The following is an 82,726-nucleotide window of genomic DNA, read 5'->3' as shown; positions in this document are numbered from 1 at the left end:
CGTCGGCGTCGGCGTCGGCGTCGGCGTCGGCGTCGGCGTCGGCGTCGGCGTCGGCGACATCATCCGCCGTGTCGCCGTCCGCGCCCGCCTCAGCGTCCGCGTCACGCTTCTCGGCGCGGCGTCCGCTGCCGTCCGCCTTCATGTCGGCGTCATCCTCGCCGCCCGCGCCCTCGACGCGATCCAGCACTGCGGGGTCCGCGTCGGCCGTCTCCGCGTCGGCGTCGTCCCCGACGCCCGCGTCCGCGTCCGCCTTCTCCGCGCGGCGCTCGGCATCGCCCAGCGCGTCCGCATCGGTCCCGCCGCCGTCTCCGACGTCGCCCGCCGCTTCAGTGTCCGCGCCACGCTTCTTGGCACGGCGGCCAACGCCCGGCGCATCGGCCTTCCCGGCACGACGCTCGGTACCCGGCTCCGCTTCGGCGTCGTCCCCGCCGATCGCGTCGGCTTTCTCCGCGCGGCGCTCGGCGTCGTCCAGCGCCTCCGAGTCGGAATCCCCGGCGTCGTCCCCGCCGCTCCCGGCGGCGCGGTCCAGCGTCTCGGCGGCCGCGTCGGCGGTCTCGGCGGCGTCCGCTGCTTCAGCGGCCGCGCGAGGCTTGCCGGCGCGGCGCTCGGTGGCGTTCGGTCCCTCGGCCGCCGCGTCGATCTTTCCGGCAGCGGTCTCGGCGGGGGCCGTAGCTTCGGCGGTCGCGCGGGGTTTCCCGGCGCGGCGCTCGGTTGCGTTCGGCGCCTCGACGGCCGCGTCGGTCTTCTCGGCGGGGGCCGTCGTTTCGGCGGTCGCGCGGGGTTTTCCGGTGCGGCGCTTGGTGGCGTTCTTCTTCGCTTCGGCGTCGTCCAGCGCCTCGGCGTTCTCGGGGGCGGCCGGGGCGGTGCCCGGCGCCTCGGCCTTCGTCTTGTCCTTCACGAGGGAAGCCGGGGCGTCGTCCGGCGCCTCGGCCTCCGGGTTCGTCGGGTCCTCGGGCTCCGTCGTGTCAGGGGGCGGGTCGTGCTCCTTCGTCTTACCCATGCTGTCTCCCTCAGCTTGAGCGGATGTCGGTGATGCGCCACCGGTCGCCGGAGCGGCGCGCGGTGACCGTGAGCTGCGCGGCGGCGGCCGTGCCGACCGGGCGGCCCGCGCGGGTCGTGCGCTGGTCGAGGAACAGCAGCAGCTCGGCGCGGTCGTCGTCCAGGGAAACGACGCCGGACCGCACGACCCGCGTCGTCAGCGCGAGCCGCTGCGCGGGGGCCTGCTGCTTCACGGGCGCGAGGATCTGCTTGTACTGCTCGGCGGCGCGACCGGTGAGGGCGGACGCGGCGGCCCGCTCGGTCTCGGCGAGCCCGTCGGGCGTGTACGAGAAGATCCGCCCGATCGCGGCGGACACGTCCCCGGCGACCTTGGCGGTCGCGTCGGAGTCCAGGACGGCCTTGTTCGTCGCGGGCGACGACTCGGCGGAGCGGTGCGCGGCGACCAGCAGCCCCGCGCCGGCGGCGGCGATCACGGCGGCGACGAGCAGCGGCCGCCACAGCGCGAAGATCCGGCCGATCACGGGTTGCCCGCCGGGATCGCGGTGAGCGACGCGAGCTTCCAGCCGCCCTTCGTGCGGGTGAGCCCGACCTCGTAGCGCTTGCGCTGGTCGGTGGGCTCGCCCTGGGCGGGCGTCAGCGTGACCCGCACCGAGGCGATCATGGTGGCGTCGCCGCTGCCGGTGTCGAGGTCGGTGACGGCGGCGGCCGTGACGGTCCCGGCCGCGCTCGTCCCCGTCTTCGCCATCTTCTGCTTGTTGGCGGGCGCGTCGCGGTGGAGCTGGTCGTGCAGCGCCCCGGTCGTCGCGTTCTCCCAGGCGCGCAGCCCCGCGTCGACCTGCGTGCGGTCGAGGGTGTTGAGGATGGCGAGTTCCTGGCGGCCCGCGCGCAGTACCAGGTCCCGGTCGCGCCCGTCCGCGCGCGCCGAGCCGTGGGACGCGTCGAAGTACGACCATCCCGCGTAGCCGAGGAACGCGACGGCCGCGACGACGAACGTCCAGCCGATCAGTCCCCACCCGGCGAGCAGCGGCGCCCGCCGGGCCTCCCGCGCCGCCGCCCGGGTGGGCGGCGACTCCTCTTCCAGCTCGGCGCTCATCGCCCCTCCCAAGGCTCGGCGGTTTCGGCTGATCCGGGGTCGTCCCCCCGGTCGCGTGCGCGGCCGGTCACCGGCCGGCCCCCGGCGCGAGGAGCGTGCCGGTGGCGGCGGGCAGGCCCGGCTCGCCGAGCGCGCCCGGCAGCCCGTCGGACGTCCCGGTCAGGCCGAGCGACCCGGCCTTGGCGGGCGGCGGCAGCTTCCCGGCGTTCGGCGCGTTCGCCGAGCCGCGGACGTTCTGGCCGCTGGACGGCGACGCGGCGCAGTGCGCGGCGGTGTTGAACGGCTTGCCCGCGCCGGTGTCGGTCCCGTTGCGGTACTGGGTGCCGCCGTAGCCGCTGACGCAGGGCAGCGGGTCGAAGAAGTTGGTCGTCATCCCGAACCGGAGCGTCCCGGTCTTGGGGTCGATCATCGTCGTCGCGGCGGACACGACGGCGGGCAGCTTCGACAGCAGCGTGTCGAGGGCGGGCGCGCGGTTCTTCAGGATGTCCGACGTCGTCGTCATGTTGGCGAGCAGGACGCTGAAGGACGGGTCGAGCTGCTTGACGAGCGTCGTCAGCTCGGTGGACGCGCCGGGCGCGGCCGCGATGAGCTTGCGCAGGTCCGGGTCGGACCGCTTGAGCTGGTCCGCGAGCAGCCGCGCGTTCTTCCCGAACGACTCGATGGCCTGCGACTGCTCGTTCTGCGTGGCGAGGACGGTCGCGGAGTTGCCGACCAGCGCGGTGGTCGGCTCGATGTTCTCGCTGGCCTTGTCCACGAACGTCTGGCTGCTGTCGAGCAGGGCGGTCAGGTTCGGCCCCTGCCCGGTGAACGCGTTGCCCAGCTCGTCCACGAGGGTGCGCAGCGAGTCCTGCGGCACGGACGCGGCGAGGTTGTTGAGGCTGCTGAGCAGGTCGGTGACGGGCGCGGGGATCGTCGTCGCGCTGCGCGGGATGCGCGCCCCGGCGGCGAGGTACGGCCCGCCGTCGGTGTTGGGCCGCAGGTCGATGTACTCCTCGCCGACCGCCGAGCGGTTCGCGACGACGGCCTGCGTGGCGGACGGGATCTTCGGCGCGCCGCTGTCGATGCGCAGGTCCGCGACGACCCCGGTGTCGGTGAGGTGCAGCTCCCCGACGCGCCCGATCGACGTGCCCCGGTAGGTGACGTCGGCGTTGGTGGCGAGCCCGCCGGTCTGCGGCAGGTCCACCGAGATGACGTAGTAGCCGCGCATCCCGACGAACCGGCCGAGGTCGGCGTAGTTGAGGCCGATGAACACGATCGCGCACAGCCCGATGACGGCGAACGCGATGTTCTTCATCCTGGTCTGGAGGGTGATCACGAGTTTCCCTCCCCGGCCGCGGGGAGCGGCGCGGTCGTGGACGGCGGGTAGCCGGGCGCCGTCTCCGGCTCGGTGAGCGGCGGGATGATCTCGGTGCCGGGCCGCGCGGTGACGTGCAGGTACGCGTTGAGGTAGTCGCCCTTGACCGCCGGGAGCACCGCGTCGGTGAACGGGAACGTGAGCAGCACCTGGAGGGCGCGCGGCAGGTCCCGGCCGGAGTCGGCGAGCTTGCGGACGATGGGGTCGAGGGCCTTGAGGTCCGCGACCATGTCGTCCTTGCTGGCGTTCAGCGTCTTCACGGCGACGCCGGAGAGCTTGTCGAGCGAGCCGAGCATCTGCACGAGCTGCCCGCGCTGCTTCTCCAGCACCTTCAGGCCGGGCGCGAGGTCGTCCAGGACCGTCCCGATCTCCTCCTTGCGGTCGCTCATCGTGGCGGTGAGCTTGGCGAGGCCGTCGATCGCGGCGGTGATGTTGCCCTTGTTGGCGTCGAGGCTGCCCGACAGCTTGGAGAGGCGCTCCAGCAGCGAGCGGATCTCCTTCTCGTTGCCGGTCATCGCGTGGTTCAACTCGGTGGTGATGGTGTGGATCTGGGCGATGCCGCCGCCGTTCAGCAGCATCGACAGCGCGCCCAGCACCTCCTCGACCTCGGGGTTGCGGTTCGTCCGCTCCAGCGGGATCGAGGCGTGGTCGCCGAGCCGTCCGGTGGCCCCGGTCGTCGGCGGGCTGAGCGCGATGTACTTCTCACCGAGCAGGCTCGACTGCTGGAGCTGCGCGTACGCGTTCTCCGGCAGCTTGACGTCCCCGTTCACCAGCATCGTGACCTGGGCGTTCCAGCCGCCGTCGGGCAGCGTCACCTTGGTGACGCGGCCGACCGCGACGTCGTTGACCTTCACCGCGGACTGCGGCACCAGGTTGAGGACGTTGGTGAACGTCGCGGTCACCGTGTACGGGTGCCCGCCGACGTCCGCGCCGCCCGGCAGCGGCATGCTCTGCACGCTGAGGTCGCAGCCCGCGAGCGCGCCGCCCGCGAGCGCCGCGGCGAGCCCGGCCGCCACGGCCCGTCTCCGGTTCATCGGCCCTTCCCCTCGGTCGTGGCGGTCCCGGCGGCCGGGAGCGGCATGCTGAGTTCGTTGAGGTTCGCGCGGCCCATCAGCGTCCGGGTGGACGGGTCGTAGGCGTTGAGCATGTTGGCCGCGGCGAGCGGCTGGTTGTCCAGCGCCTCGGCCAGCGACTGGCGCTGGTCCACCAGCGTCTGGGTGATCTTGGCGAGCTTCTCGACGTTCTTCTTGAGCACCGCGCGGTTGTCGCGGATGAACGTCGAGACGCGGGCGAGCGCGGCGGCGAGCGTCTTCAGCGCCTCGCCCAGCGTCTCCCGGTCGGCGGCGAGGAACTGGGTGACCTGCGCGAGCTGGTTCTGCGCCTGCCGGACCGCGCCGTCGTTGTCCTTGATCATCCCGGTGAAGCTGGACAGGTTCTTGATCGTCTCGAAGAGGTCGTCCTGCGACCCGGTGAGGGTCTTGGCGGCCTTCCCGAACTGCTCGATCGTCGTGCCGATCGCCTGCCCGTTGCCCTGGAGGTTCTTCGCGCCGGTCTCGACGGCCCTCGACAGCGCGCCGTTCTTGTTGAGCCCGTTCGGCCCGAGGTCGTTGGCGAGCTTCTTGATGCTGTCGTAGACCTTGTCGAGCTCCAGCGGCGTCGCGGTGCGCTCGACCGGGATCACGGTCCCGGCCGTCATCTGCGCGCCGCCGACGTACGCGGGCGTGAGCTGGACGTACCGGTCCGACACCAGGCTCGGCGCGACCGCGACGGCCTTGGCGTCGGCGGGCACCTGCACGCCGTGGTCGACGACGAACGAGACCCGCACCTTGGTGCCCTCGGCGCGGACGCCGGTGACGTGCCCGGCCTTCACGCCGAGAATCCGCACGTCCGAGCCCTTGTAGATGCCGACGGACGAGGAGAAGTAGGCCGTCACCTTCGTCCCGGCGGCGGGCCGGAACACGACCAGCGCCGCGACGGCCAGGACCACGACGACCCCGGCGGCGATCAGCGGAACGCGCATCCTGGTCAGCATCAGCGGCCCTTCTTCCCGGACTTGGGCGGCATGCAGCCGTCCTTGGGCGGCGTGCCCTCGGGCAGGTAGTTCTTCGGCACGAGGCCGCACATGTACCCGTCCATCCAGCGGCCGTTGCCCATCGCGTTGCCGAGGACCCGCGTGTACGGCCCGGCGAGCTTCAGCGCCCGGTCGAGGTTGGCCTGGTTCGCCTGGAGCGTGTCCACGACGCGGCCGAGCGCGTCCAGCGACGGCTTGAGCTGCGCCTGGTTGTCCTCGACGAGCCCGACGAGCTGCGTGCTGAGGTCGCGGGTGCCGACGAGCAGCCCGTGGATGGCGTCGCGGCGGCGCTGGATCTCCGCGAGCAGCGTGTTGCCGTCGCGCAGCAGCGCCGCGAACTGGTCGTTCTGGTCGGCGAGGGTGCCGGTGGCCTTCTTGGTGCCCGCGAGCAGCGTCGCGAGCTTGGCGTCCCGGCTGGAGATCGTCTTGGACAGCGCCGACATGCCGTCCAGCGCCTTGCGGATGCTCGGCGAGGTGTTGGCGAACGCGGCGGACAGGGCGTCCAGGGACGAGGCCAGCTCCTTGGAGTCCAGCCGCCCGGTCGTCGCGGCGAGGTCCTCGAACGCGCGGGTGACGTCGTAGGGCGACGTCGTCCGCTCCAGCGGGATCGTCCGGTCCGGCGACTGCTTCTCCGGCCCGAGCGGGTCGATGTCGAGGTACTTGTCGCCGAGCAGCGTCTTGATCGCGATGGCGACGGTGCTGGTGTTGCCGATCCAGGTCTTCTTCACCCGGAACGACACCTTCACCTTGCCGCGGTCGAGCTTCACGGCGCTGACCTGGCCGACCTTGACGCCCGCGACGCGGACCTCGTTGCCGTCGCGGAGCCCGGCCGACTCGGCGAAGTACGCCGTGTAGGTGGTGCCGCCGCCGATGATCGGCAGGTTCGCCGCGTTCAGCGCGAGCACCGCGGCGAGGAGCATCAGCACCAGGCCGACGATCGCGACGCTGATCGGGTTGCGGTCCTTCACCGGCTTGAGCCGCAGCCGCCGCATCCGGGCGGGCTGCCGCCGCCGCGCGGGCGGGGCGTGCGTGGGGGCCGTCATTGCTTCCCGCACCTCTCTTCGCGGCTGCGGACGCCGGTCGGGTCGTCGTGCGTCTCGCCCGGCACCTGCTGGTACTTCGCGCCGCTGAGGGACGCGGAGCAGAGGAAGAAGTTCATCCAGGACCCGTAGGACCCGGCCCGGCCGATCGCCTCCTCCTTCACCGGCAGCGTCTTCAGGAACTGCTCGACCAGCGGCTTGTCGCGGTTGAGGTTGTCCGAGAGCCGCCGGAGCCCGGCGACGTCGTTCTTGATCGCGGGGCGGCCGTCGGTCAGCAGCGACGCGGTGCTCTCGGTGAGGTCGTCCAGCGCGCTGATCGCCTCGCCGATCGGCTGCCGGTCGGCGGCGAGGCCGGACACGAGCTGCCGGAGCGTGGTGACGAGGTCCTTCAGCTCGTCGCCGCGCCCGTTGACGGTGTCCAGGACGGTCGTGAGGTTGTCCACGACCTCCCCGATGACCTTGTCCTTGTCGGCGATCGAGCCGGTCAGCGACCCGATCGTCGTCAGCAGGTTCTCCACGGTCCCGCCCTCGCCCTGCATGACCTGCACGACGGAGGCGGCGAGCTGGTTGACGTCGTCGGGCGACAGCGCCGCGAACAGCGGCTGGAACCCGTTGAAGAGCTGCGTCAGGTTCAGCGCGGGCGTGGTGCGCTCGAGGGGGATCGTCGCGCCGGGCGACAGCGTCCCGCCCGCGCCCGCGCCGCGGTCCAGCTCGACGTACCGCTGCCCGACGAGGTTCAGGTACTTGATCGTCGCGGTGGTGGACGCGGGCAGCGTCCGCCCCTTCTCGACCGAGAACTGGACCTGCGCGAGCCGCCGGTCCTTCACCTGGATCGACTGGACGCGGCCGACCTGCACGCCCGCGATGCGGACGCTGTCGCCCTCGCGCAGCCCCGACGCGTCGGTGAACCGCGCCTTGTAGCCGCGGGTGGCCCCGCTGTCGGTCTGCGCGATGCTCATCGCCAGGATCACCGTGGCGAGCACCGTGACCAGGATGAACAGCGCCGACTTGACGAGCGGTGCGGTGAGGCTCCTCATCCGACCTTCACCTCCGTCCCGCGGTAGACCGGCCCGGCGAGCAGGCTGCTCCAGTCCGGGAGCGTCTCGGGCGTCTCTTCCAGGCCCGGCGCCATCAGCTCGTTGACGAGGCGGTTCTCCTCGGGCGAGTTCGGCAGGCCGAGCCCGCCGGGGGCGACCGCCGTGGGCGTCGCGGTGGACGCGGCGGCGGCCTTGGTCGTCTTCGCGCCGTAGGGCACCGAGTAGCAGTGCGGGCCGTTGCCGCCGCCGAACCTCGGCCGGTCCTTGCCCGGCACGTACTTGCCCTTCGACGGGACCGACGTGACGTTCACGTGCAGCCCCGGCTGCGCGGTGCCCTTGCCGAGCACCTTGTCCATCAGCGGGATGAAGTCGTTGAGCATCCCGAGGGTGCAGGGCAGCTCCGGCGCGTACCGCGCGATGGTCTGCATGCTCGCCCGGCTCTGCGTCGAGACCCGGATCAGGTTCGCCGAGTTCTCCCGCAGGAAGTCGGTGATGCGCTGCGACCCGTCGGTGAGCGACGAGTAGACCGTCGCGAGGTTCCGCTCCTGGTCCACGATCGTCCGGCTCGTGTAGGTGAGGTCGTTGAGCGCGGTCAGGATGTCCGGCGTCGCCTCACTGTAGGTCTGCGTGAACTGCACCAGCTCGGTGATGCTCTTGTTCAGCTCGGGCAGGTTCGGGTTGAACTCCTTCAGGTACCCGTCGAGCTGGACGAGCGTCTTGCCGAGGTCGGTGCCGCGCCCGTCGAGGGCCTGCGACACGGCCGTCAGCGTCGCCGACAGCTTCTGCGGCTGGACGGCCGTCAGCAGCGGCATCAGGTTGTTCAGCACCCGCTGCAGCTCGATCGCGTTGGACGAGCGGTCCTGGTCGATGACCGTGTTCGCCGTCAGCCGCGCCTGCGTGGGCTGCGCGGGCGGGATCAGCGCGACGTACCGCTGCCCGAACAGCGTCGTCGGCAGCATCTGCGCCTGGACGTCGCTCGGGATCATCTTCATCTTGTCCGGCTTCATCGCGAGCTTCAGCGTCGCGCCGTCGCCGTCGGTGCTGATCTCGCGGACCTCGCCGACGACGACGCCGCGCAGCTTCACGTCCGCGTGCGGGTGCATCTCGTTGCCGGTCGACGCCGTCTTCACCGTCACCCACGAGACGCGGGTGAACTGCTTGTTGTAGACGGCGATCGAGACCCAGATCAGCAGCACGGGCAGCAGCAGGAACACGACGCCCGCTCCGCGCCGCCCGACCGTCCCGGCGCTCCGGGTAGTGCGGTGCCTCATCCCGCCACCTTCACCGTCGTGGTCGTGCCCCAGATCGCAAGGCTGAGGAAGAAGTCCGTGACGCTGATCAGCACGATCGACGTCCGGACCGCGCGGCCGACGGCCCGACCCACCCCGGCGGGTCCGCCGGCCGCGCGGTAGCCGTAGTAGCAGTGCGACAGGATCACCATGACGCTGAAGATCAGCACCTTGAAGAACGACAGGATGACGTCCGTGGGCGACAGGAACAGCCCGAAGTAGTGGTCGTAGGTTCCCGACGACTGCCCGTTGACGACGACCGTCACCTCCCGCGACGCCAGGTAGCTGCACAGCAGCCCGATCGCGTACAGCGGGATGATCGCGATGGCGCCCGCGATGATGCGGGTCGTCACCAGGTACGGCAGCGAGGGGATGCCCATGACCTCCAGGGCGTCCACCTCGTCGCTGATGCGCATCGCGCCGAGCTGCGCGGTGAAGCCCGCGCCGACCGTCGCCGACAGCGCCAGGCCCGCGACGAGCGGGGCGATCTCGCGGGTGTTGAAGTACGCGGAGGCGAACCCGGTGAAGGCCGCCGTCCCGATCTGCTGCAGGGCCGAGTAGCCCTGCATGCCGACGATCGTGCCGACCGCGATGCTCAGCGCGATCATGACGCCGATCGTGCCGCCGACGACGCCGAGGCCGCCGCTGCCGAACGACACCTCCGCCAGCAGCCGCTGCACCTCCTTGAGGTAGCGGCGCAGCGCGCGCGGAATCCACAGCAGCGCCCGGACGTAGAAGATGAGCTGGTCGCCGGGGTCGTCGAGGCGGCGCAGCAGCCGGCTCGGCCGGACCGTGTCGATCAGTGCCATCTCACCCTCCCTTCGGCGGGACGACCTGGAGGTAGATCCCGGTGATCGCGAGGTTGACCATGAACAGCAGGAGGAACGTGATGACCACGGCCTGGTTCACCACGTCACCGACGCCCTTGGGGCCGCCGCGCGGGTTCAGCCCGCGGTACGCCGCGACGACGCCCGCGATGAACCCGAACAGCACCGCCTTGAACTCCCCGATGTAGAGGTCGGGGAGCTGCGCGAGGGCGGAGAAGCTCGCCAGGTACGCGCCCGGCGTGCCGCCCTGCATCATCACGTTGAAGAAGTAGCCGCCCGCCACGCCGACGCACGACACCAGGCCGTTCAGCAGGAACGCCACCGCGACGCACGCGAGGACGCGCGGGACGACGAGCCGCTGGATCGGGGAGACGCCCAGCACCTCCATCGCGTCCAGCTCCTCGCGGGTCTTGCGCGATCCGATGTCCGCGCAGATCGCCGAGCCCGCCACGCCCGACACCAGCAGCGCCACGATCATCGGACTCGCCTGCTGGATCACCGCCAGGACGCTCGCGCCGCCGGTGAACGACTGCGCGCCGAGCTGCTGGGTGAGCGACCCGACCTGGAGGGAGATCACGGCGCCGAACGGGATGGACACCAGGGCGGTCGGCAGGATCGTCACGCCCGCGATGAACCAGAACTGCTCGACGAACTCGCGGACCTGGAACGGGCGGCGCCACATCTGCCCGAAGACGGTGGCGCCGAGCGCGAACAGGCGGCCCGTCTCGCGCAGCGCGCTCGCGGCGACGTTCACCGGTGGCGCGGTCATGACTCGTTCTCCATAGCGGGGGAACTCTCCTCGTTCAGGCCGGTCCCCGGGTCTTTCAGACCGTGGGGGCGGTCACATTAGTGACGGCGGGAAAACACGGACAAGAGGCCGTCGGCGCTGACGGGTTTTCTTGGCATCGGATGACAACCCCGTTCTTCCGGGTGGAGCAATAAGGGGCGGCGCTTCCGGCCGCGCCGCCCCTGCGGGATCAGCGCTGGGGCGACGGCCGCAGGCATTCCGCCGACCCCGCGCTGCAGAGGTTTCCTTCGATCATCTTGATGTAGTTGTCAGGACCGGAAATGCTCGCGGAGAGCAGGCGGTCGAGGTTGTCGCCCTTGGTCCCGCAGCCGGTGAACTTCGGAAGCGTGTACTTCCCGCGCAGCGGTCCGCCCTTGAGCACGTTGGTGAACTCGGGGCTGCCGCCGCCGAGGAGGAGTTTCGCCGGGGTGACCGACCGGCACTTGGGTCCGACGTCGAGCTTCGTGCCGTTTACGGTGACGTCGAAGAGCCGGATCGACATGTCCGTCTCAGCGCGGATCGTGTAGTTCTTGCCGTCCTGGACGATCTTGGCGACGGATTCCCCGACCTGCGTCATCTCCATATTCGCCCGCACCGGCATGAAGCCGAACTGCAGTGTGCTCGCCTGCGCGCGCAGCGGACCGGCGAACTTGAGTTCGACGAGATAGTGCCCGGTGCTGGGGTAGCTGGAGTGCAGAACGGCGTGCGCGAAAGTCGGTTCACCGTTCGCCGGGTCGTTGACGGCCACTGCCGCGCCGAGCTTCTGAACATTGCTGTATCCGGCGAGGAAGACGCACATCGCGGAGCCGGCGGGATATTTGCCACTTCCCTTCCAGTCCGAGCAACCCGCCGGCGGCTTCTTGTCGCCGCCGTCGCTGCCCTTCCCAGTCGTAAAGGTCACGGCCGGGGACGGGCTGGAGTTGTTCCCCGCCGCGTCGCGCGCGCGGACGGTAAGCGTGTACTCCGTCTCGGGCTTGAGCCCGGTGACCTGCACGCCGGGTTCCTTGGACGACGCGAGCTTGGTGTCGCCGTTGTAGACGTCGTAGCCGTCCACGCCGGTGTCGTCGGTGGACTCGGTCCAGCTCAGCGTCGCGCTGTCGGCGGTCGTCGCGGTGACGGTCGGCTTGCCCGGGGCGGTCGGCGGCGTCGTGTCGCCGCCCCCGCCGCCGCCCCCGCCGTCCGTGACGGTGAAGGTCGCGAGCGTGGCGTCCTGCCCGGAGTCGAGTGTGCAGGGGATGTTGGACAGGTCGGGATCGGTGATCGGCGCACCGCTGCTGTCGCGGGCGGTGATGTGCAGGACCAGTTTCCCGACCGTGATGGAGCCCTGGCCGGGCTGCGCCAGCGTCACGCGGGGCGCGTCGCCCGAGCCCTCGACCTCGAAGTCGCCCGAGGACGGCGCGGACCGCTTGGTCAGGGTGATCGGCACCTGCACGTCCTGGGCGCCTGCCGGCGAGTGGACCGTACTGGTCGACGTCGCCGTGCCCTCGATCGAGGCTGCACCGATCATCGCGAGGCCGTTGGTCGTGTCAGCGTTGATAGTCGACTTGGTGTCCACGTGGATCGACGGGGACGGCTGCCCCGCGGCGATGCTCGTCGGAACGTCCGCGTTGATCTTCACTTTCAACGGCTGCTCGAGGACCAGCGGATAGTCGCACGTGTAGTTCAAACTCAGCGACGCGGGAGCCGCCGCCGCGTACTGGGAACCGGCGAGGCCGGAGGCCGCGACGGCGGCGACGGCGGTGAACACCGCCGCGCTGGACCGCCTCGTGCTGAACAGGGCCATCGCTCGTTCACCTTCCGGGCCGGGGCGTTTCGGTCATCGAGTGCGGCAGCGTAGCGACGCTCCGGAAGGCCCAACAAGACATTTCGCCCAGGTGACCGGGGTCCTAACGAAACCCGATAGTTTTCGCTTCCGCACCCCCCGGAAACGCGCAGTAAGCCCATTGTGCGGATGTGAGCAAAACCGGCTCCCAGCTCCGTCCCGCGGTGCGGTGACCGGCGAAAACACTCGTGCGTCGACAACTCCCGCGAGCGGAAACACGCGAGGTCCGTCAATAACCCGCCGACGCCCTTGCCGCACCCTCCGCGACCGTGATCGGCTTCCCTCGGCGCCGGATCTCGGCGCCGCACGACGTTGAGGGAAGGGGACCGGTGTGGCGTTCCGTCCGGTGGGCCGGCCGCTGATGCGGCCGATCGTCGCGGGGATCGGCGCGGTGGCGGCGTTCGCCGCCGTCGGCGTGCTCCCCGGCGCGCTCGCCGCCGCCGACGACGACCCGAGTCCCGGCTCGACCATCGACCCGTCCAAGTGGGTCACCGAACTGGCCGTGTCGGTCTCGCTGTCGCAGTCGACGGCGTCGCCCGGCGACCACGTCACCGCGACGGTGACGGTGAGCGCCGGGAAGACCAGCAAGGACATGCCGTCCACGAGCACGAACGTGGACGTGTCCGCGCCCGGCCTGAACCCGAGCCCGTCCAGCAAGTACCTGGCGACGGTCTTCTACACGGGCAAGTCGTTCACCGTGGACCTCACCGTCCCGAAGAGCGCGAAGTCCGGCGCGGTCTCGATCGACGCGACCGCCACCGGCCCGCGCTCGCCGCTCCCGGTCTCGGGCTCGGCGCGGCTGACGGTGAAGGGCGCGGCGACCAAGCCGCCGGACAAGCCCACGACGAAGCCGACGCCGAACCCGACGCACAGCTCGCCGACCACGACCGTCCCGAACACGCCGGGCGGCACGGGCGGCGGCGGGACGGGCACGGTGCCGAACACGGGCGGCGTGCCGGGCATGCCGCAGGTCGGCGCCGCCCCGGCGATCCCGTCCGCGCAGACGGTGAACGCCCCCGAGGTGGCGCTGCCGCCGGTCGCGTCGCCGCAGCTCGCGACGGCCACGCCGGACAACGTGGCGACGTCCACGGCGAAGACCGCGCTGCGCTCGGCGGACGCCGTCCTGCCGACCGCCCAGAAGATCGGCCCGGCGGCGGCCGGGTGGATGGCGGCGCTGCTGGCAGGCCAGTTCCTCGTGCTGACGCGCGTCCGCATGATGCGCCGCCGCCGCGCGATGGCGGGCGGACGGCCGCTCGTGCGCGTCGTGACCGTCACGGTCCCGGCCGAGCCGCGCCGCGGCGCCGAGCCGCGCCGCGCCGACGACCTGGCGACGCACGCGACCGCGCCCCTCACGACGACGGCGGTCCTCGACCCCGAGCCCCTGCCCGAGCCGGAGCCCGAGCCCGCGCTGGAGCCGGAAGCGCCCCGCGCGACCCGCTCGTCCGGCGAGCGCGCCCGGCACCGTCGCACCCGGCGCTTCTCCCTGCTGCCCGGCGAGCCCGGACGGCGCTAACCCCCAGACTGGCCCCTTCCCCGCGCCGCAGCGCGCCGTTCGGTACGGGGAAGGGGCCTTCCAATTGAAAGCCCGCACGCGACCGCGACCCACCGCCGTCAGGCTGACGAGCCGCCCGCCCGCGCCCGCCTGAAGGGACGCCCGCCGCCGTCAGACCGGTGCCATTCGCCCAGAGGGCCGCGCGACCCACCGCCGTCAGACCGGCGACGGCTCCGTCCGCGCCCGCCTGATCCACGCGCGCAGCACCAGCATCAGCTCCAGCCGGATCTCCGGGTCCTCGATGTCGAAGTCGAAGAGATCCGTGAGCTGCGCCATCCGGTACCGCACCGTCTGCGGGTGGACGTTCAAAGCCACCGCCGCGTCCGTCGCGTTGAACCCGTTCTTCAGGCATTCCAGCAGCGTGACGGCGAGGCTGAGCCCCTTCTTCGACCGGTTCATGAGCTGGAGCGGTGCAAGCCGGCGCGCCGCGACGATGTCCACGAGCTGCCCGCTCTCCTGGAGCAGCAGTTCGGGCAGGTGGTCCTCGGCGCGGACGAGCGAGCCCCGCCGGACGCGCGCGGCGTCGCGCTCGCGCGGCGCGAGGTCCAGCGCGCGCCGCGCCCAGTGCAGCGAGATCCGCGCGTCGGCGGGCGCGACGCCGGGCCCGACGGCGGCCGTCCAGCCCGCGAAGGTCACGGCGAGCCGGTCCATCCGGCCGGGCCCGTCCGGGTCGGGGACGACGATGCAGGGGCGGCCCTGGTCGAGGCCCGCCAGCATCTCCGGCGGCAGCCCGGCCGGGCCCTCGCCGCCGTTGCCGGGCAGCGGCTGGAGCACCGCGACGGCGAGCCGCGCGGGCAGCCGCCAGCCCGCGACCGTGGCCTGTTCGGCGACGACGTTGTCGGGCACGGGCGTCTCCGACAGCAGCAGCGCCATCAGCCGCGCGCGCCGCTGCTCGCGCTCCCCCGCCGCCTTCTCGCGGGCGCGCGCGTAGCCCTCGGCGGCGGCGGAGGAGAGTTCGTCGAGGTAGGCGAAGTTCGCCTCGGCCATCGCGCTGAACATCTCCAGCGGGCGGCCCTCCCGCTCGTACTCCCCCGCCAGGTACCGCCAGGCGAGCCGGGACGCGATGCGCATGGCGTCCTGGAGGTGCTCCAGGCTGCGGCCCTCGACGGCCTCGCCGTACCCGACCTCGAAGTAGACCTGGTGGATCTCCGCCCAGGACGCGTCGGGGTCGTCGATGAGCCGCACGAAGTGCTCCATCGCGAACACCACGGCCGCCTCGACGACCCGCCCGTACAGCGGGTCGGCGGGCCGCGCGTACTCCGGCACCTCCCGCAGCACGCCCGCGATCATGACCTCCTGGACCTCGGGCAGCCGCGCGCGCATCCACGGCGCGGACCCGTCGGGCAGGTCCCGCCACGGCTCCGCCGTGATCCGGCGCGGCCACGTGCCGTCCCTGTCCGTTCTCGTCGCGGTCATCGGCCCGCACCTCCACATCCCCGATGGGACCTGACCGTAGAACGCGTTTCGGGTGCGGAACACTCAGCCTTCACACGCGGGGACCGCACCCCGTTGTCAGTCGGTTCACAAAGATCGCGGCGGCGCGTCCCGTCACGCCGGATGGACGACCGCGACGGGGCAGTGCGCACGGTTCAGCATCGCCTGCCCGACCGAGCCGAGCAGGAGTCCGGCGAACCCGCCGCGCCCCCGCGACCCGACGACGAGGAGGTCCGCGCGCGCCGACGCCCCGGCGAGCACGCGCGCGGGGCGGCCCGCGACGATCTCGGGGACGATCTCCAGATCGGGGTGCCGTTCGCGCCGCCCGGCGACGGCCTCGGCGAGCTGGCGCTCCCGGTCGGCGGCGTCGCTCTCGTCCAGCGGCGGGACGAGCGCGCCGCCGCCGACGGGCAGCGGCTCGTCCAGCACGAGCAGCGCGCGCAGCCGCGCGCCGCGCCGCTCGGCGACGTCGCACGCGAAGTCGATGGCGCGGTCCGACGCGGGCGACCCGTCCACGCCGACGAGGATCTCGGCGTACGGGATCGAGCCGGGCTCGCGGACGACGACCGCCGGGACCGTCGCGTGCGTCGCGACCTGCAGCGCCACCGACCCGAGGAACGCCCCGGTGAGCCGCCCCGCGCCGTGCGACCCGACGACGATCATCGACGCGGCGCGGCCCTGCTCGACCAGCAGGCCCGCGGGCTGCCCCGGCAACTGCTCGGTGCGGATCGCCGCGCCCCGCGCGATCCCGCGCGCGTGCGCGGCGGCGCGCTCCAGCGCGTCCCGCCCGTCCTGCGACAGCCACGCGCGGGCCTCCCGGACGCGCGGGTCGTCGCTCTCCGCCAGCAGCCACGGCCCGGCGGCGTTGACGAGCCGCAGCCCCGCGCCCATCCGCCCGGCCTCTTCCGCCGCCCAGGTGACGGCGGCCGTGCTCTGCTCCGATTCGTCGACGCCGACGAGGATTTCGCTCATACCCAGAACGCTACGGAGCGCGACGACGAGGTACGCGTCACGTGACCGTCACGTTCCCGAAGCATGCCTCAGCCCCGACGCGAGCGCGCCATCTGGCCGGGGAGGCGAGGCCGCGGGAGCGCGGCCCGGGGTCTGTCTCAACGAAACCTCGGCGCGAGCGCGTTGACGGCCGGGGAAACGGCGCCGCGCTCGCGGGCGAGGGGCCGTAAGCCCGGACTTGGAAACACTCCCTAGAGTTCGTAGGTATGAGCGACGGCGGTATCGACCTGGACGAGCTGGCGGCGGCGTACGCGTACCCCGAGAGGAAGCCGTGGCTGCGCGGCAACATGATCTCGTCGCTGGACGGCGCGATCCGCTACAAGGGCAACACGGGCGCGCTCGGCTACGACACCGACTGGCAGCTCATGCAGCGTCTGCGCGGCCTCGCGGACGTGGTGCTCATGGGCGCGACGACGATCCGCGAGTACACCGAGTACCCGGCGGGCGCGGGCGCGCTGGCGGTCGTGTCGCGCAGTCTTGAGCTGGACTTCGACGGCCCCCTCTTCACCGAGGCCCCGGCGCCGCCGCTGATCTACACGTGCGAGTCCGCGCCGCCGGACCGCCTCCGCGCCGCGCGCGCCCGCGCCGAGGTCCTGCTGACGGGCGAGGACTCCGCGAGCATCCCCGCGATGCTCCGCGACCTGGACGCACGCGGCCTGCACCGTCAGCTCTGCGAGGGCGGCCCCACGGTCCTCGCGGAGATCGCCGCCGAGGGTTTCCTGGACGAGCTGTGCCTCACCCTCAGCCCGACCATCGTCGCCGGAGCCGAACCCCGCATCCTCAACGGCCGCGCCATCGACCTGCAGCGCATGACCCTCCGCCACACGATCCGCGACGGCGACTACCTCTACCTCCGCTACACGAAGGCTGAGTAGTAGGAGTCAGCGGGCGGGGGTGCTGGTCTCCGCCTCGATCCAGCGGAGGTAGTCGCCGAGGCCGCCGACGATGGGGACGGCGACGATCTGCGGCACGTCGTAGGAGTGCGCCGCCTTCACCAGCGCGACGAGTTCGTCGAGCTGCGCGTCGGTGGTCTTCAGGACGATGCGGTGCTCCACACCGTCCTCGACGCGCCCTTCCCACCAGTAGAAGGACGCGATCGGGCCGCTGATCTGCGCGCACGCGGCGGCGCGCCCCTCGACGGCGGCGCGCGCGATCTCCTCGGCCTGCTCCCGCGAACCGGCCGTCACATGGACTTCGAGGTACTGAGCCATGCCGCGACCCTAACCCCCGGACCACCGCCTGACACCTGGAACCGTCACACCGGGCACGCACGGGAGCGCGCCGCGTCACGACCCCTGCGACGTCGTGAACAGCGGCCGGTCCACGCACCGCACGCACTGGAAGACGTACGTCCCGCCCGCGACGGACGGGCCAACGGCCGAGGCGGAGCCCCGCGCCGCCGACGACCGGCGCGCCAGTGGCCGGGGCGGAGGCCGCCCCGTCCGCGACCGGCGAGGCAGCAGGCGAGGCGGAAGCCCGCCCCCACACGCGACGGACGAGCCAGCGGGCGAGGCGGAGGCCCGCCCCCGCGACCGGCGGGGCGGTGGTTGCGGCGGGCGGAGGCCCGCGCCGCCCACGACGAACGAGCCAGCGGCCGAGGCGAAGCCCGCCCCGCCCACGACCGGTGAGGCAGTGGGCGAGACGGAAGCCCGCCCCCACACGCGACGGACGAGCCAGCGGGTGAGGCGGAGGCCACGCCGTCCGCGACGGACGCGCCAACGGCCAGGGCGGAGGCCGCCCCGCCCACGACCGGCAGGGCAGCGGCCGAGGCGGAGGTCCGCGCCGCCCGCGACGGACGGGCCATCGGACGAAACGGGGGCCGCCCCGCCCACGACCGGCGGGGCGGTGGGTGCGGCGGGTGATGATTCGCGCCGCCCACGGCGGGCGTGCCAACGGCCGGGGCGGAGGCCGCCCCGCTCACGACCGGCAGGGCAGCGCGCGAGGCGGAAGCCCGCCCCGGCCGCTGGCGGGCGGGCCTGTGGCCGGGGCGGAGGCCGCCCCGCACGCGATCGGCGGGGCGGTGGGCGAGGCGGAGCCTGTGCCGTCCGCGATGGATGAGGCAGTGGGCGAGGCGGGGTCGTCCCGTCCGGACGCGAGCGGCGGGGCGGTGGGTGGACGGGTGGGGTGGAGGTTCGCGCCGCCTCGCCGTGGGCGGGTCAGTGGCCGGGGCGGGGGTGGGCGCCCAGGTCGGCGGCTATGGCGGCGGCCGCGCGGGACAGGTCCCCGGCCGGGCCGATCACGCGGCGCGGGTCGAAGCCCCACACGAAGTTCCAGCCGTCGTGCGCGAGGTCGCAGCCGATCTCGCGCCGGGCGTCGCCGAAGTACACGCCGAGCACCGGGGGCAGCGCCGCGCGGAACCGCGCGACGCGGCAGGAGACGCCGGGATACGTTTCGCGCAGGGTGAGTCCGAGCGCTTCGAGGAACACCACGCGCTGGTTGACGGGCATCGGCGGAACGGTGTCGGCGTCCTTTCCGGAATTCCTTTCGGCGGCGTTGTCGCCGGGCAGGAAAACACCGACCGGATACCGCGCGGAACGCCGCGCGCCCGGACCGCCGTGGAACGGACTCTGCGGGGCCGACTCCACGAGATCACCCTCTTTCTCGATCGTTGGATTAATGGGGTGGAAGAGTGCGCGTGACCGCTGCGCGGACGAGGCGCGCCGTTTCGGCCAGGTCGCGGGTCGGCGCGAGGTCCGCGCCGGTCCGGACGTCGTAGAACCACCAGCGTCCGGCGCGGTACCGGCAGCCGACCGTCGCGGCGCGCCCGCCGTCCGCCGGGGGGAGGACGTTGAGGACGGCGCGGCCGTCGATGACGGCGAACGCGGTCGGCAGGCCCAGCGCCGCGACGAGCCCGGACAGGTGGACCAGCAGCGTGACGCGCTCGCGCTGCGGGACGACGGTCGCGGGCACGCCGCCGGACGGCGGTCCGCCCGGCTCGGGTCCGCCCACCGCCACCGCTCAACCCTCCGGGTCGAGGACGTCGCGGATCTCGGCGGCGACCAGCCGCGCGTCGCCGCCGCCCAGGACGTCCTCGCCCCAGGACCACAGGGCGCGCGGCGTGCCGTCGTCGGCGCGGCGGACGCCGATCATCTCGCCGAGGGGGCTGACGACGCCGCCGTCCACGGCGCGGACGCGCAGCACCGGCGCGCCGCCGCCGGGCCGCACGACGGAGGTGCGGAACGCGCCGAGCGAGTCGAGTGCGGCGGCGACGGCGCGGAGGAACGCCTCGCCGTCGCCGCGCGGCGCGGCCGTGGGGATGTCGCTGGACACGATCGCGATCCGCCCTTCCTCGGGTGTCCCGGCGTTCCGCAACGGTCATGGACCACACGAACCACGGAACCGGACATATGCCAACCGATTGGAATGAACCTTCCGGAGAACTCCGGCGGTGAACCGAGTAGAGCACCGGATTAAAACGAACTGCAAGTTTCCAACAAGATCCCCATGCGACAATCCGAGCAGTGCAAGACGGCGTTTCAATTCCGCGACCCCGACCCTTTCACTTTCGGTGAAAGACGCAACCCCGGAGGCGATCATGGCCAACGCGCCGAAAACATCGACGGTCCCGCGCAGGCAGCTCGGCCGGCATCTGCGCAGGTTGCGTCTGCGCATCAGGATGGACGTGCAGACCGCCATCGCCGTCCTGGAGATCTCGGAGACGACGCTGTGGCGGATCGAGAACGGCTGGACCTCGGTGAGGCCGGAGCGGGTGGCCGCGATGTGCAAGGCGTACGAAGCGCCGCCCAGACTGACGTCGTTCCTGACCGCGCTCGCGCTGGAGGGGAAGGCGCGCGGCTGGTGGCACGCCTACGGCGACACGATCCCCGAGGGATTCGACCTCTACATCAGCATGGAAGAGTCCGCCGGGAGCATGGACCAGTACTCCCCCGAGCTCATCCCCGGCCTCCTTCAGACCGAGGAATACGTCCGCGCCCTCTTCGCGAGGAACGAACCGCAACTTCCGGCGGCCGAGGTGGACAACCGCGTCCGCCTGCGGATGCAGCGCCAGATGCTGTTCACCCGCAAGACGGCCCCGACACGGCTGCGCGTCGTGCTCAACGAGGCCGTCGTCCGCCGTCCGATCGGAAGCCCCGCCACGATGGCGGCGCAGCTCCAGCAGCTCGCGGAGACGAACGAGCTTCCGAACGCGTCGATCCGCGTCATGCCGTTCGCGGCGGGCGCGCACCGAGGTCTGGACACCGGCCCGTTCACGCTGATGCGGTTCGCGCCGATCGAGGACGGCCACGAGTTCGAGCCGCCCACGGTATATATGCAGGGGTACACCGGCGAGCTGTACCTCGACAAACCCCGTGAGATCGACCAGTTCACCAAGGCGTTCGCGGAGATCTGGAACGATGCGTTGTCCGAGGAGGACAGCACTGCGCTGTTCCGGAGGACCGCAAAGGAGATGGACGACGATGACTGACTTCGCCACCGCCACGTGGCGCAAGAGCACCCGCAGCAACACCCGGCGCGAATGCGTCGAGGTGGCCGGGGCTTCCGCTGCGATCGGCGTCCGCGACAGCAAGTCCCCGCAAACCGGCCACCTGACCCTGGCCCCCGCCAACTTCGCAACCCTGCTCACCCACGCGAAGTCCGGCGACCTGGACCTCTGAACAAGCACGAACACCAGGCCCCCGTCCACCAACGGCCAGACGGGGGCCGACCCATCTCCTCCGGGGTACACCCAACCCGACCCCACCAAGGAGATGCGATGACCGACTTCACCACCGCGACCTGGCGCAAAAGCACCCGCAGCAACACCCGCCAGGAATGCGTAGAGGTAGCCACCGCCCACCCCACCTGGCGCAAGAGCACCCGAAGCAACGCGAACCGCGAGTGCGTAGAGGTGGCCGACACCTCCCCCACCATCGCCGTCCGCGACAGCAAGTCCCCCCGAACCGGCCACCTCCCCCTCACCCGCTCGTCCTTCGCCGCCCTTCTCACCCAAGCGAAGTCCGGCACCCTCGACCTCTGACCCAGCGCTCCGGCCGCGTCCGTCGACCGCGCGAGGCGCGAGCTGGTGATGCAGTCGTGGACCGCCGACGACGAGACCGTGAAAGCGGTCGGGGAACTGTTCCGTCCGGTCCCCGGCCACGAGACCGTCATCCGCGTTCCAGCCCGGATGATCCCCGTGCTCCGCCGGGCGCTGGACGAACTGGAAAGGTGCGGTGGAGTTGGAGAAGCCCCCCGCTGCTGGACCGTGAGGGCTTGGCGAAGCTGTTCGGGTCGGCGGCCACGAGTCTCGACCACCTCGAACTCCGCGACGTGTACCGCGTGGACACCGAGAGCCCGGATTACCTGCGCTGGCGCGAGAACCGGCACCGGCGGCGGCCACCGCGCGGCGGTCACTGGCCCGGTTTCGTCGCCGACACCGTGGCGCGCGGCGTGACCGTCCGCAGGCGCCGGGGCGTCTCCCTGCCCCAACCGACTACGTCCGCTTCGAGCACGCCGGTCCGTGGCGGACCGTGGAGGCGGGCGACGACGTCCGCTGGCTGCCGCGAGAGAAGGCCGCCGGGCTGCTCGTGCCGTCGAACGACTTCTGGCTGACCGACCGCGCATCCGGTCGCCGCCACCGGCCCCGGCCCCCGGCGGACTCGCCCGTCCAGCAGGCCCGGAAAGCCCTCGCCGACGAGCTGCGCGAACTCCTCAAGCGGTCCGGGGCGTCCAAGGCCGAACCTGCGCGCCGCGCCGGATGAGACGTTTCCCAACCCTCGAAGATCCTTACGCTGGTCAACCTCGCCGAGCGTGGACGACATCCGTGTCCGGTGCGCGTTCTGCGGAGCGGGGGACCGGGCCGACGACCTCATCGAGAAGATGCTGAACGTCTCCTCGGCGTACGTCGAATGGCGGCGGCGTGAGGAGTCCGGGCCGATGGTCCGCTTCGGCGGCTCCGTCGTCATGCGCGAACGGCTCGCCCACCTGTCCGCCGTCACGAAATGGCCCAACGCCCTGCTGGGCGTCATTCCCTTCACCGCAGACTGCACGGACCGCCTCTGAGTGCCCAAGCCCCTCCGGATCTATGACGACGAAATGGCGATCACAGAACTCCTCACCGCAGAAGTGACCGTCACTCAACGATTCGAGGTCGATATCTAAAGACCGCCTTCATCACACTCGCCGGGCTCGCCGTCTACGGCACCGCCGCTCGCACTCTCATCCACGCGGCCTCCGAGCACTGCTCGTGAACGAGAATGTGCTGCAAGACCCTGCACGATCACGGCCTGCCCGGTTAGCCTCACGCCAGGATCAACCGGCAGCGGCCGAAGAAAGGTGCATCGATGAACGCAGCGGAGACGTGCTCGCCCTGGGCGATGCGGCTGGCCGCCGACCGGCTTCCCTTCCCGCCGCCGTCCTACGCGACGGTGGAACTCGACGCGGCCAGCCAGACGGCGCGCTACCTGGACGCGGCGGGGCAGGTCATCGAGATGGGCAAACACGGGACGAACCGGACCCTGGCCACCACCTCGAAGTCCGGCGGCCCGGACGGCGAGGGGCCCCGGCCGCAGGTCGCGGACGACTCGACGCCCGACTACGAGTCGGACTGAGGCGTGGCGCCTTCCGTCCTGGTCGTGACCTCGCTGGAGGACGCCACAGCCGACCTGGTCGTCTCCGCGTTGAACGAACGCGCCGTGCCCGTGGCCCGCGTCGACCCGGCCGACATCGGCGAACGGCTGACGTTCGCGGCACGCATCGACGGGTCGTCGTGGTCCGGCCGGTTACGGACGGACAGCCGTGACGTCCCCATCGAGAGCGTGACCGCGGTGTACTATCGGCGGCCCACGCCGTTCGCCGCCCGCTACGCCGCGCTGCCCCGGCTCGATCGGGAATTCGCCGCCGCGGAAGCACGCCAGGGCTTGGGCGGCGTGCTCGCGGACATTCACGGCGCGCGCTATGTGAACCATCCGTTCGCGGTCGCACGTGCCGAGTACAAGCCCGTCCAGTTACGGCGGTTCGCCGAACTGGGCCTCCTGATTCCGCCGACGCTCATCACGAACGACGTCCGGAAAGCCCGTGCCTTCGCCGCCCGCAACGCGCCCGTCATCTACAAGCCCTTCCGGGGGCTGCCCTCGATCGACGGTGAGAATGCGGGCGCGATCTGGGCGCAGCGGGTCGACGCCGCCGACTTCGACGACTCGATCGCGGTGACCGCCCACCTCTTCCAGAAGGAAGTCCCGAAAACCAGCGATGCGCGCGTCACCGTCGTCGGCCGCCGGGTCTTCGTGCAGCGCATCACCGCGCCGGACGCGGCATTGGACTGGCGTCGCGGCGACTGGGCGGAACTCGTCCACACGCCCATCGCCGTGCCGGAGCCGATCGAACGCGCGCTCCACCGGTATCTGGCCGACATGGCGCTCGTCTTCGGCTGTTTCGATTTCGCGCTCACCGGCGACGGGGAGCGCGCCGAGGATTGGACGATCCTCGAATGCAACCCGAACGGCCAGTGGGGCTGGCTGCCCGACGCCGACTCCATCGCCGAGGCGTTCGCCGACGTCCTGACCGAGAAGGAGACCTGACATGTCCGACCGGCCCGCCGACGCGGCGCGGCTGCGCGCGGCGATGACCGCGCGCCTCACCGACGACGGCGCGCTGGACGACGCGGCCTGGCGGGCGGCGGTCGCGGCCGTGCCGAGGCACCGCTTCGTGCCCGGCTTCTATCTGTCCGCCGACGAGCCCGACGAACTCGGGCTACCGGTGTGGGAACCGGTCACCGCAGCGCTCGACCGCGAACGCTGGCTGGCGGGCGCCTACTCCAACAGCACGCTGGTCACGCAGTTCGACGGCGAGGAGCCGGACTGGAAAGCCCCGGCCGTCCGGCATGGGGGCTTCCCGACGTCGTCCGCGACGCTGCCGTCACTCGTGATCCAGATGTGGACGGACGCCCAGATCTCAGACGGGCACACGGTGCTGGAGATCGGCACGGGCACCGGGTACTCGACCGCGCTGGCCTGCGAACGGCTCGGCGCGGCCAACGTGACGAGCATCGACGTGGACGCGGGCGTCCTGACGCGGGCGGCGGCGGCGCTGCACGGCGTGGGCCTGCAGCCGACCGTCGCGGTCGCGGACGGGTTGTACGGGTACTGGCCCGAAGCGCCGTTCGACCGGATCGTGGCGGCGTGCTCGTTCCGGACCGTCCCGTCCGCGCTCCTCGCCCAGACCCGGCCGGGTGGCAGGCTGCTGCTCCCGCTCAGCGGCTGGCTGCACGGGAGCGCGCGAACGCTTCTGACCGTCGCCGAGGACGGCACCGCCGAGGGGCCGTTGCTGCCGGGGACCATTTCGTTCATGCCCGTCCGCGTCCACGCCGCGCCGCCGGTCGGCAATCCCGGCGACTGGCTCGCCGACGTCCCGTCGCGGACGCGCCCGGCCCGGCACGCCCCGGAACGCATCGACGCCCCGACCGAAGAGGCGTTCCACCTGCGTTTCCTCGCCCAGTGCGCCGCGCCGAACGCCCAACTGGTCACCCTCGAAGACCGGACGTACCTGATCGACGTGGTCACGGGCTCCGCCGCCGTCCTGGTCGACGGTCCGGACGGGTGGGCGGTGCGCGAAGGCGGTCCGCTCGAACCGTGGTCGCGGATCGAGGACGTCATCGACCGCTACGACGCGGCGGGCAGGCCCGGCCCCGAGGAGTTCCGTCTGCGGGTCTCCCCCGGCGGCCGACTCCTTCAGCATCCCGAGTTCCCGGACGGCCTCACCCTGCCCTGAGCCAGGACTTACAGGAACACGGATGTTTGCTTTACCTTGGGAGTGAGGGCCGTCCTCGGCCCCGAGGCCGCGCGACATCCTGGGAGGCCGACGTTGTGGAAGGTCGTTGCCGCCTGGCTCGTCGTGCTGATGATCCTCTCCTGGCACGGCGACAGTCCCCTCGCCGAGCTCTACATCTGGGGAACGCTCGCCTTCCTGGCCTACAAGGGGTGGGAGAAGGCGCAGCCCGCGCTCAAAGCGCAGGCGCGGGCCAAGGTCGAGGCCGAGGTCGAGCAGTGGCGGGCAGAGTCCGTCCCGTCCCCAGGCCCGGAGCTGAGCGAGACGTGCGCGCCGTTGACGGTGCCGCTACGGCCCGCCGCGCGCGGTGAAAACCCGCAGGAGGCGCTGCGGGAACTGAGCGGGGCGGTCGTCCGGCACGTCGCCGGGGAGGTCCTGCGGCACGCGGAACGACTGGCGGCGCTGCCGCCGGACGCGTGCGGGCCGGGCATCTACCGGGAGCGGGAGGGGCGGGACTGGTCCGCACCGCGGACGGGGACCAGGCCGTCCCCGGAGGCCGCGGCGGCGCTGTACGGAGTGATCGCGTGGGGCCGCGCCCGAACGCCGCTGCTGAAGCTGCTCCGGCCGGAAGCGGGCGCGCGGTTGGACGCCGATGCCCGCGGGCTCGAAGCGGAGTTGTCGCGCTTGCGTTCTTCGGGCGACCGGGTCAGCAAGGGACGCGGAGAAGTGGTCTGCCCGGCGGGAGACTGGGAGAAGTACCTCTCCCGCACGAAGAAGTGGCTTAGAGAAACCGGCGCGTCGCTCGGCGCGCTCGACGCCGAGAGCCCGATCGCCGAGATCCATCCACCGAGATTCGCGCGAATCAAGGACACGGTGGCCGCCGACACTCTCGCCCGGCAGATCAACCGGTTCCTGCGGAACCAGGACGCCCCGCGCGCCGGGCGGGCGCTCGCCGACTGGCAGGCGGCCGAAAGCCGGAGTGAGTCCCAGGCGCTTTCGGGGTTCCTGACCGACGAGATCCCTCGGAAGTACTCGAAGATCGGGTTCCGCGTCGCCGCGGCGGCCCGGCTGGGCGCGCAGTCCGCGAGTCCTGAGCTGCGGGCGGCGATCTACTGGGCGTTCAGGAACGTTCAACTGGCTTATCTGAAGGAGGTCATGGACCATATGGACGACTACACCCGCCAGTCCGGACGGGAAAGGCCCGTCACCGTCATCGGGAACGTGGGCCTCGTCAACGGGAACGCGAACGGCAGCACGATCAACGTGGCCAGCAACCTGAACATCGGCGGCGCCGGGGGCGAGACGAACGGCGCGGACCTCGCCGAGGTGGTGCGCGTCCTCACGGCGGCCATCCGCGACGCGGCGGAACTCGGCGAGCGGGACCGGACCGACCTGCTCGACCACGTCGCCGACGTCAGCGACGCCGCCGCCGCGCCCGGCGACCGGCGCAAGCTCCTGCGGGCGAAGGCCGCGCTCACGACGGTCGTGGCGGCGGCGGGCTCGGCCGGCCAGGTCGCCCAGGCCGCCCAGGACTGCATGAACGTCGTCGGACGACTCCTGTGACCTGCCGCGATTCCCGCTAGAGGGGCCGGACGACGACGCGCGGATCGCACCGGCAGGCCGGCGATGCCGGCCACGGCACACAAACCGCGCAAACCAACCGAAGAACCTCGAATAGGTTCACGTCACGCGAACTTCACGTAAGACGGCACCGCCCGAAACGGTCCCGAATCAAGATCGTCCGCGCTTCTGGCGAACGACCCTTGAAGGCGGGAGAGGCGCTGTGACTCAGAACCAGCAGGTCAGGACGGGACGATCGCGGAGGGACTTCCTGCGCGCCGTAGGAGTGACCGGCGGCGCGGGCACGATGTTCGCGGCGATGGGCGCGCTCGGCCTCGCGCCGACCGAGGCGTCCGCCGCGACCCCGGCGTTCCTGCCGCCCAGCCCGTCCGACTTCAGCCTCACCGGACGGCGGGCCGCCAGCGTCGTGATCCTCGGCGGCGGCGTCGCCGGACTCGTCGCGGCCTACGAACTCGGCAAGGCCGGATACCGCTGCACGATCCTGGAACCGCGCGGGCGCACCGGTGGCCGGAACCTCACCGTCCGCGGCGGCACCGCCGAGACCGACCTGTCCGGCAACAAGCAGGTCGCCCGATTCAGCGACGGCCAGTACCTCAACGCCGGGCCCGCCCGGCTCGCCCAGTGGATGGTCACCCTCGACTACTGCCGGGAGCTGGGCGTCCCGATCGAGGTGTTCACCAACTCCAACGCCGACGCCTACATCTACAACGAGAAGGGCGGGATGCGACCCGGCCGCCCGGTCCGGTACCGGACCGCCAAGGCCGACGTGTACGGGTACGTCGGCGAACTGCTCGCCAAGGCCGCGGACGGGGGCGCGCTCGACGCCGCGCTCACCGCCGACGACCGCGCGCGGCTGCTGTCCTTCCTGGAGGGCTGGGGCGAGATCGGCGGCAAGGCGGACGGCTTCGCCTACACGGGCGGCGCGAACCGGGGGTTCAGCGAGTACCCGGGCGGCGCGGGGCGTCCCGGCGTGCTGCTCGGGGACGTCCCGACCGCGTCGGAGGTGTTCTCCTCGGCGGTCGGCCGGTACTTCGCGTTCGAGTTCGAGTTCGACCAGGCGATGCTGATGTTCCAGCCGGTCGGCGGCATGGACCAGATCCCGAAGGCGCTGACCCGCGCCATCGGCCCGCACAAGGTCAAGCTCGGCTGCGCCGCCGCCCGGCTCACCCAGCGCGCCGACGGCGTGACCGTCGTCTACTCCGACGCGCACGGCCGGGAACGCTCCATCGACGCCGACTACTGCGTCGCCGCGATGCCCCCGCACCTGCTGGCCAAGATCCCCCACAACCTCGGCGGCGACGTGCAGACCGCGCTGGAGGCCGTCCGGCCGTCGTCCGCCAGCAAGATCGGGCTGGAGTACCGGACCCGCTGGTGGGAGACCGACCACCGCATCTACGGCGGGATCACCGAGACCGACCTCGACCTCGCCCACGTCTGGCACCCGTCGCACGGGTTCCACGAGCGGCGCGGCGTCCTCGTCGGCTACTACAACACCGGCGCGAACGCCGACGCGTACGGGAAGATGACGCCGCGCCAGCGGGAGGCGCGCGCCGTCATGCTCGGCGAGCGGATCTACGGCGCGAAGTACCGGACGGAGCTCGCCTCGTCGTTCTCCGTGTCATGGCGATACGTCCCGCACCTTGAGGGCGCGTGGCACAGCCTGCCCGGCGGCACGCCCGACGCGCCCGTCCTCAAGCCCCTCACCGCGCCCACCGGCCGCGTGCTGTTCGCGGGCGACTGGCTCTCCTACATGGACGCCTGGCAGCACGGGGCGATCCTGTCCGCCCGGCAGGCCGTCACCGCGCTGCACAAGCGCGTCATGGCCGCCTGACCCGCGCGGCGCGGCCCCGGCATCCCCGCGGGGCCGCGCCGCGCGGCCCCGGACCGCCGCGTGGACGTCGTCTGCAAACCCCTGCCGCCCGCGGCAAGATCGGAAACTAGTCGAAATCCCCGGCGACCGCGGCGTAGATCCGCATCGTCATCACCTCGGGACCGCCCGCGTCCTTCGTGAAGCGGTAACCGATGTTGCCGCGCACCGCGTGAGCGAACTCCAGCGAGCGGTCCGGGAGGCCGTCCGTCGAGTTCTTCATGCAGTCGTTGACGAATTTGGACCCCAGCAGCAGGTGCGACTCCTTCGGCGGACGGCTTGAGACGCCCCAGGCCGCCAGGAACGCTCCGCCGACGTTCTCGGGCACGTCGAACCTCAGCAGCAGCCGGTTGATGTCCCAATCGTCCTGACGGCAGTACCGGACGTTCTCCGCGCCCTCCGGCAGGTCCAGGCCGAACATCTCCAACGCGTCCTCAAGGCCGATCGTCGTCTTGACGGACCCCCGATACGCTCTCGCGTCGGACGTCTGCGCCGGGAAAACCACCGAGAAAACATGCTGACAAAGCACCGAGAGCACGAGGAGAACCGTTCCGGGGACGGCGAATCTCCGCACGGACGCACTCCGTTCGATTCCGACCGGGAGTTCGATCGTACCCCGGCGGCTCACGACCGGGGACAGGCGCCCTGCGCGCTTCGGGGCCGTGCGATTCTTCACATCCGGAGTACAAAGGCGGCCAGAACAAGCAGCGCGCACGCGCCGATGATGGCGGCCAGGGGCACGAGCGGCACGAAAATCCTCTTCTCGTACCCGCCCGGCCACGACTCGCCGCCCGTCGCGATCACCCGGTCGCGGGCCGCGTCGAGCTTCCGGCGGGCCTTCCGGGCATGCGGGTAGTCCAGCAGGTCGCCGATCACCGATCCACCGAATACAACAGAATCGATGATCCTCCGATCCCTGAGGCGAACGCCCAGCCCGTCGTCGACCACGAACTCGGAGAACTCACTCCACGGTATGCGATGGCGTACGGCGAAATTGTCGATGACAACACCGCCACGACAGACGCGCACCGCAGAATGTCGACCGATCAACCACATGCAGCAGAGCGGCACCGCGGCGGCCGGGAAGAGCAAGAATCGCTTGCCAGCATCCTCGATGATGACGGCGTTCCGCACCGCCATGACGGACAGCACGAGGCCGGCGACGAGAGCGAACAGGCAGAGACCTCTCCGTCGGGACACGATCTCATCGGCCATCATCGATCCTTCCGCCGCGACGCGTCGGCCGCCCCGGTCGCGACGCGGACCGCTCCGGCGGCGACCGGCGGCGCTCCGCACCGGCAAGGCTCCGGGCCAGAACGCGGAACTCTCCAACCGCGTTTCATGTTCACCCTCGTCCCCGCGAGGCCGGCTGCCCGCACCGGTCGCGATCGGTTCGCCCATAGGGACGAAATGACGTGCGCTCCACCGATCTCCCACGAAAAAACGGAAGGCTGTAATGCTGCGCAGCGATAAGCCGGCCACCCTGGGCGTCCCAGGTGAAGAAACCATGCGAACGTCGATAGCGCCGCCCTTCGACTCTCCCGCGGAAGATGCTCGACATGGTCTTCTCCAACATCACTCCCCCTTCCCCCGCGAGCGGCACCTCCGCCCGCGCATCGATATCGCCGATCTGAAGGATCGCGACCTCGCCGTCGAATATGAGCCAAAAATCGACGCCCTCGGCATGTACGTCGCTCACGCTCACGATCCGATGACCGCTGCTGATCTCGTCGACGTCGACATCGACATCGACGTCGGCTTCATCGGCGGATCGATGGATCATCGCGATCAGAGACCGCAGCTCACTTTCGCTCACACCGACACCGCCGACTAGACCGAAGCAAAGAAACACACTCCACTCACGCAGAACAAGAAGATGACCAAGAGCGAGATCCACGGGATTCGCACCGCGCGGACGTACGGGCCGTTCGATGCGCCCTGCGCGCAGAACACGCTTTTGTGTTCTTCGATCCAGACGACGGCCCGCCGGTATGTGGGGTAACCCAGAAGGTCGCCGATCATCGAACTGCCGAACAGCAACGAGCGCACCGTGCGCTCGCCGCCGCCCGCATCAATGAGCGAAATACCCAACCCCTGGTCGAGCCCAACGCCGTTGATGCGGTCCCACGGAATCCGATGCTCGATGAAAACATTTCTGACGAGCAGGGCATGCGGCGTCGCAACGAGCCTGCCGCCCCAGCCGAACATCGATGCGTACCAATGCACCAGCGCGACGATGACGCCGACGATGACGACCGCGGACGGCGGCGCGGGCACGGGGCCGCCCGCCATCAGCCCGGAAACGGCCAGGTCGAACACGGCCATGACCAGCACCAGGAGCACCCGCACGCTGCGGCGGCCAAGGCGTTCGGCCTTCACCACGGGAGTCGATCACCAACCACCATTATCCGGGCGCGGCGGGCCGAACGACGCCATCGTCCAGCCCGCCGACCTCGCGCGAGCACGATTCAGCCTTGATCACCGATTATCCGTCAAAATACGGCGACCAATCAGATTCGGCAGGATACCAGGCGGCCCGGAGAACGCATTAATCCCCGTCGGTCCCGAAAGTCTGCCGAGAAATCGGCGCGCGGCCGCCCAGCGCTTTACAGCGACGCCGGGTGGTAGGCGTCGAGCCAGTCGCTCAAAGTCAGGACGCGTTCCATCGGCATGCGGGTGGGCTGGAGGCTCGTCGGGCCGAGGGGGCGGGAGAGGGCGTCCTTGACGGCGGCGAGGTCCAGGTAGGCGTGGACCGGCTTGGACGAGTCCGCGGCGACGGCGGCGAGGCGGTCGCGGACGGCGCGCTCGTAGCCGGGGTTCTGCGTCGCCGGGTACGGGCTCTTGCGCCGCTGCGCGACCGACTCGGGCAGCACGTCCGCGACCGCGCCGCGCAGCAGGCTCTTCTCCCGCCCGTCGTAGGTCTTGTACGACCACGGCGTGTTGAAGACGTACTCGACGAGCCGGTGGTCGCAGAACGGCACGCGCACCTCCAGCCCGACCGCCATGCTCAGGCGGTCCTTGCGGTCGAGGAGCGTCCGGACCATGCGGGTGAGGTGCAGGTAGCAGATCTCGCGCATGCGGCGTTCGGCCGGGGACGCGTCCGGGACGTGCGGGACCTCGGCCAGCGCCTCGCGGTACCGGTCGGCGAGGTAGGCGTCCGCGCGGGCCTGGAGGCCGGGGTCGAGGAGGTCGAGGCCGCGGCCGAGGGCCGTCGAGGTCCACGGGAACGTCTCGGCGGCGACGGCGGCCGGGTCGTGGAACCAGCGGTACCCGCCGAACACCTCGTCGGCGGACTCACCCGACAGTGCGACGGTCGAGTGCCGCCTGATCTCGGCGAACAGAAGGTAGAGGGACGTGTCCATGTCGCCCATGCCGGGCAGGTCCCGGGCGCGCAGGACGGCGTCCACGGCGGACGGCGCGGCGAGCTGCGCGTTGGACAGGACGACGTCGGAGTGCGCGCAGCCGACGTGCCGCGCGACGTCCTGGACGTACGGCCCGTCGGCGGTGTCGCGCAGGTCGTCGGGGACGAACCCGCCCGTCTCGTCCACGAAGTCCACCGCGAACGAGCGGACGTGGTCCGCGCCGAGCGCCCGGTCGGCGAGGGCGGTGAGCGCGCTGGAGTCCAGCCCGCCGGACAGCAGCGTGCAGAGCGGCACGTCGGCGATGAGCTGCCGCCGGACGATGTCGTCCAGCAGTTCGCGGACGCGCGCGACGGTCGTCGCGAGGTCGTCGGTGTGCTCGCGCGCGCTGAGCGTCCAGTACGCCCGGTCGGTGAGTCCGCCGCGCGAGACCGTGACGATGTGGCCCGGCACGACCTCGTGCATCCCGGCGAAGATCCCGTGTCCGGGAGTCTTCGCGTTGGTGAGCAGTTCGGCGAGCCCGTCACTGTCGATGCGCGCGGTGAATCCGGGATGCGCGAGGATCGCCTTCGGCTCGGACCCGAACAGCACGCCGTCCCGCGTCGGCGCGTAGTACAGCGGCTTGATGCCCATGCGGTCGCGGACGAGCAGCAGTTCCTCGGTGCGCGAGTCCCACAGCGCGAACGCGAACATGCCGTTCAGCCGTTCGACGAAGTCGCGCCCCCACTCCAGGTACGCGTGCAGGACGACCTCGGTGTCGCTGCGCGTGCGGAACGCGTGCCCGCGCGCGGCGAGGTCGTCGCGCAGCTCCTGGAAGTTGTAGGTCTCGCCGCTGTAGACGAGCGTCGCGGGGCCGTGCGTCATCGGCTGGACGCCGCCCTCGACGTCGATGACGGCGAGCCGGCGGTGGCCGAGGGCGACGTGCCGGTCGAGGTGGAGGCCCTCCGCGTCGGGTCCGCGCGGCGCCATCGTGCGGGTCATCGCGAGGGCGGTGGCGCGTTCGGCGGTGAGGTCGCGGTCGTAGTCGACCCAGCCGGTGATGCCGCACATGGGAGAACCCCCTCCGGGAAATGTGGTTTCTACAGCTAACGCATTTCCCCCTGTCCACGAACCGCGAAACACATACGAAATACACCTCACCCGACATTCCAGACAGGGGGCTTGACTCCGTGTCGGAACCGCGACCGGGCCGCCGCCGACCGGATCGACGCCCGCCGCGCCGCCCCGGCCCCGTTCACACGAACGGGGGCCCCGCGCGGCGGCACACCTCCCGTCCCCCGCCTGACCGGCTCCGGCCATTACCCGAAGATCGACCCGCCCCGGTCTGGTGATCAGCTTCCCGCGGGTACGCGGAACAACGGCGCGCCCGCCGGTGCTTGCGCAACCGCGGGAGGACGCGCCTCCCGCGCCACCGGAGGGAAGAACATGACCGAGATCGACACGGGCCGCTACGGCATCTGGCGGCGCTGGAACCAGGTCGGCCCCGAACTCGCCGCCGAGGCCGAGGCGCTCGGCTACGGCACCGTCTGGCTCGGCGGCTCGCCCACCCCGAAGGACCTGGAGATCGTCCAGGGGCTGCTCGTCGCGACCGAACGGCTCGTCGTCGCGACCGGGATCGTCAACATGTGGGCCACCGACGCGCGCGACGTCGCCCCGGTCCACCGGAGCCTCGCCGAGGCGTTCCCCGGCCGGTTCCTGCTCGGCGTCGGCATCGGCCACCCCGAGGCGACCCGCGAGTACGCGAGCCCGTACGAGACGATCGTGTCCTACCTCGACGTCCTCGACGCCGAGGGCGTCCCCGCCGCCGACCGCGTGCTGGCCGCGCTCGGCCCGAAGGTGCTGCGCCTGGCGGGCGAGCGGGCGCGCGGCGCGCACCCCTACCTCGTCACGCCCGAGCACACGCGGCGCGCCCGCGAGGTCCTGGGCGCGGGGCCGCTGCTCGCGCCCGAGCAGAAGGTCATCGTGGACACCGACCCGGAGAACGCCCGCGCGCTCGCCCGCGTCAACCTGAAGTTCTACCTCCAGCTCGGGAACTACACGGCGAACCTCAAGCGCCTCGGCTGGACGGACGCCGACATCGCGGACGGCGGCAGCGACGCGCTCATCGACGCCCTCGCCCCGCACGGCGACGCCGCGACGGCCGCCGCCGCGCTCACCGCGCACCTCGACGCGGGCGCGGACCACGTCGCCGTCCAGCTCCTCACCAAGGACGACGCCGACCCGCTCCCCGGCCTCCGCGCGATCAGCGAGGTGCTCGGACTGGCCTGAGCGGGCGCGGCCCCGTCCGGCCCGCGCTCCCGGACGGGGCCACGGCGCTATCACCACGATCCGATCACGGAGGTGTGATCCGTACCCCGGGGTGGTAGTGATCCACCGGAGGAAACCGTGAACTTCTGGGAGTATCTGCGCAGCCGCGAGGAACTGCTGACGTTCGAGACCTGGCAGCACGCCAGCATGGTGTTCCAGTGCGTCGTCGCCGCCCTCGTCATCGGCGTCGCGATCGGGCTGCTGGTCTACCGCAGCCCCCGGCTGTCGGCCGTCGCGACCGGCGCGGCGGGCGCGGCGTTCACGATCCCCTCCCTCGCGCTGCTCGGCCTGCTCATCACCCCGCTCGGCCTCGGCGTCGCGCCGAGCGTCGTCGCGCTCACCCTCTACTCGCTGCTGCCGATCGTGCGGAACACCGTCGTCGGCCTCACCGGCGTCGACCGGACGCTCGTGGACGCCGCGCGCGGCATCGGGATGGGCCGCGCCCGCATCCTGCTGCGCGTCGAACTGCCGCTGGCCTGGCCCGTCATCCTCACCGGCGTCCGCGTCGCGACGCAGCTCGCGATGGGCATCGGCGCCATCGCCGCGTACGTGTCCGGGCCCGGTCTCGGGGAGCAGATCTTCTCCGGCCTCGGGCGGCTCGGCGGCGCGAACTCGGTGAACATGACGCTCGCCGGGACGCTCGGCGTGATCGTCCTCGCGCTGCTGTTCGACGCCTGCTTCGTCCTCATCGGCCGCCTGACCACGCCCCGGGGGATCCGTGCCTGACGCGCCCGACGCACCCGACGCACCCGACCCGCGCGCCGGGATCGAGCTGACCGACGTCACCAAGCGCTATCCGGGGCAGCGGACCGCCGCCGTCGACCGGGTGACGCTGCACATCCCCGCCGGGGAGATCGTCGTGCTGCTCGGCCCGTCCGGCAGCGGGAAGACGACGCTGATGCGGCTCGTCAACCGGCTCATCGAACCGACGTCCGGCACGATCACCGTCGCCGGGCGGGACGCGCTGAGCCTCAACCCGACCGAGCTGCGCCGCCACATCGGCTACGTCATCCAGGACGCCGGGCTGTTCCCGCACATGACGGTCGCGACGAACGTCGGGCTCGTCCCGCAGATGCTCAAGTGGGACCGCAAGCGCATCGCGGCGCGGGTGGACGAGCTGCTCGAACTCGTCGACCTCCCGCCCGACCGCTACCGCGCCCGCTACCCGCGCGAGCTGTCGGGCGGGCAGCAGCAGCGCGTCGGCGTCGCCCGCGCGCTCGCCGCCGACCCGCCCGTCATGCTGATGGACGAGCCGTTCGGCGCGCTCGACCCCATCACCCGCGAGCATCTGCAGGACTCCCTGCTCGGCCTCCAGGACGAACTGGGCAAGACGATCGTGTTCGTCACCCACGACATCGACGAGGCGCTGAAGCTCGGGGACCGCATCGCGATCCTCGACAAGGGCTCGCGCGTCGCGCAGTACGGCACGCCGCAGGAGATCCTGCTGAGCCCGGCGGACGAGTACGTCGAGCAGTTCGTCGGCGGGGCGCAGTCGATGCGGCTGCTGCGGTTCAGCCGCGTCGCGGACGTCCCGCTGGGCGAGACGCCGACCGCGCGGCCCGGCGACGACGCGGCGGCCGTCCGCGACCGGATCGGCGACGCCGACGACGCGTTCGCGGTCGTGCTGGACGACGCGGGGCGGCCCGTCCGCGCCGTCACCCGCGACGACCTGCGCGACGCGGCCGGGCCGCTCGGGGAGCGCGGCGCGCCCGTCCCCGAGCCGCTGCACGCCCGCGACACGCTCCAGCGCGCACTGGAGGCGCTGATCCAGACCGACCACGACCGCGTCCCGGTCGTCGGGCGCGGCGGCGCGTTCACCGGCACCGTCTCGCTGGCGACCGTGCAGGACGCGGTCCGCGACATGCGCCGCGCGGCCGAGCGGCGCACGGCGGGCACGGCATGACCGGCCCGCCCGCCGAGGACACCGCCCGCGAGCCGGGCGTCGCGACCGGGCGCTCCCGCGAGTCGCTGCACACGCCGACCGGGCGGTCCTGGCGGGCGCTGATCCAGCCCGCCGTGATCGTCGCGGCGGGCGCGGCGTGGCTCGCGTACGTCGAGAACTCCGGGCTGGACAGCATCGCGCGGCGGTCCCTCGCCCTCGACTACGTCGCGCGCAAGACCTGGCAGCACGTCGAGCTGACGCTGGTGTCCACGCTGGTCGTGCTGGCCGTCGCGCTGCCGCTCGGGGTGCTGCTGAGCCGCCGCCGGTTCCGCCGGGCGACGCCGCTCGTGCTGGCCGTCGCGAACATCGGGCAGTCCGCGCCCGCGATCGGCGTGGTGGTGCTGCTCGCGGTGCTGTGGGGCATCGGGTTCTGGACGGCGATCGTCGCGCTCGTCGCGTACGGGATACTGCCCGCGCTGCGCAACACGATGGTGGGGCTCCAGCAGGTCGATCCGTCGCTGACGGACGCGGCGCGCGGCATCGGGATGTCCGCTCCGGCCGTGCTGCGGCGCGTCGAACTGCCGCTGGCCGCGCCGGTGATCCTCGCCGGTATCCGGACGACGCTCGTGCTGATGGTGGGCACGGCGAGCATCGCGTCGTTCATCAGCGGCGGCGGGCTGGGCGACCTCGTCACGACCGGCGTCGCGACGCAGCGGACGCCCGTGCTGCTCACCGGCTGCGTCCTCATCGCGCTGCTGGCCCTGCTCATCGACTGGATCGGCGGCGTCGCCAGCCGCGTCCTCGGACCGAAGGGGCTGTGATGCGTGTCCGGCCGCTGCTCGCCGCGTGCGCCGTGCTGGCGCTCGCGGGCTGCGGGCTGAAACCGGCGTCGGCGTTCATCCCCGACGTCGAGCCGGGCAGCATCCGGCCGCTGCCCGACCTCAAGGGCGTCAAGCTGCGCGTGACGTCCAAGGAGTTCACCGAGCAGCTCATCCTCGGCAAGATCGCGGTGCTGGCGCTCAAGGCGGCGGGCGCGGACGTCGAGGACCACACGAACGTGCAGGGCAGCGCCACCGCGCGCCGCTCGATCACGCGCGGGTCCAACGACCTGATGTGGGAGTACACCGGCACCGGGTGGATCACCTACCTCGGGCAGGAGAACCCCATTCCCGATGCGGGGAAGCAGTTCGACGCCGTCCGCGACCTCGACCTGCGGCGCAATCACATCGCGTGGCTCGGGCCGCCCGCGCAGCTGAACAACACCTATTCCATCGCGGTGAACCAGCAGGCGCGGCAGCGCTTCGGGCTGCGGACGCTCTCGGACATGGCGAAGGTGCCCGTCGCGCAGCGGACGTTCTGCGTCGAGTCGGAGTTCTTCTCGCGCAATGACGGGATGCGCGGGATGTTCCGGGCGTACGGGTTGAACTACGGCTCGACGGTGCCGTCCCGCAACGTCCTCCAGATGAACACCGGGGTCATCTTCAACGCCGTCCAACACGGCCGCTGCACGTTCGGCGAGGTCACCGCGACGGACGGCCGCAACAAGGCCCTGCACCTGACCGTCCTGGACGACGACCGGCACTTCTTCCCGATCTACAACCCGGCGATCACGATCCGCGAACCGCTGCTGCGCGCCCACCCGGGGCTCACGCAGATCTTCGCGCAGATCAGCCCCAAGCTGACCACGGCCGTCATGACGGACCTGAACGCCCGCGCGGACGTGGACGGCGACGACCCGGTCTTCGTCGCCCGCGACTGGATGCGCGACCAGGGCCTGATCAAATAAGAGCCACCCGACGAGCCGTCGTCACAGCGCGAACCAGTGCGGCAGTCGTGCCCCCAGCACCACGCTCCCCTGGAACCCGATGCGCCCCGTCCGGACGGCGATGAGCGAGTTCAGCCGGCCCGCTCCCAGCCGGATCAGCGTCGGCGCGCTGAGCGTGAGCGTGACGCGGGCGCGGGCCGCCGAGCCGGGCCTGGCTTCGGCCCATTCGCCGAAGAACGCGGTCTGGTAGCGGAGCGTGCCGCCTTCGGGCGCGGCGACGTCCCACTGGACGATGCCGCGCCGCCCGCTGCCGGGGACGAACCGGACGCACAGCAGGTCGAAGACGCGGTCGAGGACGACGCCGGTTCCGGCGTCGGCGACGAGGCGCGCGATGCCCGCGTCGTCCATGCCGGGGATGTCGAGGAGTCTGCGCAGGTCGCGGGGCCCGTCGAGCCGGTCGAGCGGTCCGGCCGGGACGGTGGTGGTGCGGGGCATGGCCCTCCCAATCATCCCATCAATGCATGGGACATTACATGGCGGTCCATATATAGAGGGAAGGCGAGCCGGTCGTCAATCCACCGGCCGTCAGCCCAGCGCGCGCAGGATGCGCCGCGCCGTGCTCTGGACGTGGACCTCGTCCGGCCCGTCGTACAGCCGCGCCTCGCGGGCGTGCCGGTACATCCGCGACAGCGGCGTGTCGTCGGTGAGCCCGGCCGCGCCGTGGACCTGGACGGCCCGGTCCACGACGTCGTGCAGCATCCGCGCCCCGACGACCTTGACGACGCCGATCTCGACGCGCGCCTGGTCGCCCGCGTCGATCCGCTCGGCCGCCTGCAGCGTCAGCCCGCGCGCCGCCTGGATCTGCGCGTACGACTCGAACACGTGCTGCTGCATGAGCTGCTTCGCCGCCAGCGGCTCGCCGAACGCCGACCGCGCCCCGAGCCGCGCGCACATCAGCTCGAACGCGCGCTGCGCCTGCCCGAGCCAGCGCATGCAGTGGAAGATCCGGCCGGGGCCGAGCCGCTCCTGGGCGATGGCGAACCCCTGCCCGCGCGGGCCGAGCAGGTTCCCGGCGGGCACCCGGACGTCCTCGTAGGCGACCTCGTAATGGCCGCCGTGCAGCCCGAGCACCGGCGTCTCGCGGACGATCCGGTACCCCGGCGCGTCCGTCGGCACGATGATCATGCTGAACCGGCGGTGCGGCGGCGCGTCGTCCGGCTCGGTGCGGCACATGACGGTCGTGTACGCGGCGTCGGCCGCGCCCGTCGTGAACCACTTGCGGCCGCGGATCACCCAGTGGTCGCCGTCGAGTTCGGCGGTGGTCCGCAGGCCGGTCGGATCGGAGCCCGCGACGTCCGGTTCCGTCATGGCGAAGGACGGCGACACCTCGCCCGCGACCATCGGCGCGAGATAGCGCTCCCGCCACGCTTCGCCCGCGTACCGGTGCAGCATCAGCGAGTCCTGGAGCGTGAACGTGCCGAGCGCGAGCTGCCCCCACTCGCTGCGGCCCTGCACCTCGTTCACGTACACGTAGTCGAGGAACGGCAGCCCGCCGCCGCCCAGCTCGGCGGGGTGGCCGAGCGCCCACAGCCCGGCGGCCTTCGCCGCCGCGCGCAGCTCCGCGAGCGCGGCGCGGGCCGCGTCGCCGCCCGCGTTCAGGACGGGCTCGGCGGGCTCGACGCGTTCGGTCATGAACGCGTGGACGGCGTCGCGGACGTCCCGGACGCGGTCCGGCACGGGGAACAGCATCAGTCCTCCCCGGCCTCGGTGACCGGTTCCGGCCGGTCGTCGAGTTCGAGCCGCAGCGCCTTCGCGATCGTCGCGTGCATCTCGTACATGCAGGTGATGTAGGTGAGCAGCAGGATCTCGGGATCGGTCAGGTGCTCGCGCAGGACGTCGAACACGCCGTCCGCGACACGCCCGCCGTCGAGCACGAGCGCGTCCGTGTACGCCAGGACGGCGCGTTCCAGCGACGAGTAGCAGTCCGCCGTCTGCCAGTGCGGGATCGCGGCGATCTTCTCCTCGGGGACGTTCAGCTCGCGCATCTGCTTGCAGTGCTGCGAGAACACGAACCGGCTGCCGCGCGCCCAGCCCGCGCGGCACTGCCCGAGTTCGCGCAGGACGGGGTCGAGCGCGGCGTCCCGGTAGAGGGCGAAGCCGCGGACGGCGTGCCGGAAGACGTCGGGCGACTGGGCGAAGACCGTCCACCAGTCGCCGGGGGTACCGGTGCCGGGATCGGCCAGCCGGTCGTAGAAGAAGAGAATCCGCTCGTCGGTGACCTCGGCGCGGGGGACCTCGCGCAGACGGGGCATCGTCGTCCTTTCGGCGGGGCGTCGCGCCGGGGTGACTTGACACTGATGTCACATTCGGCCGATTCTCGGATCTTGATCCCGGGGCCGCCGGATTGTCAACCGAGGACGCCTGATGCCCGATCCTGAGCTGGCCGCCGCGCTGGCGGCGTACGGCGAGGTCACCGGCCTGCGGCGGCTCCCGGGCGGGGCGAGCCGGGAGACGTACGCGTTCGACGCCGGGGACCGGCCGCTCATCCTGCGCCGCGATTCGCCCGCTTCGCCCGACGCCGCGGCGATGGCGCGGGAGGCCGCGCTCCTAGCAGCCGCCGACGCCGCGGGCGTACCCGTCCCGCGACTTGTGGACAACGGTCCCGCGCTGCTCGGCGTCCCCTACCTGATCATGGAGCGGCTGCCCGGCGAGACCATCCCGCGCCGCCTGCTGCGCGACGCGCGGTTCGCGGCCGTCCGGCCCCGCCTCGCGCGCGAGCTGGGCCGGATTCTCGCGCGCCTCCACACGATCCCTCCGGCGGCCGTGCCGGGGCTGCCGGACGGCGACCCGCTCACCGACCTCACCGAGCGCTACGCGGGCTTCGACGAGCCGCGCCCCGCCGTCGAACTCGCCCTGCGCTGGCTCGACCGGCACCGGCCCGCGCCCGCGCCGCGCCGCGCCGTCGTCCACGGCGACTTCCGCACCGGCAACCTGCTGATCGACGAGACGGGCGTCCGCGGCGTCCTGGACTGGGAGCTGTCCCACCTCGGCGACCCCGCCGAAGACCTCGGCTGGCTCTGCGTGAAGGCGTGGCGGTTCAGCTCGCCGCACCCGGCGGGCGGCTTCGGCTCCCGCGCCGACCTGCTCGCCGGGTACGCCGAGGCGGGCGGCGCGCCGCCGGACGCCGCCGCGCTGCGCTGGTGGGAGGTCTACGGGACGCTGCGCTGGGCCGTCCTCTGCCGCCACCAGGCCGGGCGGTTCCTGGACGGGTCGGACGCGTCGATCGAGTTCGCCGTCCTCGGGCGGCGGGTCTGCGAGCAGGAGCACGACCTGCTGCTGGCACTGGGGCTGACCGCGCCCGTCACCGTCCCGGACCCGCTCGACGCGGCTGCCAGCGCGGGCGGAGTGCCACGCGACCGGCCCAACGCCGCCACGCTCCTCGACGCGGCGTCCGGTGCGGGCGCGGTGCCGCCGCACGACCGACCGGACACCGCCACGCTGCTCGACGCGGCTTCCAGCGCGGGCTGGGCGCCGCACGACCAGCCCGACGCCGCCACGCTCCCCGACGCGGCTTCCAGCGCGGGCGGGACGCCGCCGCACGACCGACCGGACACCGCCACGCTCCTCGACACAGCTTCCAGCGCGGGCGGGGCGCCGCCGCACGACGGGCCGAACGCCGCAGCGCTGATCGACGCGGTCGGCGCGTTCCTCGACGGCACGCGGCATCCCGACGAGCGCGTCCGCTACCACACGCGCGTCGCGTCGGCCGCGCTGCGGATCGCCCGCCGCGAACTGCTGCTCGGCGACGCGCACCGGGCCGCGCATCAGACCCGGTTGCGCGCCCTCGGGTGCGCCGACGACGCGGATCTGGCGTCGGCCATCCGCACCGGCGCTCTGGACGCGCGGATGGACGAGGTGGTCGCGGCCGTCCGCGCGTCCGTCGTGGACAAGGTCACCGTGGCGAATCCGCGCCACCTGGCGCTGCCCGGTTAGCGCTGGTCCTGGCGGATCGTCCAGCGCCCGGAGATCGCCTTCGGCGCGGGGCGGTCCTTCGCGTCGTCGGCCGCGAAGACCGCGACGGCGACGTACACGTGCTGGCCCTTCGTCAACCCCTTGGAAATCGTTCCGGTGACGAACTGGTCGCCAGTCGTCGCCTGCTGGTCCGCGTGGACTTCGCTCCACATCTTCGCGGACTTGTTGTCCTTCCAGTCGTGGACCTCGTAGCGGAGCTGGAAATAGTCCCCGGGCGCCATTCCCGTGACATGGACGACGGCGTCCATGTCCGCCCAGCTCGACACCGGCGCGACGTACCCGGGGTAGCCCTGCGGGTGCGCCTTGTCGGTATCGCTGTGCGCCTTCTTCGGGTCGCCGTACTCCTCGTCCCAGTTGACGACGGTGAACGTCCCCCACGGAAGGTCCTGCGCCTTGGACTTCCCATAGCTGCTGCGGATCGGCATGTCGTCGTCCTCCTCATGCACCGGGCTGACGCCGACGCGCCACTGCCCGTAATCGCTTTTCACGGCGCGGTCGTAGTCGAGGCCGACGCCGTTGATCGTGTGGTCGTTGGAATACTGCTGGAGCTGCGCGCGGGCGTCCCATTTCCCGCCCGACCACGCGTACGTCTGCCAGCCGTAGGTGATCTTGCCGCTGTCGAAGGCCCGCTTGATCGGCCCGTATCCCGCGTACAGCCCGACGCGGTCCCGCCCGATGACGCTCGCGACACCGTCGAGATAGTCGTTGATCTTCTTCTGCTGCCCGGACGAGGCGTCCCAGTCCACCGCGAAATAGATCGGCCGGTCCCCCGGCATCCCGCACGCCTTAGCCTGCGCGGCGGCGTCCCGCGCGTCCGCGACCCCGCCGGCCCGCCCCGACAGCGCCCGGTCCGCCGCCGACTCCCACACCACGACGACCCAGATCCCGGCCGCCGAAAGCTGCTCGGCCTCCGCCCGCGTCAGGTTCTTCCCGGACGTGTCATGCGACAGATACCGGCACGCGAACGCCACGCCCGCCTTCTCCAACGCCTTGACCCCGGGCCGCCCCCACGCGTAGTCCACCCCGAACACCGACATCTCCCAGCCCCTCTCTCACCCACGACGCCCCGGAGCCACTGCCCACGACACGCACCCCAACACCGAAACCCGCTCCGACCGGCCCATCCACCAACGAACCGCCCGCCCGACGACCAGCATCAGTATCCCGACCAACCAACATCAAGTGACCAACTTCGCCCAACTCACCTACAGAACCACCACAAACAACCCAAATAGGATGTTTCCACCGGCCGCTCGGTGAGCGACGCTAGTCGCCGAAAAGGTGGAAATGCTCGCTCTCCAGCCAGCCACTCAAGAACTCGGCGTCCGCGACATGCACATAACGCATCTCCTCGCCGCACATGGCGTACCCGACCTCGAAAACCCTTCCAAGGAACGACTCGACGAAACGGCGGACCTCACGCCGACGGGACTCCGATTCATCGCCGGGTACGCTCCCGCCGGGGCCGAGAAGACCGTCGAAATCAACGAGCGCGCCGCACTCCCGCATAATCGCCAACGCCAGGCTCGCCACCGCGACCTCGTTCGCCCTACCCGCCTCAGCGGCCCAGACGGCCAGCTCACCGACCGGCGCCGTCCCCACCTGGCTGTAATCATCACCCGGCTGCCTGTCGGCCTCCTGGTACTCCACCGCGAACCCGCCCCGCGCACCACCGACCGCAAGCCGCCCACCGACGAGAAACCGGACGCTGAACCCGGGCTCCATGACGATCTCTTCGGCACCGAGACGCTTCAATATTTCGAGGACGGCCCCCTGTACGCCGCCATCCACCTCCCCGGCGAACCACAGCACCACCGACGGTCCCGCCGCCGCCATCCGCCTCCACCCCGACCTCGGCGCAAAAAACTCGCCCGGCTCAGCGCACCCGACGTCCGCGCATTTTTCAAGTCCACCCTCGAACACGCCGTCCGCGAGGACGAACTCCCACGCAACGTCGCTGGCAACGTCAAGACCACCACGCCCCACCCCAGACGCTTCTAGCCCTCACCGCCGCCGAAGCCCGGCAGTTCCTCCAGGCTGCCGCTAACGACCGCCTGCACGCCCTGTACGAACTCGCCCCCCGCACCGGACTCCGCAAGCGCGCACTCCTCGGCCTTCACCGGAAGACCTGCCGGGTGGGTGGTTCGCGTGCATGCTTGGTCAGTTCAGGGCGCGGGTTGTCCATGCGTCCATGTAGGCGTCTTGTTCGGCTACGGTGCCTACTTTTCTCAGGGGCGCGGGGGCGAAGATGTCGAGGTAGGCGAAGCGGTGGAATGTGAAGGCGATCAGGTTGCGGACGACGTTGAACGATGGACGGCGGTAATGGGGAACGACGTGCGAGGCGCCCGCTTGGGCGCTCATGCTCGTCGGTCGGCAGTTCAGGCGTGCGCCGGCGACGAGGAAGCGAAATCCCTCGGATTCTGGAATTCTTCGCAGGGCGCGGAAAGCCTCGAAGAGTGTTTCGCCTTCGCCGTGCCAGGTCGCGCCCGTCTCGATGGTCGCCGAGATGAGCCACAGTTCGTCTTCTAGTCGGACGTCGAGCAAACATGGGACGTTGTTTCCCTCGACGTCGCGGAGCGCGATCTTCTCGCTCATGTCCACCTCCGGCAAATGGCGTGCCATTATCCGAGCGGATCGCGTTTCGGTCAGCGCCATGAATTCTCCGGCGCCAATGCTGTCGAACCGTCTTCGCTGAGCTCCGGATTCTAGCAAGTGTTCCGTGCTTGCGGATATCACGGCACAGGCGCTGGATCTCTCGTACCGTCGCGCGGGCGTGACCAGCGGGTACTCGGGGCTGATCAACCCGCCGTATGGGTGCGTGAGCATTGGGTGTGGGTGATCGATGCTTCTGCTCACGCAGTTCGTTTGGCTGTGTACGCAGCGTAGGAGTGTGCGGGAGGGGTCAGGTGGTGAGGTTTTGCGGGGGATGGGAGGTGGGATAGGTGGGGGATGCGGGTTCTTGTGCTTGGGGGTAGTGGGTTTGTCGGGCGGAGTGTGGTTGAGGAGGCGGTGGGGCGGGGGGATGTGGTGACGACGCTCAATCGGGGGCGGCGGGCGGGGATTGCGCCGGGCGGGGTTGAGCGGATTCTTGTGGATCGGACTGATGGGCGGGCGCTTGCTGCCGCTGTCGCTGGGCGGGAGTGGGATGTTGCTGTTGATACGTGGAGCGGGGCTCCTGTGGTTGCGCGGGAGGCTGTTCGGGTGCTTGGGGGGCGGGTTGGAAGGTGGGGGTATGTGTCTACCGTTTCTGCTTATTCATGGCCGCATCCGGTGGGGGTTCGTGAGGATGGGGAGACGGTTGAGGGGGATTCTTCGGATGAGTTCGTTGAGGACTATGCGCGGGGTAAGCGGGGTGGGGAGTTGGCTGTTCTCGATGCGTTCGGGGGGTCGGCTCTCGTTGTGCGGCCCGGGTTGATTCTCGGGCCTTATGAGAATGTCGGGCGGTTGCCCTGGTGGTTGCGGCGGGTTGAGCGGGGTGGGGAGTTCTTGGCGCCTGGGGAGGCTGGGGCGCATGTGCAGTTCGTTGATGTGCGCGATCTCGCTCGGTTCACTCTGGGGGCGTTGGAGAGTGGTCTTAGCGGGGTTTTCAATGTGGCCGGGCCGGTGGGTGGGGCGACTATGGGCGAGATTCTCGCGGAGGCCGTCGCGGTGACCGGGAGCCGCGCGGAGGCGGTGTGGGTTCCGGCGGACGTGCTCGCGGATGAAGGGGTCGAGGGGTGGACGGAACTGCCGTTGTGGCTGCCGCCCGGCGCCGAGTTCGAGGGGATGCGGACCGTGGACGCGTCCGCCGCGCGTGCGGCCGGGCTGGTCTGCCGGTCGATGGAGGAGACCGTTCGCGACACGTGGGACTGGTTGCGGGCCGAGGGAGACCCGGAGCCGCGCGCCGGGATCGGGTTGGAGCCGGAGAAGGAGCGGCGGGTTCTGGGGCGGTTCCGCGGGGGCGCGTAGGCGGCCGGGCCGGACGTCGCCCGCGGCGTCGGCTTGGAGGCGCGACCCCGCTCCGGACAATCGTCGGGCCGCGGGGGCGCGTGAGCGCCGGGGTTGGACGGCATCGGACGGGCCGTGGCGGTCCGGCGGGGCGGGTGTGAGGCTTTGTCGTTGGTTTCGGTGTCGCTGACCTGGTGGGACGCGGCGCGTCCCTAGAGTGGGGACGACGCGTGACCCGCCTGTCACGGAGCGCTCGTCAGGCGTGGGTTCGCCTCCTGTTCACGCCCCGTCCCGCAGGTGTCGGGCCGGGGCGTTCATCGTCGGCAGTCGGGTTCCCCCGCGTCCCTCCACAGATGGGAGCACGACCGATGCCCGACTCCGCGCACCTGACCCGGCGGCGGCTGCTGACGGCGGCCGGGACCGCCGCGGCCGCGTCGTTCGCCGCCGAATTCCTGCCGCCCCATGTGCGGCGCGCCTTAGCCTCCGGCCCCGCCCGCGGTTCCGGCCGCCTCGGCGACGTCGAGCACGTGGTGATCCTCATGCAGGAGAACCGCAGTTTCGACCACTACTTCGGGACGATGCCCGGCGTCGCCGGGTTCTCCGATCCGGACGCGGTGACGCTCGGCACCGGCCGTTCGGTCTTCTACCAGCCCGATCCCGCGAATCCGGCGGGGTACACGCTGCCGTTCCACCTCGACACGAACAAGAGCAACGCCCAGGCGATCCCGTCCACCAGCCACGCGTGGAGCGTCCAGCACGACGCGTGGAACGGCGGCCGGATGGACAACTGGATGCTCGCGCACCGCGCCGCCGACGGGGCCGCGAAAGCGCCGTACGTGATGGGCTACTACACGCGCGAGGACATCCCGTTCCATTTCGCGCTGGCCGAGCAGTTCACGGTCTGCGACCACTACCACTGCTCGGTGCTCGGCCCGACGTGGCCGAACCGGCTGTACCTGATGAGCGCGAGCATCGACCCGTCCGGCGAGCACGGCGGCCCCATCACCGGGAACGTCGATCCGACGCCGTACACGTGGAAGACCTATCCGGAGGCGCTGACCGAGAAGGGCGTGAGCTGGAAGGTCTACCAGGAGGTCGACAACTACGGTTGCAATGTGCTGGAGCCGTTCAAGGCGTTCCAGGACGCGCCGACGAGTTCGCCGCTCTACAAGAACGGCCTGCGGACGTATTCGTCCGGCCAGTTCGAGTACGACGCGAAGCACGGAAAACTGCCGACCGTCTCCTGGATCATTCCGACGAGCTACCAGTCGGAGCATCCGAACTACACGCCCGCCGCGGGCGCGGACTTCATCGCGAGCAAGATCGACGCCATCGCGTCGAACCGCGACGTGTGGGAGAAGACCGTCTTCATCCTCAACTACGACGAGAACGACGGCCTGTTCGACCACGTCCCGCCGCCGACGCCGCCCGCCGGGACGCCCGGCGAGTTCGTGGGCGGCCTGCCGATCGGCGGCGGTTTCCGCGTGCCGTGCGTGCTCGTGTCGCCGTGGACTCAGGGCGGCTGGATCGCCGGCGAGAACTTCGACCACACGTCCCCGCTCCAGTTCTTGGAGAAGGTCACCGGTGTGACCGTCCCGAACCTCACGCGGTGGCGGCGGCGGACGTTCGGCGACCTGACGTCCGCGTTCGGCTTCGCGCCGAGCAGGCAGCGGTTCCCCAAGCTCCCGAACACCAAGAAGCCGCTGGCCAAGGCGGTCTCGAACGTCACCGGCCTGCCCGCGCCGCCGCTGCCGGGGGCCGGGGCCGCCCAGAAGAAGCCCGTCCAGGAGCGCGGCTCCCGGCCGCGCCCGCGCCGCTGAGCCGCGAGGAGAGACCATGACGCGAGGATTCAAGCTGGCCGCGGGCGGGATCGCCGCCGCGGCGGTGCTGGCCGCACCGGTCGCGGCGTCGGCGCTGGGGAGCGGGGACGATCCCGACGCCGCCGACACCGAGCAGGGCGTCCCGCCGGGCGCGCCGTCGTGGACGCCGTCGCCGGGCGCGTCCCCGGGCCTGCGCAGCCAGACGCGGACGGGCCCGGGCTACTCGGCGTACGTCGCGCTGGCGGGCAGCGGCCGGATCGCGCGGGTGGACGCGGTCACGCACACGATCGTCTCGACGAGCGTCCGCGCCGACACGGCCGAGGGCGTCGCGGTGACGCCGGACGCGCGCCGCCTCTACGTCGCGGTGACCGGCCAGTACCAGGTCACGGCCGTGGACACCGCGACGGGCGCGAGCCGCGCGATCGTCGTCGGCGCGTACCCGCGCGACGTCGCGGTCGCGCCGGACGGCCGGCAGGCGTACGCGGCGGTCACCGGCGGCGACACGGGCCCCGGCGGCTCGCGCTCGGTCGCGGTGATCGACACCGCCTCCGACCGGGTCGTCCACAAGATCGACGTGGGTTCGGCCCCGCGCCGGGTCGTGTTCGCGCCGGACGGCCGCCGCGCCTACGTCGCCACGGCGAAGGGCGTGTCCGTCATCGACACGGCGAAGGGCAGGGTCACCGCGCGGATTCCGAAGATCACGACCGCGCAGAGCCTCGCCATCAGCCGCGACGGCGCGCGCCTGTTCGCCACCGAGCCGGACGCGAACCGCGTCTGGGTCGTCAACGCCCGCAAGAACACGGTCGCCGGGACGATCACCGGCGGCGCGGAGCCGTGGGCGGTCGCCGTCACGCCGGACGGTAGGAAGGTCTACGTCACGAACATGAACGCCGACTCGGTGGGCGTGTACGACGCGGCGTCCCGCAGGCACCTGAAGGACGTCCGCGTCGGCCGCCTGCCCGCGTCCGCCGCCGCGTCGCCGGACGGCACGGAGGTCTGGGTCGGCAACACGATGACCGGCACGGTGTCGGTGATCGGCACCGAGTCCGACCGGGTCACCGCGACGATCCGGGGCGGGACGGCCAGCGCGACGCTGAACTCCGCGCCGCTCGCCATCGCGTTCGCGAAGAACCCGTGACGCGACCGCGCGGCCGTCCCCCCGAGGGACGGCCGCGCGGCCTCAGACGGCGGCGACGCCCGCGTCCGCCGGGGCGAAGAACGCGGCCGCGTTCCCGCCGAGGATGCGGGCCCGCTCGTCCCCCGACAGCCCCGGGCAGGCCCGGACGACCGAGCCGGGGTCCTGCTCGCCGAGCGGGAACGGGTAGTCGGTGCCGAGCATGACGCGGTCGACGCCCATGACGTCCACGAGCAGCCGCAGCGCGCGCCCGTCGAACACGGCCGAGTCGACGTGGAACCGCTTGACGTACTCCGAGGGCGGGACGGGCGAGTCGGCGCGGACGATGTCGCGGTTGCGCCAGGCGTTGTCGGCGCGGCCGAGCAGGAACGCGAACGACCCGCCGCCGTGGCAGAAGCACAGCCGCAGCGACTCCGGGACGCGCTCGAACGCGCCGGACAGCATCATCGACAGGATGCTGAGCTGCGTCTCGGCGGGCATCCCCGACAGCCACGGGAGCATGTGGCCGCGCATCCGGTCCGCGCCGAGCATGTCCCACGGATGGGCGAGGACGGGCAGGCCGAGGTCCGCGCAGTGCGCGAGGAACGCCAGGATGCCTGGATCGTCCATGTTGCGGTCGCCGACGTGGTTGCCGATGTGGACGCCCCGGTGCCCGGCCGCGGCGGCGCGGGTCGCGGCGGCGCACGCCAGCTCGGTGTCCTGCAGCGGCACCTGGCACAGCGGCAGCAGCCGGTCGGGGGCCTGCGCGCAGTAGTCGAGGATGCGGTCGTTGACGAGGTCGCACCAGTCGGCGGCGCGGGCGGCCTCGGCGCCGTAGCCGAACATCAGCGGCGTGGACGAGACGGCCTGGACGTCGACGCCCGCGGCGTCCATGTCCGCGACGCGGCGGGCCGGGTCCCACAGGCCCTGGTCGACGGGCCGGTACTCCTCGTCGCCGCTCATCATCATGCCGGTGCCGTCGCGGTGGACGCGCAGCCACGGCTCGCCGGCGTCGGCGATCATCCGGCCCCCGGCCCGGCCGAGCCGGGGGAAGACGTGCGCGTGGACGTCGATGACTGTCAAGGGAGTCTCCTGGACGCGCGCTAGCGGCGCGCGGTGCGGGGGGCGGTGCGGGGGACGAGGTCGGCGGGCCACTGCCGGCCGGGGTGGGTCGCGCCGCAGTTCGGGCACGTCCGGTCGCCGTCGTAGAAGGACTCGAACACCGGCGGCAGGTCGTCGACGATCGAGCGGACCTGGAGTTCGGCGCGGTGGACGAGGTGGTGGCACTCGGTGCAGTACCACTCGAACGCCTCCTCCGTCCCCTCCGGCCGTCCGATCTCCACGACGAGCCCGATCGACCCGGCGACGGGCCGCTGCGGGGAGTGCCGGACGTGCGGGGGCAGCAGGAACACGTCGCCCTCGTTGATCTGCACGTCCACGGGCGGCTTGCCCTCTTCCTCCATGACGCGCAGGACCATGTCGCCCTTGAGCTGGTAGAAGAACTCCTCCACCGGGTCGTCGTGGAAGTCGGTGCGCTGGTTGGGGCCGCCGATCACCATGACGACGAGGCCGGACTCGTCCCACACCTGGACGTTGCCGACCGGCGGCTTGAGCAGGTGGCGGTGCTCGTCGATCCACGCGTCGAAGTTGAACGGCAGTCCGTGCGACAGCTTCGGGAGCGTCATGTCAGTTCTCCTTCACCGGGATGTGGGCGACGCACGAGATCTCGATCAGCAGGTGCGGATGCGGGAGCTGGTGGACCGCCACGGTGGTGCGGGTCGGGCCGGTCTCGTCGAAGTACTCCGCGTAGACGTCGTTGTACCCGCCGAAGTCGTTCATGCTGACCAGGTACGTCGTCAGGCTGACGAGGTCGGGGAGGTCGCCCCCGGCCGCGCGCAGCAGGTCGCGGATGTTCTCGATGACCGCGCGGGTCTGCGCGCGGATGTCGAGGTCGGTGACGCCCATCGGGTCGGCGGACGCGCCGACGAAGGTGCCGTCGGGCCGCCGGGAACTCGTCCCGGACACGTACACGAAGTCCCCGGCCCGCTTGACGTGCGGGAACCGGCCGCGCGGCGCGGCCTTGCCCGCGACGGTGATCGCCTCGCCGCTCATCGGGTCGTCACCTCCGCCGCGCCGAGGCCCGAGCCGGTGACGCGGACGTGCGCGCCGCGCGGCAGCGGGACGGCGGCGGTGGCCGCGCCCGCCAGGACGATCCAGCCGGGCTGGAGCGCGATCCCGGCGGCGGCGGCGAGCCGCGCGGCGGCGCGCAGCGACCGGACGGGGTCGCCGAGGATCGCGCCGGACGAACCGGCCTGCACCACGCGCCCGTCGATCTCCATCAGCAGGCCGACGTTGGCGAGGTCGCGGGGCGCGTGCCAGGCCCCGAACCCGTACCCGGCGGCGGACGCGTTGTCCGCGATGACGTCGGGCAGCGCGAACGAGAAGCCCTCGTAGCGGGAGTCCAGGACCTCGAATCCGACGGCGACGCCCGCGACGGCGGACTCGACGTCGGCGGGCGAGGCGACCTCGCGGCCGATGAGGTAGGCGATCTCGGGTTCGACGCGGGGGTGGATGAGGCCGGAGGCGTCCAGGTCGGCCCCGACGTGCATGGCGTCGGTGAGCAGCCCCCAGATGACGTCGTCCACACCCATCTGGACCATCTTCGCGCGGCTGGTGAAGCCCATCTTGACGCCGGTGAGCCGTTCCCCGCGCGCCTCGCGCCGCTTGACGGCGGCGCGCTGGACCTCGTAGGCGGTGGCGACGTCGAGGTCGGCGGCGTCGGTGAGGCGGCCGATGGGGCGCGCGTTCCGGCGCGCGTCGTCCAGGGTGGCGGCGAGCTGTTCGACGGTCACGCGTCCTCCTTCTGCTTGGGCTCCAGCACGGGCGCGAACGCGGCGCGGACGTCGCCCAGCCCCTCGATCCGCGCCTCCAGCACGTCGCCGGGCGCGACCTCGACCATCGGGCCGAGCGCGCCGGTCAGCACGGTGTCGCCCGCGCGCAGCGGCGTGCCGAGCGCGGCGAGCGTGTCCGCGAGCCAGAGCGCGGCGTGCAGCGGGTGGCCGAGGCAGGCGACGCCCGCGCCGGTCGAGACCTGCTCGCCGCGCCGCTCCAGGACCATGCCGCAGCCGCGCAGGTCGACGTCCGCGAGCGCGACGGGCCGGTTCCCGAGGACGTACAGCCCGCAGGACGCGTTGTCCGCGACGGTGTCGGCGAGCGTGATGTCCCAGTCGCGGACGCGGCTGCCGACGACCTCGATCGCGGGCAGCGCGAACGCGGTCGCGCGGATCAGGTCCGCGACGGTGTTGCGCTCGGCGGTCAGGTCGCGGTCCAGGACGAGCGCGACCTCGGCCTCGGCCTTGGGCTGGAGGACGGCCCCGGCGGGGATCTCCGCGCCGTCCGGGACGGCCATGTCGGCGAACAGCGTCCCGAAGTCGGGGCTGTCGACGCCGAGCTGGCGCTGGACGGCGGCGGACGTCAGGCCGATCTTGCGCCCGCTGATCCGGCGGCCCTCGGCGGTCCACCGGTCGGTGTTGGCGCGCTGCACGGCGTAGGCCGCGTCGAGCGTGGTGATCGCGGCGCGCACCGGGTCGCACGGGACGCCGGTCTCCTGCGCGGTGCGCAGCGCGGCGGCGGCGTCCTCGATGGCCTGCGCGGTGGGCGGTTCGGATGTCACGGCGGTCCTCAGAGGTTGACGCAGACGTTGACGGGTTCGGAGAAGAAGTCCAGCGAGTGCTGCCCGCCCTCGCGGCCGATGCCGGAGGCCTTGACGCCGCCGAACGGGGTCCGCAGGTCGCGGATGTTCCAGCCGTTGACCCAGACGATCCCGGCCTCGACGCGCGGCGCGACGCGGTGGGCGCGCGACACGTCGCGGGTCCAGACGGTCGCGGCGAGCCCGTAGGGGCTGTCGTTGGCGAGCCGCAGCGCCTCGTCCTCGGTGTCGAACGGCGCGACGTGGCAGACGGGGCCGAAGATCTCCTCGCGGACGGTCCGGGCGGTGTTCGGCAGGCCGGTCAGCACGGTCGGCTCGACGTAGTAGCCGCCGTCGCGCGCGTCGCCGAACTCCGGGACGCCGCCGCCCGCGACGACCGTCGCGCCTTCCTCCCGGGCGAGCCGGTAGTAGGACAGGACCTTGTCGCGGTGCCCGGCGGAGATCATCGGGCCGTAGTCGCGCAGGGCGCGCGCCCGCTCCCCGAGCCGCGCGACGAACGCGTCGAACACCGGGCGCTCGACGTAGACGCGCTCGGTGCAGAGGCAGATCTGCCCGGAGTGGGTGAACGACGACGCGACGGTCCCGTCCACGGCGGCGTCCAGGTCGGCGTCGGCGAAGACGAGCGCGGGGTTCTTGCCGCCCAGCTCGAACGAGACGGGCGTGACGTGCTTCGCGGCGGTCCGCATGATGGACGCGCCCGTCGCGGACTCGCCGGTGAACGCGATGGCCGACACGCCGGGGTGCTCGGTGAGGAACGCCCCGGCCGCGTCCGCGCCGTGCCCGTGGACGAGGTTGAACGCCCCGGCGGGCAGCCCGGCCTCGTCGATGACGCGGGCGAGGAGCGTCGCGGTGGACGGCGTCTCCTCGGACGGCTTGGCCACGACGGTGTTCCCGGCGGCGAGCGCGGGCGCGACCTTCCACGTCAGCAGGAGCAGCGGCAGGTTCCACGGGGAGATGACGGCGACGACGCCGAGCGGGCGGCGGACCGTGTAGTTCAGCGCCTGCCCGCCGCCGCTCCACGCGGGGACGGCGGTGGCGTACGCCTGCTCGGCCTGCCCGTACAGCAGGTCGGCGTAGGCGCGGAAGTTCCCGGCGGCGCGCGGGATGTCGACGGTGGCGGCGAGGTCGCGGGGCTTGCCGGTGTCGGCGACCTCGGCGTCGACGAACTCGTCGAAGCGGCGGTCGATGCCGTCCGCGACGCGGCGGAGCGCGGCGGCGCGGTCCTGCGGCGAGGCGGCGCCCCACGCGCCGTCGAGGGCGGCGCGGGCGGCGGCGACGGCCTCGTCCACGGTCGCGCGGCCCGCCTCGGGGACCGTCCCGACCTGGCCGCCGTCCACCGGGCTGAGCAGGGGGAACTCCGGCCCGTCCGCGCGGAAGACCCCGCCGACGTAGTGTTCCGCTCGCATGGGCGGCTCCTTCCCCTCGTCCCTCGTTGGCCTGGAACCGATGATGCGCCAGCGGGATATGCCTGTCTAATACTGTTTGTAGGATCGGACATACCGAGACCGTCATATCTTCCGGTGCGGAGGGACATTGCGAGAGACCGACCTGCTCAGCGGCCGCGTCAAGCTGCGGCACCTGGTCCTGGTGACCGCCATTGCCGACCACGGCAGCGTCCTGCGCGCCGCCGAGGCGCTGCACCTGGCGCAGCCCGCCGTCACGCGCAGCCTGCGCGAGGCCGAGCGGGCGCTCGGCGTCGAGCTGTTCACGCGCGGCGCGCGCGGCGTCACGCCCACCCTGTTCGGCGAGGTGTTCATCGAGCACGCCCGCGCCGTGCAGGCCGAGCTGCGCCGCGCCGGGGAGCGCATCGCCGGGCTCGCGGACGGCGCGGTCGGCACCGTCACGGTCGGGACGCTGCTGGCCGGGTCCAACGTGCTGCTCCCCCGCGCCATCGCCGCGCTCAAGCGGGAGCGGCCCGGCATCACCGTCGTCGTGCGGGAGGCGACGTTCGACACGCAGGTCCCCCGGCTGCTGGACGGCGAGATCGACCTGATCGTCGGGCGGCTCAACCCGATCGAGGACGGCCGCGCGCTCCGCCAGATCACCCTGTACGGCGAGCCGGTGCGGCTGGTGGCGCGGCGCGGGCACCCGGCGGCGTCGGCGGCGTCGCTGGCGGACCTGCTCGGCTACCCGTGGGTGCTGCCGCTGAAGCAGACGGCGCTGCGCTGGGAGCTGGAGCAGGCGTTCGCGTCCTCGGGGGTGCCGCTGCCGGAGGACCTGGTCGAATGCACGTCGGTGCTGACCGTGCGGCGGCTCGTCCGGGAGACGGACATGATCGCGGCGCTGCCGGAGCTGGTGACCGCCGCCGATCCGGAGATCGCGGCGCTGCCCGTCGAGCTGGCGGCCGTCCGCCACCAGATCGGCGTGACGCTGCCCGCGCGCCGCCCGCTGACCCCGGCGGCCCGGATCATGCTGGACCACCTGCGCGAATGCGCCGCCGAGCTGGGCGACTGAGCGCTAGAACAGCGCGAACAGCGCCTTCGCGGCGGCCGATTCGGGGTCCGCGAGGTCCAGGACGACGTCGTAGTGGTCGCGGCCGGGGACGACGAGCGTGTCCGCGCCCCAGTGCGCGGCGAAGCGCCCGGCCTGGTCGAGGAAGCCCGTCCCGTCGTGCTCGGCGACCGCGACGACGGCCGGGACGCGGCGCGCGGCGGGCAGCAGCAGCGGGCTCAGCGCCGCCGCGCGCGGCTCGTCGAGGTCCAGCCACTCGTTGACGTAGAGGCGCGTCATCGGCCGCAGGTCGAACAGGCCGCTGAACGGCAGCGCGGCCTTGACGGCGTCGGCGGGCACGCCGAACGCGTCCTGCCAGCCGTCCACCATCGTCATCCCGGTCAGGTGGCCGCCCGCCGAGCTGCCGCCGACGACGATCCGGTCCGGGTCGAGGCCGTGCGCGCGGCCGTTCCGGTGGACCCACGCGACCGCCGCGCGGACCTGCCGGACGATCTCCTCCAGCGTCGCGGCGGGCGCGAGCGTGTAGTCGGGGACGACGGTCGCGATGCCGTGTTCGTGCAGCGTCCGCGCCATGAACGCCGAGTCGTGCCGTGACAGCGCGCGCCAGTACCCGCCGTGCAGGAACACGAACACCGGCCGCGTCTCGCCGGGCACCGCGCCCCACACGTCGAGCAGTTCTCCGCTGCGCTCGTCGTAGCGGACGCCGGGGAAGCCCGGCAGCCCGTCCGTCGCCGCCGCCGACAGCTCCCGGTAGGCCGCGATGTGCCGCGCGAACAGCTCCGGACCCGCCTTGCGCTGGACGTTGTACGCGACGTCCAGTTCCTCGTCGCCCAGCTCGGCCCCCGGCCATCCCATGCGTGCGTCAGCTCCCTCGCGCCGTCAGCGGTCCGGCTCCGAGTCAACGCCCCCATAGCGGATTTCCGCAAATACCGTTTCGCGCGGCCGTTATCCCGGATTCGTTATCGGACGCGCCCGGCCCGCGCGGCGGGCGGCCTGCTCGACGGGGTCCGGGACGGGCGACGCCGCGATGAGCCGCCGCGTGTACGGGTGCTCGGGCCGCGCCAGGACGCGCCGCCGCTCGCCCTGCTCGGCGATCCGGCCGTCCAGCAGCACCGCGACGCGGTCCGCGAGGGCGTCCACGACGGCCAGGTCGTGGCTGATGAACAGCACCGCGAAGCCGAGGTCGCGCTGGAGTTCGGCGAACAGCTCCAGCACGCGGGCCTGCACGGACACGTCGAGGGCGCTCGTCGGCTCGTCCGCGACGAGCAGGTCGGGGCGCGGGGCGAGCGCGCGGGCGAGCGCGGCGCGCTGCCGCTGTCCGCCGGACAGCTCGTGCGGGTAGCGGGCGGCGAGGTCCGCGCCGAGGCGGACGGCGTCCAGCGCCTCGGCGGCGCGCCGCCGCGCCGCGCCCGGCGCCGCCCCGGCCGCCCGGAGCGGTTCGGCGATGCCGTCCCCGATCGTGCGGCGCGGGTCGAACGACGTCGCCGGGTCCTGGAAGACGAACCCGATCCGGCCCCGGACCGGCCGGAACGCCCGCTCGCCGCGCCCGCCGACGTCCGCGCCGAGCACCCGCAGCGCGCCCGACGCCGGGACGAGCCCCGCGACGGCCCGCGCGATCGTCGTCTTCCCCGACCCCGATTCGCCGACGAGCCCGAGCACCTCGCCGCGCGCGATCGTCAGGTCCACGCCGTCCACGGCGCGGAACGCGGGCCGCCCGAGCCCGCCCGGGTACTCCACGACGAGCCCGCGCGCCTCGACCAGGACCTCCCCGGCGGGCGGCGGCGACGGCGGCCGGTCCGCCGGGAGCCGCGGGACGGCCGCGAGCAGCCGCCGCGTGTACGGGTGGCGCGGGTTCGCGAACAGCTCGCGGACGGGCGCGCGCTCCACGATCCGCCCGGCGCGCATCACCACGACGCGGTCCGCGAGGTCCGCGACGACGCCCATGTCGTGGGTGATCACCACGATCGCGATGCCGCGCGCGTCGCGCAGTTCGCGGAGCAGGTCGAGAATCCCGGCCTGGACGGTCACGTCGAGCGCGGTCGTCGGCTCGTCCGCGACGAGCAGCGGCGCGTCCAGCGCGAGCGCCATCGCGATGACGACGCGCTGCCGCTGCCCGCCGGAGAACTGGTGCGGGTGGTCGCCCGCGCGCCGGGCCGCGTCCGGGATGCCGACGCGGTCGAGGAGTTCCACGGCGCGGGCGCGCGCGGCGCGGCGCGACAGCCGCCCGTGCGCGCGCAGCCCCTCCGCGATCTGCCAGCCGACGGTGTGGACGGGGTTCAGCACGGCGTTCGGCTCCTGGAACACCATCGCGGCGTCGCGGCCCCGGATTCGGCGCAGCTCGCGCGGCCCGGCGCGCAGCACGTCCCGGCCCGCGACCAGGACCCGGCCGCGCGTGCGGGCGGTCGGCGGCAGCAGCGCGAGGACGGACCGGGCCGCGACGGTCTTGCCCGACCCGGACTCCCCGACGACCGCGACGATCTCGCCGGGCGCGACGGCCAGGTCCACGTCCTCGACGGCGTGGACGTCGCCCTCGTCGGTCCGGAACGCCACCGACAGCCCCTCGACCGACAGCGGCCCCGCCGTGCCCTCGACCGCCCCGCCCGACCGGGGGCGGCGACGCCGCGCGCCGGGCCGCGCGCGCAGCCGGGGGTCGCGGACGTCGTTCAGCCCCTCCCCCAGCAGCGTCACCCCGAGGACGACGAGCGCGATGGCCGCGCCGGGGAACACGGCCGTCCACCAGATCCCGGACGCGACGTCCGACTGCGCCCGGTTCAGGTCGTACCCCCACTCGGCGGCCGAGGTCGGCTCGATGCCGAACCCGACGAACCCGAGCCCGGCGAGCGTCGTGACCGCGCCCCCGGCGTTCAGCGTGAGGACGAGCGGCAGCGTCCGCGTCGCGTTGCCGAGCAGGTGCCGCGTCAGGATGCGGCGGCGCGGCACGCCCGCGACGCGCGCCGCCTCGACGAACGGCTCGGCGCGCAGCCGGACGGTCTCGGCGCGCACGACGCGGAAGTACTGCGGCAGGAACACCACGGTCACGGTGACGGCCGCCGCCGTGAGACCCGTCCACTTCCCGGACGATCCGCCGCCGACGACGATCGCCATGACGATGGCGAGCAGCAGCGCCGGGAACGCCTGGAGCGCGTCGGCCGCGACGACGCACGCCCCGTCGAACCGCCCGCCGACGTATCCGGCGAGCAGCCCGAGCGCGGTGCCGAGCACCAGCGTCGCGACGGTCCCGAACACGATCACGAGCAGCGCGGTCTGCGTCCCCCAGACCACCCGCGACAGCACGTCGTAGCCGCCGACCGTCGTCCCGAACCAGTGCGCGCCGGACGGCGGCCGGTGCGCGCCGAAGTAGCCGTGCCCGTCGCGGAGCTGCGCGTACCCGTACGGCGCGAGCAGCGGTGCGAGCAGCGCGACGGCCGCCGCGAGCCCGGTGAGCGCCGCGCCGGCGAGCAGCATCCCGCGCTGGTAGCCGTGGCCGAGCCGCGCCATGCTCAGTACCTCACCCTCGGGTCGATGACGGCCGCGAGGACGTCCACGGCGAAGTTCGCGACGGCGACGATCACCGCGAGGACCACGACGATCCCCTGCACCGCCGCGTAGTCGCGGGCCTGGAGGTACTGCGTCAGCTCGTACCCGAGGCCCTTCCACTCGAAGGTCGTCTCGGTGAGGACCGCGCCGCCGAGCAGGTACGCGGCCTGCATCCCGATCACGGTCAGGACGGGGATGAGCGCGGGCCGCGCCGCGTGCCGCGTGGTGATCCGCCATTCGCCGACGCCCCGCGACCGGGCGGCCAGGACGTAGTCCGTCCCGAGCGTCCCGATCAGGTTCGCGCGGAACACCCGCAGGAAGATCCCGGTGCTGAGCAGGCCGAGCGCGACGGCGGGCAGGACGGCGTGCCGCAGCACGTCGCCGGCCATCGCGGCGTCGCCGAGGCGCAGTGCGTCGAACAGGTAGATCCCGCCGCCGTGCCCGCCCGCGTCCAGGTCGATCTCGTCGGCGGTGTCGAGCCGCCCGTTGACGGGCAGCCAGCCGAGCCTCGCCGCGAACACCAGCTTGAGCAGCAGACCGGTGAAGAACACCGGCGTCGCGTAGGTGAGGACGGCGAAGACGCGCAGCGCCGCGTCCGCGCCCCGGTCGCGCAGCCGCGCGGCGACCGCGCCGAGCGCCGGGCCGAGGACGAGCGCGACGACCATCGAGTACGCGACGAGTTCCAGCGTCGCCGTCCCGTACGTCGTGAGCATCGACGTGACGCGGACGCGGTCGCTGAGCGTCGTCCCGAAGTCCCCGCGCGCGAGCCCGCCGAGGTAGTCGGCGTACTGCGCGAACACGTTCCGGTCGTAGCCCGCCTCGTGGACGCGGCGGCGCAGTTCGTCGGCGGGCAGCCGGTCCCCGACGGACGCGGTGATCGGGTCGCCGGTGATCCGCATCAGGAAGAACACGGCCGTCGTGAGCAGGAACACGGTCGGCGGTATCAGCAGGAACCGGACCAGGACGTAGCGGCCGAGCCCGCCGCCGCGCCGGACGGCCGCGGGCGCGGCCGGCGCCTCCGCGAGCGCGGTCATCGGCGGGCGGCCCCCGCCCGCAGCGCCCCGAACGACAGGTTCCCGGTGGCCAGCGCCTCCCGCACCCCGGCGACCCGCGCGTCCGCGACGACGTTGGTGGCGCTCTGCACGAGCGGGACGATCGGCAGCGCGTCCGCGAGCGTCCGCTGCACGCGCAGCGCGAGCGCGGCGCGCGGCGCGTCGCCGGGCGTGGTGGCCTGCCGGTCGATCAGCTTGAGCAGCGCCGGGTCGGCGTAGTGGTTGCCGATGAAGCCCTTGTCGCCGTAGAGCGGCTGAAAGAAGTCCTGCGCGTCGAGGTAGTCGGCGTACCAGCCGAGCTGGAACAGCGGGTAGGAGTCCGCGACGCGCTGCTTGGCGTACTGCGTCCAGTCGGTGGACTGGAGGTCGACGCGGAACAGGCCGGTGGCTTCGAGCTGGCTCTTGACCAGCGCGAACTCGTCCGCGCTCGCGGCCCCGTAGTGGTCGGTGTTGTACTGGAGCCGCAGCGTCACGGGCGTCGCGACCCCGGCGTCCTTGAGGGCGGCGGCGGCCCTGGCGCGGTCCGGCCCGCCGTTCCCGTCGCCGTACGCGGCCTTGAGGACGGGGTTCCCGCCGGGCACCGCGTCGGGCAGGAACGTGTAGAGCGGCCGGTAGGTGTTCCGGTAGACCTGCGCGGCGATGGCCGGGCGGTCCACGGCGTGCGCGACCGCGCGCCGCACCGCGAGCGCCTTCGCCGGGTCGGCGTCCTTCGCCGCCGTCCCGTACGGCTGGGTGCGGAAGTTGAACGCGATGTACTGGATGCCCGTCGCCGCGCCGTGGTAGACGGTCAGCCCGCGCTTCCTGGCGAGCGAGTCGAGGCTGGCGATGGACAGCGTGCGCGAGGCCAGGTCCACCGAGCCCTGCTGCAGGTCGAGCTTCAGGTTGTCCTCGGACGCGTAGTACTTCACGTTCACCGTGGCGATCGACGGTTTGCCGAGGATGCCCTGGTAGTTCGGGTTGGCGTGGAACTGGACGAGCTGGTTGGCCCTGTACGTTCCGATCGTGTACGGCCCGGCGAACGGCCTCTTGGCGACGATCGTCGCGTCCGGCGTCACGGCCGTCGCGGAGAACACCCGGCGGTCCACGACCTGCCCGGCGGCGGACGCGAGCACCTGCGGGAACACCTGGTCGTTCGCGGACTTGAGGTGGAACAGGACGGTCGCGTCGTCGGGCGTCTCGACGCGGTCGAGGTCGTACAGCAGCGACGACGGCCCGTTCGCGTCGCCGATCTTGAGCTGGCGGTCGAAGCTGAACTTCACGTCCGCCGAGGTCAGCGGGTTCCCGTTGGCGAACTTCAGGCCCGGCTTGAGGACGGCCTTGTAAGTCTTCGGCCCGTCGAACCCGGCGGACGCCGCGAGGCTCGGCCGCAGCTCCCCGCTGCCCGCCGGGTGGTCGAGCAGCGTCGCGTAGACCTGGGTGATGACCGTGCCCGATCCGGCGTCGAACGACCCGGCCGGGTCGAGCGCGTACACCTTGTCGGTGGTGCCCACGGTCACCGCGCCGCCGGAGCCGCCGGACGCGCCCGCGTCCGAGCCGCACGCGGCGGCGAGCAGCCCGAGTGCGGCCAGCGCCGCCGCCGCGCCGCCGGTCCGTCCGCCGATCCGTCCGCCGGGTCCGGGTGTGCCCATCGCCTGCCGCCCTCTCGTTAAACCTACTAATTGAGTAGGGATAGTAGGTTAAGGGCCGAGCCGGAACCCGCGCCCGGCCACATCCGGTCGCGGGGCCGACCGCGCGGACACGGTCGAGCACTCCGCGTGGCCTGCATTTCCTACTTACCAGGTCTGTATTGACTGTTTCCTGTCCGCGTGGTTACGGTGACCGCGCCCGCCGTCCCCCGCTCCCCCTCCGCGCCGCCCCGATGGGAGACCCCCGTGACACCGACCCCGCAGCGCAGGCCCGCGCTCGCCGTCCCCGCGCTCACCGCCCTGGCCCTCGCGCTCGGCGCGTGCGGCTCCGGCGACGGCGGCGCGGCGTCCGGTGCGCCCGTCGCGGGCGGGACGCTGACCTTCGCGGTCGGCTCCGACGCCGGCTGCGTCGACCCCCAGCAGGTCGGCAGCAACGACACGATCTACTCGACGCGCCAGCTCGTGGACTCGCTCACCGACCAGGACCCGGCCACCGGCAAGATCGTCCCCTGGCTCGCGACGAGCTTCGAGGTGAACAAGGCCGCGACCGAGTTCACGTTCCACCTGCGGCCCGGCGTGACGTTCAGCGACGGGTCGCCGCTCACCGCTCAGGTCGTCAAGGACAACTTCGACGCCGTGCCGAAGCTCGGCGCGCGCGCCGTCCTGTCGACCCAGTACCTCGCCGGGTACGCCGGGACGGACGTCGTGGACGAGCACACCGCGCGCGTCCGCTTCAAACAGCCGAACGCGCAGTTCCTCCAGGCCAGCTCCACGTTCTCGCTCGGCCTGGTCTCGTCCGCGAGCACCCGCAGGACGCCGGAGCAGCGCTGCACGCAGGGCGTCGCCGGGTCGGGGCCGTTCACGCTCGCGTCGTACGTCCCGAACCAGGCGATCACGCTCGCCAAGCGCAAGGGCTACGGGTGGGGCTCGTCGCTGTGGAAGAAGACCGGCGAGGCGTACCTCGACCGGCTCGTCTTCAAGATCGTGCCGGAGTCGGGGGTGCGCACGGGCAGCCTCCAGTCCGGGCAGGTGGACGCCATCGGCAGCGTCGGCCGCGCCGACGAGGCCGCGCTGAAGGGCGCGGGCGTGCGGCTGCTGTCACGTGCCAATCCCGGTCTCGTCTTCAACGTCGGGCTGAACAACTCACGACCGCTGTTCCGCGACCCGAACGTCCGCCGGGCGATCCTCGCCGCGATCGACCGCCGCCAGATCGCCGACACCGTGTTCCCGACCGGGACGCGGCCCGCCACCAGCGTCCTCGCGCACACCACGCCCGGCTACGCCGACCTCGGGACGCTCCTGGCCGCCGACCGCGCCCGCGCCGCCGCGCTGCTGGACGGCGCGGGCTGGAAGCCCGGCCCGGACGGAATCCGCGCCAAGGACGGCGCGAAGCTGAGCTTCGCCGTCTCCTGGGCCCCCGTCGCCGCGACGAACCAGCCCGCGCTGGAGCTGGTCCAGCAGCAGCTCAAGGCGGTCGGCGTCCAGGTCGAGCTGAAGCAGATCCAGGTCGCGCAGCTCACCCGGCTCCAGCAGAGCGGCGACTACGACGCGCTGTTCGGCAACCTGACCCGCGCGGACCCGGACATCCTGCGCGGAACGTTCTCCACGAAGGGCGCGAACACCTACAAGCTCGCGCCGTCCGCCCTCGACGGACTCCTCGACAGGCAGGCGGCGACGCTCGACGCCGACGAGCGCGCCGGTTACGTCAAGCAGGCGCAGGAGACCCTGGTCCGGGACGCGTACGTCGCACCGGTCGTGGAACTGCAGACGGAACTCGGCGTCGCGAAGAAGGTCCACGACCTGGACTTCGAGGCGTCCAGCCGGGTGCAGCTCCACGACACCTGGATCGGCTGACCGCGATGCGCCGGTACGTGATCAGGCGCGTCGCCCAGGCGGTCGGCGTGCTGTGGGCCGCCTACACCGTGGTGTTCCTGGTGCTGGACTACCTGCCCGGCGACCCGGTCGCCGCGATGGCCGGGCAGGGCGACCAGACGGCCGTCGACCCGGCGCAGCTCGACCGGCTGCGCGCGCGGTACGGCTTCGACAAGCCCGTGCTCGTGCAGTACCTCGACTACCTCGGGCGGGCCGTGCGCGGCGACTTCGGCGACTCGGTCGCGACCGGGCGGCCCGTCACCGGGATGCTCGCGGCGGCCGTCCCGCAGACGCTCCAGGTCACGGTCGCGGGCATGGCGCTGGCCGTCCTGTTCGGCGGCGGCCTCGCCGTCCTCGCGACCTACACCCGGCGGCGGTGGCTGCGGAGCCTGCTGCTGTCGCTCCCGCCGCTCGGGGTGTCGGTGCCGGTGTTCTGGACGGGCCTGCTGCTGGTCGAGCTGTTCTCGTTCCGGCTCCACGTGTTCCCCGCGTTCGGCGACGACGGCCCGCGCGGACTCGTCCTGCCCGCCGTCGCGCTCGCGATCCTGCCCGGCGCGATGATCGCGCAGGTCCTCGCCAAGAGCCTGCTCGACACGTTGGACGAGCCGTACGCCCAGACGGCGCGGGCCAAGGGCGCGGGCCGCGCCCGGGTCCACCTGCGGCACGCGCTGCGCAACGCGGCGCTGCCCGCGCTGACCGTCGCCGGGGTGCTCGTCGGGCAGCTCATGGCGAACTCCGTCGTCATCGAGACGGTGTTCTCCCGCAACGGCGTCGGGCGGCTCACCGCCAGCGCCGTCACCGCGCAGGACATCCCCGTCGTGCAGGGCGTCGTGGTGTTCGCGGCGCTGGTGTTCGTCCTGGTCAACCTGGCCGTCGATCTCGTCTACCCGCTGCTGGACCCGCGGATCGCCGGCGCGGCGGCCCGCTGATGGAGGCGCCCGTGAGCCGCACGCTGAACAAGGAGCCGACGGCGGAGCCCGCCGTCCTGCGCGCCGCCGACCCGCCCGAGGCCGCGCCGCCCGGCCGCGCCGCGCCCGGTCTCGGGCGGTTCCTGCTGCGCCGACCCGGCCTGGTGCTCGCCGCGCTCGTCGCGGCGGCCGTCGTCCTGGCCGCGTTCTGGCCGGACCTGTTCACCTCGCGCGACCCGCTCACCGGCGTCCCCGCGCAGCGGTTCAGCGCGCCGGGCGGCGCGCACTGGTTCGGCACGGACGAGCTGGGCCGCGACGTCTTCGCGCGGATGGTCCACGGCGCGGCGCTGTCGATGAGGGCGACGCTGATCGCGGTCGCGCTGGCGTTCGTCGGCGGCGGGCTCGTCGGGCTGGTCGCCGGGTTCGTCGGCGGTCGCGTCGAGGGCGTGCTGATGCGCGCGGTGGACGTGGTGCTGTCGATCCCCGCGCTGTTCCTGTCGCTCGCGCTCGTCACGGCGCTCGGGTACGGGACGGTGAAGGTCGCCGTCGCGGTCGGCGTCGCGAGCGTCGCGACGTTCGCCCGCGTCATGCGCGCCGAGGTGCTGAAGGTGCGCCAGGCCGTGTACGTCGAGGCCGCCCGCTCGTGCGGCGCGCGCTGGTACACGGTCCTGGCCCGGCACGTCCTGCCGAACGCGGCCGGGCCGGTCGTCGTCCTCGCGACGCTCGACTTCGGGACGGCGATCCTCGCAGTGTCGTCGCTGAGCTTCCTCGGCTACGGAGCGCCGCCCCCGGCCCCCGAATGGGGGACGGTCATCGCCGGCGGCCGCAACTACCTGGCGAACGCGTGGTGGCTGACCGTCCTGCCCGGCGCGGTCATCGCCGCGACCGTCCTCGCCGCGAACCGCATCGCGCGGGCGCTGGACGGCGAGTGGGCGAGGCGGCGGTGAGCGCGCCCCTGCTGGAGATCAGCGACCTGGCCGTCTCCTACCGCGCCCGCGCGGGCCGCGTCGCCGCCGTGCGCGGCGTCAGCCTGGCCGTCGCGCCGGGCGAGATCGTCGCGCTCGTCGGGGAGTCCGGTTCGGGCAAGAGCACGCTCGCGCACGCCGTGCTGCGGCTGCTCGCCGACAACGCCGCGATCGACGGCGGGCACGTCCGGTTCGGCGACCAGGACATCGCGGCGCTCTCGGACCGCGAACTGCGCGCGGTGCGCGGCAGGGGCATCGGGTTCGTCCCGCAGGACCCGGCCGTGTCGCTCAACCCGGTGCTGCGCGTCGGGGACCAGGTCGCGGAGGCGCTGCGGCTGCACGGCCTGGCGACGCGCCGGTCCGCGCGGCTCGACGCCGTCGAGGTGCTGGAACGCGTCGGGCTGCCCGATCCGGCCGTCCGGGCGCGGCAGTACCCGCACGAGCTGTCGGGCGGGATGCGGCAGCGCGTCCTCATCGCCGTCGCCATCGCGGCGCGGCCCAAGCTGATCGTCGCGGACGAGCCGACGAGCGCGCTGGACGTCACCGTGCAGCGCCGCATCCTCGACCGGCTCCAGGACCTCACCGAGGAACTGGGCAGCGCCGTCCTGCTCGTCACCCACGACCTCGGCGTCGCCGCCGACCGCGCCGACCGGATCGCCGTCATGTCGCGCGGGCGGATCGTGGAGTCCGGCCCGGCGCGCCGGACGCTCGCCGAACCCGCGCACCCGTACACGCGGCGGCTGATCCGCAGCGCGCCGAGCCTCGCTACGGCCCGCGCGGCGGGGCCCGCGCCCGTCCTGGACAAGCCGTCCGGTGAACCGCCGCTCGTCGCCGCCGAGGGCCTGGTCAAGGAGTACCGGCTGCCGCGCGCGGCGGGCGCCGCGCGGACCGTCCGCGCCGTGGACGGCGTGGACCTGGAGGTCCGGCGCGGCGAGACGCTGGCGCTCGTCGGCGAGTCCGGGTCGGGCAAGTCCACGACGGCGCGGCTGGTGCTGCGGCTCGTCCCCGCGACGGCCGGGCGGATCGTGTTCGACGGCGAGGACGTCACGGCGGCGCGCGGCGCGCGGCTGCGGGCGCTGCGGCGGCGCGCGCAGCTCGTCTACCAGAACCCGTACGCGTCGCTGGACCCGCGCCTGTCGGTCGGCGCGACGATCACCGAGCCGCTGCGGGTGTTCGGCGTCGGGGACCGCGCGTCCCGGACGGCCCGCGCCCGCGAGCTGCTGGACCGCGTCGCGCTGCCCGCCGACGCGCTGCGCCGCCGCCCCGCCGAGCTGTCCGGCGGCCAGCGGCAGCGCGTCGCCATCGCCCGCGCCCTCGCGCTCTCCCCCGACCTGGTCGTCTGCGACGAACCGGTGTCCGCGCTGGACGTGTCCGTGCAGGCCCGCGTGCTGGACCTGCTCGCCGAACTCCAGGCCGACCTCGGCGTCGCGTACCTGCTCATCTCCCACGACCTGGCCGTGGTGCGGCAGGTCGCGCACCGCGTCGCCGTCCTGCGCGCCGGGCGGGTCGTGGAGACCGGCGCGACCGCCGACCTGTTCGACCGCCCGGCGCACCCGTACACCCGCGAACTGCTCGCCGCCATCCCCGGCGGCGGCCGCCGTCCCCACTCCGAGGAGTCGCCATGACCGCCCCCACCGCCGAGACCGCCGAGCCGCGCCGCGCCTGGGAGGCGTGGCGCGACGCGCACCACGCCCGCATCGCCGACCCGCACGGGTTCCTCGCCGTCACCGCGCTGCACTGGCTCAGCGAGGAGCCGCAGCGGCTGTCGGGCGCGCCGGGCGTCTGGTCCACCGGGCCGGACGGCGTCACCGTCGCGCTGGACGACGGCGAGGAGATCTTCGTGGACGGGAAGCCCGTGCGCGGCGTCCACCACTTCGGGGTCATTCCCGAGCGCGTCAGCGTCACGGCGCTGTGGGGCGAGGCGGCGATCGAGGTCGCCAAGCGCGGCGGCCGCGACATCGTCCGCCCGCGCCACCCCGACAACCCGCTGCGGCTCGCGTTCGAGGGCACGCCCGGCTACGACTTCGACCCGCGCTGGGTCGTCACCGGCCGGTACGTCGCGTTCGACGCGCCCCGGCCGACGACGGTCGGCGCGGCCGTCGAGGGCCTGGAGCACGTCTACGACGCGGTCGGCCGCATCGAGTTCGAGATCGACGGGACGCCGCTCGCGCTGACCGCGTTCGACTCGGGCAGGACCGGGAACCTGCTCGTCCTGTTCACCGACGAGACCTCCGGCGTCACGACGTACGCGGCGAACCGGACGCTCCACGTCCCCGCCCCCGAGCCCGGCGGCACGGTCGTCCTCGACTTCAACCGCGCCGCGAACCTCCCCTGCGCCTACACCGACCTGGCGACCTGCCCGCTGCCGCCCGCCGAGAACCGGCTGCCGGTCGCCGTCGAGGCCGGGCAGAAGATCCCGTACGAGCGGGCCTGACCGATGGCCGTGGAATCCCTGTCCTTCCTGTCGCCGGGCAACTATCCCGACGACGACCCGTACTCCGGCCTCGAAGACACGCTCGGGCTGTTCGAGTTCGGCGAGCGCGAGGGCTACGACGGCGCGTGGATACGCCAGCGCCACCTGGAGCACGGCGTCTCGTCGGCGGCGGTGTTCCTGGCCGCCGCGAGCCAGCGCACCGAGCGCATCCGGCTCGGCACGGCCGTCATCCCGATCGGGTACGAGAACCCGTTCCGGCTGGCCGAGGACCTGTCCACGGTGGACGTCCTCGCGCGCGGACGGCTCCAGGCCGGGTTCAGCACCGGCATGCCGCACGCGGACCTGCTCGGGGACGTCGTCCACGACGGCGACTGGCGCGCCTACGACCTCGGGTACGGCCGCGTCGCGCGCGTGCTGGACCACCTGCGCGGCGACTACCTCGGCGGCCCGGACACCCGCATCCAGTCGCCCGGCAACGTCCAGCGCCCGCGCCTCCAGCCGTACAGTCCCGGGCTGCTCGACCGCGTCTGGTACGGCGGGACGAGCCTGCGCTCCGTCCGCTGGGCCGCCGAGCACGGCCTGAACCTGCTCACCGGCAACATCGTCGCGGGCGAGACCAGCGACGACTTCGCCACCGCGCAGCTCGCGCTCATCGAGGAGTACCGGCGGCTGCGGCCGGCGGGCCGGGTCGCGGTCGGCCGCGTCGTCGTCCCGCTGGACGGCGCGGACGCGGCGACGCGGCGGCGCTACCTCGCGTACGCGGCGAGCCGCCACGAGCGGACGCTCAAGCCGCACGGCGAGCGGCGGCTGCTGTTCGCCCCGGACCTGGTCGCCCCGGCGGCGGAGATCGCGGAGCGCCTGCGCGCCGACAAGGCCGTCGCCGCCGCCCCCGAACTCCGCCTGGAACTCCCCTACGAGTTCGACCGCGCCGACTACGAGCAGATCCTCCACGACGCCCGCCACGCGGTAGCCCCGGCCCTCGCCCCCGCCTGAGCCGCCGCGTTCCGCCGCCCGCCCAGGTCCGGGGCGGCGGGACGCGGCACCTACACTGACCCGGTCTCCGACGACGAGGAGGACCGATGTCCGAGGCGTTCGCGCCCACCGCCCCCGACGATCCCGCGGACCCGGCCCGCGTCCTGGACGACCCGGTCCGCGCCGCCCTCACCGGCCCGCACGCCCGGTTCGCCGAGCGGCGCGGCGCGGTCGTGCGCTACCAGGCGGACGTGTGCCCGTTCTACTCGCTCCCGGCCGATCCGGGCCCGGCGGACTGGGCGGACGTCGCCGCGCTCGCGGGCCCGGGCGGCTTCGTCCTGCTCACCGCGCCGGCCGCGCCCCCGGACGGCTGGACGACGGAGCTGGACCTGCCCGGCGTCCAGCTCACCGACGACGGGATCGAGGGCGCGGCCGACCCCGAGGCCGTCCGCCTGACCGCCGCCGACGTCCCCGAGATCCTGGACCTGGTCGAGCGCACCCGCCCTGGACCGTTCCTCCAGCGCACCGTCGAACTCGGGAACTACTTCGGCCTGCGCGAGGACGGCAGGCTGGTCGCGATGGCGGGCGAGCGGCTGCGCCCGCCCGGCTGGACGGAGATCAGCGCCGTCTGCACCGACCCCGGCCACCGCGGCCGCGGCCTGGCGACGCGCCTGATCCGGACGGTCGTCGCGGGGGTCCGCGAGCGCGGCGAGCGCCCGTTCCTCCACGCCGCCGCCGACAACACGGGCGCCATCGCCCTGTACGAGGCGCTGGGCCTGACGCTGCGGCGCCGCCCGACCTTCTACGCGGTCCGGGTTCCTCCCGCCTGAACCCCGCCCGAACCACCACGGGAAGACCAATAACCACATAGGGCGATTGAATCGTTTCTTTCGGTTACGAGAGCGTAGGGGCGCCATGAACCGACAGCCCGTGGAGGCAGCATGCGTCTCTCCCACCCCCTGCGCGCCGTGACGGCGACCGCCGCCGGAGCCCTCGCCCTCGGCGCCCTCCCGGCCGCCGCGTCGGCGAGCCCGGCCCGGCCGCTCCCGCACGGCGTCGTGCGGCTGGCCGACAGCCGGCCGTGCCCGCGCGCGGTCCTGTGCCTCTACCGGGACTACGGCCGGTCCGGCCCGGCGTACGCCGTCCGGCCGGGCTACCCGGTCGAGCTGTCCCGGCTCCCGATGTCCGGGCGCACGGCCGCGAACAACGTCTCGTCGTGGGTGAACAACACCCGCTGGCGCGTCGTGCTCGTGGATACCGACCGCCACACGGCGCACGTCGTCGGCCCGCGCAGCGGCTACGAGGAGCCGTGGTCGAACAACGACACCGAGGACCTGGTGCTCTGGCTCCCCTGACCTGACGCTCCACCGATCCGGCGGACGTGCCCCAACCCGGGCGCGTCCGCCTTTTCGCGTCCCTAGGCACGTAGAGTGTCCTGTGATAGAAAACAGACGTCCTAACATTCGAGACTCTAACCGCTCAGCCGGATCACATACAAGATTGTTGACAATCTCGCTCACAAGTTACAGGATCACCGGCAGCCGACCGAGAACAGAGAGGTGCAGATGGACACCACGACGAACGCGTCCGCCCGCTCCCTGCTGGTGATCAGCGCCCACGCGGGCGACTTCGTCTGGCGCGCGGGCGGCGCCATCGCGCTGGCCGCCGAGCGCGGCGAGCGCGCGAAGGTCCTGTGCCTGAGCTACGGCGAGCGCGGCGAGTCCGCCCGCGCCTGGCGCGAGGGCCGCGGCCTGGACGAGATCAAGGCCCTGCGCCGCGCGGAGGCCGAGAGCGCCGCCGCCGCGCTCGGCGCGGAGATCGAGTTCCTGGACGCCGGGGACTACCCGCTGCGCGAGACGCCCGAGCTGGTGGACCGCATCGTCCGCGTGTACCGCGCGTTCGACCCGGACGTCGTCCTCACCCACACGCTGACCGACCCGTACAACGGCGACCACCCCGCCGCCGCCCGCATGGCGCTCCAGGCGCGCGTCCTCGCGCAGGCGATCGGCTACGACGCCCCCGGCGAGCCGCTCGGCGCGCCGCCGGTGTTCTTCTTCGAGCCGCACCAGCCCGAGCAGTGCGACTTCCGGCCGGACGTGCTGCTGGACATCACGTCCGTCTTCGACCGCAAGCGCGCCGCGATGGAGTGCCTGCCCGCGCAGCAGCACATGTGGGACTACTACACCGACCTCGCGCGGCGGCGCGGCGTGCAGCTCAAGCGCAACGCCGGGCCGAACCTGGGTCTGCCGCACGCGACGATGGGCGAGGCGTTCGTCCGGCTGTACCCGCAGGTCACCGGGGAGCTGTCGTGAGGAACGTCGTCGTCACCGACCCGCCGCGCGCCGACGCGGCGGCCGTGGACGCGCTCGCGGGGTTCGGCGTGGCGACCGTCCACGAGGCGATCGGCCGCACCGGGCTGCTGGACCCGCGCGTCCGCCCGGTCCACCTGGGTTCGCGGATCGGCGGGACGGCCGTGACGGTCCTGTGCTGGCCCGGCGACAACCTGATGATCCACGTGGCGGTCGAGCAGTGCCGCCCCGGCGACGTCCTGGTCGTCACGACGAACTCGCCGTCCACCGACGGCCTGTTCGGCGAGCTGTTCGCCACCGCGCTCCAGCGCCGGGGCGTGCGCGGCCTGATCACCGACGCGGGCGTCCGCGACGTCGCGGAGCTGCACGAGATGGGCTTCCCGGTGTGGTCGGCGGCCGTCAGCGCGCAGGGCAGCGTGAAGGCCACCGGCGGTTCGGTGAACGTGCCGGTCGTCGTGGCCGGGCGCGCGGTGCGGCCGGGCGACGCGATCGTCGCGGACGACGACGGCGTGCTGTGCGTCCCCCGCGAGACCGTCCGCACCGCCGTGACCGCCGCGCAGGCCCGCGTCGACAAGGAAGAGGCGTCCCGCGCCGCCTTCCGCGCGGGCGAGCTCGGCCTGGACCGCTACGGCCTGCGCGAACGCCTCCCGGACTTCGGCATCGAGTACGTCACCGCCGACGAGTACGCCCGCCGCTCAGGGGAGCCGACATGACCGGCGTCCCCTGCATGCTGATGCGCGGCGGCACGTCCAAGGGCGCGTACTTCCTGGCGGACGACCTGCCCGCCGACCCGGCCGAGCGCGACGACCTGCTGCTGCGGATCATGGGCACGCCCGACCCCCGCCAGATCGACGGGATCGGCGGCGCGCACCCGCTGACCAGCAAGGTCGCCGTCGTCTCCCCGGCCGCCGCGCCCGGCGCGGACGTGGACTACCTGTTCCTCCAGGTCGGCGTGGACGAGCCGACCGTCTCGGACCGCCAGAACTGCGGCAACCTGCTCGCCGGGGTCGGCCCGTTCGCGGTCGAGCGCGGCCTGGTCGCGGCGGCGGACGGCGAGACGTCCGTGCGGATCAGGATGCTCAACTCCGGCAGCGTCGCGACCGCGCGGTTCCCGACGCCGGGCGGCCGCGTCGAGTACGCGGGCGCGACGGCCGTCTCCGGCGTGCCCGGGACGGCCGCGCGGATCGTCCTGGACTTCGCCGGGACCGAGGGCTCGGCGGGCGGCGGCCTGCTGCCGACCGGCCGGGTCCGCGACGAGATCGACGGGATCGCCGTGACGTGCGTGGACAACGGCATGCCGGTCGTCGTCGCGGAGGCGTCGTCGTTCGGCCTGACCGGCTACGAGTCCCCGGCCGAACTCGCCGCCGTCCGCGACCGCGTGCAGGCGCTCCGGCTCCGCGCCGGACACCTGATGGGCCTCGGGGACGTCGCGGACGCGTCCGTCCCGAAGACGACGCTGCTCGCGCCGCCGCGCGCGGGCGGGACGGTCTGCACCCGCACGTTCATCCCCGTCCGCCCGCACGACGCGATCGGCGTGCTCGGCGCGGTGAGCGTCGCGACGGCGCTGCTGCTGCCCGGCGCGGTCGGCCGCGGGCTGGCGGAGCTGCCGCCGCCCGGCGCGCCGTTCGACGTCGAGCACCCCACGGGCGTCCTCCAGGTGGAAGTGGACCTGGCCGACCCCGGCCCGGACGGCGCGGTGCGCGTGCTGCGCTCCAGCGTCGTCCGCACCGCCCGCAAGCTCTTCGACGGCGCCGTTTTCGCGGGGCCGCCCCGCCCCCGGAGGACCCCGTGACCGACGAGCACACGCACGAGATCGCCCACGTCGCGCACGTGGAGCTGCTGACGCCCGAGCCGGAGAAGAGCCTGTGGTTCTTCACCGAGGTGATGGGCCTGACCGAGAACGGGTCGGACGGCGACTCGGTCTACCTGCGCACGTGGGACGACTACGAGCACCACACCCTCAAGCTCACCGCGCACAGCACGTCCGGGATCAGGCGGACGGGCCTGCGCGCGTCGAGCGCCGCCGCGCTGGAGCGCCGCGTCCGGGCGATCGAGGCGGCCGGACTCGGCGTCGGCTGGCGCGACGGCGACCCCGGACTCGGCCCGACGTACGTCTTCCGCGACCCCGACGGCCACGAGCTGGAGATCTACTGGGAGAGCGAGTGGTACGACGCGCCCCCGGAGCTGAAGCCGTCGCTGAAGAACCAGGCGCAGGCGTACCCGGGCCGGGGCGTGTGCGTGCGCCGCCTGGACCACGTCAACTTCCTCGCCGCCGAGGTCGAGGGCAGCACCGAGTTCCTGCGCGACGTCCTCGGCGCGCGCCCCACCGAGCAGATCCGCCTCGACGACGGGACGATCGCGGGCCGCTGGCTCACCTTCACCAACAAGTCCTACGACCTCGTCTACACGCGCGACCGCACGGGCTCGCACGGCCGCCTGCACCACATCGCGTTCGCCGCCGACACCCGCGAGGACATCCTCCGCGCCGCCGACATCTTCCTGGACAAGGGCGTCTTCATCGAGACGGGCCCGCACAAGCACGCCATCCAGCAGACGTTCTTCCTGTACGTCTACGAGCCGGGCGGTAACCGGATCGAGCTGTGCAACCCGGGCACGCGGCTCGTCCTCGCGCCGGACTGGCGGACGATCACCTGGACCGAGGCCGAGCGCGCCAAGGGCCAGGCGTGGGGCCTCCAGACGATCGAGTCGTTCCACACGCACGGCACGCCGCCGGTCCCGCTGGGGGACGCGTGACCGCGCTACACCAGCCGCAGGCCGGGGTCGTCGCCGATCTCCGTCAGCGCCGCGATGACGCTCGCGAGGTGCGCGCGCATCGCGGCCTCGGCCGCCGCCGGGTCGCCGCCGCACACCGCGTCGATGATCGCCAGGTGCTCGGGCAGCCCGACCGCCGGGCGGCCCGGCTGCATGGCGAGCCGGAACCGGTGCCGGACGTTCTGCGCGCGCAGCCGCTCCAGCACCGCCGCCGCCGTCCCCTGCCCGCCGATCTCCCGGACGCGCAGGTGCAGCAGGTGGTTGGACCGCGAGTACCCGATCAGGTCGGACGCGGCGACCTCGCGCCGCATGGCGTCCCCGAGCGCCCGCAGTTCGGCCCGCTGGTCGGCGTCGATCCGCTCGGCGGCCTTCGCCGCGCAAAGCCCCTCGACGACCATGCGGACCTCGCAGATCTCGACGGCCTCGGCCAGGGACACCGCGCGGACCCGCGCGCCCCGGTTGGCGACCCGCTCGACCAGGCCCTCGCCGGTCAGCTCGACCAGCGCGGACCGCACGGCGGCGCGCGGCGCGCCGAACCGCGCGGACAGGTCGGCCTCGACCAGCCGCTGGTCGGGCGCGAACTCGCCCCGGATGATCGCCTCGCGGATCAGTTCCGCGACCGGCTGGTCCGCCACGTCCCACCGCCTTTTGTGAACAATTTTGTTCACAACCTTACCGGAGGTGCCGCGTGACGGAGAACCCCCGCCCGGTCGTCGCCGTCCTCGGCCTCGGGGAGGCGGGCGGCGCGTTCGCCGCCGACCTCGCCGCGGCCGGCGCGGACGTCCGAGGCTACGACCCCGCCGTCCCCGCGTCCGGCGGAATCCGGCGGGCCCGCGACGAGGCCGACGCCGCGACCGGCGCGGACCTGGTCCTCAGCGTCAACCTGTCCGCCGCCGCCGAGGACGCGCTGCGCGCCGGGATCGGCGCGCTCGGCCCCGGCGCGGTCTGGGCCGACCTCAACACCGCGTCGCCGGAGAAGAAGGAGCGCCTCGCCGCGCTCGCCCGCGACCACGGCTCGCCGTTCGCCGACGTCGCCATCATGGCCCCGGTCCCCGGCCGGGGCCTGCGGGTGCCGATGCTGGCCAGCGGCGACGGCGCGGCGGCGGCCTCGCGCGTGCTGCGCTCGCTCGGCGCGTCCGTCGAGGAGCTGCCCGGCCCGGCCGGGCTCGCCGCGACCCGCAAGCTGCTGCGCAGCGTGTTCTTCAAGGGCATGTCCGCCGCGATCGTCGAGGCGCTGGCGGCGGCGCGCGCGGCGGGCCACGAGGCGACGCTGCGCGCCGACATCGCCGCCGAACTGGCCCGCGCGGACGCCGCCACCCTCGACCGCGTCGTCACCGGGACCCACCGGCACGCGCGCCGCCGCGCCGACGAGATGGCGGCGGCGGCCGAGATGCTGCATACCCTCGGTGTCCCGAACGGCATGGCCGCCGCCGCCCGTGACCTGCACGAACGCCTAGCCCAGTCCCCGACCGAGGAGAGCCCATGAAACCCGTCGATCTGCGCATCCTGTGCCCGGGCGGCAACTGGATGAACGTGGGCGGCCTGGTGGCCCACGGGCTGCACGGCCTGCCGCCCGGCTCCACCGCCGCCGCGATCACCGGCACCCCGCACGCCGCGCTGGCGCTGCGCGGCCCCGAGCTGGTCGCGGACGGCGAGTACCACGTCGGCATCGTCACCCCGGCCTGGCATCTCGCGCTCGCCGTCGAGGGCCGCGAGATCGTGGACCGGCCGCTGCCGCTGCGCTCCATCGCGACGTTCGCGCACGACGACCAGCTCGTCATCGCCGCCCGCAAGGAGTCCGGCATCACCTCGCTGCGCGACATCGCCGAGCGCCGCGCGCCGCTGAAGATCTCCATGCCGACGCGCGAGTCCGGCCACCCCGCCGCCGTCGTCCTGGACGCGATCTTCGCCGAGTACGGCTTCTCCCGCGAGGACGTCGAGAGCTGGGGCGGCGCGATCCTCGCGGACCGCCCCCGCTACCCCAACCTGCCCGACTCGGTCCCGGCCGACCCGTCCTTCGACGTCGTCTGCGACGAGGCCGTCATGACCTGGCGGTGGAAGCGCCTCAGCACCGAGTACGACCTGACGTACCTGCCCATCGACCGGGCCGTCCTCGACCGTCTCGCCGAGCACGGCACCAAGTCGGGCGCGCTGCGCGCCGGGCGGCTGCGCGGCGTCGCCGAGGACGTCCCGACCGTCGACTTCTCGGGCTGGGCCATGTACTGCCGCGAGGACCTGCCCGACGAGGTCGTCTACGAGGTCGTCCGCTCCATCGACGAGCAGAAGGCCCACATCTCCGGCCGCTTCACCGGCCCCACCGCCGCGATGACGAGCCCGGTGGACCTGCGGGACCTGTGCCACGAGCCGCCCGTCCCGCTGCACCCCGGCGCGGCTGCTTACTACCGCGACCACGGTTACCTCGACCAGGAGGACTGACATGGGAATCGTCCACGAGCACTTCGGCTCGTTCCCCTTCGACCGCGCGCCGATCGTCCTGGAGCGCGACGAGGAACTGCTCCTCGCCGAGCCCGCGCCGGGCCGCCAGCAGCTCCGCGACCACCCGATGGTCGAGGCGGTGTACTTCAACCCCGAGTACGTCGAGCAGCCCCTGACCTCCCCGCGCGGCGTCTACGAGGGCGAGGTCCTGCGCCTTGAGTGGCAGACGATGGGCAACGAGCACCGCCAGGGCTTCTACCACCGCAACACCGACGTGGACGAGATGTCGTTCCAGGTCTACGGCGAGCGCACGCTGATGACCGAGAACGGCTCGATCGTCCACAGCCCCGGCGACTTCTCGAACATCCCGGTCGGCGTCGCGCACGACAACTACGGCCTGCGCGAGGACATCCACATCCTGTTCTACGTCCCCGCGGGCGTCGAGGAGCTGCTGCCGCCGACGCGCACCGCCGAGTACACCGAGACCCCGTACCCGGGCTTCAAGCCGGGCATCACGAACGAGATGGTCACCGACGAGCTGGGCGGCCGGGGCCACGACGTCGTCATGGCCCGCGCCGACGAGCGGCTGCTGCTCGCCAAGGCGCAGCACTCCGGCGAGCGCATCCGGCTCGTCCGCCCCGCCGACGAGCCCGGCACCACGTGGCTGTACCGCTCGCCGAACATCCTCATCGGCCGGACGTACGCCGCCGCCGACGACGGCCGCGTCTACCTGCGCCACCGCGACGCGCACGAGATCCAGTACCAGATCAGCGGCCGGCGCACCCTCGTCACGCAGCGCGGGACGCTGGACGTGGAGCCCGGCGACTTCCTGTGCGTGCCGCGCGGCCTGGCGTTCACGAGCCTGCACGGCGAGCCGAGCGCGCACATCCGCGTCGTCTGCGACCGCGCCGTCCCGCGCATCTCGGACGCGACGAAGACCGCGCGCCCGTCCTCGGCGGCCGAGGTCGCCGAGCTGCGGGCGAAGATCGGAACGCTCCGATGACGCTGATGACCGCCGTCCGCGCCCACGACACCTCGGGGGAGCTGCGGGTCGAGCGGATTCCGGTGCCCGAGCCCGGCCCCGGCGACGTGCTGGTGCGCGTCGCCGCCGCCGGGCTCACCCCGGTGATCCTCAAGCACCTGCGGCGCGGCGCGTTCGGGCACCTCCCGGCGACGCCGGGCCACGAGATCGCCGGGACGGTCGAGGCGGTCGGCCCCGGCGCGAACCCGGCGCTCGTCGGGGCGCGCGTCCGCGTCCACCCGATGCTGTCGTGCGGCGCGTGCCGGTCCTGCCGCACCGACCGCGAGCAGATGTGCCCGCGCGCCGCGATGATCGGCAGCGGCGGGCACGGGGACGCGTCGGAGCTGTACGCGCGGTACCACGACGGGGGGTTCGCCGAGTTCGTCCGCGTCCCGGCCGCGCAGGTGGACGCGCTGCCGGACGCGGTCGGCTTCGAGGTCGGCGCGAAGGTCCACGACTTCGCCAACGCCGTCCGCGCGCTCAAGGGCGCGGCGCTCGGCGGCGGCGGGACGCTGGTCGTCACGGCCGCGACGGGCACGATGGGCACCGCCACGGCCGCGCTCGCGCGGTTCTTCGGCGCGGACCGCCTGGTCCTCGTCGCGCGCTCCGCCGACCGGCTCGCCGCCGTCGCGCCGCTCGCGGGCCCGCTGCCCGTCGAGACCGTCGCGCTGGACGACCTCGGCCGCGACTGGGCCGCCAGGGACGGCCTGACGCGCCGCCTGCGCGACCTGGTCCCGGACGGCCCCGACGCCGTCGTGGACTACCTCCCGCAGGGTCCGGGCACCGCCCAGGCCGCCGCCTCGCTGGCGACCGGCGGGACGTTCGTCCACATGGGCGGCAACACCGAGACGCTGCCGTTCCCGATCCGCGTGGTCATGCGCAACTGCTGGCGGATCGTCGGCACGCGCGGCTGCACCCGCTCCGACACCGACGCCGTCCTGGACATCCTCGGGCGCGGCGAGGTCCGGGCCGACGAGCTGGTCACCCACCGGTACCCGCTCGCGGAGATCACGGCGGCGCTGGACGCGGCGGACCGCCGCGCCGAGCCGATGTGGATGACCGTTCTACATCCGTGACCCGGCGTCGTCACGGCGGCGCGGTGCCGTGACGACGCCGTCCCCGGCGCTAGAAGTCGTCGTCCTCGGTGAAGTCGTTGAACTCGTACTCGACGTTGGTGACGTTGACGATCTGCTGCGGCTCGTCGTCGTCCAGCATCTCGTTGATCAGCGCGCCGCCGACCAGGCCCGCCGCGCCCGCCGCCGCGACGCCGCCCCAGCCGGGGCCGCGCCGCCGCTGCTCGTGCCCGTGCCCGTGGTCGTGCTCGTAACCCGGCTGCGCGTAGCCCGGCTGCCCGTAACCCGGCTGCCCGTAGCCCTGCTGCTCGTACCCCGGCTGCCCGTACGGCTGCGGATACCCCGGCTGCGCGACGGCCTGCTGCTGGAACGCCGCCCACCGCTGCGCGCACGGCGGGCACGCCGCGACGTGCCGGGCCGCGCCCCACTGCGGCGTCCACAGGACGTTCTGCACGCCCGGACCGTGCGCCGCGTCGAAGAAACACGTCACCGGAAACCTCCCATAAGCATCGTTGACCCGACCCCGCGAAACCCTAGCCGAGCTACTACACGCGTAATAGAAACTTCCGCGAGATCGCCCGAGCGGGGAGCGGAGGAAGGCGGCGACACGCCCGGCGGCCCCGCCGCCGAACCGGTGGCGCGGCCCGTCCGCCGCCCGCCGACTTGGACGCCCGTCCGCCGCCCGCGCGGCGAAGCAGCGCCGCCGCCCGCGCGCCCGGCGGCGTCGGCTCCCCCGCCGCGCCGATCCCCCGTACCATCCGAACGTGACGAATACCGCAGAATAAGTCTGACCAGATAGGACGTACAGCAACATGCCGCCCGGCGAAGCAGGCACCGACCTCGCTACGCTCGACGGCACGCATCCGCCCCACGCGGTTCCCACCGCCGACGAGTCGACGGCGACCCGCCCGTCCCCGAGAACGCTCATGGCCCCCACCCGACCCCAGCGCACCCGCCCCCTTCTCCCCCGTCGGCGAACGCGGCTGCGTTCCTTCACAAACGAGTCATCGCACGTGTCCCTCCGCTCCGCCCTCACGAACCGGCTCGTACGCCGGTATCTCCGACGTCTCCAGAACAAGCGGTCCATCCTCGACCCGGCGTCGCTGGCCGCGCTGCCCGAGGCGGCGCTGCTGCCGCTGCGCCGCGACGGCGTCGACCCGCTGCCCGCAATGGACGAGCTGCGCGGGCGCGCGCCCGTCTCCCGGCTGCCGATCCCGGGCGTGCGCGTCTGGCTCGTCAGCGGCCACGAGGAGGCCCGGCAGGTCCTCAGCGACGTGAAGTCGTTCAGCAACGAGTTCACCAACCTCGCCGCCGCCGCCGGGCTCGACGCCGACCACCAACCCGGCGGGCTGGGCTTCCGCGACCCGCCCGACCACACCCGGCTGCGCCGCCTGCTGACGCCCGAGTTCACGATGCGGCGGCTCAACCGCATCCAGCCGCGCATCCACGAGATCGTCGCCGAGCAGTTGACGCGGCTGTCCGAGGCCGCCGACACCACCGGCGTCGTGGACTTCGTCGAGCACTTCGCCACGCCGGTGCCGACGTTCGTCATCTGCGAGCTGCTCGGCGTCCCGTACGAGGAGCGCGGCGCGTTCCAGGAGTTCTCCGCGAGCCGGTTCGACGTCCTCGGCGGCATCTCCGGCTCGTTCGGCGCGATCTCCCACTCGCACGACTACCTCGGCGGCGTCATCGCGCGGCAGCGCGACAAGCCCGGGGAGGGGCTGCTCGGCGGCATCATCCGCGACCACGGCGACGAGATCGACGACGAGGAGCTGATCGGCCTCGCCGACGGCGTCCTGACCGGCGGCCTGGAGTCGTCCGCGAGCATGCTCGCGCTCGGGACGCTGGTGCTGCTGCGCGACCGCGAGCACTTCGAGGCGCTGCGCGACGCGGCGGACCCGGGTCCGGTCGCGGCGGCGCTGGTCGAGGAGCTGCTGCGGCACCTCAGCGTCGTCCAGACGGCGTTCCCGCGGTTCGCGCGCGCGGACACCGAGGTCGGGGACGTGACGATCGGCAAGGGCGACATCGTCGTGGTCTCGCTGAACGCCGCGAACCGCGACGCGCGCCTCGGGCCGGACATGAACGCGTTCGACCCGTCGCGCACGCCGAGTTCGCCGCACCTGGCCTTCGGCTACGGAATCCACCGCTGCGTGGGCGCGGAACTGGCCCGGGTCGAACTGCGCGCGGCGTTCCCGGACCTGGCGGCCCGCTATCCGAACCTCCGCCTGGCCACGGACCCGGAGAAGCTGGAATTCCGGAAACTCTCCATCGTCCACGGAGTGACGGAACTTCCGGTCCAGCTCAACTGACGAGAATGTCCCGCGCTGACCCCAGGGGATCAGCGCGGGACCGGCTCATTCGTCGGCGGGAAACGCGAGCATCGCGCGAATCCGCTCGGCGGGGTAGCGGCGCATCCCGGACGGCAGCGCGATCACCGGCAGCAGCCCCTCGTTCGCCCACCGGATGACGGTCCCGGGGCTGACGCCGAACATCCCGGCGACCTCCCGCGTCGACAGCAGCTCCGGGACCGGCTCCCGCCCGATCCGCTTCACCGGCCCGTCCGTCCGACGAGCGGGCCTCGCTGCGGAGGTGTCACCCGGCACTCCCTTCCTCGGGGACGCGCCGTTCGCGTCCCGACGTCCCGGCCGGGTGCGCCCCGCCCCCTCCACGGGACGCACCCGGCGTTCCCCGGCCGGGCGGCGGCCCGGCCGACTCCTCGACCCGCCGCTCCGCGCGGCTGATCGCGATCGTGAGTTCCTCGACGGTCGCGGCCTCGACGACGACCGTCTCGCGCGTGAACAAGGCCCAAGCGGTAAAGGTGCGCCGGTAACACCCCCAGACGACGACCCACCCGGGCGCGTTGCCCTCGGCCCACCGAGCCTGCTCAGCAGGCGGCACCACCGCCGTCAGCCCCCCGGCGACAACACCCGAACGACAGCGGCGGCGACAGCGGGAAGGTCGTCAACGGCCCCGATGTCATCCCCCCAAGACCACACGAACACGAACCCGCCCCCGGACGCCCGACACCGGACGTCCTCCGCGAGCCGGGCGCACCCGAGGTTCACGACCCGCAGATACGGATCGGGATACGCGGCCCCCGCCACAACGCGGCACACGAACCGCTCCCGCCCGAGAAGAAGGCCGCGCAGCGCCTCGAGATGAAGCCGCTCGGCCTCCAGATCCCGCACCCGCGACGGGCTCTGCTCGGCCTCCAGCGCTCCCGCGCCTCCCCGCCCGTCCCCGGCGCGGCTCCCGGCCCGGACGGCGGCACGATCGGCGACACGGTCGGCGGCACGGTCGGCGCTCCCCCGCCCCGCCGCGTACGCCGCCGCCCCGCCCCGCCGGACGTACCGCCCGGCCTTGTCGTCCTCCAACGCCATGAGCGCGGCCAGTTCGGCGCGGTCCCGAGCGACGACGACGTACAACAGCCCCGCGACTTCCTCGTCCCGAGTCAACGGCCGCACAAGCCGACACGACCACGTCCCGTCCGAGGAAGCGGTCGGCTCCAACCACCGCCCGCCCCCGGCGCCGCCGCCCGGCGGCACCGACGCTCCGCCCCGCGTGCCCCCCATCAGAACTCCCCCGCCCGACGCCCCTCCAGGCCGCCGAGCCCGCCCAGCCGCCGCGCGGCCCGCGCCCGCGCGCCCGCCAGGACGCCGACGAGTTCCCGCCCCGCACCCCGCACCCGACCCATATCGAACACACGTTCACACACGCGCTCGATGGTCTTGACATCGCCCCGCACTCGTGTGATGGCATTTGGTCTGGTGAGACGGGCGGACCGTTCTGAAATGATCACCGAACCCCTCCGATCTGACGGCGGATTTCCCCGAACACCTTCCATCTAGCCACCGTTCGGCGTAGCGTGACAGCCAAGTGACACAGCGCAAGGATGCCAGTTCCGCGCTACTTGCATCCTGCTTGCAATGCAACCCCCCGGAGGTTCCACAATGGTCGCGCACAAGATCGTCCCGGCTCTCAAGTCGTTCGGCTCGTACGTCCGCCAGATGCGGAAGGCGGCGGACATGACCTTGCAGGAGGTCGCGGACCTGGTCCATGTCTCGCGCAGTTACGTCGGCCAGGTGGAGGCGGGCGACACCCGCTGTCGGCGCGATTTCGCGGAACGTCTCGACAAAGCCCTCGAAGCGGACGGAAAAATCGTCCGGAAGTGGGACAATCTCCTCACCGACGCGGGCTACCCCGAGTACTTCCTCGACTTCACCCACGCCGAGGACGCCGCCAACCTCCTCCGCGCGTGGGTGGCCGACCGCGTCTACGGCCTGTTCCAGACCGAGGCGTACGCCCGCGTCCTGCTCATCACCGACCAGGCGGTCCGCAACCGCATGGCGCGGCAGGAGATCATCGACCGCGAGAACGGCCCCCTGATCTGCGTGATCATGGACGAGTCCGTCCTCCACCGCCAGGTCGGCACGCGGGAGGTGATGCGCGCCCAGATCGAGCACCTGATCGAGCTGTCCCGGCACGATAGGGTGCATCTCCAGATCGCCCCGACCGCCTACTACCGCGACGTGACGAGTTCGTTCACGATCGCGACCCAGCCCGACCGCTCCGAGGTCCTGTACGAGAGCAAGGCCATCGACGGCGTCGTCTCGACCAAGGCGAGCGATCTGGCCAAGGTGGGCGAGGCGTTCCTGACGCTCCAGGCCCGCGCCCTCAACATCGAGGACTCGCTGGCCTTCATGAGGAAGGTGTTGGAGGAGAAGTGGACCTGACCGACGCGACCTGGCGCAAGGCGACCCGCAGCAGCGAAAAGGGCGACGACTGCGTGGAGGTAGCCAACGCCCCGGGCACCGTGGCCATCCGCGACAGCAAAAACCCGGACGGCCCCAAGCTCCTCATCCCCCGCCCCGCCTACACCAACTTCACCACCGCCATCAAAAACCTCTAGCCCACCCC

The 82,726-nt window shown here is 72.7% G+C and carries 84 protein-coding genes and 3 pseudogenes; 43 read left to right on the top strand and 44 right to left on the bottom strand.

Annotated features, from left to right (window positions below):
- The 12 genes and pseudogenes from G339_RS41195 to G339_RS0104300 all read right to left on the bottom strand — a co-directional run.
- Window positions 1-1,000 (bottom strand): annotated as a pseudogene (locus tag G339_RS41195) (hypothetical protein); the annotation flags it as partial.
- Window positions 1,001-1,010: 10 nt separating this feature from the next.
- Complete coding sequence (locus tag G339_RS0104350; protein WP_019629856.1) at window positions 1,011-1,520, bottom strand: hypothetical protein; 510 nt, start codon at window positions 1,518-1,520, stop codon at window positions 1,011-1,013.
- The gene (locus tag G339_RS0104345; RefSeq protein WP_019629855.1) at window positions 1,517-2,092 is read right to left on the bottom strand and encodes a hypothetical protein; all 576 of its coding nucleotides are present in this window, start codon (window positions 2,090-2,092) and stop codon (window positions 1,517-1,519) included. Before G339_RS0104345 ends, G339_RS0104350 begins: the two co-directional genes overlap by 4 nt.
- A gap of 67 nt (window positions 2,093-2,159) precedes the next feature.
- Window positions 2,160-3,407, bottom strand: a complete 1,248-nt coding sequence (locus tag G339_RS0104340; RefSeq protein WP_019629854.1) for an MCE family protein — start codon at window positions 3,405-3,407, stop codon at window positions 2,160-2,162.
- Entirely contained in the window at window positions 3,404-4,480 is a 1,077-nt protein-coding gene (locus tag G339_RS32500; RefSeq protein ID WP_033322301.1) for an MCE family protein, read from the bottom strand. Before G339_RS32500 ends, G339_RS0104340 begins: the two co-directional genes overlap by 4 nt.
- Window positions 4,477-5,478: an MCE family protein gene (locus G339_RS0104330; RefSeq protein WP_019629852.1), complete on the bottom strand. Its 1,002-nt coding sequence runs from the start codon at window positions 5,476-5,478 to the stop codon at window positions 4,477-4,479. Before G339_RS0104330 ends, G339_RS32500 begins: the two co-directional genes overlap by 4 nt.
- On the bottom strand, window positions 5,478-6,560 hold the full coding sequence (locus G339_RS0104325) for an MCE family protein (RefSeq protein ID WP_019629851.1): 1,083 nt from the start codon (window positions 6,558-6,560) through the stop codon (window positions 5,478-5,480). The genes G339_RS0104330 and G339_RS0104325 overlap by 1 nt, the downstream gene beginning before the upstream one ends.
- Window positions 6,557-7,594 (bottom strand): MCE family protein, encoded by a 1,038-nt coding sequence (locus tag G339_RS0104320; RefSeq protein ID WP_019629850.1) that lies wholly within the window; start codon window positions 7,592-7,594, stop codon window positions 6,557-6,559. Before G339_RS0104320 ends, G339_RS0104325 begins: the two co-directional genes overlap by 4 nt.
- On the bottom strand, window positions 7,591-8,865 hold the full coding sequence (locus tag G339_RS0104315) for an MCE family protein (RefSeq protein ID WP_026341119.1): 1,275 nt from the start codon (window positions 8,863-8,865) through the stop codon (window positions 7,591-7,593). Before G339_RS0104315 ends, G339_RS0104320 begins: the two co-directional genes overlap by 4 nt.
- A complete protein-coding gene (locus G339_RS0104310) occupies window positions 8,862-9,692 on the bottom strand; it encodes an MlaE family ABC transporter permease (RefSeq protein WP_019629848.1) in 831 nt (276 codons plus the stop codon). The genes G339_RS0104315 and G339_RS0104310 overlap by 4 nt, the downstream gene beginning before the upstream one ends.
- Window position 9,693: 1 nt before the next feature.
- Window positions 9,694-10,479 carry an MlaE family ABC transporter permease gene (locus G339_RS0104305; protein ID WP_019629847.1) on the bottom strand — a complete coding sequence of 262 codons (786 nt, stop codon included), beginning with the start codon at window positions 10,477-10,479 and terminating at the stop codon, window positions 9,694-9,696.
- Between the two features lie 208 nt (window positions 10,480-10,687).
- Window positions 10,688-12,280 carry a fibronectin type III domain-containing protein gene (locus G339_RS0104300; protein ID WP_019629846.1) on the bottom strand — a complete coding sequence of 531 codons (1,593 nt, stop codon included), beginning with the start codon at window positions 12,278-12,280 and terminating at the stop codon, window positions 10,688-10,690.
- A gap of 370 nt (window positions 12,281-12,650) precedes the next feature.
- On the opposite strand from G339_RS0104300, the gene G339_RS0104295 reads away from it, so the two are divergent.
- Complete coding sequence (locus tag G339_RS0104295; protein WP_020722876.1) at window positions 12,651-13,832, top strand: hypothetical protein; 1,182 nt, start codon at window positions 12,651-12,653, stop codon at window positions 13,830-13,832.
- A 195-nt stretch (window positions 13,833-14,027) separates the two neighbouring features.
- Here G339_RS0104295 and G339_RS0104290 read toward each other — a convergent pair whose 3' ends face one another.
- Window positions 14,028-15,287, bottom strand: a complete 1,260-nt coding sequence (locus tag G339_RS0104290) for a PucR family transcriptional regulator (protein WP_019629845.1) — start codon at window positions 15,285-15,287, stop codon at window positions 14,028-14,030.
- Between the two features lie 132 nt (window positions 15,288-15,419).
- Window positions 15,420-16,277 (bottom strand): universal stress protein, encoded by an 858-nt coding sequence (locus G339_RS0104285; RefSeq protein WP_019629844.1) that lies wholly within the window; start codon window positions 16,275-16,277, stop codon window positions 15,420-15,422.
- Window positions 16,278-16,522: 245 nt separating this feature from the next.
- On the opposite strand from G339_RS0104285, the gene G339_RS0104280 reads away from it, so the two are divergent.
- Window positions 16,523-17,191 (top strand): dihydrofolate reductase family protein, encoded by a 669-nt coding sequence (locus G339_RS0104280; RefSeq protein WP_019629843.1) that lies wholly within the window; start codon window positions 16,523-16,525, stop codon window positions 17,189-17,191.
- A gap of 6 nt (window positions 17,192-17,197) precedes the next feature.
- Here G339_RS0104280 and cutA read toward each other — a convergent pair whose 3' ends face one another.
- From cutA to G339_RS0104260, 4 genes are all read right to left on the bottom strand, one after another.
- Complete coding sequence (cutA, locus tag G339_RS0104275; protein WP_026341116.1) at window positions 17,198-17,527, bottom strand: divalent-cation tolerance protein CutA; 330 nt, start codon at window positions 17,525-17,527, stop codon at window positions 17,198-17,200.
- Window positions 17,528-18,472: 945 nt separating this feature from the next.
- Window positions 18,473-18,763 carry a hypothetical protein gene (locus G339_RS0104270; RefSeq protein WP_084693143.1) on the bottom strand — a complete coding sequence of 97 codons (291 nt, stop codon included), beginning with the start codon at window positions 18,761-18,763 and terminating at the stop codon, window positions 18,473-18,475.
- A gap of 166 nt (window positions 18,764-18,929) precedes the next feature.
- Window positions 18,930-19,271 carry a hypothetical protein gene (locus tag G339_RS0104265; RefSeq protein ID WP_019629840.1) on the bottom strand — a complete coding sequence of 114 codons (342 nt, stop codon included), beginning with the start codon at window positions 19,269-19,271 and terminating at the stop codon, window positions 18,930-18,932.
- Window positions 19,272-19,274: 3 nt separating this feature from the next.
- A complete protein-coding gene (locus G339_RS0104260; protein ID WP_157407347.1) occupies window positions 19,275-19,586 on the bottom strand; it encodes a hypothetical protein in 312 nt (103 codons plus the stop codon).
- A 238-nt stretch (window positions 19,587-19,824) separates the two neighbouring features.
- Between G339_RS0104260 and G339_RS0104255 the strand changes: the two genes are divergently transcribed.
- The 10 genes and pseudogenes from G339_RS0104255 (at window position 19,825) to G339_RS0104205 (ending at window position 28,431) form a co-directional block, all read left to right on the top strand.
- A complete protein-coding gene (locus G339_RS0104255; RefSeq protein ID WP_205625483.1) occupies window positions 19,825-20,742 on the top strand; it encodes a DUF5753 domain-containing protein in 918 nt (305 codons plus the stop codon).
- Window positions 20,735-20,932, top strand: coding sequence for a DUF397 domain-containing protein (locus G339_RS0104250; protein ID WP_019629837.1), 198 nt, complete (start codon window positions 20,735-20,737; stop codon window positions 20,930-20,932). Before G339_RS0104255 ends, G339_RS0104250 begins: the two co-directional genes overlap by 8 nt.
- 98 nt (window positions 20,933-21,030) lie before the next feature.
- Complete coding sequence (locus tag G339_RS0104245) at window positions 21,031-21,294, top strand: DUF397 domain-containing protein (protein WP_019629836.1); 264 nt, start codon at window positions 21,031-21,033, stop codon at window positions 21,292-21,294.
- A 56-nt stretch (window positions 21,295-21,350) separates the two neighbouring features.
- Window positions 21,351-22,015, top strand: a pseudogene (locus G339_RS40980) (DUF6879 family protein).
- A 49-nt stretch (window positions 22,016-22,064) separates the two neighbouring features.
- Window positions 22,065-22,316, top strand: coding sequence for a hypothetical protein (locus G339_RS0104235; protein WP_019629834.1), 252 nt, complete (start codon window positions 22,065-22,067; stop codon window positions 22,314-22,316).
- Between the two features lie 281 nt (window positions 22,317-22,597).
- Window positions 22,598-22,864 (top strand): putative ATP-grasp-modified RiPP, encoded by a 267-nt coding sequence (locus tag G339_RS0104225; protein WP_019629832.1) that lies wholly within the window; start codon window positions 22,598-22,600, stop codon window positions 22,862-22,864.
- 24 nt (window positions 22,865-22,888) lie between these two features.
- Complete coding sequence (gene tgmB / locus G339_RS0104220) at window positions 22,889-23,833, top strand: ATP-grasp ribosomal peptide maturase (RefSeq protein ID WP_240489743.1); 945 nt, start codon at window positions 22,889-22,891, stop codon at window positions 23,831-23,833.
- Window position 23,834: 1 nt separating this feature from the next.
- Window positions 23,835-25,022 (top strand): ATP-grasp peptide maturase system methyltransferase, encoded by a 1,188-nt coding sequence (tgmC, locus tag G339_RS0104215; RefSeq protein ID WP_019629830.1) that lies wholly within the window; start codon window positions 23,835-23,837, stop codon window positions 25,020-25,022.
- Window positions 25,023-25,115: 93 nt separating this feature from the next.
- The gene (locus G339_RS0104210; RefSeq protein WP_019629829.1) at window positions 25,116-26,582 is read left to right on the top strand and encodes a hypothetical protein; all 1,467 of its coding nucleotides are present in this window, start codon (window positions 25,116-25,118) and stop codon (window positions 26,580-26,582) included.
- A gap of 220 nt (window positions 26,583-26,802) precedes the next feature.
- Window positions 26,803-28,431 carry a flavin monoamine oxidase family protein gene (locus G339_RS0104205; protein WP_033322295.1) on the top strand — a complete coding sequence of 543 codons (1,629 nt, stop codon included), beginning with the start codon at window positions 26,803-26,805 and terminating at the stop codon, window positions 28,429-28,431.
- 106 nt (window positions 28,432-28,537) lie between these two features.
- On the opposite strand, the gene G339_RS0104200 is transcribed toward G339_RS0104205, so the two are convergent.
- Together G339_RS0104200 and G339_RS0104195 are read right to left on the bottom strand one after the other, a co-directional pair.
- Complete coding sequence (locus G339_RS0104200; protein ID WP_157407346.1) at window positions 28,538-28,972, bottom strand: hypothetical protein; 435 nt, start codon at window positions 28,970-28,972, stop codon at window positions 28,538-28,540.
- A gap of 167 nt (window positions 28,973-29,139) precedes the next feature.
- Window positions 29,140-29,682 (bottom strand): hypothetical protein, encoded by a 543-nt coding sequence (locus tag G339_RS0104195; RefSeq protein ID WP_157407345.1) that lies wholly within the window; start codon window positions 29,680-29,682, stop codon window positions 29,140-29,142.
- Window positions 29,683-29,923: 241 nt separating this feature from the next.
- On the opposite strand from G339_RS0104195, the gene G339_RS0104190 reads away from it, so the two are divergent.
- Window positions 29,924-30,301: a hypothetical protein gene (locus G339_RS0104190; RefSeq protein WP_157407344.1), complete on the top strand. Its 378-nt coding sequence runs from the start codon at window positions 29,924-29,926 to the stop codon at window positions 30,299-30,301.
- Here the strand turns inward: G339_RS0104190 and G339_RS0104185 are convergent.
- On the bottom strand, window positions 30,298-30,846 hold the full coding sequence (locus tag G339_RS0104185) for a PH domain-containing protein (protein ID WP_157407343.1): 549 nt from the start codon (window positions 30,844-30,846) through the stop codon (window positions 30,298-30,300). The two genes, G339_RS0104190 and G339_RS0104185, sit on opposite strands and share 4 nt — an antisense overlap.
- Before the next feature lie 227 nt (window positions 30,847-31,073).
- Window positions 31,074-32,876: an asparagine synthase (glutamine-hydrolyzing) gene (gene asnB, locus G339_RS0104180; RefSeq protein WP_019629823.1), complete on the bottom strand. Its 1,803-nt coding sequence runs from the start codon at window positions 32,874-32,876 to the stop codon at window positions 31,074-31,076.
- 375 nt (window positions 32,877-33,251) lie between these two features.
- Here asnB and G339_RS0104175 point away from each other — a divergent pair, with 375 nt between their 5' ends.
- The 5 genes from G339_RS0104175 (at window position 33,252) to G339_RS0104155 (ending at window position 37,801) form a co-directional block, all read left to right on the top strand.
- Complete coding sequence (locus G339_RS0104175) at window positions 33,252-34,094, top strand: LLM class F420-dependent oxidoreductase (protein WP_019629822.1); 843 nt, start codon at window positions 33,252-33,254, stop codon at window positions 34,092-34,094.
- Between the two features lie 117 nt (window positions 34,095-34,211).
- Entirely contained in the window at window positions 34,212-34,859 is a 648-nt protein-coding gene (locus G339_RS0104170) for an ABC transporter permease (protein WP_019629821.1), read from the top strand.
- Window positions 34,852-36,036, top strand: a complete 1,185-nt coding sequence (locus tag G339_RS0104165) for an ABC transporter ATP-binding protein (protein ID WP_019629820.1) — start codon at window positions 34,852-34,854, stop codon at window positions 36,034-36,036. Before G339_RS0104170 ends, G339_RS0104165 begins: the two co-directional genes overlap by 8 nt.
- On the top strand, window positions 36,033-36,836 hold the full coding sequence (locus G339_RS0104160; protein WP_019629819.1) for an ABC transporter permease: 804 nt from the start codon (window positions 36,033-36,035) through the stop codon (window positions 36,834-36,836). The genes G339_RS0104165 and G339_RS0104160 overlap by 4 nt, the downstream gene beginning before the upstream one ends.
- Window positions 36,836-37,801 (top strand): glycine betaine ABC transporter substrate-binding protein, encoded by a 966-nt coding sequence (locus tag G339_RS0104155; RefSeq protein ID WP_019629818.1) that lies wholly within the window; start codon window positions 36,836-36,838, stop codon window positions 37,799-37,801. The genes G339_RS0104160 and G339_RS0104155 overlap by 1 nt, the downstream gene beginning before the upstream one ends.
- Window positions 37,802-37,822: 21 nt before the next feature.
- On the opposite strand, the gene G339_RS0104150 is transcribed toward G339_RS0104155, so the two are convergent.
- The 3 genes from G339_RS0104150 to G339_RS0104140 form a co-directional block, all read right to left on the bottom strand.
- The gene (locus G339_RS0104150; protein WP_019629817.1) at window positions 37,823-38,275 is read right to left on the bottom strand and encodes a hypothetical protein; all 453 of its coding nucleotides are present in this window, start codon (window positions 38,273-38,275) and stop codon (window positions 37,823-37,825) included.
- A 90-nt stretch (window positions 38,276-38,365) separates the two neighbouring features.
- Window positions 38,366-39,529 (bottom strand): acyl-CoA dehydrogenase family protein, encoded by a 1,164-nt coding sequence (locus tag G339_RS0104145; RefSeq protein ID WP_019629816.1) that lies wholly within the window; start codon window positions 39,527-39,529, stop codon window positions 38,366-38,368.
- Window positions 39,529-40,092, bottom strand: a complete 564-nt coding sequence (locus tag G339_RS0104140) for a carboxymuconolactone decarboxylase family protein (protein WP_019629815.1) — start codon at window positions 40,090-40,092, stop codon at window positions 39,529-39,531. The genes G339_RS0104145 and G339_RS0104140 overlap by 1 nt, the downstream gene beginning before the upstream one ends.
- Window positions 40,093-40,204: 112 nt before the next feature.
- On the opposite strand from G339_RS0104140, the gene G339_RS40220 reads away from it, so the two are divergent.
- Entirely contained in the window at window positions 40,205-41,773 is a 1,569-nt protein-coding gene (locus G339_RS40220; protein ID WP_019629814.1) for a phosphotransferase family protein, read from the top strand.
- Here G339_RS40220 and G339_RS36385 read toward each other — a convergent pair.
- The 3 genes from G339_RS36385 to G339_RS38515 all read right to left on the bottom strand — a co-directional run bounded on the left by G339_RS36385 (window position 41,770) and on the right by G339_RS38515 (window position 44,407).
- Complete coding sequence (locus G339_RS36385; RefSeq protein WP_019629813.1) at window positions 41,770-42,849, bottom strand: glycoside hydrolase domain-containing protein; 1,080 nt, start codon at window positions 42,847-42,849, stop codon at window positions 41,770-41,772. The two genes, G339_RS40220 and G339_RS36385, sit on opposite strands and share 4 nt — an antisense overlap.
- 229 nt (window positions 42,850-43,078) lie before the next feature.
- On the bottom strand, window positions 43,079-43,798 hold the full coding sequence (locus tag G339_RS39700) for a DUF6368 family protein (RefSeq protein ID WP_019629812.1): 720 nt from the start codon (window positions 43,796-43,798) through the stop codon (window positions 43,079-43,081).
- 174 nt (window positions 43,799-43,972) lie between these two features.
- The gene (locus G339_RS38515; protein ID WP_157407342.1) at window positions 43,973-44,407 is read right to left on the bottom strand and encodes a hypothetical protein; all 435 of its coding nucleotides are present in this window, start codon (window positions 44,405-44,407) and stop codon (window positions 43,973-43,975) included.
- A 354-nt stretch (window positions 44,408-44,761) separates the two neighbouring features.
- Here G339_RS38515 and G339_RS40975 point away from each other — a divergent pair.
- The 4 genes and pseudogenes from G339_RS40975 to G339_RS32480 all read left to right on the top strand — a co-directional run.
- Window positions 44,762-45,397 (top strand): annotated as a pseudogene (locus G339_RS40975) (NAD-dependent epimerase/dehydratase family protein); the annotation flags it as partial.
- A gap of 33 nt (window positions 45,398-45,430) precedes the next feature.
- Window positions 45,431-45,760, top strand: a complete 330-nt coding sequence (locus G339_RS40970) for a hypothetical protein (protein ID WP_338028915.1) — start codon at window positions 45,431-45,433, stop codon at window positions 45,758-45,760.
- A gap of 347 nt (window positions 45,761-46,107) precedes the next feature.
- Window positions 46,108-47,559, top strand: coding sequence for an alkaline phosphatase family protein (locus G339_RS0104105; protein ID WP_019629808.1), 1,452 nt, complete (start codon window positions 46,108-46,110; stop codon window positions 47,557-47,559).
- A 16-nt stretch (window positions 47,560-47,575) separates the two neighbouring features.
- Window positions 47,576-48,697: a beta-propeller fold lactonase family protein gene (locus G339_RS32480; RefSeq protein WP_019629807.1), complete on the top strand. Its 1,122-nt coding sequence runs from the start codon at window positions 47,576-47,578 to the stop codon at window positions 48,695-48,697.
- A gap of 42 nt (window positions 48,698-48,739) precedes the next feature.
- Here the strand turns inward: G339_RS32480 and G339_RS0104095 are convergent, their stop codons facing one another.
- The 6 genes from G339_RS0104095 to G339_RS0104070 are packed head-to-tail and all read right to left on the bottom strand — an operon-like array spanning window position 48,740 to window position 53,788.
- A complete protein-coding gene (locus tag G339_RS0104095; protein WP_019629806.1) occupies window positions 48,740-49,756 on the bottom strand; it encodes an amidohydrolase family protein in 1,017 nt (338 codons plus the stop codon).
- Between the two features lie 20 nt (window positions 49,757-49,776).
- Complete coding sequence (locus G339_RS0104090) at window positions 49,777-50,358, bottom strand: 3-hydroxyanthranilate 3,4-dioxygenase (RefSeq protein WP_019629805.1); 582 nt, start codon at window positions 50,356-50,358, stop codon at window positions 49,777-49,779.
- A gap of 1 nt (window position 50,359) precedes the next feature.
- Window positions 50,360-50,785, bottom strand: a complete 426-nt coding sequence (locus G339_RS0104085; protein WP_019629804.1) for a RidA family protein — start codon at window positions 50,783-50,785, stop codon at window positions 50,360-50,362.
- Complete coding sequence (locus tag G339_RS0104080; RefSeq protein WP_019629803.1) at window positions 50,782-51,525, bottom strand: 2-keto-4-pentenoate hydratase; 744 nt, start codon at window positions 51,523-51,525, stop codon at window positions 50,782-50,784. Before G339_RS0104080 ends, G339_RS0104085 begins: the two co-directional genes overlap by 4 nt.
- Window positions 51,522-52,346, bottom strand: a complete 825-nt coding sequence (locus G339_RS0104075; protein ID WP_019629802.1) for a 2-keto-4-pentenoate hydratase — start codon at window positions 52,344-52,346, stop codon at window positions 51,522-51,524. The genes G339_RS0104080 and G339_RS0104075 overlap by 4 nt, the downstream gene beginning before the upstream one ends.
- Window positions 52,347-52,354: 8 nt before the next feature.
- Window positions 52,355-53,788 (bottom strand): 2-hydroxymuconic semialdehyde dehydrogenase, encoded by a 1,434-nt coding sequence (locus tag G339_RS0104070; protein ID WP_019629801.1) that lies wholly within the window; start codon window positions 53,786-53,788, stop codon window positions 52,355-52,357.
- Between the two features lie 127 nt (window positions 53,789-53,915).
- On the opposite strand from G339_RS0104070, the gene G339_RS0104065 reads away from it, so the two are divergent.
- The gene (locus G339_RS0104065; RefSeq protein WP_019629800.1) at window positions 53,916-54,836 is read left to right on the top strand and encodes a LysR substrate-binding domain-containing protein; all 921 of its coding nucleotides are present in this window, start codon (window positions 53,916-53,918) and stop codon (window positions 54,834-54,836) included.
- A 3-nt stretch (window positions 54,837-54,839) separates the two neighbouring features.
- Here the strand turns inward: G339_RS0104065 and G339_RS0104060 are convergent, their stop codons facing one another.
- The 4 genes from G339_RS0104060 to G339_RS0104045 form a co-directional block, all read right to left on the bottom strand.
- Entirely contained in the window at window positions 54,840-55,688 is an 849-nt protein-coding gene (locus tag G339_RS0104060; protein WP_019629799.1) for an alpha/beta hydrolase, read from the bottom strand.
- 90 nt (window positions 55,689-55,778) lie between these two features.
- Complete coding sequence (locus G339_RS39695) at window positions 55,779-58,331, bottom strand: ABC transporter ATP-binding protein/permease (protein WP_019629798.1); 2,553 nt, start codon at window positions 58,329-58,331, stop codon at window positions 55,779-55,781.
- A 2-nt stretch (window positions 58,332-58,333) separates the two neighbouring features.
- Window positions 58,334-59,404, bottom strand: coding sequence for an ABC transporter permease (locus G339_RS0104050; RefSeq protein WP_019629797.1), 1,071 nt, complete (start codon window positions 59,402-59,404; stop codon window positions 58,334-58,336).
- The gene (locus G339_RS0104045; protein ID WP_019629796.1) at window positions 59,401-61,050 is read right to left on the bottom strand and encodes an ABC transporter substrate-binding protein; all 1,650 of its coding nucleotides are present in this window, start codon (window positions 61,048-61,050) and stop codon (window positions 59,401-59,403) included. The genes G339_RS0104050 and G339_RS0104045 overlap by 4 nt, the downstream gene beginning before the upstream one ends.
- Before the next feature lie 243 nt (window positions 61,051-61,293).
- Between G339_RS0104045 and G339_RS0104040 the strand changes: the two genes are divergently transcribed.
- The 12 genes from G339_RS0104040 (at window position 61,294) to G339_RS0103985 (ending at window position 73,261) form a co-directional block, all read left to right on the top strand.
- Complete coding sequence (locus G339_RS0104040; protein ID WP_019629795.1) at window positions 61,294-62,901, top strand: ABC transporter substrate-binding protein; 1,608 nt, start codon at window positions 61,294-61,296, stop codon at window positions 62,899-62,901.
- A 5-nt stretch (window positions 62,902-62,906) separates the two neighbouring features.
- Entirely contained in the window at window positions 62,907-63,848 is a 942-nt protein-coding gene (locus tag G339_RS0104035) for an ABC transporter permease (RefSeq protein WP_019629794.1), read from the top strand.
- A gap of 11 nt (window positions 63,849-63,859) precedes the next feature.
- Window positions 63,860-64,774 (top strand): ABC transporter permease, encoded by a 915-nt coding sequence (locus G339_RS39690; protein ID WP_026341109.1) that lies wholly within the window; start codon window positions 63,860-63,862, stop codon window positions 64,772-64,774.
- Window positions 64,771-66,417 (top strand): dipeptide ABC transporter ATP-binding protein, encoded by a 1,647-nt coding sequence (locus G339_RS0104025; protein ID WP_240489742.1) that lies wholly within the window; start codon window positions 64,771-64,773, stop codon window positions 66,415-66,417. Before G339_RS39690 ends, G339_RS0104025 begins: the two co-directional genes overlap by 4 nt.
- Window positions 66,414-67,226 carry a DUF1684 domain-containing protein gene (locus G339_RS0104020; RefSeq protein WP_019629791.1) on the top strand — a complete coding sequence of 271 codons (813 nt, stop codon included), beginning with the start codon at window positions 66,414-66,416 and terminating at the stop codon, window positions 67,224-67,226. The genes G339_RS0104025 and G339_RS0104020 overlap by 4 nt, the downstream gene beginning before the upstream one ends.
- 3 nt (window positions 67,227-67,229) lie before the next feature.
- Window positions 67,230-68,219: an LLM class flavin-dependent oxidoreductase gene (locus tag G339_RS0104015; RefSeq protein WP_019629790.1), complete on the top strand. Its 990-nt coding sequence runs from the start codon at window positions 67,230-67,232 to the stop codon at window positions 68,217-68,219.
- Between the two features lie 86 nt (window positions 68,220-68,305).
- Complete coding sequence (locus tag G339_RS0104010) at window positions 68,306-69,028, top strand: GNAT family N-acetyltransferase (protein WP_019629789.1); 723 nt, start codon at window positions 68,306-68,308, stop codon at window positions 69,026-69,028.
- 111 nt (window positions 69,029-69,139) lie between these two features.
- The gene (locus G339_RS0104005; protein WP_019629788.1) at window positions 69,140-69,553 is read left to right on the top strand and encodes a peptidase inhibitor family I36 protein; all 414 of its coding nucleotides are present in this window, start codon (window positions 69,140-69,142) and stop codon (window positions 69,551-69,553) included.
- A gap of 210 nt (window positions 69,554-69,763) precedes the next feature.
- On the top strand, window positions 69,764-70,510 hold the full coding sequence (locus G339_RS0104000; RefSeq protein WP_026341108.1) for a PIG-L deacetylase family protein: 747 nt from the start codon (window positions 69,764-69,766) through the stop codon (window positions 70,508-70,510).
- Entirely contained in the window at window positions 70,507-71,220 is a 714-nt protein-coding gene (locus G339_RS0103995; RefSeq protein WP_019629786.1) for a 4-carboxy-4-hydroxy-2-oxoadipate aldolase/oxaloacetate decarboxylase, read from the top strand. Before G339_RS0104000 ends, G339_RS0103995 begins: the two co-directional genes overlap by 4 nt.
- Complete coding sequence (locus tag G339_RS0103990; RefSeq protein ID WP_019629785.1) at window positions 71,217-72,299, top strand: 4-oxalomesaconate tautomerase; 1,083 nt, start codon at window positions 71,217-71,219, stop codon at window positions 72,297-72,299. The genes G339_RS0103995 and G339_RS0103990 overlap by 4 nt, the downstream gene beginning before the upstream one ends.
- The gene (locus G339_RS0103985; RefSeq protein WP_019629784.1) at window positions 72,296-73,261 is read left to right on the top strand and encodes a catechol 2,3-dioxygenase; all 966 of its coding nucleotides are present in this window, start codon (window positions 72,296-72,298) and stop codon (window positions 73,259-73,261) included. The genes G339_RS0103990 and G339_RS0103985 overlap by 4 nt, the downstream gene beginning before the upstream one ends.
- A gap of 5 nt (window positions 73,262-73,266) precedes the next feature.
- On the opposite strand, the gene G339_RS0103980 is transcribed toward G339_RS0103985, so the two are convergent.
- Entirely contained in the window at window positions 73,267-73,914 is a 648-nt protein-coding gene (locus G339_RS0103980) for a GntR family transcriptional regulator (RefSeq protein ID WP_019629783.1), read from the bottom strand.
- Window positions 73,915-73,967: 53 nt separating this feature from the next.
- Between G339_RS0103980 and G339_RS0103975 the strand changes: the two genes are divergently transcribed.
- From G339_RS0103975 to G339_RS0103960, 4 genes are read left to right on the top strand one after another with little or no spacing between them, the layout of a single operon-like run.
- Entirely contained in the window at window positions 73,968-74,765 is a 798-nt protein-coding gene (locus G339_RS0103975) for a DUF1932 domain-containing protein (protein ID WP_019629782.1), read from the top strand.
- Window positions 74,762-75,715, top strand: a complete 954-nt coding sequence (locus G339_RS0103970; RefSeq protein ID WP_019629781.1) for a TAXI family TRAP transporter solute-binding subunit — start codon at window positions 74,762-74,764, stop codon at window positions 75,713-75,715. The genes G339_RS0103975 and G339_RS0103970 overlap by 4 nt, the downstream gene beginning before the upstream one ends.
- A gap of 1 nt (window position 75,716) precedes the next feature.
- Window positions 75,717-76,718, top strand: coding sequence for a hypothetical protein (locus G339_RS0103965; RefSeq protein WP_019629780.1), 1,002 nt, complete (start codon window positions 75,717-75,719; stop codon window positions 76,716-76,718).
- Window positions 76,715-77,812, top strand: a complete 1,098-nt coding sequence (locus tag G339_RS0103960) for an alcohol dehydrogenase catalytic domain-containing protein (RefSeq protein ID WP_019629779.1) — start codon at window positions 76,715-76,717, stop codon at window positions 77,810-77,812. Before G339_RS0103965 ends, G339_RS0103960 begins: the two co-directional genes overlap by 4 nt.
- 49 nt (window positions 77,813-77,861) lie before the next feature.
- Here the strand turns inward: G339_RS0103960 and G339_RS40805 are convergent, their stop codons facing one another.
- Window positions 77,862-78,299 (bottom strand): hypothetical protein, encoded by a 438-nt coding sequence (locus G339_RS40805; protein ID WP_026341107.1) that lies wholly within the window; start codon window positions 78,297-78,299, stop codon window positions 77,862-77,864.
- A 523-nt stretch (window positions 78,300-78,822) separates the two neighbouring features.
- On the opposite strand from G339_RS40805, the gene G339_RS0103950 reads away from it, so the two are divergent.
- Window positions 78,823-80,118: a cytochrome P450 gene (locus G339_RS0103950; protein ID WP_019629778.1), complete on the top strand. Its 1,296-nt coding sequence runs from the start codon at window positions 78,823-78,825 to the stop codon at window positions 80,116-80,118.
- A 45-nt stretch (window positions 80,119-80,163) separates the two neighbouring features.
- Here G339_RS0103950 and G339_RS0103945 read toward each other — a convergent pair whose 3' ends face one another.
- The 4 genes from G339_RS0103945 to G339_RS40800 all read right to left on the bottom strand — a co-directional run bounded on the left by G339_RS0103945 (window position 80,164) and on the right by G339_RS40800 (window position 81,503).
- Complete coding sequence (locus tag G339_RS0103945) at window positions 80,164-80,361, bottom strand: helix-turn-helix domain-containing protein (RefSeq protein WP_019629777.1); 198 nt, start codon at window positions 80,359-80,361, stop codon at window positions 80,164-80,166.
- 40 nt (window positions 80,362-80,401) lie between these two features.
- Window positions 80,402-80,611 carry a hypothetical protein gene (locus G339_RS0103940; RefSeq protein WP_019629776.1) on the bottom strand — a complete coding sequence of 70 codons (210 nt, stop codon included), beginning with the start codon at window positions 80,609-80,611 and terminating at the stop codon, window positions 80,402-80,404.
- A gap of 104 nt (window positions 80,612-80,715) precedes the next feature.
- A complete protein-coding gene (locus tag G339_RS32475; RefSeq protein ID WP_157407340.1) occupies window positions 80,716-81,318 on the bottom strand; it encodes a hypothetical protein in 603 nt (200 codons plus the stop codon).
- Between the two features lie 62 nt (window positions 81,319-81,380).
- Entirely contained in the window at window positions 81,381-81,503 is a 123-nt protein-coding gene (locus G339_RS40800; RefSeq protein WP_276203758.1) for a hypothetical protein, read from the bottom strand.
- Between the two features lie 256 nt (window positions 81,504-81,759).
- Here G339_RS40800 and G339_RS0103925 point away from each other — a divergent pair, with 256 nt between their 5' ends.
- Entirely contained in the window at window positions 81,760-82,542 is a 783-nt protein-coding gene (locus tag G339_RS0103925) for a helix-turn-helix domain-containing protein (RefSeq protein ID WP_019629773.1), read from the top strand.
- Window positions 82,533-82,718, top strand: coding sequence for a DUF397 domain-containing protein (locus tag G339_RS0103920; protein ID WP_019629772.1), 186 nt, complete (start codon window positions 82,533-82,535; stop codon window positions 82,716-82,718). Before G339_RS0103925 ends, G339_RS0103920 begins: the two co-directional genes overlap by 10 nt.
- Window positions 82,719-82,726: the final 8 nt, after the last annotated feature.

The organism is Actinomadura atramentaria DSM 43919 (assembly GCF_000381885.1).
Lineage (GTDB): Bacteria > Actinomycetota > Actinomycetes > Streptosporangiales > Streptosporangiaceae > Spirillospora > Spirillospora atramentaria.
The sequence above is the reverse complement of the archived record's forward strand: the minus strand, read 5'-3'. Positions and strand labels throughout refer to the sequence as shown.

What these genes read in the sequence shown, in the direction of transcription:
- G339_RS0104020 (WP_019629791.1), top strand. Translation starts at nt 66,414, where the DNA reads ATGACCGCCCCCACCGCCGAGACCGCCGAGCCGCGCCGCGCCTGGGAG.
- G339_RS32480 (WP_019629807.1), top strand. Translation starts at nt 47,576, where the DNA reads ATGACGCGAGGATTCAAGCTGGCCGCGGGCGGGATCGCCGCCGCGGCG.
- G339_RS0104320 (WP_019629850.1), bottom strand. Translation starts at nt 7,594, where the DNA reads ATGAGGAGCCTCACCGCACCGCTCGTCAAGTCGGCGCTGTTCATCCTG.
- G339_RS0104195 (WP_157407345.1), bottom strand. Translation starts at nt 29,682, where the DNA reads ATGGCCGATGAGATCGTGTCCCGACGGAGAGGTCTCTGCCTGTTCGCT.
- G339_RS0103925 (WP_019629773.1), top strand. Translation starts at nt 81,760, where the DNA reads ATGGTCGCGCACAAGATCGTCCCGGCTCTCAAGTCGTTCGGCTCGTAC.
- G339_RS0104310 (WP_019629848.1), bottom strand. Translation starts at nt 9,692, where the DNA reads ATGGCACTGATCGACACGGTCCGGCCGAGCCGGCTGCTGCGCCGCCTC.
- G339_RS0104140 (WP_019629815.1), bottom strand. Translation starts at nt 40,092, where the DNA reads ATGCCCCGTCTGCGCGAGGTCCCCCGCGCCGAGGTCACCGACGAGCGG.
- G339_RS0104150 (WP_019629817.1), bottom strand. Translation starts at nt 38,275, where the DNA reads ATGCCCCGCACCACCACCGTCCCGGCCGGACCGCTCGACCGGCTCGAC.
- G339_RS0104000 (WP_026341108.1), top strand. Translation starts at nt 69,764, where the DNA reads ATGGACACCACGACGAACGCGTCCGCCCGCTCCCTGCTGGTGATCAGC.
- G339_RS0104010 (WP_019629789.1), top strand. Translation starts at nt 68,306, where the DNA reads ATGTCCGAGGCGTTCGCGCCCACCGCCCCCGACGATCCCGCGGACCCG.
- G339_RS38515 (WP_157407342.1), bottom strand. Translation starts at nt 44,407, where the DNA reads ATGAGCGAGAAGATCGCGCTCCGCGACGTCGAGGGAAACAACGTCCCA.
- G339_RS0104345 (WP_019629855.1), bottom strand. Translation starts at nt 2,092, where the DNA reads ATGAGCGCCGAGCTGGAAGAGGAGTCGCCGCCCACCCGGGCGGCGGCG.
- G339_RS0104060 (WP_019629799.1), bottom strand. Translation starts at nt 55,688, where the DNA reads ATGGGATGGCCGGGGGCCGAGCTGGGCGACGAGGAACTGGACGTCGCG.
- G339_RS40970 (WP_338028915.1), top strand. Translation starts at nt 45,431, where the DNA reads ATGGGCGAGATTCTCGCGGAGGCCGTCGCGGTGACCGGGAGCCGCGCG.
- G339_RS0104035 (WP_019629794.1), top strand. Translation starts at nt 62,907, where the DNA reads ATGCGCCGGTACGTGATCAGGCGCGTCGCCCAGGCGGTCGGCGTGCTG.
- G339_RS0104050 (WP_019629797.1), bottom strand. Translation starts at nt 59,404, where the DNA reads ATGACCGCGCTCGCGGAGGCGCCGGCCGCGCCCGCGGCCGTCCGGCGC.
- G339_RS0104285 (WP_019629844.1), bottom strand. Translation starts at nt 16,277, where the DNA reads ATGAGCGAAATCCTCGTCGGCGTCGACGAATCGGAGCAGAGCACGGCC.
- G339_RS0104280 (WP_019629843.1), top strand. Translation starts at nt 16,523, where the DNA reads ATGAGCGACGGCGGTATCGACCTGGACGAGCTGGCGGCGGCGTACGCG.
- G339_RS0104160 (WP_019629819.1), top strand. Translation starts at nt 36,033, where the DNA reads ATGACCGGCCCGCCCGCCGAGGACACCGCCCGCGAGCCGGGCGTCGCG.
- G339_RS0104015 (WP_019629790.1), top strand. Translation starts at nt 67,230, where the DNA reads ATGGCCGTGGAATCCCTGTCCTTCCTGTCGCCGGGCAACTATCCCGAC.
- cutA (WP_026341116.1), bottom strand. Translation starts at nt 17,527, where the DNA reads ATGGCTCAGTACCTCGAAGTCCATGTGACGGCCGGTTCGCGGGAGCAG.
- G339_RS0103990 (WP_019629785.1), top strand. Translation starts at nt 71,217, where the DNA reads ATGACCGGCGTCCCCTGCATGCTGATGCGCGGCGGCACGTCCAAGGGC.
- G339_RS0103965 (WP_019629780.1), top strand. Translation starts at nt 75,717, where the DNA reads ATGGGAATCGTCCACGAGCACTTCGGCTCGTTCCCCTTCGACCGCGCG.
- G339_RS0104330 (WP_019629852.1), bottom strand. Translation starts at nt 5,478, where the DNA reads ATGCTGACCAGGATGCGCGTTCCGCTGATCGCCGCCGGGGTCGTCGTG.
- G339_RS0104325 (WP_019629851.1), bottom strand. Translation starts at nt 6,560, where the DNA reads ATGACGGCCCCCACGCACGCCCCGCCCGCGCGGCGGCGGCAGCCCGCC.
- G339_RS0104105 (WP_019629808.1), top strand. Translation starts at nt 46,108, where the DNA reads ATGCCCGACTCCGCGCACCTGACCCGGCGGCGGCTGCTGACGGCGGCC.
- G339_RS0104190 (WP_157407344.1), top strand. Translation starts at nt 29,924, where the DNA reads ATGCTGCGCAGCGATAAGCCGGCCACCCTGGGCGTCCCAGGTGAAGAA.
- G339_RS0104090 (WP_019629805.1), bottom strand. Translation starts at nt 50,358, where the DNA reads ATGACGCTCCCGAAGCTGTCGCACGGACTGCCGTTCAACTTCGACGCG.
- G339_RS0104270 (WP_084693143.1), bottom strand. Translation starts at nt 18,763, where the DNA reads ATGCCCGTCAACCAGCGCGTGGTGTTCCTCGAAGCGCTCGGACTCACC.
- G339_RS0104070 (WP_019629801.1), bottom strand. Translation starts at nt 53,788, where the DNA reads ATGCGAGCGGAACACTACGTCGGCGGGGTCTTCCGCGCGGACGGGCCG.
- G339_RS36385 (WP_019629813.1), bottom strand. Translation starts at nt 42,849, where the DNA reads ATGTCGGTGTTCGGGGTGGACTACGCGTGGGGGCGGCCCGGGGTCAAG.
- G339_RS0103970 (WP_019629781.1), top strand. Translation starts at nt 74,762, where the DNA reads ATGAAACCCGTCGATCTGCGCATCCTGTGCCCGGGCGGCAACTGGATG.
- asnB (WP_019629823.1), bottom strand. Translation starts at nt 32,876, where the DNA reads ATGTGCGGCATCACCGGCTGGGTCGACTACGACCGCGACCTCACCGCC.
- G339_RS0104155 (WP_019629818.1), top strand. Translation starts at nt 36,836, where the DNA reads ATGCGTGTCCGGCCGCTGCTCGCCGCGTGCGCCGTGCTGGCGCTCGCG.
- G339_RS32500 (WP_033322301.1), bottom strand. Translation starts at nt 4,480, where the DNA reads ATGAACCGGAGACGGGCCGTGGCGGCCGGGCTCGCCGCGGCGCTCGCG.
- G339_RS0104250 (WP_019629837.1), top strand. Translation starts at nt 20,735, where the DNA reads ATGACTGACTTCGCCACCGCCACGTGGCGCAAGAGCACCCGCAGCAAC.
- G339_RS0104085 (WP_019629804.1), bottom strand. Translation starts at nt 50,785, where the DNA reads ATGAGCGGCGAGGCGATCACCGTCGCGGGCAAGGCCGCGCCGCGCGGC.
- G339_RS0104305 (WP_019629847.1), bottom strand. Translation starts at nt 10,479, where the DNA reads ATGACCGCGCCACCGGTGAACGTCGCCGCGAGCGCGCTGCGCGAGACG.
- G339_RS39695 (WP_019629798.1), bottom strand. Translation starts at nt 58,331, where the DNA reads ATGGCGCGGCTCGGCCACGGCTACCAGCGCGGGATGCTGCTCGCCGGC.
- G339_RS0104300 (WP_019629846.1), bottom strand. Translation starts at nt 12,280, where the DNA reads ATGGCCCTGTTCAGCACGAGGCGGTCCAGCGCGGCGGTGTTCACCGCC.
- G339_RS0104245 (WP_019629836.1), top strand. Translation starts at nt 21,031, where the DNA reads ATGACCGACTTCACCACCGCGACCTGGCGCAAAAGCACCCGCAGCAAC.
- G339_RS0104045 (WP_019629796.1), bottom strand. Translation starts at nt 61,050, where the DNA reads ATGGGCACACCCGGACCCGGCGGACGGATCGGCGGACGGACCGGCGGC.
- G339_RS0104225 (WP_019629832.1), top strand. Translation starts at nt 22,598, where the DNA reads ATGAACGCAGCGGAGACGTGCTCGCCCTGGGCGATGCGGCTGGCCGCC.
- G339_RS40220 (WP_019629814.1), top strand. Translation starts at nt 40,205, where the DNA reads ATGCCCGATCCTGAGCTGGCCGCCGCGCTGGCGGCGTACGGCGAGGTC.
- G339_RS40800 (WP_276203758.1), bottom strand. Translation starts at nt 81,503, where the DNA reads ATGGGTCGGGTGCGGGGTGCGGGGCGGGAACTCGTCGGCGTCCTGGCG.
- G339_RS0104290 (WP_019629845.1), bottom strand. Translation starts at nt 15,287, where the DNA reads ATGACCGCGACGAGAACGGACAGGGACGGCACGTGGCCGCGCCGGATC.
- G339_RS0104005 (WP_019629788.1), top strand. Translation starts at nt 69,140, where the DNA reads ATGCGTCTCTCCCACCCCCTGCGCGCCGTGACGGCGACCGCCGCCGGA.
- tgmC (WP_019629830.1), top strand. Translation starts at nt 23,835, where the DNA reads ATGTCCGACCGGCCCGCCGACGCGGCGCGGCTGCGCGCGGCGATGACC.
- G339_RS0104175 (WP_019629822.1), top strand. Translation starts at nt 33,252, where the DNA reads ATGACCGAGATCGACACGGGCCGCTACGGCATCTGGCGGCGCTGGAAC.
- G339_RS0103960 (WP_019629779.1), top strand. Translation starts at nt 76,715, where the DNA reads ATGACGCTGATGACCGCCGTCCGCGCCCACGACACCTCGGGGGAGCTG.
- G339_RS0104315 (WP_026341119.1), bottom strand. Translation starts at nt 8,865, where the DNA reads ATGAGGCACCGCACTACCCGGAGCGCCGGGACGGTCGGGCGGCGCGGA.
- G339_RS0104145 (WP_019629816.1), bottom strand. Translation starts at nt 39,529, where the DNA reads ATGCTGTTCCCCGTGCCGGACCGCGTCCGGGACGTCCGCGACGCCGTC.